107 protein-coding genes and 2 pseudogenes (1 of these 109 only partly in view) are annotated in these 113,340 nt (G+C 60.2%); 68 read left to right on the top strand and 41 right to left on the bottom strand.

The genetic code is table 11. The features are described from left to right. A protein-coding gene (locus tag QRN41_RS13240; protein WP_167417591.1) for a response regulator crosses the window boundary here: on the bottom strand, window positions 1-427 show its 5' end (the start). The gene continues 1,883 nt to the left of window position 1, outside the view; 427 of the gene's 2,310 nt are visible here — the first part of the coding sequence; the start codon lies at window positions 425-427; the stop codon falls past the left edge of the window. A 163-nt stretch (window positions 428-590) separates the two neighbouring features. Between QRN41_RS13240 and QRN41_RS13235 the strand changes: the two genes are divergently transcribed. Together QRN41_RS13235 and msrC are read left to right on the top strand one after the other, a co-directional pair. Then, window positions 591-1,481, top strand: coding sequence for an ATP-binding protein (locus QRN41_RS13235; RefSeq protein WP_034096607.1), 891 nt, complete (start codon window positions 591-593; stop codon window positions 1,479-1,481). After that, entirely contained in the window at window positions 1,478-1,960 is a 483-nt protein-coding gene (msrC, locus tag QRN41_RS13230) for a free L-methionine (R)-S-oxide reductase MsrC (protein WP_034096608.1), read from the top strand. Before QRN41_RS13235 ends, msrC begins: the two co-directional genes overlap by 4 nt. A 25-nt stretch (window positions 1,961-1,985) precedes the next feature. Here msrC and QRN41_RS13225 read toward each other — a convergent pair whose 3' ends face one another. The 8 genes from QRN41_RS13225 to QRN41_RS13190 form a co-directional block, all read right to left on the bottom strand. Further along, window positions 1,986-5,621 carry a transporter substrate-binding domain-containing protein gene (locus tag QRN41_RS13225; RefSeq protein WP_167417590.1) on the bottom strand — a complete coding sequence of 1,212 codons (3,636 nt, stop codon included), beginning with the start codon at window positions 5,619-5,621 and terminating at the stop codon, window positions 1,986-1,988. An 8-nt stretch (window positions 5,622-5,629) separates the two neighbouring features. Beyond that, the gene (locus QRN41_RS13220) at window positions 5,630-6,256 is read right to left on the bottom strand and encodes a response regulator transcription factor (RefSeq protein WP_094066198.1); all 627 of its coding nucleotides are present in this window, start codon (window positions 6,254-6,256) and stop codon (window positions 5,630-5,632) included. 257 nt (window positions 6,257-6,513) lie between these two features. After that, entirely contained in the window at window positions 6,514-6,909 is a 396-nt protein-coding gene (locus QRN41_RS13215; RefSeq protein ID WP_167417589.1) for a response regulator, read from the bottom strand. 171 nt (window positions 6,910-7,080) lie between these two features. Further along, complete coding sequence (locus QRN41_RS13210) at window positions 7,081-8,412, bottom strand: deoxyguanosinetriphosphate triphosphohydrolase (protein ID WP_167417588.1); 1,332 nt, start codon at window positions 8,410-8,412, stop codon at window positions 7,081-7,083. A gap of 71 nt (window positions 8,413-8,483) precedes the next feature. Further along, window positions 8,484-9,647, bottom strand: a complete 1,164-nt coding sequence (locus QRN41_RS13205; RefSeq protein WP_034137528.1) for an EAL domain-containing protein — start codon at window positions 9,645-9,647, stop codon at window positions 8,484-8,486. A gap of 104 nt (window positions 9,648-9,751) precedes the next feature. Beyond that, complete coding sequence (locus QRN41_RS13200; RefSeq protein WP_034096614.1) at window positions 9,752-10,093, bottom strand: hypothetical protein; 342 nt, start codon at window positions 10,091-10,093, stop codon at window positions 9,752-9,754. After that, window positions 10,090-10,479, bottom strand: a complete 390-nt coding sequence (locus tag QRN41_RS13195) for a phage holin family protein (protein WP_034096615.1) — start codon at window positions 10,477-10,479, stop codon at window positions 10,090-10,092. The genes QRN41_RS13200 and QRN41_RS13195 overlap by 4 nt, the downstream gene beginning before the upstream one ends. Window positions 10,480-10,482: 3 nt before the next feature. Continuing rightward, window positions 10,483-10,797: an ElaB/YgaM/YqjD family protein gene (locus QRN41_RS13190; protein ID WP_034096616.1), complete on the bottom strand. Its 315-nt coding sequence runs from the start codon at window positions 10,795-10,797 to the stop codon at window positions 10,483-10,485. Between the two features lie 346 nt (window positions 10,798-11,143). Here QRN41_RS13190 and QRN41_RS13185 point away from each other — a divergent pair, with 346 nt between their 5' ends. Then, on the top strand, window positions 11,144-12,352 hold the full coding sequence (locus tag QRN41_RS13185; protein ID WP_167417587.1) for an ammonium transporter: 1,209 nt from the start codon (window positions 11,144-11,146) through the stop codon (window positions 12,350-12,352). On the opposite strand, the gene QRN41_RS13180 is transcribed toward QRN41_RS13185, so the two are convergent. After that, on the bottom strand, window positions 12,339-14,069 hold the full coding sequence (locus QRN41_RS13180; RefSeq protein ID WP_123480384.1) for a cation:proton antiporter: 1,731 nt from the start codon (window positions 14,067-14,069) through the stop codon (window positions 12,339-12,341). The genes QRN41_RS13185 and QRN41_RS13180 overlap by 14 nt on opposite strands. 166 nt (window positions 14,070-14,235) lie before the next feature. Between QRN41_RS13180 and QRN41_RS13175 the strand changes: the two genes are divergently transcribed. From QRN41_RS13175 to QRN41_RS13165, 3 genes are all read left to right on the top strand, one after another. Then, window positions 14,236-14,472: a glutaredoxin family protein gene (locus QRN41_RS13175; protein WP_167417586.1), complete on the top strand. Its 237-nt coding sequence runs from the start codon at window positions 14,236-14,238 to the stop codon at window positions 14,470-14,472. 74 nt (window positions 14,473-14,546) lie between these two features. After that, window positions 14,547-14,882: a transcriptional regulator gene (locus QRN41_RS13170; RefSeq protein ID WP_167417585.1), complete on the top strand. Its 336-nt coding sequence runs from the start codon at window positions 14,547-14,549 to the stop codon at window positions 14,880-14,882. Window positions 14,883-14,954: 72 nt separating this feature from the next. Continuing rightward, the gene (locus QRN41_RS13165) at window positions 14,955-15,845 is read left to right on the top strand and encodes a pseudouridine synthase (protein WP_034096621.1); all 891 of its coding nucleotides are present in this window, start codon (window positions 14,955-14,957) and stop codon (window positions 15,843-15,845) included. Window positions 15,846-15,901: 56 nt separating this feature from the next. Here the strand turns inward: QRN41_RS13165 and QRN41_RS13160 are convergent, their stop codons facing one another. Together QRN41_RS13160 and mobA are read right to left on the bottom strand one after the other, a co-directional pair. Continuing rightward, window positions 15,902-16,123, bottom strand: a complete 222-nt coding sequence (locus QRN41_RS13160; RefSeq protein WP_034096622.1) for a YgdI/YgdR family lipoprotein — start codon at window positions 16,121-16,123, stop codon at window positions 15,902-15,904. A gap of 80 nt (window positions 16,124-16,203) precedes the next feature. Beyond that, a complete protein-coding gene (mobA, locus tag QRN41_RS13155; RefSeq protein WP_034096623.1) occupies window positions 16,204-16,806 on the bottom strand; it encodes a molybdenum cofactor guanylyltransferase MobA in 603 nt (200 codons plus the stop codon). Between the two features lie 76 nt (window positions 16,807-16,882). Between mobA and moaB the strand changes: the two genes are divergently transcribed. From moaB to QRN41_RS13140, 3 genes are all read left to right on the top strand, one after another. After that, window positions 16,883-17,422: a molybdenum cofactor biosynthesis protein B gene (gene moaB / locus QRN41_RS13150; protein WP_034096624.1), complete on the top strand. Its 540-nt coding sequence runs from the start codon at window positions 16,883-16,885 to the stop codon at window positions 17,420-17,422. Then, window positions 17,406-18,632 (top strand): molybdopterin molybdotransferase MoeA, encoded by a 1,227-nt coding sequence (locus QRN41_RS13145; RefSeq protein WP_285421648.1) that lies wholly within the window; start codon window positions 17,406-17,408, stop codon window positions 18,630-18,632. Before moaB ends, QRN41_RS13145 begins: the two co-directional genes overlap by 17 nt. Window positions 18,633-18,735: 103 nt before the next feature. Continuing rightward, the gene (locus tag QRN41_RS13140) at window positions 18,736-19,992 is read left to right on the top strand and encodes a hypothetical protein (RefSeq protein WP_285421647.1); all 1,257 of its coding nucleotides are present in this window, start codon (window positions 18,736-18,738) and stop codon (window positions 19,990-19,992) included. Window position 19,993: 1 nt separating this feature from the next. On the opposite strand, the gene QRN41_RS13135 is transcribed toward QRN41_RS13140, so the two are convergent. Both QRN41_RS13135 and fliK read right to left on the bottom strand, forming a co-directional pair. Continuing rightward, window positions 19,994-20,323, bottom strand: coding sequence for an EscU/YscU/HrcU family type III secretion system export apparatus switch protein (locus tag QRN41_RS13135; protein WP_034112674.1), 330 nt, complete (start codon window positions 20,321-20,323; stop codon window positions 19,994-19,996). Continuing rightward, window positions 20,320-21,897 (bottom strand): flagellar hook-length control protein FliK, encoded by a 1,578-nt coding sequence (fliK, locus tag QRN41_RS13130; protein ID WP_285421646.1) that lies wholly within the window; start codon window positions 21,895-21,897, stop codon window positions 20,320-20,322. The genes QRN41_RS13135 and fliK overlap by 4 nt, the downstream gene beginning before the upstream one ends. A 200-nt stretch (window positions 21,898-22,097) precedes the next feature. Between fliK and ccmA the strand changes: the two genes are divergently transcribed. From ccmA to QRN41_RS13050, 17 genes are all read left to right on the top strand, one after another. Next, window positions 22,098-22,733 (top strand): cytochrome c biogenesis heme-transporting ATPase CcmA, encoded by a 636-nt coding sequence (gene ccmA / locus QRN41_RS13125; protein ID WP_034112678.1) that lies wholly within the window; start codon window positions 22,098-22,100, stop codon window positions 22,731-22,733. Next, window positions 22,730-23,398 carry a heme exporter protein CcmB gene (gene ccmB, locus QRN41_RS13120; RefSeq protein WP_034096629.1) on the top strand — a complete coding sequence of 223 codons (669 nt, stop codon included), beginning with the start codon at window positions 22,730-22,732 and terminating at the stop codon, window positions 23,396-23,398. Before ccmA ends, ccmB begins: the two co-directional genes overlap by 4 nt. Window positions 23,399-23,483: 85 nt before the next feature. Then, window positions 23,484-24,239 carry a heme ABC transporter permease gene (locus QRN41_RS13115; protein ID WP_034137538.1) on the top strand — a complete coding sequence of 252 codons (756 nt, stop codon included), beginning with the start codon at window positions 23,484-23,486 and terminating at the stop codon, window positions 24,237-24,239. After that, a complete protein-coding gene (ccmD, locus tag QRN41_RS13110) occupies window positions 24,236-24,412 on the top strand; it encodes a heme exporter protein CcmD (RefSeq protein ID WP_034096631.1) in 177 nt (58 codons plus the stop codon). The genes QRN41_RS13115 and ccmD overlap by 4 nt, the downstream gene beginning before the upstream one ends. Next, on the top strand, window positions 24,409-24,864 hold the full coding sequence (gene ccmE / locus QRN41_RS13105; protein WP_034096632.1) for a cytochrome c maturation protein CcmE: 456 nt from the start codon (window positions 24,409-24,411) through the stop codon (window positions 24,862-24,864). The genes ccmD and ccmE overlap by 4 nt, the downstream gene beginning before the upstream one ends. 3 nt (window positions 24,865-24,867) lie before the next feature. Continuing rightward, window positions 24,868-26,856 (top strand): heme lyase CcmF/NrfE family subunit, encoded by a 1,989-nt coding sequence (locus QRN41_RS13100; protein WP_034137540.1) that lies wholly within the window; start codon window positions 24,868-24,870, stop codon window positions 26,854-26,856. After that, complete coding sequence (locus QRN41_RS13095; RefSeq protein WP_034096634.1) at window positions 26,853-27,389, top strand: DsbE family thiol:disulfide interchange protein; 537 nt, start codon at window positions 26,853-26,855, stop codon at window positions 27,387-27,389. The genes QRN41_RS13100 and QRN41_RS13095 overlap by 4 nt, the downstream gene beginning before the upstream one ends. Continuing rightward, window positions 27,386-27,859: a cytochrome c-type biogenesis protein gene (locus QRN41_RS13090; RefSeq protein ID WP_034096635.1), complete on the top strand. Its 474-nt coding sequence runs from the start codon at window positions 27,386-27,388 to the stop codon at window positions 27,857-27,859. The genes QRN41_RS13095 and QRN41_RS13090 overlap by 4 nt, the downstream gene beginning before the upstream one ends. Further along, window positions 27,852-29,045, top strand: a complete 1,194-nt coding sequence (gene ccmI / locus QRN41_RS13085) for a c-type cytochrome biogenesis protein CcmI (protein WP_285421645.1) — start codon at window positions 27,852-27,854, stop codon at window positions 29,043-29,045. Before QRN41_RS13090 ends, ccmI begins: the two co-directional genes overlap by 8 nt. Before the next feature lie 14 nt (window positions 29,046-29,059). After that, entirely contained in the window at window positions 29,060-29,455 is a 396-nt protein-coding gene (locus QRN41_RS13080; protein ID WP_285421644.1) for a hypothetical protein, read from the top strand. A 516-nt stretch (window positions 29,456-29,971) separates the two neighbouring features. Continuing rightward, on the top strand, window positions 29,972-30,784 hold the full coding sequence (locus QRN41_RS13075) for an iron-containing redox enzyme family protein (RefSeq protein ID WP_285421643.1): 813 nt from the start codon (window positions 29,972-29,974) through the stop codon (window positions 30,782-30,784). 24 nt (window positions 30,785-30,808) lie between these two features. Next, complete coding sequence (locus QRN41_RS26170) at window positions 30,809-30,976, top strand: rubredoxin (protein WP_123480372.1); 168 nt, start codon at window positions 30,809-30,811, stop codon at window positions 30,974-30,976. Window positions 30,977-30,988: 12 nt separating this feature from the next. Continuing rightward, window positions 30,989-31,570, top strand: a complete 582-nt coding sequence (locus tag QRN41_RS13070; RefSeq protein ID WP_258695545.1) for a LysE family translocator — start codon at window positions 30,989-30,991, stop codon at window positions 31,568-31,570. A gap of 505 nt (window positions 31,571-32,075) precedes the next feature. Continuing rightward, a complete protein-coding gene (locus tag QRN41_RS13065; RefSeq protein WP_285421642.1) occupies window positions 32,076-32,987 on the top strand; it encodes an EamA family transporter in 912 nt (303 codons plus the stop codon). Beyond that, complete coding sequence (locus QRN41_RS13060) at window positions 32,984-34,234, top strand: ATP-grasp domain-containing protein (RefSeq protein ID WP_285421641.1); 1,251 nt, start codon at window positions 32,984-32,986, stop codon at window positions 34,232-34,234. The genes QRN41_RS13065 and QRN41_RS13060 overlap by 4 nt, the downstream gene beginning before the upstream one ends. Window positions 34,235-34,339: 105 nt before the next feature. Further along, window positions 34,340-34,912, top strand: a complete 573-nt coding sequence (phnN, locus tag QRN41_RS13055) for a phosphonate metabolism protein/1,5-bisphosphokinase (PRPP-forming) PhnN (protein ID WP_034112692.1) — start codon at window positions 34,340-34,342, stop codon at window positions 34,910-34,912. Window positions 34,913-35,225: 313 nt separating this feature from the next. Beyond that, window positions 35,226-36,716, top strand: a complete 1,491-nt coding sequence (locus tag QRN41_RS13050) for a M10 family metallopeptidase C-terminal domain-containing protein (RefSeq protein ID WP_285421640.1) — start codon at window positions 35,226-35,228, stop codon at window positions 36,714-36,716. A gap of 21 nt (window positions 36,717-36,737) precedes the next feature. On the opposite strand, the gene QRN41_RS13045 is transcribed toward QRN41_RS13050, so the two are convergent. The 9 genes from QRN41_RS13045 to gcl form a co-directional block, all read right to left on the bottom strand. Next, window positions 36,738-37,937 (bottom strand): MFS transporter, encoded by a 1,200-nt coding sequence (locus QRN41_RS13045; protein ID WP_167417577.1) that lies wholly within the window; start codon window positions 37,935-37,937, stop codon window positions 36,738-36,740. Window positions 37,938-38,323: 386 nt separating this feature from the next. Beyond that, window positions 38,324-39,328, bottom strand: a complete 1,005-nt coding sequence (locus QRN41_RS13040) for a sulfate ABC transporter substrate-binding protein (protein ID WP_213633603.1) — start codon at window positions 39,326-39,328, stop codon at window positions 38,324-38,326. A 96-nt stretch (window positions 39,329-39,424) separates the two neighbouring features. After that, window positions 39,425-40,249, bottom strand: a complete 825-nt coding sequence (locus QRN41_RS13035; RefSeq protein WP_034096645.1) for an ion transporter — start codon at window positions 40,247-40,249, stop codon at window positions 39,425-39,427. 31 nt (window positions 40,250-40,280) lie between these two features. After that, window positions 40,281-41,156 (bottom strand): urea transporter, encoded by an 876-nt coding sequence (locus tag QRN41_RS13030; protein WP_034096646.1) that lies wholly within the window; start codon window positions 41,154-41,156, stop codon window positions 40,281-40,283. 138 nt (window positions 41,157-41,294) lie between these two features. Next, entirely contained in the window at window positions 41,295-42,710 is a 1,416-nt protein-coding gene (pyk, locus tag QRN41_RS13025; RefSeq protein ID WP_034137552.1) for a pyruvate kinase, read from the bottom strand. Further along, window positions 42,700-43,980: a glycerate kinase type-2 family protein gene (locus QRN41_RS13020; protein ID WP_285421639.1), complete on the bottom strand. Its 1,281-nt coding sequence runs from the start codon at window positions 43,978-43,980 to the stop codon at window positions 42,700-42,702. The genes pyk and QRN41_RS13020 overlap by 11 nt, the downstream gene beginning before the upstream one ends. Window positions 43,981-44,157: 177 nt before the next feature. Beyond that, window positions 44,158-45,048: a 2-hydroxy-3-oxopropionate reductase gene (locus QRN41_RS13015; protein WP_034096649.1), complete on the bottom strand. Its 891-nt coding sequence runs from the start codon at window positions 45,046-45,048 to the stop codon at window positions 44,158-44,160. An 82-nt stretch (window positions 45,049-45,130) separates the two neighbouring features. Beyond that, a complete protein-coding gene (gene hyi / locus QRN41_RS13010; RefSeq protein WP_094066215.1) occupies window positions 45,131-45,925 on the bottom strand; it encodes a hydroxypyruvate isomerase in 795 nt (264 codons plus the stop codon). A 10-nt stretch (window positions 45,926-45,935) separates the two neighbouring features. Then, complete coding sequence (gcl, locus tag QRN41_RS13005) at window positions 45,936-47,711, bottom strand: glyoxylate carboligase (protein WP_285421638.1); 1,776 nt, start codon at window positions 47,709-47,711, stop codon at window positions 45,936-45,938. A gap of 256 nt (window positions 47,712-47,967) precedes the next feature. Between gcl and QRN41_RS13000 the strand changes: the two genes are divergently transcribed. Then, window positions 47,968-48,408 (top strand): GlcG/HbpS family heme-binding protein, encoded by a 441-nt coding sequence (locus QRN41_RS13000; RefSeq protein WP_034096652.1) that lies wholly within the window; start codon window positions 47,968-47,970, stop codon window positions 48,406-48,408. 65 nt (window positions 48,409-48,473) lie between these two features. Here QRN41_RS13000 and QRN41_RS12995 read toward each other — a convergent pair whose 3' ends face one another. Beyond that, window positions 48,474-49,079 (bottom strand): TetR/AcrR family transcriptional regulator, encoded by a 606-nt coding sequence (locus QRN41_RS12995; protein WP_034096653.1) that lies wholly within the window; start codon window positions 49,077-49,079, stop codon window positions 48,474-48,476. 144 nt (window positions 49,080-49,223) lie between these two features. On the opposite strand from QRN41_RS12995, the gene QRN41_RS12990 reads away from it, so the two are divergent. From QRN41_RS12990 to QRN41_RS12960, 7 genes are all read left to right on the top strand, one after another. Next, window positions 49,224-50,240 carry a LacI family DNA-binding transcriptional regulator gene (locus QRN41_RS12990; RefSeq protein WP_040266284.1) on the top strand — a complete coding sequence of 339 codons (1,017 nt, stop codon included), beginning with the start codon at window positions 49,224-49,226 and terminating at the stop codon, window positions 50,238-50,240. A 146-nt stretch (window positions 50,241-50,386) separates the two neighbouring features. Continuing rightward, a complete protein-coding gene (locus QRN41_RS12985; protein ID WP_052448302.1) occupies window positions 50,387-51,211 on the top strand; it encodes an inositol monophosphatase family protein in 825 nt (274 codons plus the stop codon). A 61-nt stretch (window positions 51,212-51,272) separates the two neighbouring features. Continuing rightward, window positions 51,273-52,643 carry an MFS transporter gene (locus tag QRN41_RS12980; protein ID WP_040266288.1) on the top strand — a complete coding sequence of 457 codons (1,371 nt, stop codon included), beginning with the start codon at window positions 51,273-51,275 and terminating at the stop codon, window positions 52,641-52,643. Window positions 52,644-52,747: 104 nt separating this feature from the next. Continuing rightward, window positions 52,748-53,467, top strand: coding sequence for an oligogalacturonate-specific porin KdgM family protein (locus QRN41_RS12975; protein ID WP_278408936.1), 720 nt, complete (start codon window positions 52,748-52,750; stop codon window positions 53,465-53,467). Between the two features lie 16 nt (window positions 53,468-53,483). Further along, complete coding sequence (locus QRN41_RS12970) at window positions 53,484-54,761, top strand: histidine-type phosphatase (protein WP_167417572.1); 1,278 nt, start codon at window positions 53,484-53,486, stop codon at window positions 54,759-54,761. A gap of 69 nt (window positions 54,762-54,830) precedes the next feature. Beyond that, complete coding sequence (locus QRN41_RS12965) at window positions 54,831-56,117, top strand: histidine-type phosphatase (RefSeq protein WP_285421637.1); 1,287 nt, start codon at window positions 54,831-54,833, stop codon at window positions 56,115-56,117. Between the two features lie 46 nt (window positions 56,118-56,163). Beyond that, window positions 56,164-57,078 carry a DUF808 domain-containing protein gene (locus tag QRN41_RS12960; RefSeq protein WP_285421636.1) on the top strand — a complete coding sequence of 305 codons (915 nt, stop codon included), beginning with the start codon at window positions 56,164-56,166 and terminating at the stop codon, window positions 57,076-57,078. Window positions 57,079-57,130: 52 nt separating this feature from the next. On the opposite strand, the gene QRN41_RS12955 is transcribed toward QRN41_RS12960, so the two are convergent. Next, window positions 57,131-57,919, bottom strand: a complete 789-nt coding sequence (locus QRN41_RS12955; RefSeq protein WP_034096655.1) for an MlaA family lipoprotein — start codon at window positions 57,917-57,919, stop codon at window positions 57,131-57,133. After that, the gene (mlaY, locus tag QRN41_RS12950) at window positions 57,912-59,210 is read right to left on the bottom strand and encodes a lipid asymmetry maintenance lipase MlaY (protein WP_034096656.1); all 1,299 of its coding nucleotides are present in this window, start codon (window positions 59,208-59,210) and stop codon (window positions 57,912-57,914) included. The genes QRN41_RS12955 and mlaY overlap by 8 nt, the downstream gene beginning before the upstream one ends. A 236-nt stretch (window positions 59,211-59,446) precedes the next feature. Between mlaY and QRN41_RS12945 the strand changes: the two genes are divergently transcribed. Continuing rightward, a complete protein-coding gene (locus QRN41_RS12945; RefSeq protein WP_034096657.1) occupies window positions 59,447-59,815 on the top strand; it encodes a hypothetical protein in 369 nt (122 codons plus the stop codon). A 106-nt stretch (window positions 59,816-59,921) separates the two neighbouring features. Here QRN41_RS12945 and QRN41_RS12940 read toward each other — a convergent pair whose 3' ends face one another. Beyond that, window positions 59,922-61,475 carry a glycoside hydrolase family 17 protein gene (locus QRN41_RS12940; protein WP_285421635.1) on the bottom strand — a complete coding sequence of 518 codons (1,554 nt, stop codon included), beginning with the start codon at window positions 61,473-61,475 and terminating at the stop codon, window positions 59,922-59,924. Window positions 61,476-61,806: 331 nt separating this feature from the next. On the opposite strand from QRN41_RS12940, the gene QRN41_RS12935 reads away from it, so the two are divergent. The 3 genes from QRN41_RS12935 (at window position 61,807) to QRN41_RS12925 (ending at window position 64,887) form a co-directional block, all read left to right on the top strand. After that, complete coding sequence (locus QRN41_RS12935) at window positions 61,807-62,658, top strand: glycine betaine ABC transporter substrate-binding protein (RefSeq protein WP_034096659.1); 852 nt, start codon at window positions 61,807-61,809, stop codon at window positions 62,656-62,658. 262 nt (window positions 62,659-62,920) lie between these two features. Then, window positions 62,921-63,232, top strand: coding sequence for a DUF485 domain-containing protein (locus tag QRN41_RS12930; RefSeq protein WP_034096660.1), 312 nt, complete (start codon window positions 62,921-62,923; stop codon window positions 63,230-63,232). After that, entirely contained in the window at window positions 63,229-64,887 is a 1,659-nt protein-coding gene (locus tag QRN41_RS12925; RefSeq protein ID WP_034137559.1) for a cation acetate symporter, read from the top strand. The genes QRN41_RS12930 and QRN41_RS12925 overlap by 4 nt, the downstream gene beginning before the upstream one ends. 179 nt (window positions 64,888-65,066) lie before the next feature. Here the strand turns inward: QRN41_RS12925 and gltA are convergent, their stop codons facing one another. After that, window positions 65,067-66,356 (bottom strand): citrate synthase, encoded by a 1,290-nt coding sequence (gltA, locus tag QRN41_RS12920; protein WP_034137560.1) that lies wholly within the window; start codon window positions 66,354-66,356, stop codon window positions 65,067-65,069. 364 nt (window positions 66,357-66,720) lie between these two features. Here gltA and sdhC point away from each other — a divergent pair, with 364 nt between their 5' ends. From sdhC to QRN41_RS12865, 11 genes are all read left to right on the top strand, one after another. After that, entirely contained in the window at window positions 66,721-67,098 is a 378-nt protein-coding gene (sdhC, locus tag QRN41_RS12915) for a succinate dehydrogenase, cytochrome b556 subunit (RefSeq protein WP_034096662.1), read from the top strand. Beyond that, a complete protein-coding gene (gene sdhD / locus QRN41_RS12910; protein WP_003172805.1) occupies window positions 67,092-67,460 on the top strand; it encodes a succinate dehydrogenase, hydrophobic membrane anchor protein in 369 nt (122 codons plus the stop codon). Before sdhC ends, sdhD begins: the two co-directional genes overlap by 7 nt. Window positions 67,461-67,463: 3 nt before the next feature. Beyond that, window positions 67,464-69,236, top strand: a complete 1,773-nt coding sequence (sdhA, locus tag QRN41_RS12905) for a succinate dehydrogenase flavoprotein subunit (protein WP_034096663.1) — start codon at window positions 67,464-67,466, stop codon at window positions 69,234-69,236. Window positions 69,237-69,247: 11 nt separating this feature from the next. Then, window positions 69,248-69,952 carry a succinate dehydrogenase iron-sulfur subunit gene (locus QRN41_RS12900; protein WP_034096664.1) on the top strand — a complete coding sequence of 235 codons (705 nt, stop codon included), beginning with the start codon at window positions 69,248-69,250 and terminating at the stop codon, window positions 69,950-69,952. A 261-nt stretch (window positions 69,953-70,213) separates the two neighbouring features. Further along, window positions 70,214-73,045, top strand: coding sequence for a 2-oxoglutarate dehydrogenase E1 component (locus QRN41_RS12895; protein WP_034137562.1), 2,832 nt, complete (start codon window positions 70,214-70,216; stop codon window positions 73,043-73,045). A gap of 44 nt (window positions 73,046-73,089) precedes the next feature. Further along, complete coding sequence (gene odhB / locus QRN41_RS12890; RefSeq protein ID WP_123480358.1) at window positions 73,090-74,313, top strand: 2-oxoglutarate dehydrogenase complex dihydrolipoyllysine-residue succinyltransferase; 1,224 nt, start codon at window positions 73,090-73,092, stop codon at window positions 74,311-74,313. Between the two features lie 104 nt (window positions 74,314-74,417). Next, entirely contained in the window at window positions 74,418-75,854 is a 1,437-nt protein-coding gene (gene lpdA / locus QRN41_RS12885; RefSeq protein ID WP_034137563.1) for a dihydrolipoyl dehydrogenase, read from the top strand. Window positions 75,855-76,058: 204 nt separating this feature from the next. Then, a complete protein-coding gene (gene sucC / locus QRN41_RS12880) occupies window positions 76,059-77,225 on the top strand; it encodes an ADP-forming succinate--CoA ligase subunit beta (RefSeq protein ID WP_034096668.1) in 1,167 nt (388 codons plus the stop codon). Continuing rightward, window positions 77,225-78,106 carry a succinate--CoA ligase subunit alpha gene (sucD, locus tag QRN41_RS12875; protein ID WP_034096669.1) on the top strand — a complete coding sequence of 294 codons (882 nt, stop codon included), beginning with the start codon at window positions 77,225-77,227 and terminating at the stop codon, window positions 78,104-78,106. Before sucC ends, sucD begins: the two co-directional genes overlap by 1 nt. 410 nt (window positions 78,107-78,516) lie before the next feature. Next, window positions 78,517-79,830, top strand: coding sequence for a branched-chain amino acid transport system II carrier protein (brnQ, locus tag QRN41_RS12870; RefSeq protein WP_094066220.1), 1,314 nt, complete (start codon window positions 78,517-78,519; stop codon window positions 79,828-79,830). Between the two features lie 172 nt (window positions 79,831-80,002). After that, a complete protein-coding gene (locus QRN41_RS12865; protein ID WP_034137565.1) occupies window positions 80,003-80,743 on the top strand; it encodes a DUF599 domain-containing protein in 741 nt (246 codons plus the stop codon). Window positions 80,744-80,826: 83 nt separating this feature from the next. On the opposite strand, the gene QRN41_RS12860 is transcribed toward QRN41_RS12865, so the two are convergent. Next, complete coding sequence (locus QRN41_RS12860; RefSeq protein ID WP_017477534.1) at window positions 80,827-81,069, bottom strand: hypothetical protein; 243 nt, start codon at window positions 81,067-81,069, stop codon at window positions 80,827-80,829. Window positions 81,070-81,227: 158 nt separating this feature from the next. Here QRN41_RS12860 and QRN41_RS12855 point away from each other — a divergent pair, with 158 nt between their 5' ends. The 4 genes from QRN41_RS12855 to QRN41_RS12840 all read left to right on the top strand — a co-directional run bounded on the left by QRN41_RS12855 (window position 81,228) and on the right by QRN41_RS12840 (window position 84,943). After that, window positions 81,228-81,704 carry a PaaI family thioesterase gene (locus QRN41_RS12855; RefSeq protein WP_034137566.1) on the top strand — a complete coding sequence of 159 codons (477 nt, stop codon included), beginning with the start codon at window positions 81,228-81,230 and terminating at the stop codon, window positions 81,702-81,704. Then, window positions 81,701-82,153, top strand: coding sequence for a PaaI family thioesterase (locus tag QRN41_RS12850; protein ID WP_034137567.1), 453 nt, complete (start codon window positions 81,701-81,703; stop codon window positions 82,151-82,153). Before QRN41_RS12855 ends, QRN41_RS12850 begins: the two co-directional genes overlap by 4 nt. Window positions 82,154-82,242: 89 nt before the next feature. Further along, the gene (gene htpG, locus QRN41_RS12845) at window positions 82,243-84,147 is read left to right on the top strand and encodes a molecular chaperone HtpG (RefSeq protein ID WP_034096793.1); all 1,905 of its coding nucleotides are present in this window, start codon (window positions 82,243-82,245) and stop codon (window positions 84,145-84,147) included. Between the two features lie 67 nt (window positions 84,148-84,214). Further along, window positions 84,215-84,943: a dienelactone hydrolase family protein gene (locus QRN41_RS12840; protein WP_285421634.1), complete on the top strand. Its 729-nt coding sequence runs from the start codon at window positions 84,215-84,217 to the stop codon at window positions 84,941-84,943. 99 nt (window positions 84,944-85,042) lie between these two features. On the opposite strand, the gene QRN41_RS12835 is transcribed toward QRN41_RS12840, so the two are convergent. Next, window positions 85,043-85,909, bottom strand: a complete 867-nt coding sequence (locus QRN41_RS12835) for a pirin family protein (protein ID WP_167417567.1) — start codon at window positions 85,907-85,909, stop codon at window positions 85,043-85,045. Between the two features lie 64 nt (window positions 85,910-85,973). Then, window positions 85,974-86,390, bottom strand: a complete 417-nt coding sequence (locus tag QRN41_RS12830; RefSeq protein ID WP_034096676.1) for an OsmC family protein — start codon at window positions 86,388-86,390, stop codon at window positions 85,974-85,976. 141 nt (window positions 86,391-86,531) lie between these two features. Between QRN41_RS12830 and QRN41_RS12825 the strand changes: the two genes are divergently transcribed. Further along, window positions 86,532-87,554 carry an amidohydrolase family protein gene (locus QRN41_RS12825; protein ID WP_040266353.1) on the top strand — a complete coding sequence of 341 codons (1,023 nt, stop codon included), beginning with the start codon at window positions 86,532-86,534 and terminating at the stop codon, window positions 87,552-87,554. Between the two features lie 85 nt (window positions 87,555-87,639). Here QRN41_RS12825 and fabB read toward each other — a convergent pair whose 3' ends face one another. The 5 genes from fabB to QRN41_RS12800 form a co-directional block, all read right to left on the bottom strand. After that, window positions 87,640-88,860, bottom strand: a complete 1,221-nt coding sequence (gene fabB, locus QRN41_RS12820) for a beta-ketoacyl-ACP synthase I (protein WP_034096678.1) — start codon at window positions 88,858-88,860, stop codon at window positions 87,640-87,642. Between the two features lie 11 nt (window positions 88,861-88,871). Beyond that, complete coding sequence (gene fabA, locus QRN41_RS12815) at window positions 88,872-89,387, bottom strand: 3-hydroxyacyl-[acyl-carrier-protein] dehydratase FabA (protein ID WP_010211704.1); 516 nt, start codon at window positions 89,385-89,387, stop codon at window positions 88,872-88,874. A gap of 249 nt (window positions 89,388-89,636) precedes the next feature. Further along, a complete protein-coding gene (locus QRN41_RS12810) occupies window positions 89,637-91,538 on the bottom strand; it encodes an ATP-binding protein (protein WP_099313125.1) in 1,902 nt (633 codons plus the stop codon). Next, window positions 91,535-92,464 (bottom strand): ABC transporter substrate-binding protein, encoded by a 930-nt coding sequence (locus QRN41_RS12805; RefSeq protein WP_285421633.1) that lies wholly within the window; start codon window positions 92,462-92,464, stop codon window positions 91,535-91,537. The genes QRN41_RS12810 and QRN41_RS12805 overlap by 4 nt, the downstream gene beginning before the upstream one ends. 1 nt (window position 92,465) lies before the next feature. After that, on the bottom strand, window positions 92,466-94,586 hold the full coding sequence (locus tag QRN41_RS12800) for a TonB-dependent receptor plug domain-containing protein (RefSeq protein WP_342356320.1): 2,121 nt from the start codon (window positions 94,584-94,586) through the stop codon (window positions 92,466-92,468). Window positions 94,587-94,781: 195 nt separating this feature from the next. Between QRN41_RS12800 and QRN41_RS12795 the strand changes: the two genes are divergently transcribed. The 9 genes and pseudogenes from QRN41_RS12795 to QRN41_RS12755 all read left to right on the top strand — a co-directional run bounded on the left by QRN41_RS12795 (window position 94,782) and on the right by QRN41_RS12755 (window position 102,649). Beyond that, entirely contained in the window at window positions 94,782-95,807 is a 1,026-nt protein-coding gene (locus QRN41_RS12795; protein WP_034137574.1) for an NAD(P)H-dependent glycerol-3-phosphate dehydrogenase, read from the top strand. Window positions 95,808-95,817: 10 nt separating this feature from the next. Continuing rightward, the gene (locus tag QRN41_RS12790) at window positions 95,818-96,165 is read left to right on the top strand and encodes a DUF4389 domain-containing protein (RefSeq protein ID WP_034096682.1); all 348 of its coding nucleotides are present in this window, start codon (window positions 95,818-95,820) and stop codon (window positions 96,163-96,165) included. Beyond that, window positions 96,162-96,611 carry a phosphohistidine phosphatase SixA gene (gene sixA / locus QRN41_RS12785; protein WP_034096683.1) on the top strand — a complete coding sequence of 150 codons (450 nt, stop codon included), beginning with the start codon at window positions 96,162-96,164 and terminating at the stop codon, window positions 96,609-96,611. The genes QRN41_RS12790 and sixA overlap by 4 nt, the downstream gene beginning before the upstream one ends. A gap of 85 nt (window positions 96,612-96,696) precedes the next feature. Continuing rightward, window positions 96,697-98,352, top strand: a pseudogene (locus tag QRN41_RS12780) (AMP-binding protein). Between the two features lie 31 nt (window positions 98,353-98,383). Then, the gene (locus QRN41_RS12775; RefSeq protein ID WP_034112721.1) at window positions 98,384-98,827 is read left to right on the top strand and encodes a hotdog fold thioesterase; all 444 of its coding nucleotides are present in this window, start codon (window positions 98,384-98,386) and stop codon (window positions 98,825-98,827) included. Window positions 98,828-98,924: 97 nt separating this feature from the next. After that, on the top strand, window positions 98,925-99,728 hold the full coding sequence (locus QRN41_RS12770; RefSeq protein WP_034096686.1) for an alpha/beta fold hydrolase: 804 nt from the start codon (window positions 98,925-98,927) through the stop codon (window positions 99,726-99,728). Beyond that, a complete protein-coding gene (locus QRN41_RS12765; RefSeq protein ID WP_285421632.1) occupies window positions 99,725-100,579 on the top strand; it encodes an alpha/beta hydrolase in 855 nt (284 codons plus the stop codon). Before QRN41_RS12770 ends, QRN41_RS12765 begins: the two co-directional genes overlap by 4 nt. 114 nt (window positions 100,580-100,693) lie before the next feature. Next, window positions 100,694-101,512, top strand: a complete 819-nt coding sequence (locus QRN41_RS12760; protein ID WP_285421631.1) for a DUF4892 domain-containing protein — start codon at window positions 100,694-100,696, stop codon at window positions 101,510-101,512. Window positions 101,513-101,587: 75 nt separating this feature from the next. Beyond that, window positions 101,588-102,649 (top strand): AI-2E family transporter, encoded by a 1,062-nt coding sequence (locus QRN41_RS12755; RefSeq protein WP_034096689.1) that lies wholly within the window; start codon window positions 101,588-101,590, stop codon window positions 102,647-102,649. Here QRN41_RS12755 and QRN41_RS12750 read toward each other — a convergent pair. Next, on the bottom strand, window positions 102,646-103,680 hold the full coding sequence (locus QRN41_RS12750; RefSeq protein WP_285421630.1) for a sensor histidine kinase: 1,035 nt from the start codon (window positions 103,678-103,680) through the stop codon (window positions 102,646-102,648). The two genes, QRN41_RS12755 and QRN41_RS12750, sit on opposite strands and share 4 nt — an antisense overlap. Further along, complete coding sequence (locus QRN41_RS12745) at window positions 103,680-104,444, bottom strand: response regulator (protein ID WP_034137658.1); 765 nt, start codon at window positions 104,442-104,444, stop codon at window positions 103,680-103,682. The genes QRN41_RS12750 and QRN41_RS12745 overlap by 1 nt, the downstream gene beginning before the upstream one ends. A gap of 259 nt (window positions 104,445-104,703) precedes the next feature. Between QRN41_RS12745 and pyrF the strand changes: the two genes are divergently transcribed. Then, the gene (gene pyrF, locus QRN41_RS12740; protein WP_034137581.1) at window positions 104,704-105,402 is read left to right on the top strand and encodes an orotidine-5'-phosphate decarboxylase; all 699 of its coding nucleotides are present in this window, start codon (window positions 104,704-104,706) and stop codon (window positions 105,400-105,402) included. Window positions 105,403-105,482: 80 nt separating this feature from the next. On the opposite strand, the gene QRN41_RS12735 is transcribed toward pyrF, so the two are convergent. After that, window positions 105,483-106,487, bottom strand: a complete 1,005-nt coding sequence (locus QRN41_RS12735; RefSeq protein ID WP_034096692.1) for an NADP-dependent oxidoreductase — start codon at window positions 106,485-106,487, stop codon at window positions 105,483-105,485. Window positions 106,488-106,715: 228 nt separating this feature from the next. Between QRN41_RS12735 and QRN41_RS12730 the strand changes: the two genes are divergently transcribed. The 4 genes and pseudogenes from QRN41_RS12730 (at window position 106,716) to QRN41_RS26330 (ending at window position 111,173) form a co-directional block, all read left to right on the top strand. Next, window positions 106,716-107,477: an SDR family oxidoreductase gene (locus QRN41_RS12730; RefSeq protein ID WP_034096693.1), complete on the top strand. Its 762-nt coding sequence runs from the start codon at window positions 106,716-106,718 to the stop codon at window positions 107,475-107,477. A gap of 202 nt (window positions 107,478-107,679) precedes the next feature. Further along, the gene (locus tag QRN41_RS12725; RefSeq protein ID WP_167417559.1) at window positions 107,680-109,092 is read left to right on the top strand and encodes an aminotransferase-like domain-containing protein; all 1,413 of its coding nucleotides are present in this window, start codon (window positions 107,680-107,682) and stop codon (window positions 109,090-109,092) included. Between the two features lie 80 nt (window positions 109,093-109,172). Continuing rightward, window positions 109,173-110,264, top strand: a pseudogene (locus QRN41_RS26335) (HAMP domain-containing protein); the annotation flags it as partial. Next, window positions 110,256-111,173, top strand: coding sequence for a methyl-accepting chemotaxis protein (locus QRN41_RS26330; RefSeq protein WP_373873647.1), 918 nt, complete (start codon window positions 110,256-110,258; stop codon window positions 111,171-111,173). The pseudogene QRN41_RS26335 and the gene QRN41_RS26330, both read left to right, overlap by 9 nt. Before the next feature lie 34 nt (window positions 111,174-111,207). On the opposite strand, the gene QRN41_RS12715 is transcribed toward QRN41_RS26330, so the two are convergent. Next, entirely contained in the window at window positions 111,208-112,020 is an 813-nt protein-coding gene (locus QRN41_RS12715; RefSeq protein ID WP_285421629.1) for an alpha/beta fold hydrolase, read from the bottom strand. A 118-nt stretch (window positions 112,021-112,138) separates the two neighbouring features. After that, window positions 112,139-112,909: a hypothetical protein gene (locus QRN41_RS12710; protein ID WP_080761411.1), complete on the bottom strand. Its 771-nt coding sequence runs from the start codon at window positions 112,907-112,909 to the stop codon at window positions 112,139-112,141. Window positions 112,910-113,340 lie beyond the last annotated feature (431 nt).

Below are 113,340 nucleotides of genomic sequence, written 5' to 3'. Positions count from 1 at the left end.
CCAGACGCAGCACACCCAGTGAGTCGTTGGGCATATGGCTCAGGTAGAGCCGGTCCTCAAATTGGCGATTGGCGCCAAACATCAGGTCGCTGAGGGCGCGGTAGGTGCTTTCCTTGCGCGGCCGTTTTACATCGGCCAGCACCAGGCCGTTGTTGTCGATCAACTGCGCGCGAATGATGGCGGGGGAGTGCAGCAGGCCCAAGGTGAGTTCCTGCGCCAGCTCGGCGTCGATGTTGTAGGCAATACGCGATGCCGGGTTATGGCTGATTTCGATCAGCGAGCGAATTTCACGGTTGATGGATGCGTCTTCGCTGGCATAATCAATGCCGATTTGGATCAGACTGAGCAAGGTTCCCAAGACGAAACCGACCAGCACAGTCAATCGGGCTTGTTTATAAGACAAGCGGTGGGCGAACTTGATATCCATCGAGTGTTGAACCACTTCACGTTTCCCTTCGCCCGGCAAGCATAGCTGAACATCCACAGGCTCTGGCCTGCCCGGCATGAATCGTTTTATACGCAGCCCCTTGCGGTCTGTCGCAGGGTTGCCAATACGCCATCTTTTGCAAGAACTTGCCAGAGGAATAATCGTGGATTCTCGATTGAATGCCTTTCTTGAGCGGGCCGATGCAGTACTTGCCCGCCTGGAACCCCTGCTGCCAGCGCCCCGACAGGCTATCGACTGGAACCAGTGCCTGGCCGCGCGCTGGCAACGCGAGGGGCGCACCGGGTTTCTGTTGCCGCTGGAGGTCAGTCTGGACATGCGCCTGTCCGACTTGATCGGCGTCGACAAGCAGCGCGAGCAACTGGCGCGCAATACTCAGCAGTTTCTCGACGGCCTGCCCGCCAACCATGCGCTGCTGTGGGGTTCGCGCGGCACCGGCAAGTCGTCCATGGTGCGTGCCCTGCTGGCCCAGCATGCCAACGCCGGTTTGCGCCTGATCGAAATCGAGCGTGATCACTTGGCCGATCTGCCACGTGTGGTCGAGCAACTGCTCAAACTGCCGCAGCGCTTTATCCTGTTCTGTGATGATCTGTCGTTCGAAGCCGGAGAGGGCGACTACCGCGTGCTTAAAAGCGTGCTGGACGGTTCCCTGGAACAGGCGCCGGAAAATGTGCTGCTCTATGCCACCTCCAACCGTCGCCATTTGGTGCCGGAAAACCAGAGCGACAACGATAACTGGAAGCGCGTGGACGGCGAACTGCACCCCAGCGAAGCCGTGGAGGACAAGATTGCCTTGTCCGACCGCTTTGGCTTGTGGCTGTCGTTCTACCCGTTCACCCAGGAACATTTCCTGGATGTGGTGGAGCATTGGATCGGCGAACTGGCCAGCAAAGCCGGTTTGCAATGGCAGCGTGACGAAGCGCTCGATATTCTCGCCGTGCGCTGGGCCACCGGGCGCGGCAACCGCAACGGACGTTGCGCGTATCAATTCGCCCGTTACTGGGTGGGCCTCAAATTGTTGGAGCGTCAACCATGATCGATTTGCAACACGCCGGTACAGGCCTGGATGGCTATGCCATGCTTTGCGCGCAGCTGGAGTCGCTGTTAGCCGATGAGCGCGACTTTATCGCCAACAGTGCCCAGTTTTCTGCGTTCCTGTTCAACCAACTGGATGACTTGAACTGGGCTGGTTTTTACCTCAATCGCAATGAAGAACTGGTGCTCGGCCCGTTCCAGGGGCAGATCGCCTGTGTGCGTATTCCGTTCGGGAAGGGCGTCTGCGGTGCAGCAGCAGCCTCGCGCCAAACCCAGCGCGTCGAGGATGTGCATGCCTTCCCTGGGCATATTGCCTGTGACAGCGCCTCCAACAGTGAGCTGGTGGTCCCGCTGGTCAAGAACGGCCAATTGATTGGTGTTCTTGACCTCGACAGTCCTTTGATGGCCCGTTTTACCCAACAGGACCAGCAGGGCATCGAGCAATTGGCGGCGATTTTTCTGCGCTTGACCGACTGCTGATGCCAGAGGGGGCGGACCCGCCCCCTTATGGGTTATCCAGCGCGTGAAGCTGCACTTGCAGCATCCTCTCCAACTCCAGCATCAGCTTTTCCAGGGCCTTCACACCGGCGTCAATCGAAGACCGATCATCATCGCGGCCGCAGGCCTGTTCGAGGGTTTCACACTGTGACGCCAGCGCATTGGCCTGAACGATGCGGGCGGCGCCCTTGATCTTGTGGGCCTGTTCGGTGATCTGCTCATAGGAGGCCTGCGCGTTCATCAGGGCGATCAGCTCCTGACGGTCCTGGCGGCTGCTGTTGAGCAGTTCTTCCAGCAGGCGTCGGCTCATCTGTGGATCGCCGCCGGTCAGGGCTTCGAAATTACCGAGGTCTAGGATCTGGTCGGCAGGGTGCGTGCCGATCTGCGCCAAATGCCGTTCCAGGGCCGTGAGGCTGATGGGCTTGAACAGACAATCGTTCATGCCTGCCTGTGCGCAGCGTTGCTTCTCCTCGGGTTGGGCGTTGGCGGTAAAGCCCAGTACCACACAGGGCGTCAGGCCTTCACGCTGTTCGTATTCGCGGATCGAACGACTCAGTTCATAGCCATTCATGATAGGCATATTGCAGTCGGCGATCACCAGGTCGAAACGCTCCTTACGCCAGGCCTGGAAACCCGCCGCGCCGTTTTGCGCTGCGGTGAACTGATGGCCTAGATAGCCGAGTTGCTGGCACATCAACAGGCGGTTCGCCGGATGATCGTCCACCACCAGCACATTGAGCACTGGCGCGGTGGTCGGCCTTTCGGGTTGGTGTTCGTCCTCGGCCAGCTCAGGCTGCAGGCGTGTCATCTTGAGGTTGACATGCACCTGGGTGCCGACCATGGGCACGCTGCTCAGGCTCAATTGCCCGCCCATCATGGCGCACAGGCTGCGGCAGATCACCAACCCCAGGCCGGCGCCGCTCCTGGCCAGTTGCCCAGAGTTGTCGGCTTGGGCAAAGGGTTCGAACAAGCGCATCTGATCGTCGCGGCTGATGCCGATGCCGGTGTCTTCCACTACCAGTTTCATCTCGACTTGCTGGGCGAGATCGGTGGGCAGCACGTCCACCTTGATTTTGACCTGACCGCGCTCGGTGAACTTGATCGCGTTACTGATCAGGTTCGACAGCACCTGCTTGAAGCGCAGCGGGTCGATCAACACTTCGGTGTCGTCCAGGTCAGTCTTGAACTCCAGTATCAGGCTGAGGGTTTTCTGGCGGGCCAGGCCGTCGAACACACGTACCACCGATTCGATCACTTCCCGCAGGTTCACACGTTCCGGCGCCAGGCTCAGGCGGCCGGATTCGATCCGCGCGATATCGAGGATGTCGCCGATCAACTCCAGCAAGTCCTTGGCCGAGTTATAGGCCACTTCGATGGCGGGGCGGTCGAGGTGGCCCTGGTCCGCGCGCTTGAGCGTCAATTCGAGCATGCCGATCACTGCGTTCATGGGCGTACGGATTTCATGGCTCATGGTCGCCAGGAACGTACTTTTGGCGCGATTGGCCTCGTCCGCGCGTTCCTTGGCGGCACGCAGCTCATCGAACAATTGGCGGCGCTCGCTGATATCGATCCAGCCGCCGATGATGCCCTGGACTTCGCCCACCGAATCGCGATACGGCAAGATCCAGTGATAGATAGTGAGTTTTTTGCCGCGTATGTGCAGGGTGCGATCCAGGATCAGCGGGTTGCCCTCAGCCACCACACGCTGATAATCGGCGTGGTATTGCGCTGCCTCTTCTGCCATGGCGGTGCTGATTTGCATCGCACTCCTGCCGATCACCTCTTCGCGCTTGACGTCGAACGCCTGCAGGTAGCTGTCGTTGCAGGTCTGCAGCAGGCCCTTGCGGTCGCGCACGTAAATCGGGTGCGGCGTTTCGTTGACCAGGGCGCGCATGAATTCGAACTGGTCATTGAGAGCGCGCTCAGCCATTTTGCGGTGCTTGATCTGGCGCTGCATGTAGGCGTTCCAGGTCAGGGAAATCAGCAGCAACAGGCCGGTGCCGATGATGATGCGCGCAATCAATTGATGATAATTGCGCCAGTAGCTGTCGGAGGCGGCGGTATAGCCGCGCCAGCGACTGTTGATCACCCCCAGCTCGTCCGGAGCGATGCTTAGCAGGGCCTTGTCGAGAATTGAGCTGAGTTCGGTGGCCCCCCGGGACGTTGCCAAGGCAAAGGTGGCCGGCGTGGTGCCAATGCTGAAACTGGTCTGGACCTTATCTTGGAATATCGGTGAAGACAGGAAATAGTTGGCGACCACCAGGGTATTGACCGCACCCTCCACATGGCCTTGTGCAAGGAGTTCGGTTGCCTTGAACGTGTCCCCCGTTTCTACCAGTTGAATCTGCGGAAAGTGCTCGCGCAGGAATTTGATCGGCGGGCTGCCTTGAGTTACCGCCACGCGTTTGCCAGCCATTTGTTCCAGACTGGTGGGCGCCTGGTCTTCCTTGCGCGTCAACATTACGTAGGAGTTTTCCAGGTAGGGGCGGGTAAAGTTCAACTGTCCTTCGCGTTGCAGGCTGGGGGCGATCGCGCCGATGACATCTGCTTCACCGGCCTCCACCTGCTCGATCATCTCGTTCACATTGCGTCCGCGCTGGATCTCGAAGCGTAAGCCGGTGCGCAGGCGAATCAGTTCCAGCAGGTCGGCGGTGATGCCGCGGAAGTTGCCGTCTGCATCGAAAAATGTCAGCGGTGCGAAGGTTTCGTTCGCGATGACTTTGACCACTGGGTTGTCTTTCAGCCAACGCTCCTCGCGCGGGGTCAGTTGCAGCTTCTGATCGGTCAACAGAATGTCACTGCCGGCACTCCAGCGCTTGGCAATGGTTTCTCGCTCGGAGATGGGCACCGCCATCAGGACGGAGTCGACGATGCTCAGCAGGATGTGCTGGTGCTGCGGCAGGGCAAAGCTGAAGCCGTAGGCTTCGTGCTTACCGAAGTTGGCCATGCGCACGTTTTTCAGGTAGCCCTTGTTGATCAGGTAATGGGTGGAAATGGTATCGCCGAGAAACACGTCCGCCTGTTCGAACGCCACTGCATTCAACGCATTCTGGTAAGAGGGATAGGCGCGGATGATCGCGTTGGGGTAAAGCTTTTCCACTTCGCCCAGAGGCAGGTAGTGATAGACCAGGGCCAGGCGCATCCCCGCCAAGCCCTCGCTGAGGCTGCGTGTTTCGCCCTCGCGGGTGACCAGCACCGGTTGATCCACCGCGTAGGGTTCTGACAGGGTGAGGTTGGGGTTGGCGGCTTCGAACCCGTTGGAAGAGCCCAGCAAGTCGATCTCCCCGGACTCAAGGGCGCGAATGGCCGCCTCTCGGGAGGGGTAGCGCACCACTTTGATCGGCAATGCCAGCGCCTTGGCCAGCAGCCCGGCGTAGTCGGCCGTGAGGCCCTCGTAGTCGCGGCCGCTGGAGGTGAGATCAAAAGGGGGGTAGTCAGGGGCCGCAGTGCCCAGTACCAGTTCGCGTTTGTTCTGCAGCCATTGGCGTTGAGCCTTGTTCAGGTGGGTTTCCAGTTGTACCGAGCCTGCACGACTCAATAAATTGAAATATTCCGGGCCCGTTGGAGGGGCGGCAGGCACGGCAATGCTGAAGCACAAACCGGCACTCAATAAAATCAGATAGTCCTTTATACGCCTGGGCATCCGCTTTCTCACACTAGCGCGTTTCGTTTTGCCATCTCGATAAGTTCTACCAAGGACTTGGCTTGAAGTTTTTGCATGAGCCGCTTTTTATAGGTGCTTACTGTTTTGTTACTTAAGAACATACCTTTGGCGATTTCCTTGTTAGTCCGCCCTTGTGCAAAAAGTTGCAATACCATCAGTTCGCGATCGTTTACCGCTTTGAATAGTTCAAGTTCCTTTGAAACCGTGGTGTCCACTCCATTGGCATTCAGAGCCTGGCTGGGAAAGTAGTTGTAACCTGATAACACGGCACGGATGGCGCTGAGCAACTCGCTCAGATCCCCTTCTTTGCATACATAGCCATCGGCGCCCGAGCGCATGCAGCGGGTAGCAAACAGGGTTGGGGATTGAGCCGTCAGCACCAAGGTCTTCATTGAAGTGCTCATGGCATTGAAGCGGCAGAGCACTTCAAGCCCGTCGAGTTTTGGAATGCTGATATCCAGAATGATCAGGTCCGGTTGGCACTCACGGACCATCTGTATGGCATCGCATCCATTATCGGTTTCGCCGACTACTTTGTAGCCCTCGTGTTCCAACAACATTCGGATGGCGAGCCTTATAACCGGATGATCATCAATTATAAAAACTGTGTTCATGTTTACATTTCCGTGCAAGTGCAAATAAAGCGGGCACATTAGCTCAGAAGCGGATGCAGGAGCATGAAGCCGAGGGGGAACAAATATAAAACAGGAAAGTTCCTACATCAAAAAAGGTAAAAGCCTACTGGATGCTAAGGAATTGTGAAGCGAGATGACAACGTTTCGCCGTTCTGTAGGTTTAATCCATGCATCAGGTGCTGAGAAGGAGCAGGCAGCATGATCTTGGTCGATATATAGGGTTCCAAGTCTTGTTTTTATAAGTCAGGTAATGGGAAGAGCAACTGTGAAAGCTCTTCTTTGTTCAACGGCTTTGACAAGTAACCGAGCATGGGTAATCCACGCTCCAGCGCCTGAACATGCAACGCCGACAGCTCTGCGATGGGCAGCCCGCTGAGCAGGATGGCGGCGTTGATAAAGCGTTGACGGCTGGCGATTTCAATCAGCTCCAGACCGGGTAGATCGGGTAGGCATTGATCACACAGAAGGATGTCGAAAGGCATGTCCGCCTGGGTCATCAGATGGACGGCCTGCGCGGCGTTTTCGCACGGTGTCAGTCGCTCGAAGCCGAAGCTGCGAAGCAGGCACTGAGTGGCGAGCAGTTGAAAGGGATGGTCCTCCACCAACAGGATGCAAAGAGGGTTACTGGGCATAAAAAGTACACGATGATTCAAGCGTCGAAGGGGGGCATGTAGGAGCTGTTCGATGACTGTGCCCGGAGCGGGCGCGATTATTCCCCGTGTATCTGTGCGAATTCGATCAGGCCGCTCTGTTCCGTGTGTAGGCAGATTCTGCTCAATCGGCAGGCGGCTTGATCGGGGCGGTTATTGAGGGCTGGAGCGACCGGTCATCTCTCGTGCCATTTCAGTGGCATAGCTGTCGGTCATGCCGGCGATGAAGTCGATCATGCGCAGGAACGACGTGTGCAGCGGCCATGCCGGGTCCGGTGCGTTGTTGCCGAGCAAATCGAGAATGCGCCGGTTCTTGAAGGACGGCGTGCGCCCGCCATGTTGCTCCAGTGCGGCGCCGCAGAACGCATTCAGGAGAATTTCCAGGGTGGTGTAAGCGCCGATTTCGTGCAGCGTCTTGCGCTTGTCCTGGAAGATCTTCTTGCGCGCCATGTCTTTGGCGTCCAACACGCAGCGTTTGGCCGGACCGTGCATATGTTCGACCAGGTCGCCGGGCAGGGTGCCGGCCAGCAAAGCATCCTGCTGATCGACGAACGCGCGCGCTGCGGCGTTGGTCAGGTGCTCGATGGCCTTGCCGCGCAGGATCGCCAGTTTGCGCCGGCGTGAGTCCTGCGGCCCCAATTGACGGTAGGTTTGCGGCAGGTCGTCGCCCACCAAATCGAGCAGCAACGACTCGACTTCGGCGTACCCCAGCAAGTCCATTTCCAGGCCGTCTTCCAGGTCGATCAAGGCGTAGCAGATGTCATCCGCGGCCTCCATCAGATAAACCAGCGGGTGACGCGCCCACCGTTGGTCCTCCAGTTGCGGCAGCCCGAGTTTGTGGGCGATCTGTTCCAGGATCGGCAACTCGCTCTGGTAGCAGCCGAACTTGTGCTTCTTGTAGCCCAGGGAGTCGGCGTGGCGGGCGGTCCAGGGGTATTTGAGGTAGGTGCCTAGGGTGGCGTACGTCAGCCGCGTGCCGCCATCGAACTGGTGGTATTCCAATTGAGTGAGCACGCGAAAGCCTTGGGCATTGCCTTCGAAGTTGAGGAAGTCATTGCGCTCGGCGCTGCTCATGTCGTCCAGCCAGCCGCGGCCGGCCGCTTGTTGAAACCAGTGGCGGATAGCGTCTTCGCCTGAGTGCCCGAACGGCGGGTTGCCGATGTCATGGGCCAGGCAGGCCGACTGCACCACCATGCCCAGGTCGCTGGGATCGCACCAGTCGGGCAGGGCGCTGCGCAGGGTTTCGCCCACGCGCATGCCCAGGGAGCGGCCGACGCAGCTGACTTCCAGCGAGTGGGTCAAACGGGTGTGGATATGGTCGTTGCTCGACACGGGATGCACTTGTGTCTTGCGACCCAGGCGACGAAACGCGCCGGAGAAAATAATGCGGTCGTGGTCTTTGTGGAACGGGCTGCGGCCCAATTCTTCCGGGCTGTGCAGTGGTTTTCCTAGACGTTCGCGGGTCAGCAGGGTGGGCCAATCCAAGGCGGGTAATCTCCGTGCGGTGAATGACCCGCCCAGCTTCCCGGTTCCGCCGCGGCGGGGCAAGCGAAAATCTACAGGCCGGCGGCGTCTATATCGATTAACAGTAAGCGCTGACCGTTATCGAAGAATTGTCCGGCGGTGAGGCAGTACTGGTTGGTGGTGGCATCGCGGTAGGTCGAAGACAGCGTCAAGCGGCGCTCCTCCCACCCTTCGGCGAGCAGATGATAAAAGTACGGCCTCCACGACCAGTTGTGGCCGAGGTAGCGGCTGTCACTCTGCCAGGCGTCCTGGCGCCACTCGAAATTGGGCGTCAGTTGGGTGCCGTGGCGGTCGCACTGATAAAAGCGCAGCAGCCAGGGGAACGCAGGCAATTGCGGTAACTGGCTCAACGGTGCCTCGGCCTGGGCCCAGCTTTGCAAGATGCTCATCAGCTCGGCCATTTGCTGGCGCAACTGCATGATGCGCCCGCGTTCCGCCAACTTCTGCTGGACGTAAGCGGTGCGCAGTTGAGCAAAGCGTGGCACGAAGGCGTCGGTGGCGAACCAGTCCAACTGGGCCTGGGCAAACAAGTAACCTTGTACGTAGCGGGCGCCGCACTCCAGGGCGAAGCTCAGTTGCGCTTCGGTTTCCACGCCTTCGGCGATGATCCAGCAACCGGTCTTCTCCGCCATTTGTGCCAACGCGCGCACCACCTCGCTGCTCGGCCCGCCGCGCGCGGCCTCCTGAAACAGACGCATGTCTAGTTTGAGAATGTCCGGTTGCAACGCGAGCACTCGGTCCAACTGGGAATAGCCGGCGCCGAAGTCATCGATGGCAATCCGCGCGCCCGCCTCACGGTAGCGCGCCACCACCTCTGCCAGGCGCCTGATGTCGCCCCCCAGTTCGGTGATCTCGAACACGATGCGCTGCGGATCCACGCCGTGGCTGTGGATCTGTTTCAGGCTCGGCAACGGCTGGCCCGGACGCAGGCGGTTGATCCAGCGCGGTGAGATGTTCAGGCTCAGGAACCAGTCTTCAGGCGCCTCATGCAGCCGGCTCAGGGCGTTATCGCGCAGCTGCCGGTCCAGTCGTCGCAGAGCTACGCCGGAGGTACGCGGGTCGGCGAACAGCGGGCCTACGGACTGCAGGCGACCGTCAGCCAGGCGCAGGCGACCCAAGGCTTCCACGCCGGCAATGCGGCCGGTGGCGGTATCGATGAAAGGCTGGAAGCAGGCGAGCGGTTGCCCGTCGATCACAAGGCCTCCTTAAGAGAGGTGGCGAAAAAAAAGGCCCGACCCTCGAGAACAAGGGCCGGGCCGATTCTGTTAGCAAGAATGCAGCCAGCGAGGGCCGGCGCAGCTCAGTCTTTGCGCGAACGGCCTTGCATGGCCAGTTTGATCAACGGGATCAAACCCGCACCCAGGCGCACCAGGCGCGTCACGCTGCTGATACTGCCGCCCTTGGCGCCCTTGCCAGTGAGAAAGCCCATCAGCGTCACCGCCGCCACGCCCCACAGCGGCGCGTGCTTGATGCCCAGGTTCTCCTGCCAGTTATGCCGCATGTCACGCATCTTATGCAGGGGCGTGAGCAACTGCTGGGATTCGTGGCGGATTTCCTGGCGGTGCATTTCCATGCGCAGGCGGATCAAGGCCTTGCGCATTTCTCGCCGGGTGGTGGATTGCGGAACTTCAGTCAGGCTCATGGCAGCAGGCGCTCCCGGTCATTGGCCAACTCTTCAAGGGTGGCGTGGAACGGTGTGGATTCATCGAACACCGCGGCTTTCAAGCGTACCCCGCAGAACGCGGCGGCCAGGCTATAAAACACGCAGAGGCAGATGATCCCTGTCAGGCGGTAGCCGGTGTCCCACACCAGGATCATCACCAGGGTCGACAACCCCACCAGCAACAGCAAAGCGAACACCAGGGCCAGGCCTGCGAACAGCAGCAGGCTGACGGTGCGGGCTTTCTGTTCCTGCAACTCGATGCCGAACAGTTCGACGTGGCTGTGCAGCAAGCCTAGAACGGCCGCGCCCAGGCGTCGTGAGGTAGAACTTGCGCCCGTAGACGAGCCGCTTTCGCCGATAGACATAATTTAGCGCCTTGTAGCCAGCAGACCGATCAGAAAGCCTACGCCGGCGGCAATACCGATGGACTGCCAAGGGTTGGCCTGCACGTAATCTTCCGTTGCGGTGACCGCCGCCTGGCCGCGTTCGCGCAGGGAGTCTTCGGTCAACTGCAGGGTTTCACGGGCCTTGAGCAGGCTCTCGTGAATCTTGCTGCGCAGTTCATCGGCCTGGTCGCCGGCGAGGATAGCGGTGTCGTCCAGCAACTTTTCGGTGTCGCTGACCAGGGTTTGAAAATCCGCCATCAGTATTTCTTGAGCAGTCTTTGCAGTGGTTCTGGCCATGGGTATCTCCGTGATTGGCTGATCGGTGCGTGTGGTTTCGAGTCACCGGCGTCGGTGAAGGTTCATTGCGATTGACTGGTACAGCTTTTGCTTTGGCTTGGTGCGCGGGCCCGAGGGCCTGCGCTGAATCCGGGCGGTCAAGGCCAATGCCTTGAAAAACCTTACCCTAAAACACTCAAACCCGCGGAAAAACCCTGTCGGCAACGGCCTATCGTGATGTTCGCTGCGCTAAAGCGGTTCATGCCCCCAACAGAGGGGTGGTTCCGCCGGTTCCAATTTAGTGCGCGGATTTCTGGCTTGAACCGCTTTGGTGCTTTTTGCCCTGACTATAGGCCTGCCAGCTTCCATGGACACTCTACAAAGTGCGGTGGACACCCTCGTCCATAGCTCCAACACCCTGTTTATTCTGATCGGCGCGGTCATGGTCCTAGCCATGCACGCCGGCTTCGCGTTTCTGGAAGTCGGTACGGTGCGTCAGAAAAACCAGGTCAACGCGCTGTCGAAGATCCTCAGCGATTTCGCGATCTCGACCCTGGCTTACTTCTTTATAGGCTATTGGATCTCCTACGGCGTGAGCTTTATGCAGCCGGCGGCGGTGATCAGTGCCGATCATGGCTACGGTCTGGTGAAGTTCTTCTTCCTGCTGACGTTCGCCGCGGCAATTCCGGCGATCATCTCCGGGGGCATTGCCGAGCGTGCGAAATTCGCGCCGCAGTTGTGTGCCACCGCGTTGATCGTGGCGTTTATTTACCCATTTTTCGAGGGGGTGGTGTGGAACGGTAATTTCGGCCTGCAGGCCTGGTTGGTGAGCACTTTCGGTGCCGGTTTCCATGACTTTGCCGGCTCGGTGGTGGTGCATGCCATGGGCGGTTGGCTGGCGCTGGCGGCGGTGTTGTTGCTGGGCCCGCGCAACGGTCGCTATCGCGAGGGGCGGCTGGTGGCGTTCGCGCCGTCGAGCATTCCGTTCCTGGCACTGGGTTCGTGGATCCTCATCGTCGGCTGGTTTGGCTTTAACGTGATGAGCGCGCAGACCCTTAACGGCGTCAGCGGCCTGGTAGCGGTCAACTCGCTGATGGCGATGGTCGGCGGCACCGTGGCTGCCCTGGTGATCGGTCGCAACGACCCTGGTTTTCTGCATAACGGGCCGTTGGCCGGATTGGTGGCGATCTGTGCTGGTTCCGACCTGATGCACCCGGTGGGCGCATTGGTCACCGGTGTGGTGGCCGGCGGTTTGTTCGTGTGGTGTTTTATCGCGGCCCAGGATCGCTGGAAGATCGACGACGTGCTGGGTGTGTGGCCGTTGCATGGCCTGTGCGGCGTGTGGGGTGGGATTGCCTGCGGCGTCTTTGGCCAGACGGCCCTTGGCGGGCTGGGCGGCGTGAGCCTGGCCAGCCAGTTGATCGGCACCGCCCTCGGTGTGGCGGTGGCGTTCGGCGGCGGCCTGTTGGTGTACGGCGTGATCAAGCGCGTGCACGGGCTGCGTCTGAGCCAGGAGCAGGAGTACTACGGCGCGGACCTGTCGATCCACAAGATCGGTGCGGTCAGTCAGGATTGATCGGCGCCTCATCGTTGTCGCTGGGCGGTGCGTGAAAGCCGTGCAGCAGGCGATAGCGGTTTTGCCGCACTTCATCAACGCGCGCCTGCACCTGTTGATCCGGCAGGCCCAGCAGGAGCAAGGCGTGGGAGGCCAGCATCAGGCTCGACTCCAATAACTCGGGCACCACTTCAGTGGCGCCCGCCGCTTTCAATTCGGCCCACTGGCTATCATCGCGGGTGCGCACCAGGATCGGCACCTGGGCGTTGATACGGCGCGCCTCTTTAAGCACCACCAGCGCGACATCGCTGTTATCTACGGCAATCACCACCAATCGCGCGCGCTCTATGCCCACTGCGCTGAGCAGGGCGCCGCGCCGGCAGTCGCCGTAATGCACGCTGCTGTCTTCGGTCGCCGCTTCCTGAACCCGTTCCGGGTCATCATCCAGAGCGATGAATGCTTGTTGCTCGCGACGCAGAAAGCGCCCGATGGACTGGCCGACACGCCCGTAACCGCAGATCACCGCATGGTTGCGCAGCTGCGCATTGAGCGCGGTGATGGTCTCCAGTTGAACCTGCTGATTGGGTTTGCGATGCAGGCGCAGGGCGATGGCCGGCGCGGCGCGCAATAGCAGGGGGGTGAGCAGCATCGAGCAAAACGTTGCGGCGAGCAGCAGACCGTTGAATTGGTCGGGGATCAGCCGGCTCTGCTGCATCTGTGCCATCAAGGCGAAGCAGAACTCGCCGCCCTGAGCCAGGGCCAGGCCGCTGCGCCAGGCGGTTTCCATGTCGCTGCCGCGCAGTTTGACCAGCAGCGCGACCACGCAGCCCTTGATCAGCATCAGCGTGAGGGTCATGCCGAGAATCAGCAGGCTGTGGCTTAGGAACAGTTGCAGGTCGATCAGCATGCCGATGCTGACGAAAAACAAGCCCAGCAGGATGTCGCGAAACGGTCGGATATCTGCTTCGATCTGATGGCGGTAATGGCTTTCACCCAGCAACATCCCGGCCAGGAACGCGCCCAGGGCGGGGGAGAGGCCGAGCAAATGGGTGAGCCAAGCGGTCAGCAGCACAATCACCAAGGCCAGCAACACAAACAGCTCCGCCGAGTGGGACGCGGCGACCTCACGGAACAGGCGCGGCAACAGCCAGCGGCTGGCAAGCAGCAGGCCGATAAACAGCACCACGGTCTTGCCCAAGGTCAACGGCAGCGCCAGGTACCAGGCCTGATCGCTGCTGCCGGCGAACACCGGCACCAGCGTCAGCAGTAACACTGCGACCACGTCCTGAAACAGCAACACGCCAATCGCATTCTGGCCATGGCTGCTGAAAATCTCGCCAAGGCTGCCCAACTCCTTGCTGACGATGGCCGTGGACGACAGCGCCAACCCCGCGCCGAGCAACAGCGCAATTCCGGGCGCCACCCCCAGTAGCATCAATGTGGCCCCCAGCAGCGCGCCGCACCCCAATACCTGCAAGCTGCCCAGGCCAAACACCACATGGCGCAGGGCGAGCATCTTGTTCAGGGAAAATTCCAGGCCCAGGGAAAACAGCAGAAACACTACCCCCAGCTCGGCGAGATCGGGCAGCTCTTCGCTATCGTTCACCCAATCCAGCGCGGTGGGCCCCACGGCCAGGCCTACGCACAGATAGCCCAACACGGGCGGCAATTGCAGCCGGCGAAACAGGGCGATCACCACCAGGGATGACGCCAGAATGATCAGCAGGTTGGCGAACACAAACCTCTCCGTTACAGGGTCAGCGGACAAAAAGCCGCGAGAATGGCTGAATCAGTTATAGGCCATGGTGACTTGGGTCAGGTCTTTTTGGGGGGCATGCACAACTCGCCACCCTCGGTAAGCAGGCTTAGAATGACCCACCTTATTCTGATCAGGCCCATTCGTCATGCTTCCTGAATGCCAGCTGTTCGGCACCCTGGGTTGCCACCTGTGTGAGATTGCCGAAGCCGAAATCATGCCGCTCGTCGAACATGGGTTGCAGGTTGAGTTGGTGGATATCACCGATCCCGAGGACTTGACCGAGGTCTACGGTCTACGGATTCCGGTGCTTCGACGGGCAGACACGGGCGCGGAACTGGACTGGCCCTTCGACACCGACCAGGTGGTCGCCTTCGTTCTCTGACGTCATGGCGATGGCGGGTTTCCAAATATTACGCTACTGTATGTTTGTACAGCGATGGAATAGAGGGAACGCCCGTGGTGAATGTTGAACAACTGAAAAGCAGCGTCAATCGCATGTCCGCCGACATCGTGCGCGATGCGGTGAACGAGCTGCGCCTGGACGGTCTGGTCACGGAAGGTAAGACGCCGTTCAACAAAGTGCATTTCAATACCTGCTTTGCCGAGATCGAAGCGCTGTTTCAGCGTGCCGGCTATCACAAGCAGTTGGACGTGGTGGGTTACCAAGGCTTGCTGTACGCCCTCTACGATCCGGGGCGTTGGGAGGCGGTGGACGTGTTGCGTTGGCTCAAGGAATTCACCGAAGCGGCCAGTGCCTCGCCGACCCTGCGCGCTGAATTAGCCAAGGCCTGAGATCCGCCCTAGGCTCGATCCCGCTCCATGCGGGATAATGCCCGCCGGTTTTCCCAGGCTTCGAGCGTCTTCATGTCCACTTCCGGTTTTTCCGCGTCCCAGCACCAGGCCAGCACCTTGTATCTGCCACCGGGCCCTTGGGCTACGGTGCTGGACTGTCTGTGCACGCACTTCCCCGCGATCAGCCGCGAACACTGGTTGGACCGCATCGCTCGCGGTCGCGTGCTGGACATCAATGGCGACCCCATCCAGCAAGACCTGGCCTACAGGGAAGGCCTGTGCATCTACTATTTTCGCGAGGTGCCCAACGAAAAGGTCATCCCGGTGCAGGAAACTATTCTGTATGCCGACGAACACTTGGTGGTGGCCGATAAACCGCACTTCCTACCCGTGACCCCGGCCGGCGAATACGTCGAACAGACGCTGTTGCGCCGCCTGATTCGTCGCCTGGACAACCCGTCGCTGGTGCCCCTGCATCGTATCGACCGGCACACCGCGGGGCTGGTGCTGTTCTCGGCCAACCCCCACAGCCGCGCGGCGTATCAGCAGCTGTTTCCTACGCGCAAGATCGATAAATTTTACGAAGCCATTGCCCCCGCGCTGCCGGATCTCACCTTTCCCTTGGTGCACAAAAGTCGTCTGGTGGACGGTGAACCCTTCTTTCGCATGCAGGAAGGTCCCGGCGTCAGCAACACCGAAACCGCGGTGGAGGTTCGCGAAAAACATGGCGAGCTATGGCGCTACGGCCTGTTCCCGGTCACCGGCAAGAAGCACCAGTTGCGCGTGCACATGACCGCGCTGGGGGCGAGTATCTGCAATGACCCGTTCTACCCCGACGTGCTCAAGGACGCCGTGGACGACTACGCCAACCCACTTAAACTGCTGGCCCAGGGTGTGCGTTTTGTCGACCCGGTTACCGGCCAGACGCGCGACTTTCGCAGCCGCATCACCCTCGATTGGTGAGCGCCGGAAACGACAAGGCCCGCGCGAGGCGGGCCTTGTGGGCAAACGTTTAAGACTTACAGGTCTTTAACGGTGCGAACCTGGTCTTTATTGATACGGGTGTGCTTGCCGTCCAGCTGTTCGAATTCGTAGAAGCCCGAATCTTCATCGTATTTCGGGGTGTCGACGGCCTGGATTTCACGACCGTCATTCAGGGTGATCACGGTAGGCGAGGCGCAACCGGCGAGGGTAGCGAGGCCCAGGGCGAGCATGAAAGCGGCGATGGTCCGTTGAGTCATGGGTGTGTCTCCAAGAGAATTCTTTGAAATTGCTGACCTTGTGACGCGTAAGGCGTCGCCAAAGTTCCTTGTACGAAAGTTCATTCTGACACGTCAGACTTCTGGTGCAACAGTTCGGGTGTGTTCAAGTTGGCCAGGCGTGGATCATTCGCCGGGCATTCCAGGCCCACGCCACCCAGTTGCAGGAGGATCTTGCGCGGGCTGCGCTCGCCAGCGTGCCAGGCTTGTTCTACCGCGTTCCTGAGGTGCGTTGGGATGATGCAGATCAAGGGTTCCCAGAATTCCCCATGGCGCACCATCACCGGCGACTGCGGGGTGCGTCGGGCCGTGTCACGCAGGTCGGCGAGCAGGCGCGCGTCGATATGCGGCACATCGCAGGGCAACACCAGCAAATGCTCATGGCGCGCGGCGGCGAGGCCGGCGCGGATACCGGCGAGCGGCCCGGGGAAGTCCGCGCTATCGTCGTTTACCAGGTGATCGGCGTATGCCGCGTAACGGTCTTGGTTGCGGTTGCAGGAGATGATCAAGTCGTCGGTCAGCCCGCGCACCAAGCCCTGCAAGTGCGCGATCAGCGGCTGGCCGCGCCAGGTTAGCAAGCCTTTGTCCTGGCCGCCCATGCGTTGGCCGCGGCCACCGGACAGCAATAGAATCGAACAGGGCAAAGGGCACGAATCAAAGGACATGGTGGTTCCGCAGCGGCAAGCAAAGGAGGGCCTGTGATATAACACCGGGCTGTTCCTTCGACAACCGGACCGTGCCATGAAAGCCAAGGTTGATGCGCCTTTTGTACCCCTGAATATCGCTGTATTGACCGTCAGTGACACCCGCACCCTGGATACCGACACCTCGGGCCAAGTCTTCGTCGACCGTCTGACCGCCGCCGGCCATCGCCTGGCCGAGCGCGTGCTGCTCAAGGACGATCTCTACAAGATCCGCGCCCAGGTTGCCCACTGGATCGCCGAAGACGTGGTGCAAGTGGTGTTGATCACCGGCGGCACTGGCTTTACCGGCCGCGACAGCACCCCCGAAGCGGTGAGCTGTCTGCTGGACAAGCAGGTCGACGGCTTCGGTGAGCTGTTCCGCCAGATCTCCGTGGCCGATATCGGCACCTCCACCGTGCAATCCCGCGCGCTGGCCGGTCTGGCCAACGGCACCCTGGTGTGCTGCCTGCCGGGCTCCACCAATGCGGTGCGCACCGGTTGGGACGGCATCCTCGCCGAGCAGTTGGACAACCGCCATCGCCCGTGCAACTTCGTCCCGCACCTCAAACTGGCTGAACCTTGTGAATCCCGTGGGTAAGCCCGGCAAGGCCGGCGCCCTCATGCCGGTAGAGCAGGCGCTGCAACAGCTGCTGGACCTGGCCGACGCCACGCCGATTCGCGAGCAGGAGACGTTGCCCCTGGCCGGCTGCGACGGTCGCGTACTCGCGCATGCGCTGATCTCCACCCTCGACCTGCCGCCCTGGCCCAACAGTGCCATGGATGGCTACGCCGTGCGCCTCTCTGACTGGACCGGCGAGCCGCTGGTGGTTAGCCAACGTATCTTCGCCGGTCAGGCGCCGCAGCCCATGGCGGCAGGAACCTGCGCGCGGATTTTCACCGGTGCGCCGGTCCCCGCCGGCGCCGATTGCGTGGAGATGCAAGAAAACGCCGTGGTCCACGCCGATGAACGGGTGAGTTTCAGCGAACCCCTGCGCACGGGCCAGAACATCCGCCCCCAGGGCCAGGAAACCACCGTCGGCGAAACCGTGCTCGACGCGGGCACGCGCCTGGGGCCCATCGAGCTGGGCTTGGCCGCGTCCTTGGGCTGCGATGGCCTGGCCGTGGTGCGTCGCCCGCGGGTGGCGGTGCTGTCCACCGGCGACGAGCTGATCGAACCGGGCTTGCCCCTCGGCCCGGGGCAGATCTACAACAGCAACCGCCGTGTGCTGTGCAGCTGGCTGGCGCGGATGGGCTGTGACGTGATCGATGCCGGGATTCTGCCTGACGACCTGGAACAGACCCGTGGGCGTCTGGCCGGGTTGGGCAGCGTAGACCTGATCCTGTCCACCGGTGGCGTGTCGGTGGGGGAGGCGGACTTCCTCGGCATCGCTCTGCGTGAAGAGGGCGAGCTGGCGTTATGGAAGCTGGCGATCAAGCCAGGCAAGCCGCTGACGGTCGGCCATTTTCGCGGTGTGCCGGTGATCGGTCTGCCTGGTAACCCGGCGTCTACCCTGGTGACGTTTGCGCTCTTGGCGCGCCCGTACATCCTGCGGCGTCTAGGCGTATTCGACGTGACACCGTTGCGCTTCGAGGTTCCGGTGGGTTTCGAATGGCCCAAGCCGGGCAACCGCCGCGAGTACCTGCGCGGGCGTATCGAGCAGGGGCGAGCGGTCATCTATCGCAACCAGAGTTCCGGCGTGCTGCGCAGCGCGGCGTGGGCCGAAGGATTTGTGGAGGTGCTGGAAGAGACCACCTTGGCAAGGGGGGATCGAGTCAATTTCATTCCCCTGAGTGAGGTACTAGGCTGACCCGCCGCCCACCGGCGCAGATTGTACAAAGAGGAAAAGTCCTATCAGCTAACCCGAGCATGCACGTTACTTTTCCAGGCTCTTGTTAACTGGAGGACTGAAAATGCTGGTTCAACCTGGGACACCCGCTAATTCTTCATCGACGGCTGTGCCGCTAGGGCTTGGTTCATCCTCTGCCTTGCCGATTGACGCAAGCAATGCGCGTGGGCTCTTGAATGAGCTGATTCGTAGGCCGCTGTCCGAGAACACTTTCTCTGAGCGGCTTGCGTGTATGCGCGCTGACCCGACTATTACCTCCTGGCAGGCACTGACCCGTGACCCCGATGGGCTGCAAAAACTTCAGGACAATGAGCGCAAAGCCTGGTCAAGTCCGGCGGCAGTCGACAAAAGCCTGCCGACGCTGGCGCAAGCGTTGACCAAAAAAGGCGTCTGGCTGCCCGAGGTGGAAAACTTCAATGTCAACATTCTGAAAAACCTGACGACCCAGGTTGCAGAAAAATACCTGGCGCAGTTCCAGTCCATCCTTCAGGACCCGGCGCCTGCGAAGGCGCGAGATGTATCAATCGTGCGCGGCGCGCCCTCAGCGGGCAAAACCACCTTTCTCAAAGACCAGTTCTCGCTCAACACCGATGCGGTTAAAAACATGATTCAGGACCGCATGCCGGGCACAGGAATGATGCAGGTGCACGATCAAGCCGTGGCGTTGGTTCAGCAGTTTTCCGCGTCCATGGAGAAGCGCCTTGCACAGCCTCTGACGCGGGATGCGTTGTATTTGTGGCCAAATGACGTCAAGCAAAAAATCACCGGCGTGACGAAAGTATCGACTGGGCCCAACCTGAATTTTCACGACATACAGGTCGACCTCACCACATTGTGCTGCCGGATTCTCAAGCGGGGTACCGATGAGGCGGTGATGAACTTCGATGTGTTGAGTCGGTTTTTCAGTGCGGGGCTGGAGCACCGGAACCAGACTATGGCATTGGTCAAAGACAATCAGTCGCTGCTCAAGGAGTATTCACTGTCAGCATGGGACGGTACGAAAAATGTGCTCGTCGCGCAGTTGGAACCCAATAGCAAAGCGATAGTGGTCAAGGATCAAGCGATATTCGACAGCCTCACCGCTCGGGATAAAGACGCGATTAAGGCGGAGATAGACCGCGTCCGCGATACCGTCATCGACACGCACTTCATTGATACCTTTACAGCACCGCTCGCCGACGAGCCTGCAAACGCGTTTCGCTCGGTGCTCAGTGCCTATATGGGGATGACATTCAAACAAGCCTTGGAGCAGCATAGCCAACGCAAGCCGGTTGTCACATCAATCGCATCGAGAGTGCTGACGGGTGTCGTCCCCGGCTGAGTCAATAGTCATCGCCACGCTCGGTCACATCCCGCTCCACCGGGCCCGCATGCGGGTCAAATCCCACCGGGAACTTGCCTTTCAATGTCCAAGCAAACGCAATGATCTCGGCAATGGTGCGATACAACTCCTCGGGAATGCTGTCGCCCAATTCCATGCGGGCCAGCAGTTTTACCAGCTCGGCGTTTTCATAGATCGGTACTTCATTTTCCCGCGCGAGCTTGAGGATGGCTTCGGCCAGGGCATCATCGCCTTTGGCGGTGAGCGTCGGCGCCTGCTGGCCGTCGTACTTGAGGGCAATCGCCTGGCGAGATGATTCGGTGGTCTTCATGCGGTTTCGTCCACCCAGCGTTGTTCCAGGCCTGTCTTGGGGCCTCGTGGCGGCGTGCCAAGGTGGCAGTCGAGGTCGCCGACGTTGATGCCCGAGGTCACCAGGCGCTCGCGCAAGCTGCCCAAATGGCTTTCGATCAGGCTCGCGGTAAACGGTCGGGTCGCCCACAGTTGGCTCGACAACTTGCCCTGGCTCAACTGCGCCTGCACCTGCAATGGGCCCAGGGGTTCCATGTCGAAGGCCAGCTCGACGCGCCAGAGCATCTGCTTGGCGTCCTTATTGGCTTTGCGTTCGGGCTGATCCTTGTCCGGCGCCGGTTCTTCACGCTGGAACTTGACCTGCAACGGCACGATGTCCTGCAGGGTGCGCATGGGGATTTCCAACTGCCAGGTGGTTTGCAGGCGGCCATCGGCCGTAGTGCCGGTTTGTTCGAGGCTCGACAACTGATGGCTCTGCAAGCGCGAGATCGCCCCGGCGGCCAGGCGCAGCAGGTTTTCCAGATCGCCTTCGCCCTCCAGCTTGCCCATCAGGCGTTCGGGCAGCGGGAAGCTTACCGGTGCCTGCCGTGCACTGACTTGCCCCAAGGTATTCAGCGGGCTGCGCACAAAGTTCGGCAGCATCTGGGCCAGGGTGTTGGCTGCCAGGATGGCATTCAGGTTGGTGCTGGCGGGCAGGGCGGGGACCAGGTCGGCGACCAACCGCAGCAGCGCACCTTTCATATCCAGGGGCGGTACCTGCGGGTTCTGCCCGGCCAGCAGTTTGGCCTCCAAAAACGCGCCGCTGTTCTGAATCACCTGGGCCAGCACTTTCGGGTTGCTCACCTGGGCCAGGTCCGGCAGGGCGGCCAGCAGACGGTCGGCGGCGGCGCGTAGGTCCGCCGAGGTACTGCCCTCACGCGGTAAGTTCTGCAACGCGTTGAACACTGCATCCAGCGAACCTTGGCGGCTTTGCTGGGTCGCCAGCTGTTGCGTGACGGCCAACTGATCCTTGAGCCCGCTCAACGGCACGAAATTCAAGGTTTGCGCGTTCTGCACCACCGCGCTGAGCAGGCTGCCGACGCGCAACGGCTGCGGGCTCTCCACGGTCAGCGTCGCGCCGGCCATGGCACTGTTGAGCACTGTGACCAGCGAGCGGTAGATCGCCGGCTGTGTGGTGCCCTGGGGCAACACCTGGGTGGTCAGCACCTTGGCCTGCAGCAGCGTGCCTTCGGGGATTTTGCTGGTATCGATGCGCGTCAGGGCGGCGACGTTGGCGCTCAACGCTTGCTGCAGACTCAAGGTCAGGTTGCCTGCAGCCGTCTGACTGACCGCCACATTGCTGCCCAGGGGCAACGGCTGTGGGCTGCTGGCTTGCACCAGGGTCTGGCGACCGCCATCGAGGGTCAGCTTGAGCAGCAACTGGAAAGCCTCGCCGCCTTGTTTGAGGGCGATGACTTCCGCATTGGCGGTTTTCCCCGGGTCGATCAGCCCTGTCTGCGGCTCCAGCAGTTTAAGCAGTGCGCCGGCCGCCGGCAGCGATGGAACGCCGCTCGCCGGGCTGGCAGGTAACGTAGGAAGGTTGATCTCACCGGTCATTGCGTGCGCCGTCTCTGGGGAAATTGCCCTCTTTAGAGTAGGGCATCGCATGTATAATGCCGCCCGTCTGCAAAGAGAGCGGTAAAAACCTCACAACTATTTGATCCAGCTCTCTAAAATCGGTCGCCAAAGCCGTTATTGTGCATTTCTCTTTAACGGCCGCTGCACCGCCGACTTGAACCGTAAAGGCCCGCGATCTTTTGACCAGCCCTCTTCTTGAAGCCGTAGCGCTTGCCTGTGAACGCGACCTGCGCCTGCTGTTCGAGCACCTCGAACTGCGGCTGGCGGCCGGCGACATGGTGCAGGTCAGTGGCCCCAACGGCAGTGGCAAGACCAGCCTGCTGCGCCTGCTGGCCGGGTTGATGCAACCTACGGCCGGTGAAGTGCGGCTCAACGGCAAGCCTCTTAATGAGCAGCGCGGCGAATTGGCGCGCAATCTGATCTGGATTGGCCATGCCGCCGGTATCAAAGATGTGCTGACCCCCGAAGAAAATCTCAGCTGGCTCACCGCCCTGCATCACCCCGCGTCCCGCGAGGCGATCTGGCAGGCGCTGGCCGCTGTCGGCCTTAAAGGCTTTGAAGACGTGCCTTGCCACACGTTGTCCGCCGGCCAGCAGCGCCGTGTCGCTTTGGCGCGCCTGTATTTGCCGGGCGCGCCGCTGTGGGTTCTCGATGAGCCTTTCACTGCCCTGGATAAGCAAGGCGTGGCCCAATTGGAAGAACACCTGGCCCGGCATTGCGAGCAGGGCGGTCTGGTGCTGCTCACCACGCACCACAGTTTGACGCGGGTGCCCGCCGGTTACCGTGAGTTGGACCTGGGGCGGTGGTCGCTATGAGTGTGTTCGCCTTGCTGGTCGCCCGCGAAGCGCGCTTGCTGTGCCGCCGCCCGGCTGAATTGGCCAACCCGCTGGTGTTCTTTGCCATCGTGATTGCGCTGTTCCCGCTGGCGGTCGGTCCCGAGACTAAACTGTTGCAAACCTTGTCGCCGGGACTGGTGTGGGTAGCGGCGCTTTTGTCCGTCCTGCTCTCGCTGGACGGGCTGTTTCGCAGTGATTTCGAAGACGGTTCTCTGGAACAGTGGGTCCTTTCGTCGCACCCCCTGCCACTTCTGGTGTTGGCCAAGGTACTGGCACACTGGGCTTTTTCCGGCTTGGCGCTAGTCTTGCTCTCGCCGCTGCTGGCGATGATGCTGGGTTTGCCCGTCGAATGCCTGCCGATCCTGCTGCTGAGCCTGTTGCTCGGTACGCCGGTCCTTAGCCTGCTGGGGGCGGTGGGCGCGGCGCTGACAGTAGGTTTGAAGCGCGGCGGGCTGTTGCTGGCGTTATTGATTCTACCGTTGTACATCCCGGTATTGATCCTCGGCAGCGGTGCCTTGCAAGCCGCGCTCATGGGCATGCCGGCAACCGGTTACCTGCTGTGGCTTGGCAGCCTGACCGCCCTGGCGGTAACCCTGACACCTTTTGCGATAGCCGCCGGCCTGAAGATCAGCGTCGGCGAATAATGAGGTCTGGCCGGGCGTTATGCCTTCGCCAGTAAAGACCCTAAGCTGCTTGCCACGACAAGCGGTAACCGTGACGGAAACAGCAATGAACTGGACCTGGTTTCACAAGCTCGGCTCGCCCAAATGGTTTTATGGCATCAGCGGTAAATTGCTGCCGTGGTTGAGCCTCTTCGCCGCAGTGCTGATCGGCATCGGCCTGGTCTGGGGCCTGGCCTTCGCGCCGCCGGACTACCAGCAAGGCAATAGCTTTCGCATCATCTATATCCACGTGCCCACCGCGCTGCTGGCCCAGTCCTGCTACGTGATGCTGGCGGTGTGCGGCATTGTCGGGCTGGTATGGAAGATGAAACTGGCCGACGTGGCCCTGCAATGCGCCGCGCCCATCGGCGCGTGGATGACCGCCGTGGCGCTGGTTACCGGCGCCATCTGGGGCAAACCCACCTGGGGCTCGTGGTGGGTGTGGGATGCACGACTGACGTCTATGTTGATCCTGCTGTTTCTGTACTTCGGTCTGATTGCGCTGGGCAATGCGATCAGCAATCGTGACAGCGCCGCCAAGGCTTGCGCGGTACTGGCCATCGTCGGTGTGATCAATATTCCGATCATCAAGTACTCGGTGGAGTGGTGGAACACCCTGCACCAGGGCGCCACCTTCACCCTCACGGAAAAACCGGCGATGCCCGTGGAAATGTGGGCGCCGCTGCTGTTGATGGTGCTGGGGTTCTATTGTTTCTTCGGCGCGGTGCTGCTGATGCGCATGCGCCTTGAAGTGCTCAAGCGCGAGGCCCGCGCCAGTTGGGTCAAGGCCGAAGTGCAAAGCTGCCTGGGGGCGCGGGGATGAGTTTCAGTTCTTTCGGCGATTTTCTCGCCATGGGCCATCACGGCCTGTATGTCTGGACGGCCTATGGCATCTGCCTGGCGGTGCTGGCCCTCAACGTCGTCGCGCCGATCCTGGCGCGCAAGCGTTACCTGCAACAAGAGGCGCGTCGTCTGCGCCGGGAGACCGATAAGTGAATCCGCTGCGTAGAAAGCGTCTGTTGATCATCCTTGCCATCCTGGTGGGCGTCGGCATTGCCGTGGGCCTGGCCTTGAGCGCCTTGCAGCAGAACATCAACCTGTTTTACACGCCGACCCAGATCGCCAATGGCGAAGCGCCGCTGGACACACGCATCCGTGCCGGCGGGATGGTGGAGAAAGGCTCGCTGAAGCGTTCCGGCGATTCCCTGGACGTCACCTTCGTGGTCACCGACTTCAACAAGGCCGTGACCATCACCTACCGCGGCATCCTCCCGGACCTGTTCCGCGAAGGCCAGGGCATCGTCGCCCTGGGCAAACTCAACGCCGACGGCGTAGTGGTGGCCGATGAAGTGCTGGCCAAGCACGATGAAAAGTACATGCCGCCGGAAGTCACCAAAGCCTTGAAAGACAGCGGCCAGTCCGCCCCTGCACCCGCGAAGGAGGGCTAAGCCATGACGTCCGCACTGTTTATTCCCGAGCTGGGCCAGTTGGCGATGATCCTCGCGCTGTGCCTGGCGATCGTTCAGGCCGTGGTGCCGTTGCTCGGTGCCTGGCGCGGCGATCGTCTGTGGATGAGCCTGGCGCAGCCGGCTGCCTGGGGGCAGTTTGCGTTCCTGCTGTTCGCCTTCGGTTGCCTGACGTACGCCTTTATGACCGACGATTTTTCCGTCGCCTATGTCGCCAATAACTCCAACAGCGCACTGCCTTGGTACTACAAGTTCAGCGCCGTGTGGGGCGCCCACGAAGGTTCATTGCTGCTGTGGGCGCTGATCCTCGGCGGCTGGACCTTCGCGGTGTCGGTGTTTTCCCGCCAGTTACCGCAAATCATGCTGGCCCGCGTGCTGGCCGTGATGGGCATGATCAGCATCGGCTTCCTGCTGTTCCTGATCATCACCTCCAACCCGTTCAGCCGTATCCTGCCGCAAGTTCCGGCGGACGGTCATGACCTCAACCCGTTGTTGCAGGACATCGGCCTGATTGTGCACCCACCGATGCTCTACATGGGCTACGTGGGGTTCTCCGTGGCATTCGCCTTTGCCATCGCCGCCTTGCTTGGCGGGCGGCTGGATGCGGCGTGGGCACGCTGGTCGCGGCCGTGGACCATCGTCGCCTGGGCTTTCCTCGGCATTGGCATCACCCTTGGTTCGTGGTGGGCCTACTACGAACTTGGCTGGGGCGGCTGGTGGTTCTGGGACCCGGTGGAAAACGCCTCGTTCATGCCATGGCTGGTGGGCACCGCGCTGATTCACTCCCTGGCGGTCACCGAAAAACGCGGTGTGTTCAAGAGCTGGACCGTGCTGCTGGCCATCGCGGCCTTTTCCCTCAGCCTGCTGGGCACCTTCCTTGTGCGTTCAGGCGTACTGACTTCGGTGCACGCGTTTGCGTCCGACCCGGCGCGCGGCATCTTCATCCTGATATTCCTGCTGTTCGTGGTCGGTGGTTCGCTGACCCTGTTCGCCCTGCGCGCGCCGGTGGTCAAGAGCCAGGTGGGCTTCAACCTGTGGTCGCGGGAAACCCTGCTGCTGGGCAATAACCTGGTGCTGGTGGTGGCCGCGTCGATGATCCTGCTCGGCACGTTGTACCCGCTGGTGCTGGATGCGTTGAGCGGCGCCAAGCTGTCCGTGGGTCCACCGTATTTCAACGCCTTGTTTATCCCGTTGATGGGCTTGTTAATGGTGGTGATGGCGGTCGGCGTATTGGTGCGCTGGAAAGACACCCCGGTGAAATGGTTGCTCGGCATGTTGATGCCGGTGTTGCTGGGCAGCGTGGCCCTCGCCGTGATCGCGGGCATCGCCTACGGCGACTTCAACTGGGCGGTGCTGGCCACGTTCCTGCTGGCAGCCTGGGTGCTGCTGGCCGGCGTGCGCGACATCGTCGACAAAACCCGCCACAAAGGCCTGATCAAAGGGTTGCCGACGTTGACCCGCAGCTACTGGGGCATGCAGATCGCGCACCTGGGCATTGCCGTGTGCGCCCTCGGCGTAGTGCTTTCCAGCCAGAACAGCGCCGAGCGCGACTTGCGCCTGGCACCGGGCGAATCCATGGACCTGGCCGGATACCACTTTATTTTCGAAGGCGCCAAGCACTTCGAAGGGCCGAACTTCACGTCAGACAAAGGCACCGTGCGCGTCGTCCGAAACGGCAAGGAAATCGCCGTGCTGCACCCGGAAAAACGCCTCTACACCGTGCAGAGTTCGATGATGACCGAGGCCGGTATCGACGCCGGTTTCACCCGCGACCTCTACGTGGCCCTGGGTGAACCGCTGGGCGAGGGAGCGTGGGCGGTGCGCGTGCACGTCAAGCCGTTCGTGCGCTGGATCTGGTTCGGCGGCCTGCTCACCGGTTTCGGTGGTTTGCTGGCAGCGCTGGACCGGCGTTATCGGGTCAAGGTCAAAAGCCGCGTGCGTGAAGCGCTCGGCCTGCAAGGAGCGGCGGTATGAAGCGTTGGTTAATGGTGTTGCCGCTGGCGGCGTTTCTGGTGGTGGCGGTCTTCCTGTATCGCGGCTTGTACCTGGACCCGGCCGAACTGCCCTCGGCGATGATCGGCAAGCCGTTCCCGGAATTTTCCCTGCCTACCGTGCAGGGCGATAAAACCCTGACCCGTGCCGACCTGCTGGGTAAGCCAGCGCTGGTCAACGTGTGGGGCACCTGGTGCATCTCATGCCGCGTGGAACATCCGGTGCTGAACAAACTGGCCGAGCGCGGCGTGGTGATCTACGGCATCAACTATAAGGATGACAACGCGGCGGCGCTTAAATGGCTGGCCGAGTTCCACAACCCCTACCAATTGGACATCCGCGACGAAGACGGCAATCTCGGCCTGAACCTGGGCGTCTACGGCGCTCCGGAAACCTTCTTCATCGATGCCAAGGGCGTGATCCGCGACAAGTACGTCGGGGTGATCGACGAAGTGGTATGGCGCGAGCAGTTGGCCGCCAAGTACCAGGCGCTGGTTGATGAGGCTAAGCCATGAAGCGCCTGTTAGCCGCTGCCGTACTGGCACTTGGCTTGGCCGGCGTGGCCCACGCCGCCATCGACACCTATGAGTTCGCCAATGACGCCGAGCGTGAGCGTTTTCGCGACCTGACCAAAGAACTGCGCTGCCCTAAATGCCAGAACCAGGACATTGCCGACTCCAACGCGCCCATCGCTGCTGACCTGCGCAAAGAGATCTTCCGCATGTTGGGGGAGGGCAAGGACAACCAGCAGATCATCGACTTCATGGTCGACCGCTACGGTGACTTTGTGCGTTACAAACCGGCGCTGACCGGCAAGACCGCGCTGCTCTGGTTTGGCCCCGCCGCGCTGTTGCTGACCGGTGTGGTGGTAATGGCTGTGATCGTCCGCCGTCGCCGCGCCGCGCCCACCGATGGCTCCGACGCGCTATCCCCTCAAGAGCGCCAACGTCTCGACCACTTGCTGGACAAAACCTCTGATGATTGATTTCTGGCTCGCAGCAGGCTTGCTGCTTCTGGTTGCCCTGAGTTTTCTGTTGATCCCTGTGTTACGTGGCCGCCGTGCCCAGCGCGAGGAGGATCGCACCGCACTGAATGTGGCGCTCTACCAAGAGCGCGTGGCCGAACTGCAAACCCAGCAGGCCGAAGGCGTGCTCGACGCCGCGCAACTCGACACCGGCCGCGCCGAAGCCGCCCGCGAATTGCTGGCCGACACCGAAGGCGTGGAAGCCCCCCGCGAATCGCGTCTGGGTAAACCGCTGCCGTTGCTGGCCGCGTTTCTGGTGCCGATTCTGGGCCTGGGCTTGTACCTGCACTTTGGTGCCAGCGACAAGGTGGAACTGACCCGCGAATTCTCCCAGCCGCCGGTGTCGCTGCAAGACATGACCCAGCGTTTGGAGCGCGCCGCCGCCGCCCAGCCGGATTCGGCCGAAGGCCTGTACTTGCTCGGTCGCGCCTACATGGCCCAGGATCGCTCCGCCGATGCGGCCAAGGTCTTCGAGCGCGCCGTGGCCCTGGCCGGTCGCCAGCCGGAACTGCTCGGCCAGTGGGCCCAGGCCCAGTATTTTGCCGACAACAAACAATGGTCGCCGAAGATCCAGGCATTGACGGACGAGGCGTTGAAGCTCGACCCGAAAGAAGTCACCAGCCTCGGCTTGCTCGGCATCGCCGCGTTTGAAGGCGAGCGCTATCAGGACGCTATCGACTACTGGGGGCGTCTACTCGCGCAACTGCCGCCGGAAGACAATTCCCGCGTCGCGCTGCAAGGCGGCATCGACCGCGCCACGCAAAAACTCAAGGAAAGTGGCGGCACCGTCGCCCAGGCGCCTAAGGCGGCAACCTTGAAAGTGCGCGTGGATGTGTCCGCTGACGTAAAGGCCAAGGCCCTGCCAGGCGACAGCGTGTTTATCTTCGCCCGTGCCGTGAGTGGCCCGCCGGCGCCGTTGGCGGCCAAGCGCGTCACCGTGGCCGAGTTGCCGATCACCGTCGAACTGGGCGATGCCGACGCGATGATGCCGCAGTTGAAACTGTCCAACTTCCCCGAAGTCCAACTGGTTGCGCGCATATCCCGGGCTGGTCAACCGACCGCCGGCGAGTGGATCGGCCGCAGCCAACCCCTGGCCAGCTCCACCACTGCGTTGCAGCAGCTGACCATCGACAGTCCGGACAAGTAATTCGAGGAAACGCCATGACCGCATTCGCACGTATCACCTTGCTCAGCCTGGTATTGGGCCTGAGCGCTTGTGCGGTCCACCGGCCACCGCCTGCGCCGACCGGCCCGACCATCCCGCCGTCGGGCCCATCGACCCAGCCCAGCACCAAACCGCCCGGCCCGGTAACCCCGCCGCCAAAGCCGCTGCCAACCAAGTCCCCGACCTTCGCCCCACCACCGGGCGCCGCCAGCCACTGGGACGGCAAGATGCAGGTGTATGTGCTGGACGAACAACCCGACACCTTCTACCGCCAGCGCACCTACTACCGCTGGAGCAACGGCTGGAGCCGCTCCATCAGCCCCAACGGGCCATGGGAGGAGACGGACGTGCACGGCGTGCCGCCGGGGTTGAGTAAGCAATACGCGCAGTGACAAAAGGCGACCTTTGGGGTCGCCTTTTTCTTGTCTGCGAAATTTGTTCTTCCAAACACACTGCCCCATCCACACTATTTCCTTATCCATCACGTTAGGAGCCACTTTCGCTGCGTTACTTGACACCTGCCTGCAGCTTTGCCGTGCAAGTATTCGACCCAGTGATACGCAATCGCCGATTCCAGAAGCGCGCTGCCACTGTTCAGGTCGTTTCGGTGCCGAAGCAGGGAGCGTTAGATGGAATCTTTCTTAAGTTTTATATGATGTAGGAAAAATCACTCTCAATAACGAGAAGATTCTTTCAGTATCCTTCGTTGTTGGATGTAAGTGAATAGTTTTAATTAAACTATGTTTATTAGTTGGTGCTAAGCGACGAAGGCTCTAGTTTGGTGGTTTTGACTTTTTTTGAGCTGGATTGTTTTTATGAGTTGACAAAATTGAAAGTCGGTAAATAATTTGTGCTTAATGCTTTTGCAAGCAGACTGAAATCCATTTCATAAAAATCGGGATAAAGTCATGAATGTTGAAAGTACTACAGGTCTCGGATCAAGTGCAGGATTAGGTCGCGATGAAATATATAGGGTTTGCGAAGCTGGCTATAATGAAGTTGCTAATAAAATAGTGCATCACCCTGCTATGAGTGAACTTGAGAAGTTTGGCGGAATTATTTTTTCTAGACCGTTTTCACGTCCAGAAATGGCGTTGTTCTTCGCAACTATATGGGCTTTTTTCAAGGACGTTCCAGCGGGGATTGTCGCATTGGCTGCGCGTGTTACAGATGAGTGGATCAAAGAAGATATGTGGAATGGTACTGCTAAAGCAGCCCATATCCTTTACGCCTCTGTGGATGAATACGGTCTGCATCAACACAGCAAACATATGCTGCCAACCCATCATCAGATGTTCAAGCAGCTTACCACTCATCTAGGACTCTCAGACACCGAACTGTTTAATCCGCAGTACATTCTGCCTGAAGGTACCGCAATGGGAAACAACACCCATCGAATGTATCGATCAGAGTATTTAGGTGAGGCGTTGGGGTTTCATTTGGCTTCTGAAATGACCTCCTCGCGAGAGTTTCAGATTTTTCTGAAGGGATTCCAAAAGTACGCCGAAGAGTACGGGTTAGTCGATGAGGATGATCCCGTCTTAGCATTCTTCGCCATTCATTGCGAGGTAGAACCTATGCACGTCGCAACCGGTCGGGAAATAATGATTTCATACTTGGAAAAGCATCCAAATATTGCTCCACAAGCCATGCGCGGAGCGCTGGCGTTTATGGACGGTTTTGAGCAAATGTTTGCCGCGTTAAATCGTCGGCTTGCCTGAAATTATGAAGCGAGGGTTGCTAATATGGATAAATCCTATGAGTGTCAGATTTGTCACTATCTATATTCGGAGAGCACTGGTGAACCCTTAATGAATATAGTGCCAGGTACGGCCTGGGATGAGATAGGGGATGAGTTTCGTTGCCCGCACTGTCAGGCAACGAAAAAAATGTTTATTGAGGTTCGGGGTTAGATGGGGGACTTTGTGAGCTCCACCGCATTCGCTGTGGTGCTCTCTATAAGCTTTGGCCCAATAGCGCTAATGATAATTAGGCAAACTATTGCGCGCGGATTTGTCAGCGCATTGCCTGGAGCCTTAGGTGCGGCAGTTGCAGATACTATCTTTGCAGCTGTCGCATTTTCCGGATTACAGACAATTAAAATGTTTTGGATTGCCCATGAGCAGATACTGAGCTGGATAGGAGTCGCCTATCTATTTTTTCTAGGCGCTATTATCTTTGGAAAGCGTATATCGTTGACCCGACTCAATAAGTCAGCGGGATTTATTCCGGTGTTCTTGTTGACCTTGACCAATCCCCTCACCATCGTAACCATCTCGTCTTATGCGCTCGCCAGAGGGGCGCTATTTGAAGGCATCGAATTTTATCTGAGCCTGGCTGGGTTTCTGGTGGGCTCATTTGTAGGTCAGATGGTGTATGTGGCAGGTGGCAGCATCATTAGGACCAAGTTGATTGATCATTCCGATTTCAACATGATCAATCGTATCAGTGGCGCGCTACTCATTGGTTTTGCGGTGTGGCAAGGGCGTTCTCTGCTTGTAACGTGATATATGAAAAAGCTCTTCTGGTCATTTTTTTCGATATCAAAAGCCTACTTGCAAGGCGTGCCTCTGGGGTTGAGTAAGCAGCACGCGCAGTGACAAAAGGCGACCTTCGGGTCAATGCCACTCAGTTAAGGCTAGATGGGCACTGACAAAAAAATCAGTGCCAATGATTCCGGAGCTCTTCAAGACAGCCCTGTGCAGAAAGTAACTAATTGAGCTTTAACTGGTTGGCATTACCTCAAGGGTCGCCTTTTTATCTTGAAATCCATTCCTCCAAGCACCTGAAATCCACTGTGGGAGGGGGCTTGCCCCCAATAGCAATGTATCAGTCAGCCTATCTACCACTGACGCACCGCTATCGGGGCAAGCCCCCTCCCTAAGTGGATCCCTCTAGATATCCAGGCAAGGTGCGCTCATGTACCGCCGGTTTACCTATCCGTTTGGTCAGTACTGACCCGACTGCTGTTTTGTTAAGTTGAAGCACTTGCTGCCTCCCAGGTGAAGTGCGATGCAAAAGCACGGCGTTTTTCTCGGATTGCTGTTCTGCCTGCTAAGTGCTGCGTTCGACGTATACGTGGGCTTCGTCACGCAAACGCTTAACACGTTGCTGGTCATTTTCTATTGCTTTATAGCGTCTTCTGCGCTGTTCCTGGCAGTCGCGCTCTTTCATGACCCGGCTTCTTTTTGTTCCAGAGTCAAAGCCGATTGGGACCGCGTACTGGTAGTGAACGTCGCAGTTTTGCTCAACTGGGGCGGCCTGTTTTACGCCCTGCGTTATCTGGAGCCGGCCGTTGTTGGTGTCGCTTCGGTGGCCTGCGGTCCGGCGCTTACGTTGGTTATTTCCTGGTTCGATAAAAGCAGCGCGAAAGTTGCTTTTGCGGATGCGCTGATAGCGTGCCTGGTGCTCGCCTCAGTGGGGATCATGCTATCCAACTCCTTGGCGGGTGTGAGCGGTGTGGAAACCGCCACGATCGGGGAGCGTTTGCTCGGGGTCTCCAGTGTATTGATGTGCGCGCTGGGTACGGTGATGTACACGGTTTTTTCAAAGCGGATGTTTGCTCTGCAGTGGTCGGTTCATGAAATCCTGGCTGTCAGAAATATTGCGATGATCGTGGTGTGCCTGCTGGCGCTTCCTCTGACAGGCACAGGTTTTTACCTCGAGTCCGGGTTGATCGCGCCCATGGTGGTTCTGGTAGTCGCTGGGCATTTGCTGCCGATCTACCTGATCCAGAAAACCATCTATTGCCTCTCGCCGATCCACGTGTCCCTGGTGTTGCTGACCCTTCCAGTGTTCGTGTTGTTACTCCAGTACCTGGACGATCGCGTGATTTTTTCGCTGGCCAGTGTCGCGTCCGTCTGCGTCATCGTGTTGTTGCTGTCGGGCCGGGCCTTATATGCAATGAGGAGGGAGGCAGCATGATCACGGTGGTCGTCGTGGATGGTTTTTCATCCGGGAAATGCGTAGCAAAAGGCTTGTTCGAGAGAGGCTGCAGATTGATGCATGTGGCGTCGTCAGCCAATCTCGATGACTACTACTATAGGGGCTTAGATCACTCGCTGTATGACCGCATGATTGTGCACACCGACGTCGTCACGACGCTCGCCAGCGTTGAGCATTTCGCGCCCCAGTTCATCATCGCCGGTGCCGAAACCGGTGTGCTGCTCGCCGATCAGTTGAACGAGCGCCTTCAGTTACCGTATCGCAATGACTTCGATAACACCCATGCCCGTCGAAACAAGTTCGCCATGATCGAAACGGTCGCCCAGGCGCAATTGCCCGTAGCACGACAGTGCGTTGCCGACAGTTGGGCCCTTGCACATGCTTGGATCAACGCCCACGGGCGTTTTCCTGTGGTGGTCAAGCCGCTCGACAGCGCGGGGGCAGATGGGGTGTTTATCTGCGAGGATTTGCCGGCCTGCGAGGCGGCGGTGCAAACGCTGCTGGGCACGGTGAACCGGTTGAACGGCCGCAATACGCAGGTGTTGATTCAGGAGTATCTGGCCGGCCTGGAGTATGTGGTGAACATGGTTTCCGTCGATGGCCAGCAACTGGTCACCGAGGTGGTGCGCTATCAAAAACAGCGCGCCCCGAGAGGCGGCATTCTTTATGACATCGATGAACTGATCGGGCCAGACTCGCCACTCTATTTGCCGTTGGTGGAATACACCCGCGCCGTGGTGCAGTGCCTTGGCATCCGCAACGGCCCTAGCCACGCGGAAGTCATGTTCACCGACGAAGGGCCCAAACTGGTGGAAATCGCCGCGCGTACCGATGGCATTCTTCGTCCTGGCGTATCCCGTCAGACCACCGGGCTGGGGCAGATCGAGGCGGTGGTGTTGTCCATCACCGAACCCGAGGCATTCGCGCAGTTGCTGGCCAGGGACTTCGATTATCAGCGCCTGCAGCGTACTTACAATGTGTGCCTGATCAATCGCACTGACGGCTACTTCCACAAGGCGCGGTTTGTGGAGGAACTGCTCAAGCTGGCGTCATTCTTTGAGGCGGTGTTCTACGTTGAGGAGGGACAACCCCTGGGCGCGACGCAAGATGTATTCAGCCAGCCAGGTACGGTGTACCTGGTACATGCTGATCCAGCAGTGATCGCTGCGGATTATCAGCGGATCCGATTGCTTGAGGCCCAAGGTATCTACCTCACCTCACACTGATACGTTGCTTTGAGTCTCTACGCACCCTCTATACTGTCTCGCGACAATTTCCCAGGTGCTGCCAGCCGCCCAATACGGCTGGTGATATACGCAGAGGCTGTTTCAATGGCAGGCAGGTTGATCTATCTCATCGGCCCATCGGGTTCGGGCAAGGACAGCCTGTTGGAGGCCGCGCGTGCGCGTCTGGCCGAGCGCGGTTGCCGCATTGTGCGTCGCGTGATTACCCGCTCGGCGGAAGCGGTAGGCGAGGCGGCGCAGGGTGTGAGCCCCGAACAGTTCGCCGTAATGGAGGCGCAAGGGGCGTTTGCGCTGAGCTGGCAGGCCAATGGGTTGTGTTATGGCATTCCAAAGGTGATCGACGACTGGCTGGCGGCGGGGGAGGATGTACTGGTCAATGGTTCGCGCGCGCACCTGGCGCTGACCCGCGAGCGCTATCCAACGTTGCTGGTGTTATTGCTGACCGTGGATCAGGCGGTGTTACGCGAGCGTCTGGTGGCACGGGGACGGGAAACACTGGCGGATATTGAAAAGCGCCTGGCGCGTAATGCCCGGTTTACGGCGCAGATGCTGGCCGGTGACGGCGCGGGGCTTTTGCTGCTGGATAACTCCGGCCCGCTGGAACATACCGTGGAGCGTTTGCTGTGTTGCCTGGAGCAAGGGCATTCAGCCTGTGCATGAACGCCGGCAGGGCATCGGTAGTTTGAGCGGATGTATCCCGGCTAATGGGCAACGGGCGTAGTTCAAGGGCTGTTGGTGTGTAGCCGTTTGTTTTATTTCTGTGGATTCAAGCGCTTTTCAGCACGGTCGGTCTGTGTCCGATTGTGAGAAGTGTAATGGGGCTCTTCCTTTAGTTAGCGCGCGTTACCCCGACAGCCCGCTGTTGCAGTGCGAAGCAAATCGGCACTTTCCGAAGGTTTGTCGGCATGGGACGTTAATAAATCGATGCCGATGGGTTCGGCTTGTTTATTAACCTGAGTGAGTGCACTGCCCCATGATTCATGCTGATCGAGTGGTCGCTAAACCCTCCCTTGAAACTTTGCCTATTTCCGACCCAGGCCCGTTCGGTGTGGGCGCCAACAACAAACCGACCTACACCACGGACCAGGCCGGTAAGCAAATCACCCGCGATAATCTGCGCTTTCACGACCGCAACAACGACAAGAGGCTTGAACTTTCCTACACCGTGGACCCGCAATTCAGCGCCGCGCAGCAACGCCGGGTGCGCCAGGCCGTACAGTCCTGGGAGGACGTGGCCAATATCACGTTCAAGGAGCGAGCAACGGCGGCCGACGGCACGGTCCACATCAAAAGAGACCCGCGTAGCGACCGTGGCGTCGCCACTTCACCCACGCGTTTCACCGCCAGTACCACGGCACGCATCGGCACGCTAAGGGAAAGCACTTCCCCGGCATTGGGCAGTCATTTTTCGCTGACTGCCGTGCATGAGATCGGTCATGCCATCGGTCTGCAGCACCCAGGCAACTACAACGGCGGTGGTGATTACCAGCGGGGCGCGGTGTATGCCGGAGACACCAAGGCGCGCAGTGTGATGAGTTACTGGTCGGAGAGGAACCAGGCGGGTCATGACTTCCACATGCTCAACCCCAGCGCGCCGATGATGGATGACATCGCTGCGGCCCAACGGCTGTACGGCGCTAATCACCAAACCCGCAATACCGACACCACCTATGGCTTCAATGCCAACTGCGAGCGCGAAGCCATGACCCTCAACAGCGCCTCCGACAAGCCCATCTTCTGCGTGTGGGATGGCGGGGGCGAAGACACCTTGGACTTTTCCGGATTTTCCCAGAACCAGAAGATCAATCTGAACGCCGAATCGTTTTCCGACGTGGGTGGCTTGAAGGGCAATGTGTCCATCGCCAAGGGCTGCACGGTCGAGAACGCCATCGGCGGTGCCGGGCGCGATGTGTTGATTGGCAACGAAGCCAGTAATCGGCTCAAGGGCGGGGCCGGTGCGGACACCCTGCGCGGTGGTGGCGGCGCGGATATTTTTTCCTACGACAAGGCCAGCGATTCCACGCCTCAACAACCGGATCTGATCGAGGATTTCACCAGTGGCACCGACAAGCTCGACGTATCCGGCGTGCTCAAGGAGGCCGGGTTGAGCGCCCTGGTATTCACTGAACGTTTCACCGGGCGTGCAGGCGAGGCTGTGCTCAAGCACGATGCGGCCACCGGCCGGTCAAGCCTGCAGATCGACCTGAAGGGCACCGGCAGTGGCGGTTTCCAGGTCAACAGCATCGGCAGAATCAGCCCAGGGGATGTGCTGTGGAATGGGCAACAGCCGGAAGTCAAACCCCTCCCCAGGGTGGTGCCGCAACCGACACCCACGCCACCACCAAACGTGAACCCAGACAGCAACGCAACGTTCAGAGACGTGCTGGTCAAGGCGTTGACCCTGTTGATGCAATGGATGCAAAGCTTTCTTCAGTCATCGGGCGCCCGTGGCCAGCGCACCTGAATCTGGGTCAGCCGCTGCGCGTCAGGCCGCAGCCCGCGCCGGGGCCTGACGTGACGCACTGAGAAACCGAAGCAGCGCCACCAGTGGAAACGCGCTGCCCACCAGCATCACCGCCAGCCAGCCACCGTGTTCGTACACGCTGCTGGCAATCGCCGAGCCGAAGGCGCCGCCGATAAAGATGCTGGTCATATACAGCGCGTTCAGGCGGCTGCGGCTGTTGGCGTCCAGCGCGTAAATGGCCCGCTGGCCGAGGACCATGTTCATCTGCACGCAGAAGTCCAAAACCACACCGGTGACCGCCAGGCCGATCACGCTGTACAGCGGATGCACCAAGGCCGGCAGGAAGCTCAGCGCTGCGAACAGCATTGCCAGCAACGATGCGCGATGGGTGTGACCGGCATCGGCCAGGCGCCCGGCGATGGGCGCGGCGATGGCGCCGATGGCGCCGACCAGCGCGAAAATCGCGATCTGGGTCTGGCTCAAGCCGTGGTTGCGCACCAACTCCAGCGGGGCCGCGGTCCAGAACAAACTGAAGGTGGCGAACAGGCAACCCTGGTAAAAGGCGCGTTGGCGCAACAGCGGTTGTTCACGCAACAAGGTGCCCAGCGAGCGCAGCAGTTGGCCATAGCTGGCGCTGTGATCGGGTTGGCGTTTGGGGATGGTCAGCATCAGCACCACGCTGATAAACACCATCAACGCCGCCGCAGCCATAAACATCGCGCGCCAGCCGAAGTGATCGGCGACCACGCTGGACACCGGCCGCGCCAACAAAATGCCCAACAGCAGCCCGCCCATGATGCTGCCGACCACCCGACCACGGGATTCAGCGGGCGCCAGGTGCGCGGCCAGGGGAATCAGGATCTGCACCGACACCGAGCTGAAGCCGATCAACAGCGACACCAGCAAGAACAGGTTCGGTTGCTCGGTAACCGCCGCGCCCAGCAGGCTGGCAATGGCCACCACAGTGGTGGCGATCATCAATTTGCGGTTTTCCAGCAAGTCTCCCAGGGGCACCAAAAAGAACAGGCCCAAGGCGTAGCCGATTTGCGTAAGGGACACAATCAGGCTGGCCATGGCGGGGGTGAGGCCAATATCCGGCGCGATCAGTTCGATGATCGGCTGCGCATAGTAGATATTGGCGACAATGGCGCCGCAGCAAAACGCAAACAGCATCACCATGCCTCGGGTCATGGTGCTTGTTGAGTGTGGGGTAGCGTTCATGGTGTTCTCATAAAAGCGAAGGAAGATGGCCTGCGAGGGTAAATGCAAGGCTCAGCGACGAGTAGGCCGCTTGGAATGATAGTACTTATGTCGGCTGATGATACATTCTGAAACATCTACCCAGCCCCCGCGCAAAACCAATGTGGGAGGGGGCTACACAAGTCTCAAAGGCTGAAATAACTCTGCGGGAGGGGGCTTGCTGTGGTGATCGGGCTTGTCGAATCGTCGCACCGCCCGCGCTGGGCTGCGAAGCGGCCCATTCCCGGCGATGTGGTTTTAGCTGACACACCGAGGTGCCTGGGTTTGGGGCTGCTTCGCAGCCCAGCGCGGGGCAAGCCCGCTCACCACAGCAAGCCCCCTTCCACAGTTTTACTGCGTTTGTTCAGTTATTGACCGGAGTAGATCTGGTCAAAAATGCCGCCATCATTGAAGTGGGTTTTCTGTACCGTGCGCCAGTCACCGAAGGTTTTTTCCACCGACAGGAAATCGACTTTGGGGAAGCGGTCGGTGTACTTGGCCAGCACCGCCGGGTCACGTGGGCGCAGGTAGTTGTTTGCGGCGATTTCCTGGCCTTGCGGCGACCACAGGTACTTCAGATAGTCCTCGGCGGCGGCGCGGGTGTCTTTTTTCTCGACCACTTTGTCCACCACCGACACCGGCGGCTCGGCTTCGGCGGATACGCTTGGGTAGATCACCTCGAACTGATCGCGGCCGAATTCACGGGCGATCATTTCCGCTTCGTTTTCAAAGGTCACCAGCACATCGCCGATCTGGTTGGTCATGAACGTGGTGGTGGCGGCGCGGCCGCCGGTGTCCAGCACGGGAGCTTGTTTAAACAGCTTGCCCACAAAGCTCTTGGCTTTCTCTTCGTCCCCGCCGTTCTTGAGTACATAGCCCCAGGCCGACAGGTAGGTGTAGCGGCCGTTGCCCGAGGTTTTCGGGTTGGGCACGATCACCTGCACGCCGTCCTTGAGCAGGTCGGGCCAATCTTTCAGGGCTTTGGGGTTGCCTTTGCGCACGATAAACACCGTGGCCGAGGTGAACGGCGCGCTGTTATTCGGCAAGCGCGTGACCCAGTTGTCCGGCACCAGTTTGCCGTTGTCCGCCAGGGCATTGATGTCGGTGGCCATGTTCATGGTGATCACGTCAGCCGGTAGGCCATCGATCACCGAGCGTGCCTGTTTGCTTGAACCTCCAAAAGACATCTGCAAGGTCAGCTTGTCGTCTGGGTGCTCGGCGTCCCAGTGTTTCTGGAAAGCCGCGTTGTAGTCCTTGTAGAAATCGCGCATCACATCGTAGGACACGTTCAGCAGCGTGACGGGGGCGGCTTGCACGGCACTCGCCAGGGCAATTCCGGCGGCCAGGAGGGAGGCGCTAAGGCGTTTTTTCACTGCTCATTCCTTGTTGTTCGAGAAGAGGGGACAGGCACAATGCCAGCGACTATAGCCGGGGCCGCATAGTCGCTTAAAGATTAAAAAGAACTTTGCTTATTCCACTTTCTTAAACAGATTGCTGCCACAGCGCGAACAGAATGCCGCATTGGGTTCGTGGGTGTTTTTCTGGCACACCGGGCAGTCGGTCTGCAGCTGTTCGCCGCGCATGGCACTGGCCAGTTCGGCGGTGAAAATCCCGGTGGGTACAGCGATGATTGAGTAACCGGTGATCATCACCAGCGACGAAATCACCTGACCCAGCGGGGTCTTGGGCACGATATCGCCAAAGCCGACAGTGGTCAGGGTCACGATGGCCCAGTAGATGCCCTTGGGAATGCTGGTAAACCCGTGTTCCGGGCCTTCGATCACATACATCAAGGTGCCGAACACGGTCACCAGGGTGCACACGCTGACCAGGAACACCACGATCTTCTGCTTGCTGCCGCGCAGCGCCGACATCAGGTAATTGGCTTGCTTGAGGTAGGGGCTGAGCTTGAGCACGCGGAAGATCCGCAACATACGGATGATGCGGATAATCAGCAGGTACTGCGCGTCGCTGTAATACAGGGCAAGGATGCCAGGCACGATGGCCAGCAAATCCACCAACCCATAAAAGCTGAACGCATAGCGCAACGGCTTGGGCGAGCAGTACAGGCGCAAGCCGTACTCGATGGCGAAGATCAGGGTGAAGCCCCATTCGATATAGGCCAGCACGTCGGCGTAGTTCTGGTGCACCTGGTCGATGCTGTCGAGCATCACGATCACCAGGCTGGCCAGAATGATCAGCAGCAAGATCCCGTCAAACCGCCGCCCGGCCACGGTGTCGCTTTGGAAAACCATGACGTAGAGACGCTGACGCCAATCGTTGTTGCTGTCCATAAATCCTGCCCGAGTCGATTTTCGAGCAAGCCTAGGGGGATTCGAAGGGGCTGTCCATGCGCGGTTTCCGAAGCATCCTGCGGCTGGCGAGCACCAGCCAGCACGCGAGGATAAACGGCGCGGTCAGTACCGGCAGGTGCAGGGCGGCGAAGCCTGGCGTCAGCAGGATCGCCAGCAGGATACCGGCCAGGGGCAGCCAGGCCCGACGACTGATCTGGCTCAACGCCAGGGCCGCCAGCGCTGGGTTGTAGCTGTGCAGGCCGAGCAGGGCGTGTGTGGTTTCACCCAACCCCAGGGCGAACAATGCACCGCTGCCAGCACCGATGAAGGCCCACAACACGGCGCGCCGATTGGCCAGCCACAGGCCCAATGCAATCAGGCCGCCGGCCAGTGGCTGATCCAGCAACATGACCTGGGCCAGGCCGGTGAAAGGCGCGCTGAACAGGCCGAAGGCGTCGGCGCTGAGCGTGGCCGCCTCGCCGGGCGTCGCGCGGCCCAGCAGCAGCCAACCTAGACCGACAAAAGGCGCGGTGTAGGCCGGCAAGTCATCGGTCTGGCTGGCGTGTTTCAACCATTGCCGCGTGAGCATAGCGCTGACGCCGCCGCCCGCCAGGATCAATGGCGGCAGCAACGCCGACCACGGCAAGTGCTGGCTGATCAGCAACCCCAGCAGCACGCCGTTGTAGCTATACAAACCGGCCTGGCGCTCGGCTTTGGGATAGCCGCGGCGCTGGGCCGTGAGCAAACCGGCGACGCCACCGAGTAACGCACCGCCGAACAACGCCGGGGCACTGATCAGGATCGCCAGCAGGCACAGCAGGCCGCACAGAGGATGGCGTTGCAGGAAAATCTGGCTGAAGCCGTTGAGCAACGCTTCGGCCCAGTCGGGGCAGGTTGGGTTGTGCATGGTGGGTATTCAGTTGGGCTGGGGTGAAACCCATCGGGGGCAAGCCCCCTCCCACACTTGATTGGGTTCACAAAGTCATAGCTGTGAATGCAGTCCAATGTGGGAGGGGGCTTGCCCCCGATGGGGCCGCTACAGACGCTAGATCAACACCTCTATGCGCAGCGAGTTGGTCGACCCCGGCTGCCCGAACGGCACCCCGGCAGTAATCACCAACGTATCCCCACGCTCTGCCATACCCTGGGCCTGGGCAATCTCCAGCGCCGTCGAACACACCTCATCGACCTGACGCAGCCGATCGTTGACCACCGAATGCACGCCCCACGCCACGCTCAAGCGCCGCGCGGTGGACAGGTTCGGCGTCAGGTTGAGGATCGGCGCCACCGGTCGTTCCCGCGCCGCGCGCAGGGTGGAGCTGCCGGACTCGCTGTAGTTCACCAGCACCGCCACCGGCAGGATGTTGCTGATGCGGCGGATCGCGCAGCTGATGGCGTCCGATACTGTGGCTTCCGCTTTGGGCCGGTTGACCTCCAGTTGCGTCTGGTAGTCCGGGCCGTTTTCCACTTGGCGGATGATCTTGCTCATCATCTGCACGGCTTCCAACGGGTAGTCGCCCGACGCGGTTTCCGCCGACAGCATCACCGCATCCGCGCCTTCGGCCACGGCGTTGGCCACATCGGTGACTTCGGCGCGGGTCGGCGCCGGGGAGAAACGCATGGATTCGAGCATCTGCGTGGCCACCACCACCGGTTTGCCCAACTCGCGGCAGGTGCGAATGATGGTTTTCTGGATCTGCGGCACGCTCTCGGCCGGCACCTCCACCCCCAAGTCACCCCGGGCCACCATGATCGCATCGCTCAGGTGGGCGATTTCCCGCAGGTGCTGCACGGCCGAGGGCTTCTCGATCTTGGCCATCAAGAACGCCCGATCACCGATCAGCTCGCGGGCCTCGCGGATATCTTCCGGGCGCTGCACGAACGACAGCGCCACCCAGTCCACACCCAGCTCCAGGCCGAAGCTCAGGTCGCGGCGATCCTTGGCGGTGAGGGGGCTCAGTTCCAACAGCGCTTGTGGGACGTTCACACCTTTGCGGTCGGACAATTCGCCGCCGTTCAGCACCGTGGTGTCGATGGCATCCTTGTGTTTGCTGACCACCCGCAGGCGCAGTTTGCCGTCGTCGAGCAACAGGTCCATGCCCGGTTCCAGGGCCGCGATGATTTCCGGGTGGGGCAGGTTGACCCGGCGCTCATTCCCCGGGGTTTCGTCCAAGTCCAGGCGCAGCGCCTGGCCGCGCACCAGTTGCACGCAGCCGTCGGCAAAACGCCCGACCCGCAGCTTCGGCCCTTGCAGGTCCATGAGGATGCCCAACGGATAGTTGAGCTGGCGCTCCACCTGACGGATCCACTGGTAGCGCTGGGCGTGATCGGCATGCTCGCCGTGGCTGAAGTTGAGGCGGAAGATATTCACTCCGGCCTCCACCAGCTCGCGGATGTCATCGATACCGTCGATGGCCGGCCCCAGGGTGGCGAGGATTTTGACCTTTTTGTCAGGCGTCATGGTGGGCAGTCTCAAGGATCAGGATGGCGCGGAAGTCGTTGACGTTGGTGCGCGTGGGCTCGGTGACGATCAACCCGTCGAGGGCGGCGAAATAGCCGTAGCCGTTGTTGTTATCCAACTCGTCGCTGGCCGACAGGCCGAGGGCTTCGGCGCGCGCGTAACTGCACGGGGTCATGATCGCGCCGGCGTTGTCTTCGGAGCCGTCGATGCCGTCGGTGTCACCGGCCAGTGCGTACACGCCGGGCAGTCCCTTGAGGCTATCGGTGAGGCTCAGCAGGAACTCCGCGTTGCGCCCGCCACGGCCGTCGCCGCGAACGGTCACGGTGGTTTCGCCGCCGGACAGGATCACGCACGGCGCCGCCAAAGGCTGGCCATGCTGCACGATCTGCCGGGCGATACCAGCATGCACCTTGGCCACGTCCCGCGCTTCGCCTTCCAGATCGCCGAGAATCAGCGGGCTGAAACCGGCCTGGCGCACTTTCACCGCCACCGCTTCAAGGGATTGCTGCGGGCGGGCGATCAATTGGAAATGGCTGCGGGCAAGCACCGGGTCGCCGGGCTTGACGGTTTCCGACGCCGGGTTCTGCAACCAGCTGCGCACCGAGGCGGGCGCGTCGATGCGGTAGCGCTTGAGGATCGCCAGCGCCTGTTGCGACGTGCTCGGGTCGCCGACGGTGGGGCCGGAGGCGATCACCGTGGCCTGGTCGCCCGGCACATCGGAAATCGCGTAGGTGTACACCGTGGCCGGCCACGCGGCCCTGGCCAGACGCCCGCCCTTGATCGCCGAGAGGTGCTTGCGCACGCAGTTCATCTCGCCGATGGTCGCGCCGGACTTGAGCAGGGCTTTGTTGATGGCCTGTTTGTCGGCCAGGCTGATGCCTTCGGCGGGCAGAGCCAGCAAGGCTGAGCCGCCGCCGGAGAGCAGGAAGATCACGCGATCGTTTTCGCTGAGGTTGCTGATCAACGCCAGCACGCGCTGGGCTACCGCCAGGCCGGCGGCATCGGGCACCGGGTGCGCGGCTTCGACCACTTCGATTTTCTTGCAAGGAGCCCCGTGGCCGTAGCGGGTAACCACCAGGCCGGTGACTTCGCCTTGCCAGCAATTTTCGACCACGAGCGCCATGGCGGCGGCGGCCTTGCCGGCACCGATCACGATCACACGGCCGCTACGGTCGGCGGGCAGATAGGGTTCAAGGACTTGCCGGGGGTGGGCGGCGTCGATGGCTGTGGCAAACAGCTCGCGAAGCAGGTGTTGCGGATCGACCGACATAAGCGGGCTCCCGGATATTTTTGTTATTAGACGTGCAGCTATTTCAGCCTTGGCCTAGGAATAGGCCCTACTTTGAAATGGAGCCACCTGTGGGAGGGGGCTTGCCCCCGATAGCGGTCTATCAGCTACAGAAGACATGCTCTCGGGAGCAAGCCCCTCTCACATTTGATCAAGGCATTACTGATCGCGAATCGAGAAATTCGCCATATGCTCCAAGCCCTTGATCAGCGCCGAATGGTCCCAATTCCCGCCCCCCAGCGCATTACAGGTGCTGAACACCTGCTGAGTACCGGCAGTGTTCGGCAGGTTGATCCCCAGTTCTTTGGCACCGGCCAGGGCCAGGTTCAAATCCTTCTGGTGCAGGTTGATGCGGAAGCCCGGATCGAAGGTGCCCTTGATCATGCGTTCGCCGTGTACTTCGAGGATTTTCGACGAGGCAAAACCGCCCATCAGCGCTTCGCGCACCTTGGCTGGGTCGGCCCCGTTTTTGGCGGCGAACAGCAACGCTTCGGCCACCGCCTGGATGTTCAGCGCCACAATGATCTGATTGGCGACCTTGGCGGTCTGGCCATCGCCATTACCGCCCACCAACGTGATGTTTTTGCCCATGGCTTGGAACAGCGGCAGGGCGCGCTCAAAGGTCTGTGGCTCGCCACCGATCATGATGCTCAAAGTACCGGCCTTGGCGCCGACTTCACCGCCGGACACCGGCGCATCGAGGTACTGCGCGCCGTGCTCGTTGATCTTGGCGGCAAAGGACTTGGTGGCGGTGGGCGAGATCGAACTCATGTCGATCACCACCTTGTTCGGCGACAGCCCGGCGGCCACGCCGTCGGTACGGAACAACACGTCCTCGACCTGTGGGGTATCCGGCACCATGACGATGATGAACTCGGCTTCCTGAGCCACTTGTTGCGGGCTGGCCAGCGCCACGGCGCCGGCGTCGATCAGTGCTTGCGGGGCCTTGCCGTGGTGCTCGGAGAGGAACAGTTGATGACCTGCTTTTTGCAGGTTGGCGGCCATGGGTTGGCCCATGATGCCGGTGCCGATAAAGCCGATTTTAGCCATGATGAAATCCTCTTGTTATGTGGAAGGGGGGCTTGCCCCCGATGACGGTGTGCCAGGCAAAACAGTGTTGACTGAGCTGCCGCTATCGGGTGCAAGCCTCCTCCCATAGGGTTTTGAGCCAGCCAAGACCCGCTTCGGTGGTGGTCAACGGCTTGTATTCACAGCCGACCCAACCCGTGTAACCGATCCGGTCCAGGTGCTCGAACAGGAAGCGATAGTTGATCTCCCCGGTCCCCGGCTCGTTGCGCCCCGGGTTGTCCGCCAGTTGGATGTGATTGATCTCACCCAGGTGCGCGGCCATGGTGCGGGCCAGGTCACCTTCCATGATTTGCATGTGGTAGATGTCGTATTGCAGGAAAAGATTGTCACTGCCCACCCGCTCGCGGATCGCCAGGGCCTGAGCGGTGTTGTTCAGGTAGAAGCCCGGGATGTCGCGGGTGTTGATCGCTTCCATCACCAGTTTGATGCCCGCCGCTTTCAGTTTGTCGGCGGCGTACTTGAGGTTGGCGACGAAAGTGTCTTCTAGCTGTTGGTCGTCGACACCGGCGGGGCGAATCCCCGCCAGGCAGTTGATTTGCGTATTGCCCAGCACCTGGGCGTAGGCGATGGCCAACGTGACCCCGGCGCGGAATTCCTCGACCCGGTCCGGATGGCACGCCAGGCCGCGCTCGCCGTTGGCCCAGTCACCGGCCGGCAGGTTGAACAACACTTGGGTCAGGCCATGGGCGTCGAGTTGCGCCTTGATCTCGGCAGAGCTGAACTCGTAAGGGAACAGGTACTCCACCCCCTGGAAACCGGCATCGGCGGCCGCTTTGAAGCGAGCGAGAAAGTCCTGTTCGGTGAACAGCATGGACAGGTTGGCGGCAAAGCGCGGCATAGGGTTCTCCTTAATCGAGCAGGGAAATGGCAGTCGGCGCATCGTTGCCGACCAGGGCCAGGTCTTCGAATTCGTTGACGGCGTTGATCTCGGTGCCCATGGAAATATTGGTCACCCGCTCCAGAATAATCTCAACGATCACCGGCACCTTGAATTCTTCGATCATGGCCTCGGCCTGGCGTAAGGCCGGCGCGATCTGGCTGGGTTCGAACACGCGCAGGGCCTTGCAACCCAGACCTTCGGCGACGGCTACATGGTCCACGCCATAGCCGTTGAGTTCCGGGGCGTTGAGGTTGTCGAAAGACAGCTGCACGCAGTAGTCCATTTCAAAGCCACGCTGGGCCTGGCGGATCAGACCCAGGTAGGAATTGTTCACCACCACATGGATGTACGGCAGTTTGAACTGCGCGCCCACCGCCAGCTCTTCGATCATGAACTGGAAGTCGTAGTCGCCGGACAAGGCCACTACTTTGCGGCTCGGGTCGGCCTTGACCACCCCCAGCGCCGCCGGAATCGTCCAGCCCAGCGGGCCGGCCTGGCCGCAATTGATCCAATGGCGCGGCTTGTAGACGTGCAGGAACTGCGCGCCGGCAATCTGCGACAGGCCGATGGTGCTGACGTAGCAGGTGTCTTTGCCGAACACCTGGTTCATCTCTTCGTACACCCGTTGCGGCTTGACCGGCACCGCATCGAAGTGAGTCTTGCGCTGCAAGGTGGCCTTGCGTTGCTGGCAATCATGCAGCCAGGCGCTGCGGTTCTTGAGCTTGCCGGCGGCTTTCCATTCGCGGGCCACTTCAATGAACATCGTCAGGGCAGAACCGGCGTCGGACACGATGCCCAAGTCCGGTGTGAAAACGCGGCCGATCTGTGTCGGCTCGATGTCCACGTGGATGAATTTACGGCCTTCGGTGTACACCTCGACCGAACCGGTGTGGCGGTTAGCCCAGCGGTTACCGATGCCCAGCACCACGTCGGACTTGAGCATGGTCGCGTTGCCGTAACGGTGCGAGGTTTGCAGACCGACCATGCCCACCATCAGCGGGTGATCGTCGGGGATCGTGCCCCAACCCATCAGAGTCGGGATCACCGGGATGCCGGTCAGTTCGGCGAACTCCACCAGCAGCTCGCTGGCGTCGGCGTTGATCACGCCGCCGCCGCTGACCAACAGCGGGCGTTCCGCCTGGTCGAGCAGGGCCAGGGCTTTTTCCACCTGTACGCGGGTGGCCAGCGGCTTGGCCAGGGGCAGTGGCTGATAAGCGTCAATGTCGAACTCGATCTCAGCCATTTGCACGTCGAACGGCAGGTCGATCAACACCGGGCCGGGGCGGCCGGAGCGCATTTCATAAAAGGCTTTCTGGAACGCGTAGGGCACCTGGCCGGGTTCGAGCACAGTGGTCGCCCATTTAGTCACCGGCTTGACGATGCTAGTGATGTCCACGGCCTGGAAATCTTCCTTGTGCATGCGGGCACGGGGCGCCTGGCCGGTGATGCACAGGATCGGGATCGAGTCGGCCGAGGCGCTGTAGAGGCCGGTGACCATGTCGGTGCCCGCCGGGCCCGACGTGCCGATGCACACACCGATATTGCCAGCTTTGGTGCGGGTGTAACCCTCGGCCATGTGCGAGGCGCCTTCAACGTGGCGAGCAAGGACGTGATCGATGCCACCCACTTTCTGCAAAGCCGAATACAGCGGGTTGATTGCGGCGCCGGGGATACCGAAGGCAGTGTCCACACCTTCACGGCGCATCACCAGGACGGCGGCTTCGATTGCTCTCATTTTGCTCATGATTTTGGTGCCTCTTGCGTTTTGTAATTGTATACAAGTGGTGTCTGTCCAAAGTGTATTCACGGCGAGCAGTGCAGGTCAACGCATTTTATTCGTGACCGATTGTGCTCGCCAGAACGCATTTTTTCGACGTGTGGTGGGTTTGTTGGAAAATATTGTATACAAAATAGTAAATCATTGTGTTCTATTTGTGCGATCGAGCATCTGATCAATCAGACCTCCATCGCTTTCCCAATAACAAAAGAAGGACGGCACCATGAGCGCTTTAACCTTGAAAACCGCCACTCAACTCGCCAGTCAGGCCCTTACAGCGGGCCGTATGATTGGCGCCGCGCCCCTGACCATCGCAGTGCTCGACAGCGGCGGCCATTTGATCACCCTGCAACGCGAAGACGGCGCCAGCCTGCTGCGCCCGCAGATCGCCATCGGCAAGGCTTGGGGCGCGATTGCGCTGGGCAAGGGTTCGCGCCTGCTGGCGCTGGACGCGCAACAACGCCCAGCGTTTATCGCGGCGCTGAACAGCCTGGGGCAGGGCAGCGTGGTGCCGGCGCCGGGTGGCGTGTTGATTCGCGGTCAGGACGGTGGGGTGCTGGGAGCGATCGGGATCAGTGGGGATACGTCGGATATTGACGAGCAGTGTGCGATCACGGCGATCGAGGGGGTGGGGTTAATGGCGGATGCGGGGGTGTCGGCTTGAACAGTGTGTGACTTTCAGGGCCTCATCGGGGGCTTGCCCCCGATGGGCACCGGCTCTGCGGTGTATCAGTCCGGCTCACAGCCCTTGAGCACCAACCGGATAATGGTCTGCGCCGCCGCTTCATAATCGGCTTCATCCAGCTTGGCCTTGCCGGTCACCGCGGAAATCTGCCAGTCGAAATCGGCATAGGTCTGCGTTGCGGCCCAGATGCTGAACATCAGGTGGTTGGGGTCGATTGGCGCGATCAATCCGCGATCCACCCAGCTCTGGATGCAGTCGATATTGTGCTTGGCCTGGGCGTTGAGCTGCTCGACCTGTTCGGCGCTCAGGTGCGGGGCGCCGTGCATGATTTCACTGGCGAACACCTTGGAGGCGAAGGGCAGGTCGCGGGAGATGCGGATTTTCGAGCGGATGTAATTGCTCAGCACCACCGCCGGCTCACCCTCGGGGTTGAACGGCGTGGACGCAGCCAGGATCGGCTCGATAATGCTTTCGAGCACCTCGCGGTAGAGGTTGTCCTTGGATTTGAAGTAGTAGTAGACGTTGGGCTTGGGCAGCCCGGCCTTGGCGGCGATGTCGCTGGTTTTGGTCGCGGCGAAGCCCTTGTCGGCAAACTCCTCGCTGGCCGCCCGCAGGATTTTTTCTTTGTTGCGCTCGCGAATGGTGCTCATAAACCAGGGTTTTCCTTGCCAGTGCAGGCGGTCGGGCATGGTAGCACCGGGTATCCGCGAGCCTCAACAATACGCGGCTGGCCCGCTTTCCCTACGTGGCGTTTACCATTACCGTATCGGCTCTTTCGCAATGGGCACTGCTTGATGGACAGCTCTGAAAAAAACGTGATTACGTCACTGGATGTGGCCCGGCATGCTGGGGTTTCGCGTTCGGCGGTGTCGCGCACGTTTACTGCAGGCGCCAGTGTGGCTCCGGCCACGCGGGAAAAAGTGCTGGCCTCAGCCAAGGCCCTGGGCTATCAGGTCAATATGATCGCCCGCACCATGAACAAGGGCAGCAGCAACTTCGTCGGCGTGGTCACCGCCGGCTTTGATAGTGCGTTTCGCGCCAGTCTGCTGAGCCCTATCGCTCACAGCCTGAGCCGTCGTGGCCTGATGCCCTTATTGATGAACGCCGATGACCCGACCCAGCTCGAGCAATCATTGCATGCGTTGCTCAGCTATCAGATCGCGGGGGTGATCCTCACCTCAGCTTCTCCGCCCTTATCGGTGGTCCAGCATTATCTCGACCGAAAGATTCCGGTGGCCATGATCAACCGTGGCCATGAATTGGCCGGGGCCGAAGTCGTAGGCAGTGATAACCGCGCCGGTGGGTACATGGCCGCCGAAGCCCTGCTCAAGGGGGGTGCGCGGCGCCTGGCGTTTGTCGGCCAGGGCGAGCATAACTTCAGCAGTCGCGAGCGTTGGCTGGGGTTCTCCGAGCGACTGGCCGAGGCGGGGCTTGAGGCGCAGACGGTGTTCAATGAGACCCCGGGTTATCAGGGGGGTATGCAGGCGTTGCTGGCGCTATTCAGTCAGGGCGAAGAACCGGACGGGATTTTTTGTGCAACCGATATGCTGGCGCTCGGGGTGATGGATGGACTGCGCTATACGCTGCACCGCCAAGTACCGCAACAGGTTCAGGTGATTGGCTTCGACGATATCGCCCAGGCCGCGCAACTGGCCTATAACCTGACTACCGTGCGCCAAGACAGCGTGCAACTGGCACACCGTGCCGTCAGTGCCATTGTGGCACGTGGTGAAAACTTCATGCGCATCGCCGAATTCCAGCCGGTGCCCGTTACGTTGATTGAGCGTGGCACCACGAAAATTCAGAAATAAAATTTCAATATTGCTTGAAGTGAAAATTTATTTCGTGTTGTATGAGCAGGAACGGGTGAATGGGTGACCTCGGCGCAGGGCATGCTTTCACTTTTTTTTCCTGACCAATTGCACACGTGTGCAATGGTCTTTGAAGGGTGAGGTTTATGACTCAAGCAATGCTGTTACCAACCCTGGATAGTCTGGCAGAGCGTTATGCCCTGGCCTGTCAGGTTGCGATGGACGCCGCGCGCCGTGGCATGACGTATTACCAGCAGCGCGAGCAATTGAGTGTCGAGCACAAAGCATCAGTGCCTCAGGATGTGGTCAGCATCGCCGACCGCGAGTTGGAGTTGTTTATCAAGGCGCGCTTGGCCGAGCAGTTCCCCGACGACGGGTTTGTGGGTGAAGAGGGCGGTGCCGCTGGGTTGCAAGCGCGCTGCGTGTGGGTTGTGGACCCCATCGACGGCACCAGCTGCTTCGTTAATGGCCTGCATACCTGGTGTGTGTCCATCGGCCTGCTGGTGGACGGCCAACCATGGGCCGGAGCGGTGGCCGATGCCAATCACAACGAGTTGTTCCATGCGTGCCGCGGCCAGGGCGCCTATGTGAATGACACACCGATACGGGTCAGCCCTGCCGCAGATATCCGCTACGGCGTGACCGGTGTCGGTACTTCCCATCGGCGCGGTAAAGAGCATTTCATCCCGTTTCTAAGCGCGTTGTTGGAGGGTGGCGGCATGTTTATCCGCAACGGTTCTGGCGCGCTGATGATCGCCTATGTCGCGGCCGGACGGCTGGTGGGTTACTACGAAACCCACATCAACAGCTGGGACTGTGCGGCCGGGTTGGTGTTGATCAGTGAAGCCGGTGGCCGGTGCAGCGAATTCCTGCGCGGCGATGGCTTGCTCAGCGGCAATCCGTTGCTGGTGGCCAGCCCTCAGGTGTACCCGCAACTGGCTGGATTGATCGGTCCATCACTGGAGGCCTGAACCCGTTCCGCGATCTGCGTTGCAACATACAGCGAATAATAACAATAGGAGACTGTCCGCCATGAAATCCCTGCTGTCCTTGTTCCACGCCGCGCCCTCGCGGCCCTTGGTGGCCGACCCCGATGGACATCGTTTTCGTCGGGTGCGCTGGCTGACCTTTTTATCCATGTCGTTGAGCTATGCGCTGTTCTACGTATGTCGGCTGTCCTTCAATGTGGCCAAACCGGCGTTGGTGAGCCAGAACCTGCTCAGCCCCACCCAACTGGGCATGATCGGTTCCGCTTTGTTCTTCACGTATGCAGTGGGCAAGTTGGTCAATGGCTTCCTGGCCGACCATGCCAATGTGCGGCGCTTCATGATGCTCGGGCTGTTGATCAGTGCGCTGGTCAACGCATGCATGGGCCTGACCACTAACGCGATCATCCTCACCCTGGCCTGGGGCCTGAATGGCTGGGCTCAGTCCATGGGTGTGGGGCCGTGCGTGGTGTCCTTATCGCGCTGGTACGCCGACAAGGAACGTGGGACGTTCTATGGCTTCTGGTCGATTGCCCACAGTTTGGGCGAGGCGCTGACCTACATCGCCGTCGCGGCGGTGATCGTGACCTGGGGTTGGCAATATGGCTATTTTTTGGCGACCACCATGGGGGTACTGGGCATATTGCTGATCTACCTATTCATGTCTGATTCGCCACAGAGCGCAGGCTTTGCCGAAGTGGATGGCGGTCGCGAAGAAGGCTTGCTGCGCTCCGTCGGCAAGTGGGGCGCGCAACTGGCGCTGCTGAAGAATCCGGCGCTGTGGTTGCTGGCCCTGGCCTCCTGCTTGATGTACATCGGCCGCTATGCGGTGATTTCGTGGGGTGTGTTTTTCCTGGAAAACGCCAAGGGCTACAACACGTTGTCGGCCTCGGCGCTGATCTCCATCACCGGTGTGTTCGGTATTGTCGGCACAGGGCTCAGTGGGCTGGTTTCCGACCGCTTCTTCGGTGGCCGACGCCATGGCCTGGCGATTTTGTTTGGCTTGATGAACAGCTTGGCGTTGGGGATGTTCCTGTTCCTGCCCGGTGGGCACTACTGGTTGGATGCGGCAGCGATGATGCTGTTCGGCTTATCCATGGGCGCGCTGCTGTGTTTCCTCGGCGGTTTGATGGCCGTGGATATTGCCGCTAAAAGCGCGGCCGGTGCAGCACTGGGCATGATCGGGATTGCCAGCTACGCCGGGGCGGCGGCCGGTGAAATCCTCACCGGGGTATTGATCGAGCACGGCACCACTCTGGCCCAGGATGGCAGCAAGCTCTATGACTTCAATGCCTTGTCGCTGTTCTGGCTGGGCGCCTCGCTGATCTCGGTACTGATGACGGCCCTGTTTTCCGGCCAAGTTCATCACCGCAAGCGCAAACAACGACCTTTGGTCGAAACACCCATAACGAACTAACTACGTCTAGATTTCAAACTTTTCGAGTGATCGGAAGTTGTACCGCTGCGCGCGTAAAACAGCAAAGTTGTCGTCTCATCCACAATAAAAATAACAGGTGAACTATGAAAAAATTAAGCATTGCGCATCATAAAAAAGTAATAAGGCGATATTCGTTTCTCGGTCTGGTGATTGCGTCGACTACTACCCAGGCGCTGGAGTTGGAGTACCAGCATCAGTACTCGGAAGTCGAGCGTGAACATAAGGACAAGGTGATGCTGACCCAAGCCCTGGACAACGGCCTGGCGTTCTCCTTCGAAGCCGTGATGGCCACCGCGCCTGATAGCGACGGGCAGCCAGGCAAGGCGTTTTCCCGTCTCACCAAGGACGAACTCAAGGCCAAGGTCAAGTACAGCCATAAGTTGGGGGATAAGTGGAAGGTCAAGCCCAAGTTCACCTATGCCGTTGGCGAGGATAAGAAATCTTATAAACCGGCGTTCAAAGTGTCTTACGCCCTCACCGATAAATTCTCCATTACGCCGGGGTATTACCACAAACTCACGCGGTATGACGAAGAAGGCAAGGCTGACAAACATGATGACGCGCTGGAGTTGGGCGCTAAGTACAAGTTCGGGCTATTGTCGGTCGGTATCGGGCGCAAGCAAATTTACAGTAATCAAATTGTGTTCAACGGTACGCGCCGGAATTACAGCAATAAGCTGTTATTCGAATACAAACTGACCAAACATTTCACGCCCTACCTGGAAATGGCCGACGTGTATGTCGACAAGAACACTGACCAGCGTCAAGCCCGCTATCGCGTGGGCTGCTCCTATGAATTCTAATGAGAGGAACTCAACCATGACCCTATTCACTCGCACGAGTCTGGCCTTGGCTGCGCTGACGTTGTGTACCGGTCTCCAGGCGGCCGAAGCCAGCCGTTACGTGCTGGAAAAAGCTGTCCAGGTCAGTCGCCACGGTGTGCGCTCGCCCACTGATACCGACAAGTTGGTCAAGGCCACCGGTCGCGCCTGGGCCCCTTGGCTGGTGCGGGACGGCGAGCTGACCGGCCATGGTTACCTGGCCGCCAGTTACATGGGTGCCTGGCAGGCCGCGTATTATCGGGATGCTGGCCTGTTGGCCAATAGCTGCCCGCAACCCGGCAGTCTGGTGGTTGTGGCGAGTCCCAAGCAGCGTACCCGTGCCACCGCCGCTGCATTACTCGATGGTATGTTTCCAGGCTGTGGCGAAAAGGCTCTGGCACGCACCGAGCCGGATCCATTATTCCAGACCGATGAAATGCCTTTCGCCAAGCTCGACCCGGCCATTGCCAAAAAGCAGATCCTGCAAGCGCTGGGCGGCAACCTGCAAACTGCCCAGGAACGTCTGCGTCCGGACCTGGAGCGCCTGAGAGACGCCGTATGCGAAGCCAATAAGGCATGCCCGTTCTTCGACACCCCCTGGGTCTTGAAAGAAGGCGAGGGTGGGCGATTCAAGATCAAAGGCTTGGACAAAGCCTCGTCGATGGCCGAAACCATTCGCCTGCAATACAGCGAGGGCATGCCGCTGGCCGATGTCGGCTTTGGGCATGCCCGCGATGCTGCACAAGTGTCGTCGCTGGGGCGCCTGCACCGTGCCAAATATGACTTCATCAACGACACGCCTTACATTGCCAGCCGTGGCGGTTCACAGTTGATGAACCAGATTGTGCTGGCGCTGGAGCAAGGGACCCCCCTGGAGAAACGTGATCCGTTGGGCAACCCACCGCCGGCGCGGCTGTTGATGCTGGTGGCCCATGACACCAATATCTCGCACTTGCGCACGATGCTCGGGTTTACTTGGCAGTTGGGTGAGTACCAACCGGGCAATATCCCGCCCACCGGCACCCTGGCCTTCGAGCGCTACCGCGACATCCAGACCGGCGAGCGCTTTATCCGCACGCGGTTTATCACTCAAGGCATGGATCAGATACGCGCCTTGCAACGTTTGGACGTCACTCATCCACCGCTGCAAGCCGACTTCGATCAGCCGGGCTGCCAGCACACCCCAGTGGGCACGTTGTGCCCTATGGCGCAATTCGTCGAGCGCACCGGCCTAGCCATCGACCGCACGGCGTTAACGGCTTATCGCTACCCTTGACCCGGCGCGATCCTTCCCGCTCGCTCAGAGCGGGGATGGATCTGTGTGAACTCCCCACTGGAGGAAGTTATGTTCCCTTGCTTCGTACGATTGGCCCCTTTCTTTTTGGTTGGCTTGGTTTCGCTGCAGGCCCACGCCGCATCAGCCGACGGTTATGTGTTGGACAAGGTGGTGCAAGTCAGCCGCCACGGCGTGCGGCCACCCACGGATACCCCCAAACTGGCCAAGGTCACCGGTCGTGAATTGCCCAAATGGTCGGTGCCCGATGGGCAGTTGACCGGCCACGGATACGCGGCGGCCGTGGAGATGGGCCGTTACCGCGGTCAGGTTCTACGCACAGCCGGCCTGTTACCCAATGGCTGCCCGGCGCCTGGCGAAGTATTTGTACGCGCCAGCCCTTTGCAACGCACCCGAGCCACCGCGTCGGCCTTGCTCGATGGTCTGTTTCCAGGCTGCGGGTTGCAACCAAGCGTAGTGCAAGGCGACCAGGATGCGCTGTTCCAGGCCGATAAGATGCCCTTCGCCCGTCTGGATCCACAGCGCGCTGAGGACAGCGTACTCGCACGCATGGGGGGCAGCGTAGCCGGCGCCCAAGCCCGGTATCAAGACGCGCAGCAGCAGTTACGCAAGGTCATCTGCAATGGGATCAGCGCGTGCGCCTATACAGATAAGCCCTGGCAATTGGCCCAGGACGACGACGGGCGCCTGGCGGTCAAGGGCTTGAACACGCAGGCCAATCTGGGTGAGACGTTCCGTCTGGAGTACAGCGAAGGCTTGCCGCTGGACCAGGTTGCCTTTGGCCAGGGCCGCAGTGCGCAGCAGGTGTCCCAGCTGACCGCGTTGACCAAAGCCAAGTACGATTTCATCAACGACAGCCCGTATATTGCCAGCCGTGGTGGTTCTCAATTGATGAACCAGATTTCCCTGGCGCTCAAACAAGGCACACCGCTGACCACGAACGATCCCCTGGGCATGCCGCCTGATGCGCCGTTCACTCTACTGGTCGCCCATGACACCAACATTTCCTACCTGCGGACACTGCTCGGTTTTCGCTGGACCCTGGGTGATTATTTGGAGGGCAATATTCCACCCGTCGGTAGCCTGCAATTCGAGCGCTACAAGCAGGTCGCCACCGGTCGCTATTTCCTGCGGGTGGCGTTCGAGGCGCAATCCCTGGAGCAGATCCGTCAATTGACGCCACTGACCGTCGAACAGCCGCCTCTGCATGCCGATATGCGTGGCGCGGAGGGGTGCGTCGATACCTCCGTAGGGCGGCTTTGCCCCCTGGCCTTGGCGTTGCAACGACTGGATCAAAATATTGATCGCACCGCGCTGACCTCGTACCACTATCCATAAGATCGTTGGCCTTCTATCCTCGGGAGAATTTTCTGAGGAATGGACCATGGCAGGAAGCAGTTTGCTGGTGTTGATCGACGATATCGCCACGGTACTCGACGATGTCGCTCTGATGACAAAGATGGCCGCGAAGAAAACCGCCGGCGTGCTCGGCGACGATCTGGCGCTCAATGCCCAGCAGGTGTCCGGTGTGCGCGCCGAGCGGGAAATTCCGGTGGTGTGGGCGGTGGCCAAGGGCTCGTTTATCAACAAATTGATCCTGGTGCCCACCGCGCTGTTGATCAGCGCCTTCGTCCCCTGGGCGGTCACCCCTTTGTTGATGCTGGGCGGTGCTTTTCTGTGTTTCGAGGGCTTCGAGAAACTGGCCCATAAATTTCTGCACAGCAAGGCCGAAGACCAGGCCGAGCATGAACAGTTGACCAAGGCCGTAGCAGACCCGGCCACCGACCTGGTGGCCTTCGAAAAGGACAAGATCAAAGGCGCGGTGCGTACCGACTTCATTCTTTCGGCCGAGATCATCGCGATCACCCTAGGCACCGTGGCCGCTGCGCCATTGATGCAGCAGGTGGTCGTGCTGTCGGGCATTGCGATTGTCATGACCATCGGCGTCTATGGGCTGGTGGCGGGCATCGTCAAGCTGGACGACCTGGGCCTTTGGCTAAGCCAGAAACCCGGCCAGATGGCCCGCAGCGTCGGTGGCGCCATCCTGCGCGCGGCGCCGTACATGATGAAGAGCCTGTCGGTGATCGGCACGGCGGCGATGTTCATGGTGGGCGGCGGCATCCTGACCCATGGCGTGCCGGTGGTGCATCACTGGATCGAGACGGTCAGCCAGAGCACGGGCGCCGTGGCGTGGTTGATGCCGACGCTGCTGAACGCGGTGGCGGGAATTATTGCCGGGGCCGTAGTCTTGGTGCTGGTCAGCGGAATAAGCAAGGTTTGGAAAGCCCTCAAGGCTTGAATTGCAGGCACAAAAAAGGCCATTCATAAATGGCCTTTTTTGTGGGGGTTGCTTACTCGGCAATCTGCAACTTGCGCGATTCGGTGTAGATGTAGCGCACCTTTTCATACTCAAACGGCGAATTCATCTGACCGTAGCGGAAGCTGGTCTGGTAGCGCTTGTCCACCGCGCGCAGGGCCCAGATTTCCGGGTGGTTGGAGCTGACTTCGGAGACGTTGAGGAAGTTGATCTGCGACTCGGCGGTGTAATCCACCAGCAAACCAGCGGTGTCGCGCAGGTTCGACGGGCCGAAGATCGGCAGTACCACGTATGCACCGCCAGGCACGCCATAGAAACCCAGGGTCTGGCCGAAGTCTTCGCTCTGGCGCGGCAGGCCCATGGCGGTGGCCGGGTCCCACAGGCCAGCGATGCCGACGGTGGTGTTGAGCAGCAGACGCCCGGTGGTTTCCAAGGAACGGTGGCCCTTGAGTTGCAACAGACTGTTCAACAGGTTGGGCACATCGCCCAAGTTGTTGAAGAAGTTACTCACGCCGGTGCGCAGGAAACTGGGGGTCACGTAGGTGTAACCGTTGACCACGGGCAGGAACACCCATTGGTCGAAACGGTAGTTGAAGTGGTAGACGCGACGGTTCCAGGACTCCAGCGGGTCATACACATTGAGGGCGGTGAGCGAGGAGCGCTCGAACTCGCGCTGGTCCAGGCCGGGGTTGAATTTAAGCTTGGTCAGCGGTTGCTTGAAACCGTCATCACCCAGCTGCGTCGGCTCGTGAGCCTTGCTGTTATCGGCATTGGCCACGCCCGCGCACATCAGGGCAGCGAGCAGCAGAAGATATTTAGCCACGGAAGAACTCCAGCATGGCGTCGGCGTTGACGCGGTAATTGAGGTTGCCGCAGTGGCCGCCCAGGGGGTAGACGGTCAAGCGATCGCCGAAGGTTTTACGCAGGAAGCCCAGGTCGCCCGGGCCCAGGATCACGTCGTCGGCGTTGTGCATGACGGCGATTTTCGGGCTGGCGTGCAGGTAGTCCTTGAGCGCGTACAGGCTGACCTGGTCGACCAGTTGCAACAGGCTGCCGCCGTCGGAGCGGGCGCGCCACATTGGAATCACTTGTTCGGTGAGGTAGCAATCGAAGTCGCATTGCAGCGCGCGCTTGAGGAACGGCGTCAGGCTGGTGCCTTCGGTGATTGGGTATTTCGGCGGGATGATCAGGCCGCGACGGTTGATCAGGTCCGAAGTGAAGGCGATATCGGCCGCCGAGAAGCGGAACGAGGTGCCGATCAGCATGGCCATCTGTTCGTTGGTCAGGTGCTGCTTGGACTGCTGGAAGTCGTAGAGCAGGGCGTCATTGAGGTCGATGTAGCCCTTTTGCTGGAAGTAGCGGGTCAACTTGTTCAACACCAGTTCATAGAAGGTGGTGGTGTTGTTGATGCCCTTGACCTCGGTCTGGACCAATTTGTCGAGGTTGGTGATCGAGGTGTAGAGGTTCACCGGCGGGTTGAGCAGCAGCACTTTCTTGAAATTGAAGCTGCGACGGGTCTCGTCCAGTTTGCTCACGAACGCCGCATCCAGAGCGCCGAGGCTGTAGCCGGTGAGGTAGAAGTCGGTGACCGGCAACGAGGCGTTCTGGGCGCGTACGGCTTGCATTACGCGGTACATGTCCTCGGCGTCTTCCTGGCTGATGCCGGGGGTGGCGAAGCGCGATGCCGAGGCGATGAAGTCGAAGCTGGTGGGCGACGACAGTTGCACCACATGGTAGCCGGCCTGGTAGTACAGCTTTTTCAGGTACTCGTTGAGGCTGCTGTCATAGCGCGCGCCGGTGCCGGCGATCAGGAAGATCAACGGCGCGGCGCGGTCTTGCTTGGCGATACGGTACGTGAGTTTCTTCACCGCCCAGAAATTGTCCGGCAGGCTGAACTCGCGCTCCGGGCGCATATTCAGGGTGTAGTCGGACTGGTTGATTTCGTCGTCGGTCGGCAGCTTAGGCCGAAGGTCTGGCGGGGTCGTGGCGATGGTCGCTTCGAACGGGTTGGTCAAAGGGTAGCCATAGCTGGCTTGGTCGATATCGACGGCCAGTGCTGACGCACTCAAAAAAAGGCTGCCCAGTAAGGCAGCACAGCGCAAGGAACGGAGCATGACTTAATCCCTAAGAGGAAACGTGCTGAATGAAGTTCGCAGGCTATGACCACCGCCGTACCACCGAAGTGCCAGCACTCGGTGCGAAAAGTCGGAAAAAACCGTCGGAGTCGGGGTAATAGTAGCCAGACGATACACTTTGCCAGCCCCTGCTGAACACTAATTGTGTGTATGCACCTTGCTAACGGCCGTTGGCGCATTAAGCTGAGCGCCGTTTTTGCCTTTCGGAGTGCTCCATGTCCCGTCGTTTGCCATTGATTCTGCTGCTTATTGCCTTGCCACTTTGGCTGGCTGCCAGCTATGCCGCGCGTTATGGCTTTATGGAGGACGGCCGGTGGGTCGGCATTTGCGTCGACGAGGCCAGTCGCTGGGAATGCCAGCTGCGCTCGAACCTGGGCTTGATGATCCATTTCAAGGTGCTGGGCTGGGCGGCGCTGGTGACCTCGGTGCTCGCATTTTTCGTAGCGGGCCGCACTGGGTGGGGCCTGGCGGTAGCGGGGCTGGTGTTCGGGCTGCCGGCGCTGGCGTTGTACAACACAACCTTTGCGGTGTTTGCGGTGGTGATTGCGGGGTTGCGGTTGGTCAGGCAGCCTCGGGGCGTTTGACCTGGTCAATCGGGGGCAAGCCCCCCTCCCACATTCGCCGCTATTCACTATTGGAAATGTGTATACCCAATCAAGTGTGGGAGGGGGCTTGCCCCCGATCGCAGTCTTAAGCCCTGCGCACCCGCAAGCAGCGCCACAACGCGACCACCATCAATCCGCTGACCACCGCCCAACCCCACGCCTGCTGGTTCAGCAAGCCTTCACGGAATAGCTGCGGCGCAATGCCGGCGCCGATAATGAAGGTCAGCAGCGCAATCTCCCGCCGTGGGCCGGTTACCGGGCGTGCCAGGTACACCAGCGCCGGCAATACCAGTGCGGCGCTGGGGAAACTGCGATAGCGCGGATCGAACACCAGCGCCAGCATCATCACCGCGCCCGCGAAGCCGGCGAATGCCACCAGCCAGCCCGCGCGTTGTTCCAGCCAATTGAACATGCGCCCACGCCACCCTTCGCGAGCGCTCAGGGCCAGCGCGGCATGGGCCAACACCAGCAGGTTCAGCGCCAGCAGCAGGCCAGCCCACACCCACTCATCGTTGAAGCGCGCAGTCAGGCGGGTCAGCTCGGCCCAGGTGCCGATCGAGCATGCCGCGATAGCGCCCAGTAAAGGCAGGGCCAGCGCGGCACGGGGGCTGCGAACGCGACCGCCAAGCACCAACGTGCTCAGCAGGATCACGCCTCCGACGCCCAGCCACAACGGCCAGTACGGCACATTGCTCACTGGGCCGGCGAGGATGCCTTTGTCCTGGCGATCGGCATCAAACAGGCCCCAGTAACCACCCACGGCGCCTTCGCTGGCGCGCTTCCACGGCTGGTCAAAGGCTTCAATCAGGTTGTAGTGCCAGCCGTTGGCCTCGGCCATGGCGACGAAGCCGCGCATGAACTTGGCTTCGTTGACCCGGCTCGGCACCGCCGTCTCGCGCTGGCGGCCTTCGCTGGGCCAGCCGGTTTCGCCGATCAGCACGTCTTTGGGCGCGAACTTGTTGCCGAAGGTCTGTCGTACATCGCCCACATGTTTGAGCGCCTGGTCGATACCGGACGGATCGTCTTCCCAGTAGGGCAGCAGGTGAATGGTCAGAAAATCCACCGCTGGGGCGATTTCCGGGTGTTGCAGCCAGAATTCCCAGACGTCGGCGTAGGTGACCGGTTGCTGGATCTGGCTTTTGACTTTCTGGATCAGCTTCACCAGTTGCCCGGCGGTGACTTCCTTGCGCAGCAGCGCCTCGTTGCCGACGATCACAGCGCTGACCACATCCGGGTTGGCGTTGGCCGCGGCGATCAACAGGTCGACTTCCTTTTCGGTGGCTACCGGGTCGGCGCTGACCCACGCGCCGATCATCAGCTTCAAACCGTGCTTGCGCGCCAGGGCCGGCAAGCCTTCCAGGCCAGTCATGGAGTAGGTGCGAATGCATTCGAAGCGGGTAGCCAGCAAGGCCAGGTCGGCGTCCATGCGCGCCGGGCGCAGTGTGAACGGCTGGTCAAAGGGGGACTGGTCTTTGTCGAACGGTGTGTAGGACGCACATTGCAGCTTGTGGCTGGCGCTGGCGACGTCCGGCAGCACCACCGGTCGGCCGAGGCCGTACCAGTAGCCGACAAGGGCCAGCAGGCCAAGGATCAGGGCGAATACATAGGGCAGGGCAGGGAAGCGGGCAGTCGCGGTCATGGTCGGCTTATCTGGAAAGCAAAGGCGCGCATCTTACCTGCAATTGTGCGTCTCAAGGAGGACCGCACGATTTTGACATGCAAAGTTCGGGCGGGTTTTTGAACGCTTGTTCAGCAAAGCGCCCTACTGGCTATGTGATGTCGTTTCCTGCTTGTAAGAGGTCGCTGACAGAGCAGGTCGAAGGCCGGCGCAGGCCGATGATCCAAGGGTCAGCACTCCACTGATGTCGCAGCCGCTGGATCGATGCGCGTGAAAGGGGCGCGGTGCACTACACAACAACAGGTTGACGTCGCTCGGCATCCGCCGAGCGCAGCACTTTCGGGGAAGTACGATGAAGATGCGACGACTCTTGGGCGCAGCTGCCACTTTGGTAGTTGCGATGAGCTCTACACTGGCCAGCGCCGACAGCAAAACCCTGAGCATCGGTTACGTGGACGGTTGGTCCGACAGCGTAGCCACCACCCATGTGGCGGCCGAGGTGATCAAGGAAAAGCTCGGGTATGACGTGAAACTGCAGGCGGTTGCCACCGGGATCATGTGGCAGGGCGTAGCCACCGGCAAGCTCGATGCCATGCTCTCGGCGTGGTTGCCCGTGACTCACGGTGAATACTGGGCCAAGAACAAAGACAAGGTTGTCGACTACGGTCCTAACTTCAAGGATGCCAAGATTGGCTTGATCGTGCCGGAGTACGTCAAGGCCAAGTCCATCGAAGACCTCAAGACCGACACCACCTTCAAGAACAAAATCGTCGGTATTGACGCCGGTTCGGGCGTGATGCTCAAGACCGACGAAGCCATCAAGCAGTACGGCCTCGATTACAAGCTGCAAGCCAGCTCGGGTGCGGCGATGATTGCCGAACTGACCCGTGCCGAAGACAAACAGGAATCCATCGCCGTCACCGGTTGGGTGCCGCACTGGATGTTCGCCAAGTGGAAACTGCGCTTCCTCGAAGATCCAAAAGGCGTTTATGGCGCTGCTGAGACCGTCAACAGCATCGGTAGCAAAGGCCTGGAAGCCAAGGCGCCGGAAGTTGCAGCCTTCCTGAAAAAATTCCAGTGGGCCTCCAAGGACGAAATCGGCGAAGTCATGCTTGCTATCCAAGAGGGCGCCAAGCCTGACGCCGCAGCCAAGGATTGGGTTGCCAAACACCCTGAGCGCGTAGCCGAGTGGACCGGTAAATAACCCCCGAGATCCTGTTACAACCCCTGCGGGAGGGGGCTTGCCCGCGATAGCGGAGTGTCAGTTGTCAATGATCTGACTGACTCATAGCCATCGGGAGCAAGCCCCCTCCCACATTAATTTCTGTTTCCTGCAAATCTTCATTCGCATCGTCAATCCCTCGCTACACTCGATCTACTACTAAGGTCGTCTGGAACCTGTGCCACAGCCGCATACAGTGGCTACGTTCCAATAATAAAAAAGCTGTGCTGCGAGGATAAAAACAATGAACGACAGCATTTACCTATCGATTCAAAACAGCCCGCGCTTCAAGGAGCTGGTGAGAAAAAGGGAGCGGTTTGCCTGGATTCTCTCGGCCATCATGCTAGGGCTCTACTCCGGTTTCATCCTTTTGATCGCCTACGGGCCCCAAGTGCTGGGGGCCAAGCTCAGCCCTGGTTCGTCGATTACCTGGGGCATCCCCCTGGGCGTCGGGTTGATCGTCTCCGCGTTCGTCTTGACCGGCATTTATGTGCGTCGGGCCAATGGCGAATTTGACGATTTGAACAATGCGATTCTCAAGGAGGCTGCGCAATGATCCGTCGTCTACTGGCAGTATTCGGCGCTTCGCTTTTTGCTCCCGCCCTGTGGGCGGCCGACGCATTGACCGGTGAAGTGCACAAGCAACCGCTGAACGTCTCGGCCATCGTGATGTTTGTCGTCTTCGTCGGTGCAACCCTTTGCATCACTTACTGGGCCTCCAAGCGCAACAAATCGGCGGCCGACTACTACGCGGCGGGCGGCAAGATCACCGGTTTCCAGAACGGTCTGGCAATTGCTGGCGACTATATGTCGGCGGCCTCGTTCCTGGGGATTTCCGCGCTGGTGTTTACGTCCGGCTACGACGGGCTGATCTACTCGATCGGCTTTCTGGTGGGCTGGCCGATCATTCTGTTTCTGATCGCCGAGCGCCTGCGTAACCTGGGCAAATATACCTTTGCCGACGTGGCGTCCTACCGTCTGGGCCAGACCCAGATCCGCAGCCTGTCGGCCTGCGGTTCGCTGGTGGTGGTGGCGTTCTACCTGATTGCGCAGATGGTGGGGGCGGGCAAGCTGATCCAGTTGCTGTTCGGCCTGGACTACCATGTGGCGGTGATTCTGGTGGGCATCCTGATGTGCCTGTACGTGCTGTTCGGCGGCATGCTGGCGACCACATGGGTGCAGATCATCAAGGCGGTGCTGTTGCTGTCGGGTGCGTCGTTCATGGCGCTGATGGTGATGAAGCACGTCAACTTCGATTTCAACACGCTGTTCTCCGAGGCGATCAAGGTTCACCCTAAAGGTGAGGCGATCATGAGCCCAGGCGGCCTGGTGAAAGACCCTATCTCTGCATTCTCCCTGGGCTTGGCGCTGATGTTCGGCACCGCCGGTTTGCCGCACATCCTGATGCGTTTCTTCACGGTGAGCGATGCCAAGGAAGCGCGTAAGAGCGTGCTGTATGCCACGGGCTTTATTGGTTACTTCTACATTCTGACCTTTATTATCGGTTTCGGCGCGATCCTGCTGGTCAGCACCAATCCGGCGTTCAAGGATGCGGCAGGCGCCTTGCTGGGCGGTAACAACATGGCGGCGGTACACCTGGCCAATGCGGTGGGTGGCAGCATCTTCCTGGGCTTTATCTCGGCCGTGGCGTTTGCCACCATCCTGGCCGTGGTGGCCGGTTTGACCCTGGCGGGTGCATCGGCGGTGTCTCACGACCTGTATGCCAGCGTGATCAAGAAAGGCAAGGCCAACGAAAAGGATGAGATTCGCGTGTCGAAGATCACCACCGTGGCCCTGGGTGTGTTGGCGATCGGCCTGGGTATCCTGTTCGAAAGCCAGAACATCGCGTTCATGGTCGGTCTGGCATTCTCCATCGCCGCCAGCTGCAACTTCCCGGTGCTGCTGCTTTCCATGTACTGGAAAAACCTCACCACCCGTGGCGCCATGATCGGCGGTTGGCTGGGTCTGGTCAGTGCCGTGGGCCTGATGATCCTGGGGCCGACCATCTGGGTCTCGATCCTGCACCATGAAAAAGCCATCTTCCCGTACGAGTACCCAGCACTGTTCTCGATGATCATCGCTTTCATCGGCATCTGGTTCTTCTCCATCACCGACAAGTCGGCGGCGGCAGAGAAAGAGCGAGCGCTGTACTTCCCGCAGTTTGTGCGTTCGCAGACTGGTCTGGGGGCGAGTGGGGCAGTGAATCATTGATGTAGCCGCAAGTGGCAAGCCTCAAGCTGTAAGTTAGAAGCGGTGGTGTGTAGAGAGATACCCCTGTGGAGATACAGGGGTATTTTTTTGCTTGCGGCTTATAGCTGGAAGCTTGCAGCTCACTAAATTCCAGCCAAAAAAAACGGCCTCATCAGGAGGCCGTTTTTTCTGGCTGGGATTTAGTGCCGATCTTCCAGCTTGGTGATATCACGCGACTCGTAGCCGGTGTACAACTGGCGCGGGCGGCCAATCTTGTACGGGCTGGAAAGCATTTCTTTCCAGTGGGAGATCCAGCCCACGGTCCGCGCCAGGGCGAAGATCACGGTAAACATGCTGGTTGGAATGCCGATCGCCTTGAGGATGATCCCCGAGTAGAAGTCGACGTTCGGGTAGAGGGAGCGTTCGATGAAGTACGGGTCGGTCAGGGCGATCTCTTCCAGGCGCATGGCCAGTTCGAGTTGCGGATCGTTCTTGATGCCCAGTTCCTTCAATACTTCGTCGCAGGTCTGCTTCATAACGGTGGCGCGTGGGTCGCGGTTCTTGTAAACGCGGTGACCGAAGCCCATCAGCTTGAATGGATCGTTCTTGTCCTTGGCCTTGGCGATGAAGGTGTCGATGTTCGAGACATCGCCGATTTCATCGAGCATGGTCAACACGGCTTCGTTCGCACCGCCGTGGGCAGGGCCCCACAGTGCGGCGATGCCGGCGGCGATACAGGCGAACGGGTTGGCACCCGAGGAGCCCGCCAGGCGCACGGTGGAGGTGGAGGCGTTCTGCTCGTGGTCGGCGTGGAGGATGAAGATCCGGTCCATGGCCTTGGCGAGCACCGGGCTGATCGGTTTGATCTCGCACGGGGTGTTGAACATCATGTGCAGGAAGTTTTCCGCGTACGTCAGGTCGTTGCGCGGGTACATCATGGGTTGACCCATGGAGTACTTGTAAACCATTGCGGCCAGGGTCGGCATCTTGGCAACCAGGCGGATCGCGGAGATTTCGCGATGCTGCGGGTTATTGATGTCGAGGGAGTCGTGATAGAAGGCCGACAGGGCGCCGACCACGCCGCACATGACAGCCATCGGGTGGGCGTCGCGACGGAAGCCGTTGAAGAAGGTCTTCAACTGCTCGTGAACCATGGTGTGGTTCTTGACTGTGCTGACAAACTGGGCTTTCTGCTCGGCTGTTGGCAATTCGCCATTGAGCAGCAGGTAGCAGGTTTCCAGGTAGTCCGACTTTTCTGCCAATTGCTCGATCGGGTAGCCCCGGTGCAGCAAGATGCCATTGTCGCCGTCGATATAGGTGATCTTCGACTCGCAAGAGGCGGTCGACATGAAGCCTGGGTCGAAAGTGAAACGGCCCGTGGCCGTCAGGCCCCGTACGTCGATAACATCGGGACCAACGGTGCCGGTTAAAATGGGCAGCTCGACGGGGGCTGCGCCCTCGATGATCAACTGCGCTTTTTTGTCAGCCATGTGGCCTCCTATTTATGCTTCAAATCATCAGACAGACCCCCCACGCAGGGCCCGCACCACTATAGTGAGATAAATTCAGATGTCAATTTGCCTAAAGTCTTGCTCCAGAAGGCTTTAACCGGACTTTTTCGTCGAAATTGCCTGCCATTTACGCCTTTTATCCCGCCAGCGCAATCCGCTATTAGGGTGAGGAGCGCGCGTTGTCATTAGTAACCTAACTGTCTATACTCGGCCACCGACCGCCAAGGGCTTTTGGGCTTGCTTTCATTGGGGGTCGCACTCCCTGGGTGGTGCTTACCTGACCAGTGCACTCCCCTACAACTTTGCCCTGATTGTTAGGGGCTCTTCAGTGTGAAAAAAAGCCGTGAAGAATAGCCAACGACCTGTAAACCTAGACCTAAGGACCATCAAACTCCCCATCACCGGCGTTACGTCGTTCCTGCACCGTGTTTCCGGCATCATCCTGTTCCTGGGCTTGGGCATCATGCTTTATGCATTGAGCAAATCCCTGGGTTCCGAGGAAGGTTACGCCGAGGTGAAGGCATGCTTGACCAGCCCGCTGGCCAAGTTCGTAGCATGGGGCCTCCTGTCCGCTCTGCTGTATCACCTGGTAGCCGGTGTGCGCCACTTGATCATGGACATGGGCATCGGTGAGACGCTGGAAGGCGGCCGCCTGGGCTCGAAAATCATCATCGCCATTTCCGTGGTGCTGATCGTTCTCGCAGGAGTTTGGATATGGTAACCAGCGTTACGAACCTATCGCGTTCGGGCCTCTATGATTGGATGGCGCAGCGTGTGTCTGCGGTTGTTCTCGCGGCTTATTTCATTTTCCTGATCGGATACCTCGTCGCAAATCCGGGCATCGGCTATGAGCAATGGCATGGCCTGTTTTCCCACAATGCGATGCGAATCTTCAGTCTGCTGGCCCTTGTAGCCCTGGGCGCTCACGCCTGGGTCGGCATGTGGACCATCGCGACCGACTACCTCACGCCGATGGCGCTGGGCAAGTCCGCGACTGCAGTACGTTTCCTCTTCCAGGCAGTATGCGGCGTCGCGATGTTCGCTTACTTCGTCTGGGGTGTGCAGATTCTTTGGGGTATCTGAGTCATGGCTAACATTCCAACTATTTCCTTCGACGCCATCATTATTGGTGGCGGCGGTGCCGGCATGCGCGCTGCGCTGCAGCTGGCCCAGGGCGGTCACAAGACTGCCGTGATCACCAAGGTATTCCCGACACGTTCCCACACCGTGTCCGCCCAGGGTGGCATCACCTGCGCCATCGCTTCGGCCGACCCGAACGATGACTGGCGCTGGCACATGTACGATACCGTCAAGGGTTCCGACTACATCGGTGACCAGGACGCTATCGAATACATGTGTCAGGAAGGCCCGGCAGCGGTGTTCGAACTGGACCACATGGGTCTGCCGTTCTCCCGTACCGAGCAAGGCCGTATCTACCAGCGTCCGTTCGGCGGCCAGTCGAAGGATTACGGTAAAGGCGGGCAGGCCGCCCGTACTTGCGCCGCTTCCGACCGTACCGGCCACGCGCTGCTGCACACGCTTTATCAGGGCAACCTGAAAGCCGGTACCACGTTCCTGAACGAGTACTACGCTGTCGACCTGGTCAAGAACGCCCAAGGCGAGTTCGTCGGTGTGATCGCTATCTGCATCGAAACCGGTGAAACCACCTACATCCGCGCCAAGGCTACCGTGCTGGCAACCGGCGGTGCAGGCCGTATCTACGCCTCGACCACCAACGCCCTGATCAACACCGGCGACGGCGTGGGCATGGCCCTGCGTGCCGGCGTGCCGGTGCAAGATATTGAAATGTGGCAGTTCCACCCGACCGGTATTGCCGGCGCCGGCGTTCTGGTGACCGAAGGTTGCCGTGGTGAAGGTGGTTACCTGATCAACAAGCACGGCGAGCGTTTCATGGAGCGCTATGCTCCGAACGCTAAAGACCTTGCCGGTCGTGACGTTGTTGCCCGTTCGATGGTTAAAGAGATCATCGCTGGCAACGGTTGCGGTCCGAATGGCGACCACGTAATGCTCAAGCTCGATCACCTGGGCGAAGAAGTGTTGCACAGCCGTCTGCCAGGCATCTGCGAACTGTCCAAGACCTTTGCGCACGTTGACCCGGTTGTTGCTCCGGTCCCGGTTGTTCCGACTTGCCACTATATGATGGGCGGCGTGCCGACCAACATTCATGGTCAAGCGATCACTCAGGACGCCGATGGCGTCGACGCGATCATCCCTGGTCTGTTTGCAGTGGGTGAAGTGGCGTGCGTATCGGTTCACGGTGCCAACCGCCTGGGCGGTAACTCGTTGCTCGACCTGGTGGTATTCGGTCGCGCCGCTGGCCTGCACTTGGAAAAGGCCCTGAGCGACGGCATCGAATACGATGACGCCACCGACGCCAACATCGAGGCCGCCCTGGCGCGCCTGTCCGCTCTGAACGAGCGTACCGATGGCGAAGACGTGGCAACCCTGCGTCGCGAGCTGCAAAGCTGCATGCAGAACTACTTCGGTGTATTCCGTACTGGCGAATATATGCAGAAGGGTATTGCCCAGCTGGCCGACCTGCGCAAGCGCATCGCCAACGTCAAGATCAACGATAAGAGCCAGGCGTTCAACACCGCTCGTATCGAAGCCCTTGAGCTGCAAAACCTGCTGGAAGTGGCCGAAGCGACCGCGATTGCCGCCGAGGTTCGTAAAGAATCCCGTGGTGCTCACGCTCGTGAAGACTATGAAGACCGCGACGACGAGAACTGGCTGTGCCACACCCTGTACTTCCCGGGTGAAAAGCGCGTTGCCAAGCGTGCCGTGAACTTCTCGCCGAAAACGGTTCCGACGTTTGAACCGAAGATTCGGACTTACTAAGGGTGGCTGCCATGTTGAAAGTCAGTGTTTATCGCTACAACCCTGATCAGGACGCTGCGCCGTTCATGCAGGAATTCCAGGTCGATACCGGTGGTAAAGACCTGATGGTGCTGGACGTGCTGGCCCTGATCAAAGAGCAGGACGAAGGTTTCTCCTATCGTCGCTCTTGCCGTGAAGGTGTCTGCGGCTCCGACGGCATGAACATCAACGGCAAAAACGGCTTGGCGTGCATCACGCCGCTGTCCGCCGTGGTGAAAGGCAACAAGCTGATCGTTCGTCCACTGCCAGGTTTGCCGGTTATCCGTGACCTGGTCGTCGATATGAGCATCTTCTACAAGCAATACGAGAAAGTTAAGCCGTTCCTGCAGAACGACACGCCGGCCCCGGCCATCGAGCGTCTGCAGTCCCCGGAAGAGCGCGACAAGCTCGACGGTCTGTACGAGTGCATCCTGTGCGCCTGCTGCTCGACCTCCTGCCCGTCCTTCTGGTGGAACCCGGACAAGTTCCTGGGTCCAGCTGCCCTGCTGCAAGCGTACCGCTTCCTGGCAGACAGCCGTGACACCAAGACGTCCGAGCGTCTGGCTTCGCTGGATGACCCGTTCAGCGTATTCCGCTGCCGCGGGATCATGAACTGCGTCAACGTATGTCCCAAAGGCCTGAACCCGACTAAGGCCATTGGTCACATCCGTAACATGCTGCTGCAAAGCGGCGTGTAACTGACGTTGTAACAAAGCAGGACCGTTGTGCCCGTAAATGCTGCGGCGCAGGCTTCAACCGGCGCCGTAGTTTTAACTTGAGCAGCGACTTACAAAGCCGCGGCTCTTATTTTGAAGAAATGAGACAAGCAGGGGCATTCGGGTTGGTACCCGAACTATCAGCGTGATCCTAAGTGGCTTGTTTTGGTCGCTGCACTTGGCCTTTTGCAAGCAAACTCGGTGTTTTCGCCGGTGGTGTCCCCAAATCGAGGGTGACCAAGCATGCAAGAAAGCGTGATGCAGCGCATGTGGAACAGCGGCTATCTTTCAGGTGGTAACGCTGCCTATGTGGAAGAGCTTTATGAGCTCTACCTGCACGACCCTAACGCTGTGCCAGAAGAATGGCGCACCAAATTTCAGACGTTGTCTTCAGACGGCAACGCTGCCACCGATGTATCGCATGCAACAATTCGCGATCAGTTTGTGCTGCTGGCAAAGAACCAGCGCCGCGCCCAACCGGTTTCCGCCGGCAGCGTGAGCAGTGAGCATGAGAAGAAGCAAGTTGAAGTACTGCGACTGATCCAGGCCTACCGGATGCGTGGCCACCAGGCTGCCCAGCTTGACCCGCTGGGGCTCTGGCAGCGTCCTGCACCGGCTGACCTGTCGATCAATCATTACGGCTTGACCAATGCCGATCTTGATACGACCTTCCGTGCCGGCGACCTGTTCATCGGCAAAGAGGAAGCGAGCCTACGCGAAATTCACGAGGCGTTGCAGCAGACATATTGCCGCACCATCGGCGCCGAGTTCACGCACATCACCGATTCCGAGCAGCGCCAGTGGTTCCAGCATCGCCTGGAAGGTGTGCGCGGCCGTCCGGCGCTGTCCGCCGACGTTCGCAGCCACCTGCTTGAGCGCGTGACCGCGGCCGAAGGCCTGGAAAAATACCTGGGCACCAAATACCCGGGCACCAAGCGTTTCGGTCTGGAAGGCGGTGAAAGCCTGATCCCGATGCTCGACGAGCTGATCCAGCGTTCCGGTTCCTACGGCACCAAGGAAGTCGTGATCGGCATGGCCCACCGTGGTCGCTTGAACGTGTTGGTCAACACTTTCGGCAAGAACCCGCGTGAGCTGTTCGACGAGTTCGAAGGCAAGAAGAAGGTCGAGCTGGGTTCCGGTGACGTTAAATACCACCAGGGCTTCTCGTCCAACGTGATGACCACCGGCGGTGAAGTTCACCTGGCCATGGCATTCAACCCATCCCACCTGGAAATCGTTTCGCCAGTGGTCGAGGGGTCGGTGCGTGCTCGCCAGGACCGTCGTAACGACACCACCGGTGAAAAGGTTCTGCCGATTTCCATCCACGGTGACGCGGCATTCGCCGGTCAGGGCGTGGTTCTGGAAACCTTCCAGATGTCGCAGACTCGCGGCTTCAAGACTGGCGGTACCGTTCACATCGTCATCAACAACCAAGTGGGCTTCACCATCAGCAACCCGTTGGACTCGCGTTCCACCGAGTACGCCACCGACGTTGCCAAGATGATCCAGGCGCCGATCCTCCATGTGAATGGTGATGATCCGGAAGCCGTATTGTTCGTGACCCAACTGGCCGTCGACTACCGCATGCAGTTCAAGCGTGACGTGGTGATCGACCTGGTTTGCTATCGTCGTCGCGGTCACAACGAAGCGGACGAGCCAAGCGGCACCCAACCGTTGATGTACCAGCAGATCACCAAGCAGCGCACCACCCGTGAGCTGTACGCTGAAAGCCTGACCAAGGCCGGCGTGGTGGACGAAGCGCGTGTTCAGGCGAAAGTCGACGAATACCGCAACGCTCTGGACAACGGTCTGCATGTAGTGAAAAGCCTGGTCAAAGAGCCGAACAAAGAGCTGTTCGTAGACTGGCGTCCGTACCTGGGCCACACCTGGACCGCGCGTCACGATACCTCGTTCGACCTCAAGACCCTGCAGGAACTGTCCGCCAAGCTGCTGGAAATTCCGGAAGGCTTCGTGGTTCAGCGTCAGGTCTCGAAGATCTACGAAGACCGTCAGAAGATGCAAGCCGGCGGCCTGCCGATCAACTGGGGTTACGCCGAAACCATGGCGTACGCGACCCTGGCGTTCGAAGGTCACCCGATCCGCATGACCGGCCAGGACATCGGCCGCGGTACGTTCTCGCACCGTCACGCGGTACTGCACAACCAAAAAGACGCCAGCACCTACGTGCCGTTGCAGAACCTGTACGAAGGCCAGCCACGTTTCGACCTGTACGATTCGTTCCTGTCCGAAGAGGCTGTACTGGCCTTTGAATACGGTTACTCGACCACCACGCCGAATGCGCTGGTGATCTGGGAAGCCCAGTTCGGCGACTTCGCCAACGGCGCCCAGGTGGTGATCGACCAGTTCATCACCAGCGGCGAGCATAAGTGGGGCCGTCTGTGCGGTCTGACCATGCTGCTGCCGCACGGTTATGAAGGTCAGGGTCCGGAGCACTCCTCGGCCCGTCTGGAGCGTTACCTGCAGCTGTGCGCCGAGCACAACATCCAGGTCTGCGTACCGACCACCCCGGCTCAGATCTACCACTTGCTGCGTCGCCAGGTGATTCGTCCTCTGCGCAAGCCGCTGGTTGTGCTGACTCCGAAGTCGCTGCTGCGTCACAAATTGGCCGTCTCGACCCTGGAAGATCTGGCGGACGGTTCGTTCCAGACCGTGATTCCAGAAATCGACACGCTGGACGCGGCCAAGGTCACTCGCCTGATCCTGTGCAGCGGCAAGGTCTACTATGACCTGCTGGAAAAACGCCGTGCCGAAGGCCGCGAAGATATCGCCATCGTGCGTATCGAGCAGCTTTACCCGTTCCCGGAAGACGACCTGATGGAGGTCATCGCGCCTTACACCAACCTCACGAATGTGGTCTGGTGCCAGGAAGAACCGATGAACCAGGGCGCGTGGTACAGCAGCCAGCATCACCTGCGTCGCAGCATTGGCAACCATAACAAGGCCCTGGGCCTGGAATACGCCGGCCGTGATGCTTCCGCCGCACCTGCGTGTGGTTATGCGTCGATGCACGCCGAACAGCAGGAAAAACTGCTGCAAGATGCTTTCACTGTTTAACGCCTTCGCGCTGACTGAAACCGAATTTTAAGGACCCACAGATAATGGCTATCGAAATCAAAGCCCCGTCATTCCCGGAATCGGTTGCCGATGGCACCGTTGCCACCTGGCACAAAAAACCAGGTGAAGCTGTCAAGCGCGACGACCTGATCGTCGACATCGAGACCGACAAAGTCGTGCTGGAAGTGCTGGCCGAAGCTGACGGTGTACTGGGCGCAATTGTTGCCGAAGAGGGCGCTACCGTGCTGTCCAACCAGGTGTTGGGCTCGATCGAAGAGGGCGGCGCTGCTGCACCTGCATCTGCTCCGGCTGCTGCACCTGCTGCTTCGGCGCCAGCTGCCGCTCCGGCCGCTGGTGCTGAAGACCCGATCGCTGCACCGGCGGCGCGCCAGTTGGCTGAAGAAAACGGTATCAACCTGGCTTCCATCAAAGGCACCGGCAAAGACGGCCGCGTGACCAAGGAAGACGTGGTTGCTGCGGTTGAAGCCAAGAAAAACGCTCCAGCTGCCGCACCTGCCAAGCCTGCTGCCCCGGCTGCCGCTGCTCCTGTGTTCGCTGCCGGCGACCGCACCGAGAAGCGCGTACCGATGACCCGCGTGCGTGCCACCGTGGCCAAGCGTCTGGTTGAAGCCCAGTCGAACATGGCAATGCTGACCACCTTCAACGAAGTCGACATGACCGAAGTCATGGCCCTGCGTTCGAAGTACAAGGACCTGTTCGAGAAGTCCCACAACGGCGTGCGCCTGGGCTTCATGTCGTTCTTCGTGAAAGCGGCCACCGAAGCGCTGAAACGCTTCCCGGCAGTCAATGCTTCCATCGATGGCAACGACATCGTCTACCATGGCTATGCAGACATCGGCGTTGCCGTGTCCAGCGACCGTGGCCTGGTGGTTCCGGTCCTGCGTAACGCCGAACTGATGAGCCTGGCTGAAATCGAAGGCGGCATCGCCACCTTCGGCAAGAAAGCCCGTGACGGTAAGCTGACCATCGACGAGATGACCGGTGGTACCTTCACCATCACCAACGGTGGTACCTTCGGTTCGATGATGTCGACGCCGATCGTCAACCCGCCACAAGCCGCGATCCTGGGCATGCACAACATCATCCAGCGTCCGATGGCCATCAACGGCCAAGTCGTGATCCGCCCGATGATGTACCTGGCACTGTCCTACGATCACCGCCTGATCGATGGTAAAGAAGCCGTGACTTTCCTGGTGACCATCAAGAACCTGCTGGAAGATCCGGCTCGTCTTCTTCTGGATATCTAAAAAGCAGCGGCAAGCTGCAAGCGACAAGCCCCAGGCTCGAAGAGCAGGTGGGTTTCAAACTTGTAGCTTGCGGCTTGTAGCTTGTTGCTAAAAGGGAACCTTTTATGACACAGAAATTTGACGTTGTAGTGATTGGCGCGGGCCCTGGCGGCTATGTTGCCGCCATCAAGGCCGCTCAACTGGGCCTCTCGACTGCTTGCATCGAAAAATACACTGACAAGGAAGGCAAACTGGCGCTGGGCGGTACTTGCCTGAACGTTGGCTGCATTCCTTCCAAGGCGCTGCTGGACAGCTCCTGGAAATTCCACGAAGCCCAAGACGGCTTCGCGATCCACGGCATCAACCATGCTGGCGTGACCATGGACGTACCAGCAATGGTCGGCCGTAAAGCCAACATCGTTAAAGGCCTGACTTCCGGCGTTGCCACCTTGTTCAAGGCCAACGGCGTGACTTCCCTGCAGGGCCACGGCAAATTGCTGGCCGGCAAGAAAGTCGAAATCACCAAGCCTGACGGTTCGGTTGAAGTGATCGAAGCTGAAAACGTGATCCTGGCCCCAGGTTCGCGCCCAATCGACATTCCACCTGCTCCAGTCGACAACAACGTGATCGTTGATTCGACCGGCGCCCTGGAATTCCAAGCTGTGCCTAAGCGCCTGGGTGTGATCGGTGCTGGTGTGATCGGCCTGGAGCTGGGTTCGGTATGGTCCCGTCTGGGTGCAGAAGTGACTGTTCTGGAAGCCCTGGACACGTTCCTGCTGGCTGCCGATACCGCAGTCTCCAAGGAAGCGTTCAAGACCCTGACCAAACAGGGCCTGGACATCAAGCTGGGCGCTCGCGTAACCGGCTCGAAGGTCAATGGCGAAGAAGTGGTCGTGACCTACACCGACAAAGATGGCGAACAAACCATCACCTTCGACAAGCTGATCGTGGCCGTGGGCCGTCGTCCAGTGACGACCGACCTGCTGGCGGCCGATAGCGGCGTGAACATCGACGAGCGTGGCTTTATCCACGTTGACGATCACTGCGCTACCACCGTTCCAGGCGTGTACGCCATCGGTGACGTGGTGCGCGGCATGATGCTGGCGCACAAGGCTTCCGAAGAAGGCATCATGGTTGTCGAGCGCATCAAGGGCCACAAAACCCAGATGAACTACGACCTGATTCCATCGGTTATCTACACCCACCCGGAAATTGCATGGGTCGGCAAGAACGAACAGCAGTTGAAAGCTGAAGGCGTTGAAGTTAACGTCGGCACCTTCCCGTTTGCCGCTTCTGGCCGTGCCATGGCAGCCAACGACACCGGTGGTTTTGTCAAAGTCATCGCTGATGCCAAGACTGACCGTGTATTGGGCGTCCACGTGATTGGCCCAAGCGCAGCAGAACTGGTTCAGCAGGGCGCGATCGGTATGGAATTCGGCACCAGTGCCGAGGACCTGGGCATGATGGTCTTCTCCCATCCGACCCTGTCCGAAGCGTTGCACGAAGCCGCGTTGGCAGTGAATGGCGGCGCCATCCACGTCGCCAACCGCAAGAAGCGCTAAGCGAGATAATAAGAAACCACGGCGGAGTTGCCCGTCGTGAGCCTTGCGCGCAAGACTCACCGCGGAATATCCGCTGGACGCAGCCTTGCGCAGCTTCACGGGCCATAAGCCCCGCAAGTTGCGCAAGCAGCAGTCACAGGTGGTGCGGCACTCATAATGAGCGCAGCGCCGAATGCGCAGTACCTAACGAAGACGGTAAAAAGCATGAATCTTCACGAGTATCAGGGTAAGCAGCTGTTCGCTGAATACGGCCTGCCAGTATCCAAGGGCTACGCAGTAGACACCCCGGAAGCAGCAGCAGAAGCTTGCGACAAAATCGGTGGTACCGAGTGGGTTGTCAAAGCCCAGGTCCACGCTGGTGGTCGCGGTAAAGCGGGCGGCGTTAAGCTGGTTCGCAACAAAGAAGATGCCAAGGCCTTCGCACAGCAGTGGCTGGGCAAGCGTCTGGTGACTTACCAGACTGATGCCAATGGCCAGCCAGTCACCAAGATCCTGGTTGAATCGTGCACTGATATCGCTAAAGAGCTGTACCTGGGCGCTGTCGTTGACCGTTCGAGCCGTCGCATCGTGTTCATGGCTTCCACCGAAGGTGGCGTGGACATCGAAAAGATCGCTCACGAAACCCCAGAAAAAATTCTGAAAGCCACCATCGATCCACTGGTTGGCGCTCAGCCGTTCCAGGGTCGCGAGCTGGCTTTCCAGCTGGGCCTGGAAGGCAAGCAAGTTGCTCAGTTCGCCAAGATCTTCGTAGGTCTGGCCAAACTGTTCCAAGATCACGATCTGGCTCTGCTGGAAGTGAACCCGCTGGTGATCAAGGCTGACGGCGATCTTCACTGCCTCGATGCCAAGATCAACATCGACGCCAACGCCATGTACCGTCAGCCTAAGCTGAAGACTTTCCACGATCCGTCGCAAGACGATCCGCGCGAAGCGCACGCTGCCAAGTTCGAACTGAACTACGTGGCCCTGGAAGGCAACATCGGTTGCATGGTCAACGGTGCCGGCCTGGCCATGGGTACCATGGACATCGTCAACCTGCATGGCGGCAAACCAGCCAACTTCCTCGACGTGGGCGGTGGTGCTACCAAAGAACGCGTGACCGAAGCCTTCAAGATCATCCTGTCCGACGCCAACGTCGCTGCAGTACTGGTCAACATCTTCGGCGGCATCGTTCGTTGCGACATGATTGCCGAAGGCATCATCGGTGCAGTGAAAGAAGTCGGCGTTAAAATCCCGGTTGTTGTTCGCCTTGAAGGTAACAACGCTGAACTGGGCGCTAAAGTACTGGCAGAAAGCGGTTTGAACATCATCGCGGCTACCAGCCTGACCGACGCTGCTCAACAAGTTGTCAAAGCTGCGGAGGGCAAATAATGAGCGTCCTGATCAATAAAGACACCAAAGTTATCTGCCAGGGTATTACCGGTTCGCAAGGTAGCTTCCACACCCAGCAAGCCATCGAATACGGCACCCAGATGGTTGGCGGCGTAACGCCAGGCAAAGGCGGCACCGAGCACCTGGGTCTGCCGGTGTTCAACACCGTGAAAGACGCTGTAGCTGCCACTGGCGCAACCGCCAGCGTGATCTACGTTCCGGCTCCTTTCTGCAAGGACTCGATCCTGGAAGCGGCATTCGGCGGCATCAAGCTGATCGTTTGCATCACCGAAGGCATTCCTACCCTGGACATGCTGGACGCTAAAGTTAAGTGTGACGAACTGGGCGTAGTCCTGATCGGCCCTAACTGCCCAGGCGTGATCACCCCAGGCGAATGCAAGATCGGCATCATGCCAGGTCACATTCACTTGCCAGGTAAAGTCGGTATCGTTTCCCGTTCCGGCACCCTGACCTACGAAGCTGTTAAGCAGACCACTGACGCCGGTTTCGGTCAGTCGACTTGCGTCGGCATCGGCGGTGACCCGATCCCAGGCTCCAACTTCATCGACATCCTGAAGCTGTTCCAGGAAGACCCGAAGACCGAAGCGATCGTGATGATCGGTGAGATCGGCGGTTCGGCTGAAGAAGAAGCGGCTGCCTACATCAAGGCACACGTGACCAAGCCGGTTGTTTCCTACATCGCTGGTGTGACTGCCCCTGCTGGCAAGCGCATGGGCCATGCGGGCGCAATCATCTCCGGCGGCAAAGGCACTGCAGACGAGAAATTCGCTGCGCTGCAAGACGCAGGCGTGAAAACCGTGCGTTCGCTGGCAGACATCGGCAAGGCCCTGGCCGAGCTGACCGGTTGGGCTGTCAAGTAAGCCTCGCGCTTAACTGACGCTTTACCCCACAAAGGCCACCTTCGGGTGGCCTTTGTGCTTCTTGGATGTCTTCGATCAATGTGGGAGGGGGCTTGCCCCGATGGCAGTGATTCAGCCACGCAATGATTGGCTGACACACCGGCATCGGGGGCAAGCCCCCTCCCACCTGTGTTCGTATTGCCAAGTTAAGTACGAAAACGCGACATCAAACTGTCGCTTATCGGACAGTACGCCCCGCAACAGTGCGTTTGTCGCCCTAATTCTGTACTCTGGCCGCCTCTTTATGCGCCCGCATCCCAAAAGGACGCTTCGCGCTGGAACGGTCGGTCCCCAAAAGGGCCGCCGGTATTTCCCTCATCCACAGGGAATCCCTCTCTAAATTCCGATTCAGCAGTGTGGTATTTCCTTAAATGAAAGTGTTGAAAGGCCAGGATATCCTGGCGTTGGGCTTTATGACCTTTGCCCTGTTCGTGGGCGCCGGCAACATCATCTTCCCGCCGATCGTTGGCTTGCAGTCCGGACCTAACGTCTGGATGGCGGCACTGGGTTTTCTGATCACTGCGGTCGGCCTGCCGGTGGTCACTGTAATCGCGCTGGCCAAAGTCGGTGGCGGCATGGACGCGTTGAGCAGCCCAATCGGCAAAATCGCCGGTGGCCTGCTGGCGGCAGCGGCGTATCTGGCGGTAGGCCCGCTGTTCGCCACGCCGCGTACGGCGACCGTGTCCTTTGAAGTGGGCCTTGCGCCCTTGACTGGCGAAAGCCCTCTGGCGCTGTTTCTCTACAGCTCCGTGTACTTTCTGGTGGTGTTCTTTGTGTCCCTGTACCCAGGGCGCCTGCTGGATACGGTGGGGCGTTTCCTCGCGCCGCTGAAGATCATAGCGCTGGCCGTGCTGGGGATCGCCGCATTTGCGCTGCCGGCCGGTGAGGTCGGTGTCGCCACCCCGGAATATGTCGCTGCGCCGTTTTCCCAGGGTTTTATCAATGGTTACCTGACCATGGATACCCTGGGGGCGCTGGTGTTCGGCATTGTCATCGTCAATGCGATTCGCTCCCGTGGTGTTGAATCGCCGAAGCTGATCACCCGTTACGCCATCATTGCCGGCCTGATCGCGGGTGTGGGCTTGGCGCTGGTGTATGTGAGCCTGTTCCGCCTCGGTTCGGGCAGCCATGCGGTAGCCGCTGGGGCCAGCAACGGCGCTGCGGTACTGCATGCTTACGTGCAGCATACCTTCGGCTCTCTGGGCAGCGGTTTCCTGGCCGTGCTGATCTCCCTGGCGTGCCTGGTGACGGCGGTGGGCCTGACCTGCGCCTGCGCCGAGTACTTCAGCCGCATCCTGCCGCTGTCCTACAAGACTCTGGTGGTGATCCTGGCGCTGTTCTCCTTGTTTGTGTCGAACCTGGGCCTGACCAAGCTGATCGCTTTCTCGATCCCGGTACTCACCGCGATCTATCCGCCCTGCATCGTGTTGGTGGCCCTGAGCTTCTGCAAAGGCTTCTGGCAGGAGCAAGGACGTATCGTTGGGCCGGTGATGCTGGTGTCGTTTATCTTCGGCTGCATCGATGCCCTCAAGGGCGCGGGCTTGGCGGATTGGCTGCCGGCGCAGTTGGCTAACCTGCCGCTGAGCGAGCAGGGCCTGGCCTGGTTGGTGCCGTCGGTGATGATCCTGGTCGTGGCGGTGGTGATTGACCGTCTGCTCGGCAAGCGCAGCGAAGCCATCGCATAAAGCGCCCGCTTCGAGGATTATTGAAATGCCCCGTATCAATCGATACGGGGCATTTTTTATGCTTTATGAGAGTGCAGCTTCTAAAGTTGCAACTGGATCAATGTGGGAGGGGCCGGCTCCCTCCCAACGTTGGAGCGCATCGCGCCACCATTCACCTTCTAACAGGACCCTCATGTCATTCGTCGAAGCCAATCAGATCCACTTGCTTGCCGCCCTGTGGTTCGTGCTGTGTTGGGGCGGCTATACCCGTTATGCCACTTGGAAGGCGCGAGACACCGCGTGCCTGGCCAGTGTGTTGCACTTGTATCGCGAAGACTGGATGCGGCGCATGCTGCTGCGGGACAACCGTATCGCCGACGCCAGCGTGATCGGCAATCTGGAGCGCAATGCCTCCTTCTTCGCCTCCAGTACCTTGATCATCCTCGCCGGTATTCTCACGGTGCTCGGCGCCTCCGAACGCGCCGTGTCGTTGCTGGCGGATATCCCCTGGGTACAACAGGCGTCCCAGGGCATGTCGGAAATCAAATTGCTGTGCCTGGCGCTGGTGTTTGTCTACGCGTTTTTCACGTTTAGTTGGTGCATGCGCCAATACAATTTTGCGGCGGTGCTGGTGGGGTCGGCGCCGATGATCGGCGAGCGACATGTGTCCGAACAGGAGCGTAAAGCCTTCGCACTGAGGGCGGCGCGGGTGATCTCCATGGCGGCCAACCAGTTCAACTTCGGCCTGCGTTCTTATTACTTCGGAATGACCATGCTGGCGTGGTTTGTCAGCCCATGGTTGTTCATGTTGATGAGCGCCGGCGTAGTGTTCGTGCTGTATCGCCGAGAGTTTCATTCCGACGTATTGGAAGTGATGGTGTATACGCCAACCGACACGCCATTGCCGGAGCCGGCGAAGGAGGCGGTGTCTTAGCCATCTAGTTAAATGCCGGACAAAGTAAAGCCCGCTATATAAGCGGGCTTTCTTTTTGCAGCACTGCTAATTCAAGCCAGGTCTCAAGAACCGGTGGCAGGTGCTGCTTCTTTCGCGGCGGCTTCGTTAGATTCGGCCTGAGCTTTGGCAGCATCGGCGTTTTCTTTCGCAGCGTCGTTCACTTTATCCTGAGCCTTCGCCATATCTTTCTGAGCTTGCTCAGAATGTGCAGCGGCGTCTTGGGCTTTGTCTTCGGATTTCTTGTCGCAGGCAGCCAGACCGAGGGCAGCGGCCAGCATCATGGAAATAGCTAAAGTCTTGCGCATGGGGTGTTTCTCCTTATTGAAGATATCTACTGGCCTTTCGAGCCTGAGGGTTCAGCATTAGTTCCTTTAATTACGCAGATATATAAACCGCACCCTGCAAGGAACTTTGGCCCGCACCACATACTCCGCGGATTAACACGAATAAGAGTCTAGACCGAATGACCGAAAACCCACTATTAGAACGTGCCCGGCGCTTCGTTTCGGCATTGCGCCATTGCCACGTGCTGGGCATTACCGTGCATGAGGCTAATCGGGACGGCATGACCCTCGTCTTGCCTTACAGCCCGGCGATTGTTGGTGACCCCCAGTCCGGCGTGATCCACGGCGGCGCGCTGACCTCCTTGATGGACACGGCCTGCGGCATGGCGACTCTATGTGCGCTGGAGGAATTCGAGGTGTGCCCGACCCTCGATCTACGCATCGATTACATGCATCCGGCCGCACCTCACAAGCCGGTGTATGGCTTCGCCCAGTGCTATCGAGTCACGACCGACGTGATCTTCACCCGTGGCTTCGCCTATCAGGATGACCCGCAGCAGCCCATCGCCCATGTGGTGGGCACGTTTATGCGCATGGGCAAGCGTCTCAAGGGCACGCAGGGGCTGGGCGATACGATCAAGGGAGCGCAGGCATGACCCATCGATTCAAAACACGCCTCGAACAAGCCCATGCCCGCGGTGACTATACGGCGCTGCTGGACGGGATTCCGTATGCCCAATTGATCGGCATTGAATGCACGCGGTTGGGCGATGAATTGCTGTTTCGCCTGCCGGCCAACAAAGACAACATTGGTAACCCCATTTTGCCGGCCTTGCACGGCGGTGTGATCGCCGGGTTCATGGAGTTGGCCGCAGCGTTGCACTTGCTGGTGTTTACCGGGGCGCCAGGGCTGCCGAAAATCATCGACTTTTCCCTGGATTACCTGCGTGCCGGTCAGTTCCGCGACACCTACGCCACGTGTCAGGTGTGGCGCCAGGGGCGGCGTGTGGCGAATGTGGCGATCACCGCGTGGCAAAGCACGGCGGCAGAGCCGATTGCCACGGCCCGTGCGCATTTCAAGATTGAGGAGGCGAGTCGCCCTTGAAATCCTGGTCTTAGCCCCCAACTTTGATGACAACCCGCCGCCGACCCTAAAGGTCGGGGCCACTGCCATCCAATTGGAGTTTGATGACCATGAGTGTGGAAACTCAAAAGGAAACCCTGGGCTTCCAGACCGAGGTGAAGCAACTGCTGCACCTCATGATCCATTCGCTGTATTCCAACAAGGAAATCTTCCTTCGCGAATTGATCTCGAACGCCTCTGACGCTGTCGACAAATTACGTTTCGAAGCCCTGTCCAAGCCCGAGTTGCTGGAAGGTGGCGCCGAACTGAAAATCCGCGTGAGCTTCGACAAGGACGCCAAAACCGTCACCCTCGAAGACAACGGTATCGGCATGAGCCGTGACGATGCGGTCACCCACCTGGGGACCATCGCCAAATCTGGCACTGCCGATTTTATGAAGAACCTGTCGGGCGACCAAAAGAAGGATTCGCATCTGATCGGCCAGTTTGGCGTGGGCTTCTACTCGGCCTTTATTGTCGCCGATAAGGTTGAAGTGTTTAGCCGTCGCGCCGGCCTCGACGCCAGCGAAGGCGTGCACTGGGCGTCGAAAGGCGAGGGCGAATTTGAAATCGCCACCATCGATAAGCCAGACCGCGGTACTCGCATCGTGTTGCACCTCAAGTCCGGTGAAGAAGAATTCGCCGACGGCTGGCGCCTGCGCAATATCATCAAAAAGTACTCCGACCACATCGCACTGCCGATCGAGCTGCCTAAAGAACAGGCTGCCGCCGAAGGCGAAGAAGCCCCGGCCCAGGAATGGGAAGTGGTCAACCGCGCCAGCGCCCTGTGGACCCGTCCTCGCACCGAGATCAAGGACGAGGAGTACCAAGAGTTCTACAAGCACATCGCTCACGATTACGAAAACCCGCTGAGCTGGAGCCACAACAAGGTTGAAGGCAAGCTGGAATACAGCTCGCTGCTCTACGTACCGGCCCGCGCGCCGTTTGACCTGTACCAGCGTGAGGCGCCGAAAGGCCTGAAACTCTACGTACAGCGCGTATTCGTGATGGATCAGGCGGAATCCTTCCTGCCGTTGTACCTGCGCTTTATCAAAGGCGTGGTCGACTCCAACGACTTGTCGCTGAACGTGTCGCGGGAAATCCTGCAGAAAGACCCGATCATCGACTCCATGAAGTCGGCGCTGACCAAGCGCGTACTAGACATGCTGGAAAAACTGGCGAAGAACGAGCCTGAGCAATACAAAGGCTTCTGGAAAAACTTCGGCCAGGTCATGAAAGAAGGCCCGGCCGAAGATTTTGCCAACAAGGAAAAAATCGCTGGCCTGCTGCGTTTCGCTTCGACTCAGGGCGAAGACGGCGAGCAAGTGGTGTCCCTGGCCGAGTACCTGGCACGCGCCAAGGAAGGTCAGGACAAGATCTATTACCTGACCGGCGAAACCTACGCTCAGGTCAAAAACAGCCCGCACCTGGAAGTCTTCCGTAAAAAAGGCATCGAAGTGCTGCTGCTGACCGATCGTATCGACGAGTGGCTGATGAGCTACCTCAGCGAGTTCGACGGTAAGTCGTTCGTCGACGTGGCCCGTGGCGACCTGGACCTGGGTAACCTGGATTCGGAAGAGGACAAAAAAGCCGCTGAAGAAGTGGCCAAGTCCAAAGAAGGCCTGGTTGAACGCATCAAGACCGCCCTGGGCGAAGCTGTCAGCGAAGTACGGGTTTCTCACCGTCTGACCGATTCCCCGGCGATCCTGGCCATCGGCGAGCAGGACCTGGGCATGCAAATGCGTCAGATCCTTGAGGCGAGCGGGCAGAAAGTGCCGGACTCGAAGCCGATCTTCGAATTCAACCCTGCGCATCCGTTGATCGAGAAGCTCGACGGCGAGCAGAACGAAGAGCGTTTTGGCGACCTGTCGCACATCCTGTTCGACCAGGCAGCCCTGGCCGCCGGCGACAGCTTGAAAGACCCGGCCGCCTATGTGCGCCGACTGAACAAGCTGTTGGTTGAACTGTCGGTTTAACAACGTTGTAGGAAAAACCCGCTTCGGCGGGTTTTTTCGTTCCAGTGCACCTTAATCGGAGTCAATGATGAGCCAAGTCACCGTGCGTTCCGTGGTCTATCAGATCGATGGCCAGCCGTATGAAAGCCGCCTGGCGTTCGACGCCAGCCAAAAAGGCCCGCTGCCGGGTCTGTTGATGGCGCCCAACTGGATGGGCGTCAGTGCCGGCGCCGAAGAAATTGCCAAGGCCGTTGCCGGCAAGGGCTATGTGGTGCTGATCGCCGACCTGTATGGGCAAGCCGTGCGCCCGTCCAATGCCGATGAGGCCGGTGCGGCGATGATGCCGTTGAAAAATGATCGCCCGTTGCTCAACAAGCGTATGCAGGCTGCTCTCGACCAACTGCAGGCCCAGACCGAGGCGGCAGTGGATACCTCCCAGCTCGCTTCGTTCGGCTTCTGTTTCGGCGGTTGCTGCACCCTTGAGCTGGCCCGTACCGGCGCGCCGTTGAAGGCTGCGGTATCGTTCCACGGCACCCTCGACACACCGAACCCGGCGGATGCCAAGAACATCCAAGGTTCAGTCCTGGTGCTGCATGGCGCCTCGGACCCCTTGGTGCCCAAGGAGCAGTTGCCGGCGTTCGAGGATGAAATGAACGCCGCCGGTGTGGATTGGCAGTTGCTCAGCTATGGCGGTGCGGTGCATTCCTTTACCGACCCGCACGCCAATGTGCCGGGCAAGATGATGTACGACGCGAGAACTGCCGCGCGGGCCTTCCAGTCGATGCATAACTTGCTGGATGAAGTGTTCAAGGCCTGAGTTTTCAGCGCCTGTTCCGGCGTTATCGGGGGCAAGCCCCCTCCCACACATGATTGGATTCAGATCGTCAAAATGTGGGAGGGGGTTTGCCCTCGATGGCTATCTCCCAGGCAACTCAATCCTTTCCGATTCCCCCGGAACCGTTGGCCAATCCCCAGCCGCCCAACGCTGCCTGGCCTGCTCGATCACCGCAGGATCACTCGCGACAAAATTCCAATTGATCCGCCTCGGTCCATCCAGCGGTGCTCCGCCCAACACCACCAGATGACAGTCGGATTCGGCAAACAACGTCATCGTCTCTCCCTTCGGCAATACAACTAGGCTATGCACCTGCAACGGTTCGCCGTCGAGCTGCGCGTCACCTGCCAGCATATACACGGCGCGTTCCTCATACTCATCGGGGATCAGCAGCGTGGTGGCCGTTTGCATGTGCACATCGGCATACAACGTGGGCGACAGTACGGGCACCGGTGACTTAAGGCAGAAGCCAGTGCCGGCAATCAAGCGGATCTGCACGCCCAGTGCGTCGCTGACTGGCAAACTCGCTGCCGGGTGATGGCTGTAATGGCCTGGCCCGGTTTCGTGGTCCCTGGGGGACGCCAGCCACACTTGCAGGCCATGCAGCGCAAAACCGCTGGCCTTGAGCGCCTCGGGTGTGCGCTCGACGTGGGCAATTGCGCTGCCGGCGGTCATCCAACTGACATCGCCCGGCTGCACCACTTGATCGGAGCCCAGGCTGTCTTTGTGCTGCAATTCGCCCTCGAACAGGTAGGTAAGGGTCGAAAGCCCGATGTGCGGATGCTGGCGGATATCCATGCCGGTGCCGGGGGTATAGCGGGTCGGCAGCATATGATCGAAGAAGACGAATGGCCCGACGCTTCGGCAGTCTCGCGACGGTAGCGGGCGCAGAATCGGCTGGCCCTCGACATCTTCCTGGCGCGGGCGAATCACGGTGAGGGTGGTCATGGTGCATCCCTGTCTGAGCGGGTTGGAATGCGCTGAGCATAACCCGCTCGACAGGAGCTTGCCGCTATTGGCTGAAGGCGCCTTCGGAGAGGGTGGTCTCGATGTTGATGTCGGCGGTGGTCATCAGTTTGTGGACCGGGCAGCGATCGGCCACGTGGTGCAGCTCATCACGCTGAGCGTCGCTGAGCACGCCCTTGAGGGTCAGCTTGACGTTGAGCGCGTAGCGGCCTTTTTGCTCTTGGGCGGCGTCGTGGGTCACTTCAACGGTGACACCGGTCAGCGGGATATCTTTTTTTTGCGCGTAGAGCCTGACCGTCAAGGCCTTGCACGAGGCCAGCGCGGCGTCGAAGTAATCGTGGGGGGAGGGCGCAGAGTCGTCGCCACCCAGGTCTTTGGGAAGGTCGGTAAACAGCTCGTGGTGATTGATATTGACGCTGTGGCGATAGTTTTCGGTGTTCAGCGTGTTGACGATAACAGACATGGCAAACCTCACAGGGATGGCAGGATGAAGGTCATGCAGTTATAGAGCATGCTGGCACTTAGGTGTTCCTGCTTTTTTTGGGATGAACCCGCCAAGGGAGGGCAGGGTCTACCTGTATCCCACGCCTATCGAGAGCTTACCGTGCCCTGGACCCGCTTGAGTCTTGCCCTGTTGGTCGCCTGCAGCAGCACCGCCTTGGAGGCGCGCGACTATGCCTACAGCGATGCGCACCTGCATTACGTGGATTTCTTTCAAGAAAGCGCGGGCATGGACAAACTGCTCAAGGCCATGACGGAAAATCGCATCGAGCATGTAATGATTTCTGGCATACCCGTGGCCAAGAAATGGCATGAAGACGAACCCAAGCGCCCACGCTACTACGCTGGCGATGATGCTGATGCCTACTGGTACAGCGCCACCGATGTGATCGTGGCGGCCGCGGTGAACAAGCTGACCCCGGCCCAGCGCCGGCACTTTCACCCGTTTCTGTCTGGCTTCAACCCCAATGACAAAAACTCCGACGCGCATATCCAGCGCATGCTCGACCTCAATCCGGGACTGTGGCAGGGCATCGGCGAGGTGTTCACCCGTCACGATGATCTGACGGCCCTGACGTCCGGCGACACCCCGCGCGCGAACAACGAGGCCATGACCCGCATTTATCACCTGGCCGCCGAAAACGACCTGCCGGTGATGCTGCATTCCAACATCACCTCCAAGCGCGAGCGCAACCCGCTGTACCTGGCCGAAGTGGAAGAACCGCTGCGCAACCACCCGCACACCCGGTTTATCTGGGCGCATGCCGGTACCAGCAAAGAGATTCACCGGCATCAGGTGCAGATGGACTTTCTATTGCCCACCTTGAGCCGTTTGCTGGAGTCGTACCCCAACCTGTATGTGGATTTGTCCTGGAGCATGCTCACGCCTTATCTGCTGGACGAGGCGGGCAAACCACGGCCTGAGTGGGTGGCCCTGGTGGAGCGCTTCCCGGAGCGCTTTATGCTGGGCTCTGACGTCGTCGGACGCTTCAACAAGCTGGGTAAGGAAATGCACCGCTTCGATCCCTTTCTTGACGCGCTGCCTGAAGCGGTGGCCCGTAAAGTGGCGCGCGATAACTTCCTGGCCGTGCTGCCTAAGAGCCATCAAGATGACGGTGCTCCTTGAGCCCGTACCTGCACCAGGATTTTCCGTAGCCCATAAAAAAGCCCCGAACCAGTCGGGGCTTTTTTATGGGAACAACCTACAGGGCTTACTTGCCCTGCCAGCGCTTCAGCACCAGGGTGGCGTTGGTGCCACCGAAGCCGAAGCTGTTGCTCATCACGGTGTCGATCTTGGCGTTCTCGACAGTCTTGGTCAGGATCGGCATATCGGCGACGACCGGGTCGATCTCTTCGATGTTGGCCGAGCCGGCCATGAAGTTGCCTTCCATCATCAGCAGGCAGTAGATCGCCTCGTGAACGCCAGCGGCGCCCAGGGAGTGACCGGATAGGCTCTTGGTGGAGCTGATTTTCGGAGCCTTGTCGCCGAATACCGCACGCACGCCTTCCATTTCCTTGGCATCGCCGACCGGGGTCGAAGTGCCGTGGGTGTTCAGGTAGTCGATAGGGGTATCCACGGTGGACATGGCCATCTGCATGCAGCGGATGGCGCCTTCGCCGCTTGGCGCAACCATGTCGTAGCCGTCGGAAGTGGCGCCGTAGCCGACGATTTCCGCGTAGATCTTGGCGCCACGGGCCAGAGCGTGTTCCAGCTCCTCGACCACCACCATGCCGCCACCGCCGGCGATGACGAAACCGTCACGCTTGGCGTCGTAGGCACGGGAGGCTTTTTCCGGGGTTTCGTTGTACTGGGTGGACAGCGCGCCCATGGCGTCGAACAGGAACGACTGGCTCCAATGTTCTTCTTCACCGCCGCCGGCGAAAACGATGTCCTGCTTGCCCAGTTGGATCTGCTCGACCGCGGTACCGATGCAGTGAGCACTGGTGGCGCAGGCGGAGGAGATCGAGTAGTTCACGCCCTTGATCTGGAACGGCGTGGCCAGGCAGGCCGAAACGGTGCTGCCCATGGTGCGGGTGACACGGTACGGGCCGACGCGCTTGACGCCTTTTTCGCGCAGGATATCCAGCGCTTCCATCTGGTTCAGGGTGGATGCACCGCCCGAGCCGGCGATCAGGCCGGTGCGCACGTTCGAAACCTGGTCGTCGCTCAGGCCGGAGTCGGCGATGGCGTCTTTCATGGCCAGGTAGGCGTAGGCGGCGGCGTGGCCGACGAAGCGGTAGATCTTGCGATCGATCAGTTCTTCGAGGGGTAGGTCGATGGAGCCGGAAACCTGGCTACGCAGACCCATTTCGGCATATTCCGGGTTGAAGCGGATGCCAGGGCGACTTGCACGCAGGTTAGCGGTGACGGTCTCTTTGTCATTGCCCAGGCAAGAAACGATGCCCAGACCAGTGATAACGACGCGGCGCATGCGGATAACCCTTAAAAGTTGTCAGTGGAAGTGAATACGCCGACCCGAAGGCCTTCGGCAGTATAGATCTCGCGACCGTCGACGCTCACCGAACCATCGGCGATGGCCAGGTTCAGCTTGCCCTTGAGGACGCGCTTGATTTGAATGTTATAGGTGACTTTCTTGGCGGTCGGCAGGACCTGGCCGAAGAACTTCACTTCGCCCGAACCCAGGGCGCGGCCGCGGCCCGGCAGGCCTTGCCAGCCGAGGAAGAAACCGACTAACTGCCACATGGCGTCAAGGCCCAGGCAGCCCGGCATGACAGGGTCGCCTTCGAAATGGCACGCGAAGAACCACAGGTCAGGGGTGATATCCAGCTCGGCGACCAATTCACCTTTGCCGTACTTGCCACCCTCTTCGCTGATATGGGTGATGCGATCCACCATCAGCATGTTAGGGGCGGGCAGTTGCGCGTTACCTGGGCCGAACAGCTCACCGCGACTGCAGCGCAGCAGGTCTTCCCGGGTAAAGGCGTTTTGTTTGGTCATGCGAGCTCCTCAATAATCCCATGCGGCAGGGTAGGGCAAATCTTCCCGAACCGACTGAAGCGTTCATGCCTCAGACCGGCAGCCTACACATAGACTATTGCGTTGTAGTGAAAGTCACAGCGTCAAGGTACTGAATGTACACTTGTTCACTGAAATTTTAAACCGGGCCCGTTCAAGGGCCCGTTTGGGTGCCTAAGACTGCCGCACTTTCGTCTTTCACGCCAGTCGCAGTTGGCTGATAAGGCCGTATTACTGCACCCAACGCTGCAGGACATGCTGCAAATCCGTACGTTTGAACGGCTTGGCCAGGTAATCGTTCATTCCGGCCGCCAGACAGGCTTCACGGTCGCCCTGCAAGGCATTGGCGGTGAGCGCAATGATCGGCAAATCGGCGCAGCCGGGTAACTGGCGAATCTGTCGGGTGGCTTCGTAGCCGTCGATCAGCGGCAGTCGGCAGTCCATCAGGATCGCGGTGAAAATCAGGCTCTCGGCGCTGCGTATCGCCTCGGCGCCGTCGGTGGCCAGGCTCACCTCAAACCCCAGACTGCGCAGCATGGCCTCGACCACCGTGCGGTTGACCGGGTTGTCCTCCACCAACAGCACATGGCGCCCTTCGCCAGCGCTATTTTTACGTTCGGCATCCGGGGCGATGGACGGCAGGCTCTGCTGATCAATCGCCAGAGGGATTTCCAGGGTAAACACCGAGCCGCGACCTTCTTCGCTCTGGGCGCGCAGGGTGCCGCCCATGCGTTCGGCCAGTGTGCGGGCGATGGGCAGGCCGAGGCCGGTGCCGCCGTAACGTCTTGAAATGGAACTGTCGGCTTGCTGGAACGCGTCGAACATCAATTCCAGGCGTTCGGCGGAAATCCCGATGCCGCTGTCGCGCACCGTGCAGGTGAACCACACCAGTTCATGGTCGAGGGTCTGCCAGTGCGGCTCGACACTGACGCTGCCGTGTTCGGTGAACTTCAGCGCATTGCCGATCAGGTTCACTAGAATCTGGCGGATACGCGTAGGGTCGCCCCGCACCCGCAGTGCGTCCATACCCGGCGGGATCGGCAAGCGCAGCGCTAGCCCTCGTTGCTGGGCGCTATGTTGGAAGGCCTGGGCGCAACTGTTGATCAGGTCGGCGAGGTTGAACGGAATATGTTCAAGTTCCAGAGCTGCGCGCTCGATGCGCGAAAAATCGAGAATATCGTTGATCACCTTGAGCAGATGCTCGGTGGATTCGGAGGCCAGCGCCGCGTATTCGGTCTGCTCCTCAGTCATCTCGGTGGTTTCCAGCAATTGCAGCATGCCCAGTACACCGTTCATCGGCGTGCGCAATTCGTGGCTCATCATCGCCAGGAAATCCGACTTGGCATTGTTGGCGCGCTCGGCCTCTTCGCGGGTCTGGATCAACTGGGCCATGGCCTGCTGCTGTTCGCGGCTGGCCTGGTTGAGACCTTCGGCCAGGTTGTTGATATGCCGCGACAGGTCACCCAGTTCCGAGTCGTCCACAATCGGCAGCGCCGTCTTGTACTGGCCTTGCTGGATGGCCTTTACAGCGTTGCCCATCGCGCTGATCGGCTGGGACAGGCTGGCGGCCAGGCGTCGGGCGAGCAAGAAGGTAAACAGCAGCGTGAACAGCGCGAGAATCCCGGCCTTGAACAGGATTTCCTGCTGGCGTTGGCTGAACGCATCGTTGGACATGCCGACAATGACCCGGCCCAGATAATCCGCGCGCGGGGCCTTCGGCTCGGTGAGGTTGTCCTGGAAAAAGTCATTGCCCAGCTGAATGTGCTGCAGACGGATCGGCGCCTGGAACACTTTTACCGACAGCGAGCGGTCATGTTTTTCCGAGGGCTGTTCGACATATACCAAGATGTTTTCGGCGCTGTCCTGGATTTCCAGAAAACGCACATGGGGCGTTGCCAGGGTGGCGCGCAGCAGGCTTTCGAGCACATCGTTGTTGCCGGAAATCACCCCGTATTCGGTGGCCGGGGCCAGTTGGTTGGCGATCAATTGGCCGGTGTGATCCAGCTCCTGGCGCAAGTCCTGGATACGCACGAAGGTAAAGAAGCTGATCAACAGCAACGTCAGTAACAACGCCGGCCCCAGGGTAATGAGCTGGGTGCGGGTGTTGATGCCCCAACGACGGCGCAGGCTCATGGGCGTTTTTCTCCTTCGGCCAGGCGGGCGGCGACGTTGGCTTCGTCGAACTGTTCGATGCCCAGTGAGCGCGCCACTTGCGGGTTGCCCACGACTTTGAAGTGGTCCGGATACAGCGAGCGCGGCCAGTTCGCCGGGGCGTGGTCGAGCAGGCGGTCCAGCACCGCCAGCCAATCGGCCTGGTCGCTGTAGGTACTGGCCAAGCTGCCGGCGCGCACGAATCCTGCATTTGGGCCCACCAATGGCAATTGTTGGGCATAACTGCTCAGTAACAGGTTTTTCGCGGTTTTCGGGTTGTACAGCTGCGGGTCATCCAGGCCGAGCAGTACGTCGCTATTCCTGAACAGGTTTTGCAGCGGGCGACTGTCACTGATGGTGTCCCAGCGCTGGGGCACGATGGTCATGTCCAGGGGCTCCGCATGCTGGCGCAGTTCCGGCAGCAGGAACTCACTCTCGGTACCGTAAAGCACACCGATGCGGCGGGCTCGCGGCAGGATACTGGCGATCAGGCGCAATTGCCGTTCCAGAGGCGGATCGCTCCACAGCAGGCTCACGCGCGGATGCTGGGCGGCGCCAGGACGTCGGTGAGCCTGCAACCGGCTGATACGCAGCACCAGTGTCGGTGGGCCCATGTTGTCTTGCAGGCGCCAATCGAGGCTGGCCAAGTCCAGCAGGATCAGGCGCGTGCTGGCAGGCACGCGCCCGGGGGCGGGTAAGTCTTTGAGCGGGGTGAACGTTACGTGGTCTTCGGGACGTTGCTGGGCCAGGGCCTGGGTGAAAGCATGCACACCGTCACTGTCTTCGGCGGCGGTCAGCAGGATCTCGGCCGCCCACGTCGGCGACGCCAGCAGCAGGCACGCCAGCAGCGCACAATGGCGCCAGAGCTTATGGATAGAAAGGGAAGTCATCCGTGACGGGCCGGTCATGCTAGAACTCTAACTCTGCGCTGAAATACAGCACATGGCGCTGGTCGTAGGTGTTATCAGCCCAGGTGGTCGGCTGGTCGTCGAGGCGTTGTTGCAACATGCCGGCCAGCTCCACATTGGCTTTGCCCAACGCGATGCGCTTGGCCACCCGCAGGTCGACCCGTTCGAAGCGGTATTGGTTGAGCGCATCGTCGCCGTAGTAGAACAGCGCGCTGGACCAGCCATGTCCCCATTCACGCAGCCAGCCGGCCGAGCCACTGTTACGCGCGGTTTGTGCTTTGTCCAACCGGTTGCTGGCGCTGGCATCGACATACGCATACGTCAGCCGCAGGCGGTCGGCGTTACTCACGCGCCAGTCGAACTGAGATTCGGCGCCGGTAAAGCGCGAGCTGTTGGCGTTGCTGGCGATGTATTGGTTATTGCGCAATGGCGAACTGATCATGTCGGTGATTTCGTCATAGAACAGTTTTACGTCCATGTTCAACCCGATGTCGGCGAAGAAGCCGTTATAGCCCAGTTCCCGCGAGCGCATCCGCTCTTTGTCGAGGTTACCCGGCCCCCGGGTCTTGACGAAGTATTGCGCGGAGGTCTGGCCAAACGCCGGGGAACTCAGGTTGGTGACGCGGTAGCTCCAGTTGACGTTGTTCTCGAACATGTCCGGCGAGCGGATCGCCTCGGAGTACACGGCGCGCAGGCCATGGCGCGGGTTGATCAGATAGTTGACCGCCACCCGCGGTGTCAGTGAATTGCCGCTCAGGTGCGTGTCTTCATACATGGCGCCGCCCTGCAGCAGCCAATGTTCGCTGGCGCGCCATTCCAACTGGCCGAACAGGCGCCAGGTGGTGTCGTCCAGGGTGCCGTTGAAGTAGGTGTCGGAGTCGGCGCGGTCGTAGCGGTAGTTCATGCCGCTGACCAGGCGCAGGCTGTCGGACAGACTCAGGGTGTCCTGCAGCTCCAGGTCGTAGCGGCTTTCGCGGGTGCTTTGGTCGATATCGCCGCAGACGCTCTGGTTGGCGCCGTTGCGCCATTGATCCAACACCTGATTGGCCAGCGCTTGTTCGGCGGCGCTGCCCGGTGGTGCGCTGCCCTGGCTGTAGACGTCCATATGCCGGGCCAGTTTTTCCGCGTAGTTGGGGTTCAATTGCCACAGCTGGGTCAGCTCCGGGCTGAACGAGACCTTGGCGTCGCAGGCTTTCCAGATTTGCCGACGATCCCATTGCTGGGCCGACCCCTGGATGTACAGGCTGTGTTCGGGGTTGAAGTCGACATTCCAGCGCAGGGAAGCGGCGTAGTCCTTGGCGGTAACGTCAGAATTATTACCGCCTTCGGTAATGCCGGCGAACACCGGGCTGTAGGTATATGGACGCTGATTGGTGCCTTCCTTGGCATCCAATTGCCAGTCGATGCTTTGCTGCGCATTCAGCGTCTGGCTGACCGCCAGGCTGAAGCGGTTGAGGCGTCGGCCGTCACGGCGGTCGGCGCCGGCGGCGTCGCTGTCGAAGCCGTCGTCCTGTTGCCCGGACAAAGACAGGCGCAGATCGCCGGTCTCCCAACCTACGCCCTGGCTGGCATAGAAGTCGTTGATGCCGCGCTCGCCGCGAATCACCTTGACCCGCGAACCGTGGCTGTTGGCCGGGGAGCGCGTGAGGATATTGACCACCGCCATCAGTGCATTGGCGCCATAGCTGACGGTGTTGGGGCCGCGGAACACCTCGATGCGCTCGATATCCTCCATGGCCACCGGGATGTCGCTCCAGTCCACGGTGGCCAGACCCGCGCGATACACCGAACGGCCGTCGATCAACACCTGCATGCGCCGCGCGTCGCTGGCGCTGGTGCCGTGGTAGTTGACCGCCGCCTGATTGCCGGTGGTGTAGCCGACCATCATGCCCGGTACCAGACGCAGCAGTTCGCTGATGTCCCGCGCGCCGCTGGCCTTGATCAACTCGCTGTCGATCACCGTCATGCTGCCGGGTACGGCGGCGGCCGATTGCTTGAGGCGCGTGGCGGTCAATACCTGCGGCAGCGGCTGGCTGTCGAGGAACAGATCGTCGGCCAGCACGGCGTTGCTGCACAACAGCATCAGCAAGAGAGAGGAGCGCGGAGGAGGGCCCAAATACACGGTGCGGCCTTGATAATGACGGATAGCCGCCCATGTTAACTGAGGCGCGGCCATTTGCCATTCGCCGCGCCCGTAATTACGTCATGCCGCTATGGCATTTTCCGACAAACGCGCGAATTGACACGGGGGCTGGCCGCAAGCGGGTCGCTCCGTATAATGCCGCCATCGCCACTGGTATGGATTAACGGATTGCATATGACTGAACAGCGCCCTATTGCGGTCCTGGGAGGCGGAAGTTTCGGTACCGCCGTGGCTAACCTGCTGGCGGAGAACGGCCACCCGGTGCGCCAGTGGATGCGTGATCCCGAGCAGGCCGAGGCCATCCGTGTACACCGGGAAAACCCGCGCTACCTTAAAGGCATCAAGATCCACCCGGCAGTCGAGCCGGTCACCGATCTGCTGGCCACTCTTACAGACTGCGAGCTGTGTTTCGTCGCGCTGCCCTCCAGCGCCTTGCGCGCGGTGCTATCGCCCCATGCCGAACGCCTGGCGGGCAAGATGCTGGTCAGCCTGACCAAGGGCATCGAGGCGCAGACTTTCAAGCTGATGAGCCAAATCCTCGAAGAAATCGCGCCCCAGGCCCGCATCGGCGTGCTATCTGGGCCGAACCTGGCGCGGGAAGTGGCCGAGCACGCCTTGACCGCCACCGTGGTGGCCAGTGACGACGAGGCGTTGTGCGAGCGCGTCCAGGCGGTGTTGCATGGCCGCACGTTCCGGGTCTACGCCAGCAGCGACCGTTTTGGCGTGGAGCTGGGCGGCGCGTTGAAAAACGTCTACGCGATCATCGCCGGCATGGCGGTGGCGCTGGGCATGGGCGAAAACACCAAGAGCATGCTGATCACCCGCGCCCTGGCGGAGATGACCCGCTTCGCGGTGAATCAGGGGGCCAATCCTATGACCTTCCTCGGGCTGGCCGGCGTGGGCGATTTGATCGTCACCTGTTCGTCGCCCAAAAGCCGCAACTACCAAGTGGGGTTCGCCCTCGGCCAGGGTTTGAGCCTGGATGAGGCCGTCACGCGCCTGGGCGAAGTGGCCGAAGGGGTCAACACGCTCAAAGTGCTCAAGGCCAAGGCCCAGGAGGCGGGTGTGTATATGCCGCTGGTCGCCGGGTTGCACGCGATCCTGTTCGAAGGGCGCACCTTGAATCAGGTCATCGAACTGCTGATGCGGGCCGAGCCCAAAACCGACGTCGACTTTATTTCCACCAGTGGTTTCAACTGAGGAACGCACCATGAACGATCCGAAAGCAGCCCCCAAGTATGAAGCCATCGGCCTGCGCATCCTGTGGATGCTGGTGTTTGCCCTGGTCTGGCAAGTGGCGCAGTTCCTCCTCGGTGTGCTGGTGGTGGTGCAACTGATTTATCGCCTGATCTACGGCGCGCCGAACCTCGGCTTGATGAATGTCGGCGACAGCCTCAGCCAGTTCCTGGCGCAGATCGGTCGTTTCGGCAGTTTCCATACCGAGCAAAAGCCTTGGCCGTTCGCTGATTGGCCGGCACCGCGCGTACCCGAAGGCGAAGCGGCTCACAGCGTGCCACCGGCACCGCACCCGGTCCGCGACGAAGAGCCGAAACTGTGAAGCTGTGGATTCTGCGCCACGGCGAGGCCGAGGCTCATGCGCGCACCGACGCCGAACGCAACCTCACCGAGCGTGGCCGCGCTGAAGTATTGCGCAGCGCCGCGCACCTGATCGGTCAGCCCCTTGGCGCGATCATCGCCAGCCCCTACGTGCGGGCACAGCAGACCGCCCGACTGGTGCGCGAGGCGTTGGGTTTTGTGCCGGACATTCGCACGGTGCCGTGGCTGACGCCCGAGGGCAGCCCAGAGCAAGTGCTGGCGCATCTGGAGGCTGAGGACAATGTACTGCTGGTCAGCCATCAACCGTTGGTGGGCAATCTCATCAGCTTTCTGCAACACGGCCATTCGCGCCAGCCGCAGCCAATGTACACCGCCAGCCTGGCGCAGCTGGAGGGCGAATTTGCGTTGGCGGGGCTGATGAGCCTGGTGAGCGTAAAAAATCCTTAGGGGATGGATCTTCTTTGTGGGTGCTCTATAGTCAGCCGAGCAAGTGCTTGGTTGGTTATAGTCGAACCACAAAGGAGCGCGTTCCATGCCTGTCGCTGTTCGTTTGCCGCTACCGGTGTTCTTCGAGCGAGAAACCCGTCACCCCCACAAGACGTTTCTGGTGCAGCCCTTGGGCGGCGGCGAGGTGCAGCGCCTTACCTGGGCGGACGCGGGCCAGCAGGCCCGCCGCGCCGCCCAATGGCTGCGTGAGCGGGCGTTGCCCCCCGGCTCGCACATTGCCCTGATTTCGAAAAACTGCGCCCATTGGATCATCGCCGATCTCGCGATCTGGATGGCCGGGCACGTTTCGGTGCCGCTGTACCCCAATCTCACCGCTGATTCCGTCGCCCATGTGCTGACCCATTCCGAGGCGGCGCTGGTGCTGGTCGGCAAACTCGACGACTGGCCCGCCATGGCGCCTGGCGTGCCCCACGGCGTGCCGACCATCAGCCTGCCGTTGTGCCCGCCTGGCGTGTTCGATTTCAGTTGGGCCGATCTACAAGCCTGCGCACCGATTGAGGACGATCCGACGCCCGATGCCACGGCGCTTGCAACCATCATCTACACCTCCGGCACCACCGGCCTGCCTAAAGGCGTGATGCACAGCTTCGGCGCCTTGGGGTTTGCCGCCACCCGTGGCACGCAACTGTTCGGCCTGGGGGAGGGCGATCGGTTGCTGTCGTACCTGCCGCTGTGCCATGTGGCAGAGCGGATGTTCGTGGAATTGGCGGCGATCTACACCGGGCAAACGGTATTTTTCGCCGAGAGCCTCGACACATTTCTAACCGACCTGCGCCGGGCGCGGCCCACCGCTTTGTTCGGCGTACCGCGGATCTGGAGCAAATTCCAACTGGGTGTCTACGCCAAGGTGCCGCCGCGCCGCCTGGATAGGCTATTGCGCCTGCCGTTTATCGGGCCGCGTATAGGCCGCAAAGTACTTGCCGGCCTGGGGCTGGACGCGCTGCGCGTTGCGCTGTCCGGCGCGGCGCCAGTGCCCGAAGCTCTGCTGCACTGGTATCGGCGCCTCGGGCTGGATGTGCTGGAGGTGTACGGGATGACCGAAAGTTGCGGCTATTCCCACGTATGCCGCCCCGGCCAGCAGACCATCGGCTGGATCGGCGCCCCATGCCCCGACGTCGAGGTGCGCATCGACCCCGACGGTGAAGTGCAAGTGCGCAGCGAGGCCACCATGCTCGGTTACTTCAAAGACCCGGATAAAACCCGCGAAACCCTCACCGCCGACGGCTTCCTGCGTACCGGTGACAAAGGCGAGCAGGATGCCGAGGGGCGCCTGCGCCTGACCGGACGGCTCAAGGAAATCTTCAAGACCAGTAAGGGCAAATACGTCGCGCCAGCGCCCATCGAAAACCGCCTGGCCGAGCATGCACGGATCGAACAGGTGTGCGTGGTCGGCGATGGCCTGGCGGCGCCGATGGGCCTGTGCGTGTTGTCGCAAGCGGCCCCGAGCGAAGCGCGCGCGGCCTTGCAAGGCAGCCTTGAGCGTTGGTTGCAACAGACCAACGCCACGCTGGATAAACATGAGCGCTTGAGCCGATTGGTGGTGGTCAACGGCGTATGGGGCGTGTAAAACGGCTTTCTCACGCCCACCCTCAAAATCAAGCGCAACGTGATCGAAGCGACTTACGGCGCACATTTGCACGCTTGGAGCGAGCGCACCGAAGCGATTGTGTGGCAGGATTAGGGTCATCATAAAAACACCAAAGGACACCTGCATGAGCCTGTGGCGCACCCAACCGAATATCGAACACCTCAATGCCAGCCAGAAAAACACCATCGGTGAATTGCTGGATATCCGCTTCGAAAGCTTCGACGACGAGTCCCTGACCGCTAGCATGGTGGTCGATGCGCGCACGCACCAGCCGTTTGGCCTGCTGCATGGCGGCGCGTCGGTGGTGCTGGCCGAGAGTATCGGCTCGATGGCCGCGTACCTGTGCGTGGACACCAGCAAGTACTACTGCGTGGGCCTTGAAGTAAACGCCAACCACCTGCGCGGTGTGCGTAGCGGGCGGGTAACGGCGGTGGCCAGGGCCGTGCATATCGGCCGCAGCACGCAGGTATGGGATATCCGCCTGAGCAACGAAGAAGGCAAGCCCACCTGCATCTCGCGCCTGACCATGGCCGTGGTGCCGTTGGGCGAGAACCCGCCGGCCCGATAGGCATGGCGTGAGTGTCATCATTCCTGGCAGTTACAGTCATTGCCGTGCCTGCCGGGCATGCTGACAATCGAGTTCGGTTATTGCAGATGGATCCGGTATGTCGCAGCACGTGTTTTTCGCCCACGCCAATGGGTTCCCATCGGCCACCTACGGCAAGCTCTTTGCGGCCCTGGCCCCGGAATATACGGTGGCCCACCTGCCGCAGCACGGTCACGACCCACGGTTTCCGGTGGATGATAACTGGCAGAACCTGGTGGATGAACTGATCCATCATCTGGAGCAGCAGCCGCAACCGGTGTGGGGCGTGGGCCATTCCCTGGGCGGCGTTTTGCACTTGCACGCCGCCCTGCGATGCCCGCAGCTGTATCGCGGCGTGGTGATGCTCGATTCCCCGGTACTGACCCGCGCCGACCGCTGGGTGATCCGTGCCGCCAAGCGTTTTGGGTTTATCGACCGGCTGACCCCGGCCGGGCGCACCCTCGGCCGGCGCGAGGAGTTCGCCGACCTGGATGCCGCGCGCAGCTACTTCGCCGGCAAGACCCTGTTTCGTGGCTTCGATCCGGATTGCTTCGACGCCTACCTGCAACATGGCCTGCAAACGGTGGGCGATCGTCTGCGGCTGCGCTTCGACCCGGCTACCGAAATCAGTATCTACCGCGGCGTGCCCCACACCAGCCCCGGCCAAGTGCGCCAGATGAAGGTGCCGCTGGCGGTGGTGCGCGGTCGGCAGAGCCGCGTGGTAATGCGTCACCACGCCAGCGGCGTCGGGCGTTTGCCCATGGGCGAAATGCTCACCATGCCTGGCGGCCATATGTTCCCCCTCGAACGCCCGCAGGACACCGCGACCTTGATCAAGAACCTGTTCGCCCGTTGGGACGCCCGTGAGCGCAGCTGCGCATGAGCACATCAGTTGAAGAAGTGCGCCTGAGCTTGCCCCATATCGAGTTGGCCGCCCATTTGTTTGGGCCCGAGGACGGTTTGCCAGTGATCGCCTTGCATGGCTGGCTGGACAATGCCAACAGCTTCGCGCGCCTGGCGCCGAAGTTGACCGGGCTGCGCATTGTGGCCCTGGACATGGCCGGCCACGGGCACTCGGCGCACCGCCCGGTGGGCGCCGGCTATGCCTTGTGGGATTACGTGTTCGACGTGCTGCAAGTGGCCGAGCAACTGGGGTGGAAACGTTTTGCATTACTGGGGCATTCCCTCGGCGCCATTGTGTCCATGGTGCTGGCCGGGGCCTTACCCGAGCGTGTGACCCATCTGGGGTTGATTGACGGTGTGATCCCACCCACTGCGCCGGGCGATAATGCGGCCGAGCGGCTGGGCATGGCATTGCAGGCGCAACTGAACCTGCAGGGCAAACGTAAACCGGTGTACGGCACGCTGGAGCGCGCGGTCGAGGCGCGCATGAAAGGCTTGGTGGCCGTCAGCCGCGAGGCCGCTGAACTGCTGGCCCAGCGCGGTTTGATGCCGGTGCCTGGCGGTTACACCTGGCGCACGGACAGTCGCTTGACCCTGGCTTCGCCAATGCGCCTGACCGATGAGCAGGCGATGGCCTTCATACGGCGAGTTGACTGCCCTACGCAATTGGTGGTCGCTGCCGACGGCATGCTATCGAAACATCCCGAATTGCTTTCCCAGCTACCCTTTACGGTAACCACGCTGCCTGGTGGCCATCATTTACACCTGAATGATGAGCCTGGCGCGGTCCTTGTTGCAGACTGTTTCAATCGGTTCTTCTCCGCGCCTTGACTTGGCGCGGTCAACTGCCGAGGCTGGGCGGATTGAACGGGAGTCAACCATGCACATATTCAACACCGATCTTAATACCGCGACGCTTACCCTCGGTCAGGGCTCACCAATCCGATGAGCGTGCGCAACCGATCTATTCGTGCTCTGGGGTTATGCGTATTCAGCCCGTTGGTGTTCGCCGCCGACGTGCCGGGCAGCCAGGACCTGCCCGCCGTGGCCCGTCAGGTCGACGCGCAGATTGTCGATTATCGCCCCGCCGAAGAAAAAGAACGCATCTACCCCCTGGGCGCGATCCGCAAGATCAGCGGCCAACTGCGTTACGAAGGCCAGGCCCTCGCGCGGGGCCAGACCACCGCCATTACCTATGAACTGCCCGCCGACCACAGCTCCAGTGCGGCGTTCACCGCCACGCGCGAGGCGTTGCAGGCCCAGGGCGCGCAACTGCTGTTCTGGTGCAAGGCTCGGGACTGCGGTGAAAGCAGTCTGTGGGCCAACGAGATTTTCGGCAACGCCAAGCTGGTGGGCGCCGATAGTCAGCAGGAATACCTGCTAGTGCGCCTGGCCGAGCCCCAGGCCAATTCGCTGGTCGCCCTGTACGGCATCACCCGCGGTAATCGTCGCGCCTACTTGCACGTCGAGCAATTGGACGCCGCGGCGCCGCTGGGCGACCTGTTGCCCACCTCGGCCACACTGTTGCGTGAGCTCAAAAGCACCGGCGAGCTGGACTTCCCCGCATTGAACGGTGAACCGGACGCCACGTGGCTGACCCTCATTTCCCGTGGCCTGAACCTGGATACCACCCTGCGCGTCAGCCTCAGCGGCCCGAGCGCCGAAGCCTGGCGTCAGGCGCTGATCGAGCAGGGCGTGCGCGCGGCGCGTATGGAGAGCGGCAACGGTGAAACCCAAGGTCTGCACCTGCATCTGATACGCTGATCGCCACCTGGCGAACGGGCCCGCGCCGTTCGCCTAATCTTTCTTCCTAAAGCCTCCTTTTTTCAGAGATTCCCCATGCTCAATAACGATCGCCTGCTGGTGCAAATCCTGCTGCTGGTGCTGTTCGGTGCCAGTTTCTGGGTGTTGGCGCCGTTCTGGTCGGCGCTGTTCTGGGGCGCGGTGCTGGCATTTGCCAGTTGGCCGCTGATGGTGTTGCTCACGCGCTGGCTGGGTGGGCGCGAGTCCCTGGCCGCCGCGATCCTGACCTTGGGTTGGATGCTGTTGGTGGCGGTGCCGCTGGTATGGCTGGGGTTTAACCTGGCCGACCATGTGCGTGATGCCGTGGCGTTGATCAAGGATATTCAGGTCGATGGCCTGCCCGAGGCGCCGACGTGGCTGGGCGCGATCCCATTAGTAGGCGAGCGATTGGCGGCGATGTGGGACAGCATCGATCAGCAGGGCGCTGCGTTGATGGTCAGCCTCAAACCGTACCTGGGGCAGGTGGGCAACTGGCTGCTGGCGCGTAGCGCGCAGATCGGCGGGGGCATTCTGGAACTCACCCTGAGCCTGGTCTTCGTGTTCTTTTTCTACCGCGACGGGCCGCGTTTGGCGATGTTCGTCCATCGTTTGCTGGAACGCTTGATCGGCGACCGCGCCGGTTACTACATCGAACTGGTGGCCGGAACCGTGCAACGGGTGGTCAACGGCGTGATCGGCACGGCTGCGGCCCAGGCCGTGTTGGCGTTGGTGGGGTTCATTATTGCCGGTGTGCCAGGGGCGCTGGTGCTGGGCATCGTCACCTTTATGCTCAGCCTGATTCCCATGGGCCCGCCGCTGGTGTGGATCCCGGCCACGGCGTGGCTGGCCTGGAAGGGCGATTACACCTACGCGATATTCCTTGGCGTGTGGGGCACCTTCATCATCAGTGGCGTGGACAACGTGCTCAAACCCTACCTGATCAGCCGTGGCGGCAACCTGCCGCTGGTGATCGTGCTGCTAGGGGTGTTCGGCGGCTTGATTGCCTTTGGCTTTATCGGCTTGTTTATCGGCCCGACCTTGCTCGCAGTGGCCTACAGCCTGTTGATGGATTGGAGCGCAACTCACGCCCAGGGCCGTCGGGACGACCAGGCTCTTTAAGCCCTGGGCAAGCGCATCACCGCGGTCAAGCCGCCGCCTGGGGTTTCCTCCAGGCACAGGCGGCCGCCGAGGCGTTCCACGGCTTCCTTGGCAATCGTCATGCCCAGGCCGACGCCGCCGGAGTTGCGGTTGCGTGAGCCCTCCAGTCGAAAAAACGGCTCGAACACCGCCTCGCGCTTGTCCGCCGCAATCCCGGGGCCGTGGTCGATTACCCGGATCATCAGCGCTTCACGGCTGTCGGCCAGTTCGATACGCGCCGTGCCGGCGTACCGCAGGGCGTTGTCGATCAGATTGTTCAGGCACGAACGCAAGGCCATGGGTTGCACCTGCAGCGGTGCGCAGGTGCCGGCAAACTGCACGTCGCAGCCTTGGTCCTGAGCGTTTTCGCTCAGGGATTCCACCAGCGCCTGCACGTCCAGCCAGTGTCGGGTTTCGCTGGTGCGTTGTTCGTGCAGGTAACTCAACGTCGCGTCCAGCATGCCGATCATGTCGTCCAGGTCCTGGCGCATCTGGCCCTGGAGGCGGGTGTCTTCGATCTGCTCCAGGCGCAACTTGAGGCGCGACAACGGCGTGCGCAGGTCGTGGGACACCGCGCCGAGCATGCGTGCGCGTTGGCTGACCTGCTCGCGAATGCGCCGTTGCATCAGGTTGAAGGTCGATGCGGCCTGTTGCGCTTCCAGCGGGCCGGACTCGTTGAGCGGCGGGCTGTCGAGGTCCAGGCTCAAGCGTTCGGCGGCTTCGCTCAGGCGTTGTATCGGCCGGCTGAGCAGTTTGGCGCCATACCAGGCGGCAATGATCAGCGAGATAAATTGAAACGTCAGGGGCACCACCGGGCCGCCGAACCAGGGTCGTTGATGCTTGGGCAAGGGTTTCATCGTGCCGTCCGACTGCTCGATAAAGGTCTCCTCGGGCGGCGGCGGGGGCGGGCCGTAGTGGTGAAACCAGAAAAACGCCAGCCCATGGGCCAGCACAATGGCCACCAGCAACACGCCGAACAGCCGCCCAAACAGCGTGTTGAAGGTGCCGCGCATCAGCCGATGTCCCGTGCGTCGAACAGGTAGCCTTCGCCGCGCACGGTCTTGATCAACTGCGGTGCCTTGGGGTCATCCCCGAGTTTTTGCCGCAGGCGCGAGACCAGCAGGTCGATGCTGCGATCGAACGCTTCGATGGAACGCCCGCGCGCGGCATCCAGCAATTGCTCGCGGCTCAGTACCCGGCGTGGGCGTTCGATAAATACCCAGAGCAGGCGAAACTCGGCATTGGACAGCGGCACTACCAGGCCGTTGTCGGCCACCAGCTGGCGCAGCACGCTGTTCAGGCGCCAGGTGTCGAAGCGGATATTGGCGCGCTGCTCGCTGCGATCGTCGCGCACGCGGCGCAGGATGGTCTGGATGCGCGCCACCAGCTCGCGGGGCTCGAAGGGTTTGGACATGTAGTCATCGGCCCCCAGTTCCAGGCCGATGATGCGGTCGGTGGGTTCGCAGCGCGCGGTGAGCATCAGGATCGGAATATCCGACTCGGCCCGCAGCCAGCGGCACAGCGACAGGCCATCCTCGCCCGGCAACATCAGATCAAGCACCACCACGTCGAAAGTCTCGGCGTGCATGGCCTGGCGCATCTCGGCGCCATCGTTGACGCCGGTGGCCAGAATACTGAAGCGGGCCAGGTAGTCGATCAGCAGTTCGCGGATCGGCACATCGTCGTCGACCACCAGTGCGCGGGTCGTCCAGCGCTTGTCGTCGGCGCTGGCCGGGCCTTTTTGCTCGTCGTTCACAGGGGCGCAAGGAGTTTGCATAGTGCGGTCATCTGCCAGGTGATTGCGGTCAGCATAGGCGCCCAGCCCCATGGCTGGTAGTGCTGGTCGGTGGGTCGTGCGAGCGAGGCTAGCGGCGGGGCGTGTTGGGGGCGTGTCGTGAATGTATCGGCTTTGAAATATATGCGCGAAATGCCCGCCTGCGCGCGCTTGGTCAGTATTTACCGATCATCGCATCCCGCAACGGCGTCGCTTGCGCTACAATCCGCGCCGATTTCGACTTGCCTGAGAGCCCATTCCAATGTCCGCCTGCCAGACTCCTATCATCGTCGCCCTGGATTACCCCACCCGTGACGCCGCACTGAAGCTGGCTGACCAGTTGGACCCAAGGCTCTGCCGGGTCAAGGTCGGCAAGGAACTGTTCACCAGCTGCGCCGCGGACATCGTCGGCACCCTGCGTGACAAAGGCTTCGAGGTGTTCCTCGACCTGAAATTCCACGATATCCCCAACACCACCGCCATGGCCGTCAAGGCGGCTGCGGAAATGGGCGTGTGGATGGTCAACGTGCATTGCTCCGGCGGCCTGCGCATGATGAGCGCTTGCCGCGAAGTACTGGAACAGCGCAGCGGCCCCAAGCCGCTGTTGATCGGTGTGACCGTGCTGACCAGCATGGAGCGCGAAGACCTGGCCGCGATCGGCCTGGATATCGAGCCTCAGGAGCAGGTACTGCGCCTGGCGGCCCTGGCGCAGAAAGCCGGCCTCGACGGTCTGGTGTGCTCGGCGCTGGAAGCCCAGGCGCTGAAGGCCGCGCACCCGTCGCTGCAACTGGTTACCCCCGGCATTCGCCCGGCGGGCAGTGCTCAGGACGACCAGCGCCGCATCCTGACCCCGCGCCAGGCACTGGACGCCGGCTCCGACTACCTGGTGATCGGCCGTCCGATCAGCCAAGCGGCGGATCCGGCCAAGGCGCTGGCGGCAGTGGTTGCCGAGATCGCCTGATCACGTCGAGCGCGAGCCACTGACGAGAACGCCTGCACCCTGAACCGACGGGATGCAGGCGTTTTTTTTGGCCAGTGAGCTTAGACCTTCAACACCAACTTGCCAAAGTTCTCGCCGTTGAACAGTTTCATCAGGGTTTCCGGGAACGTCTCCAGCCCCTCGACAATATCTTCCTTGCTCTTGAGCTTGCCTTGCGCCATCCAACCGGCCATTTCCTGCCCGGCGGCGGCGAAGTTCGCGGCATGATCCATGACCACGAAGCCTTCCATCCGTGCGCGATTGACCAACAGTGACAGGTAATTGGCCGGGCCTTTGACCGCTTCCTTGTTGTTGTACTGGCTGATTGCGCCGCAAATCACGACCCGAGCCTTGAGGGCCAGGCGGCTGAGCACCGCATCGAGAATATCGCCGCCAACGTTATCGAAATACACATCCACACCTTTGGGGCATTCGCGCTTGAGGGCGGCGGGTACGTCTTCGTTCTTGTAATCGATGGCCGCATCGAAGCCCAGCTCATCCACTAGGAATGCACATTTGTCGGCACCGCCGGCAATGCCCACCACGCGACAGCCTTTGAGTTTGGCGATCTGACCGGCAATGCTGCCCACGGCGCCGGCGGCACCGGAGATTACCACCGTCTCACCGGCCTTTGGCGCGCCAGTCTCCAGCAAGGCGAAGTAGGCGGTCATGCCGGTCATGCCCAGGGCGGACAGATAGCGCGGCAATGGCGCCAACGTTGGGTCGACCTTATAGAAACCCCGCGGCTCGCCGAGGAAATAATCCTGCACCCCCAGGGCGCCGTTCACGTAATCGCCGACGGCAAACTTGGGGTTGTTCGACGCAATCACTTTGCCCACGCCCAGCGCGCGCATTACTTCGCCGATGCCGACCGGTGGGATGTAGGACTTGCCCTCATTCATCCAGCCGCGCATGGCCGGGTCGAGGGACAGGTATTCGTTACGCACCAGTACTTCACCGTCCTTGGGGGTGCCCACTGGGACTTCCTGGTACGTGAAAGTATCCCGCGTAGCGGCGCCGACCGGGCGTTTGGCGAGCAGGAATTGGCGATTGGTCTGGGCGGTCATGGCAGGGACTCGTTAGAAATGAATGCTCAGTGATAGACCCTGGCGGGCCTGGGAGCAAGGTCGGCGAGAGGTGCGAATGCTCGTCGATAGGCCGCGCTGATGGTAGGCCCAGTCGCCTTATCACTGCCGCTCATGCAGCGCCAACCGGCCTTTTGATAGTGCTGACGTGCGCATCATGACCTTGGCTAGACTCCCGCCACGTATATTTCCTCCATAGGACATCCCTCCATGAGCATGACGTTTTCCGGCCAGGTCGCCCTGGTCACCGGCGCCGCTGCGGGTATCGGCCGCGCTACTGCCCTGGCGTTCGCCGCTGAAGGTTTGAAAGTGGTGGTGGCCGACCTGGATGTGGCCGGCGGCGAAGGGACGGTGACGCTGATCCGTCAGGCCGGTGGCGAGGCGTTGTTCGTGCGCTGCGACGTGACTCAGGAAGCCGAGGTGCAGCAATTGATGGCGCAGACCCTGGCGGCGTATGGGCGTCTGGACTACGCCTTCAATAACGCCGGTATCGAGATCGAAAAGGGCAAACTTGCCGACGGCAGCCTGGACGAGTTCGATGCCATCATGGGCGTCAATGTCAAAGGCGTGTGGCTGTGCATGAAGCACCAGTTGCCGCTGCTGCTGGCCCAGGGCGGCGGTGCCATCGTCAACACCGCTTCGGTGGCGGGCCTGGGGGCGGCGCCGAAGATGAGCATATATGCCGCGTCCAAGCATGCGGTGATCGGTCTCACCAAGTCGGCGGCCATCGAATATGCGAAAAAGAAAATCCGCGTCAATGCCGTATGCCCGGCGGTGATCGACACCGATATGTTCCGGCGCGCCTATGAAGCCGACCCGCGCAAGGCCGATTTCGCCGCCGCCATGCACCCGGTGGGGCGTATCGGTAAGGTCGAGGAAATCGCCAGCGCGGTGCTGTATCTGTGCAGCGATGGCGCAGCGTTCACCACCGGCCAGGCATTGGCGGTGGACGGGGGGGCAACGGCGATTTAGGACGCGGTGTGACGCCCCATTCGAAAAGGTCTGGGACGGATGTGGGGCGTTTCCGGAGCTGGCCAAACGCCGCGATCGAATATGTATCACAAGGTAAATAACTCAATAAAATCAATACTTTAATAAATCTTGGCGACCTGTCATCACGCGCTTCTGTGCTTAACTCGTTGGGTTGAAAACAAACAGTTGAAGTGAGTGGCGCATGGATTTAGGGATCGATCGACAAGCCCTTGTACCGGTAGTGCAGCAAATCGTCAGTGCAGTGACGCAATGGATTCGCAAGAACGAGGTGAGCCCCGGCACTCGCTTGCCGTCCGTGCGGCGGTTGGCCCTCGATAACCTGCTTAGTCAGTCCAGCGTGATCGAAGCTTTAGAGCGCATGGTCGCCCAAGGATTGCTGGCCCACAGGCACGGCGCCGGCTTTATGGTGGCCGAGCCGCCTGTGGCCCATGAGTGTCAATGGTATGAAGGCGCCGAGCGCGACTGGGGCGATTTTGCCGATAGCCCCTTGGGCGAGTTGAAGCTAGGCTGCGGCTGGCTGCCGGAGGCCTGGCATGAAAGCGATGACATCAGTTACGCGATTCGCGAAGTCAGCCGTACCGACACCGCCGGGCTGTTCAATTACAGCACGCCACTGGGCTTGCCCGTGTTGCGTGAACAACTGCTCAAGCGCCTGACGCACCTCCATATCGACACTCGTCTTGATTGCATTCTCACCACTGGTGGCGCCAGTCATGCCGTGGATTTGCTGATCCGTGTGCTACTGCGCGCCGGTGACTGCGTGGTGGTGGAAACCCCGGGATACGGCAATCTTTACCGGCAGCTGGCGTTCCATGGCGTGCGCCTGCTGGAAGTGCCGCGCACACCGGGCGGGCCGGACATCCCGGCGCTCGAAGCATTGTTGCAGCGCCATCGTCCAAAATGCTTGTTCACTCACAGCCTGTATCACAACCCGACTGGCTCCAGCCTGTGCCGTGTCGTGGCCGAGCGGCTACTGGAGCTGGCCCGTCGCGATGACTTCCTGATCATTGAGGAGGATGTCTACGGCGACCTGCAGCACGCCACCTGCACCCGGCTCGCGGCGTTGCCCCATGAAGGTCGGGTGATTTACGTCGCCAGTTTTTCCAAGACCTTGAGCAGTGCTTTGCGCGTTGGCTACCTCAGCGCGGAGGCAAGTCTTATCGCTCGGCTGGCCACCCTCAAGACCTCCACCGGTTTCGGCACCTCGCGGTTTGCCGAGGCGGTGGTCAGCACGCTGCTGGCCAACGGCACCTATCGCAAATGGGTGCAGCGCTTGCGCAAGCGGCTGAGCACCGAGATGGCCGCTACGTTACAGGTGCTGGAAGACGAAGAGTGGGAGGTGTTCACCGTGCCCGCCGGCGGCATGTTCCTATGGGCGCGACCGGGGGCGAATGCCTTCTCGCGTGTACAGGCGTTCGCCCGCCGGCTCGGTGTTTTGCTCTCGCCGGGCTCACTTTTCAACCCAACCGGCGAATACAGTGAGTGGCTGCGCATCAATGTAGCCTATGCTTCAGACCAACGGGCTCTGGCGCTGATGCGTGCCGTGGGGCCCGCTAGATCGACCTCGACCATTCTGAAAACGACGGGCGTGTAGCTTTTTGCCATTATTCCGGCGTCAGTGTCTTGTGTTGAGGCCCCTGTCGTTGCCAATCTGCTGCTTGTCTACCGGGCTTGATGGCATCTGCCATTGCAAGAGGATCAAGTGCAATGATTTCGGCCGTGCAACGACGTTTCGCCAACCTGGGTATGGCGAAAAAACTGGGCTTGGGTTTCACCTTGGTGCTGCTGTTGACGGCGGTAGTGGCGGCCATCGGCGTATGGTCCCTGCAAACCGTCGGGCAACGGTTCGAAGGGCTCAAGGCCATGTCCTCGCTCAACAGCGGTTTGCTCAAGGTGCGCTTGATCGAACAGGACTACGCTTTGCACGCCGACCCCAAGGCGGTCGACGCGCTGCATGAGGCCGTCGATGCCCTGGCCGCTGAGGCAGCCAGCCTCAAGACCCAATCCGCTGCCAATGTGCCAGCCATGACCGATGTCGAGCAGGCCCTTGCCGCCTATCGCAAGGCTTTCGATGAGTTTGTCGAACTGACCCAGACCAAGGACCTGGCCCTGGAAATGGCCAGTTGGTCCGTGTCCAGTGTGGCCAACAACCTTGATGTGTTGCAGGCCGGTCTGGCGGACGACGGTGCCTATGGGCTCAAGGAAAGCCAGGGCAAGGAGGGCGCCGAATTTATCGAGCAGGCCGGTCAGGTTAGCCAGGTGTCGCGCTTGATGCTGCAAGCCATGAACGAAGCCCATGTGCGTCTGAATCAGAGCCGTAAGGTAGACGAAGACAATACCGAGCAAGGCAAGATCGAGCAGGCCGAACAGGCCCTGGCGCAGGTAGAGCAGTTGAAAACCTCAGTCAAGGATGCGGGCTACCAGACCGTACTTGGCGAGGTGTCGGGACATATTGCCGCCTTCGGCGAAAAACTCGGCGAATACACGGACCTGCTGGCTCAGGAAAAACTGGTTTACACACAATTGCATGATCGAGCGCAGCAGGTGGTCAGTCGGGTCAACCAGGCCTATAACGCCGAAGATCAGTCGATGCAGGCGCAATTGAAGAAAAGCGCGTTGCTGATAATCGGCTCGTCGGCACTGGCCCTGCTGGTGGGCTTGATTGCATCTTGGGTGATTACCCGCTTGATCGTTGCGCCCCTGCGCAGTGTGATCTCCGTGGCTCAACGGATTGCCGATGGTGATTTAAGCGGTCGGATGGAGGTCAATCGGCGCGATGAAATCGGCCAGTTGATGCAGGCCATGCAGCAGATGGGTAACGGTTTAAGCCATATGGTCAGCGGGTTGCAGGCCGGTATCGAGCAATTGGCCAGCTCCGCGCATTCGCTGTCCAGCGTTACCGAGCAGACCAATGTCGAGGTGAGCAGCCAGAAGGAAGAGACCGAGCAGGTGGCCACCGCCATGAACCAGATGACTGCCACTGTGCACGATGTGGCGCGTAACGCCGAAGAAGCGGCGCAGGCCGCACAGACAGCAGACGAGAAAGTCGACAGCGGCCAGCAGGTGGTGCGTCAGAGTTTGCAGCGCATCGAGCTGTTGGCCACGTCCAGCACGGGCGCCAGTGCCAGCATCGAAAGCCTGAGTGCGGAAATCCAGCATATCGGTACGGTGTTGAGCGTGATCAAAAGTGTTGCCGAGCAGACCAACCTGCTGGCGCTGAACGCCGCCATTGAAGCCGCACGGGCGGGCGAACAGGGCCGCGGCTTTGCCGTCGTGGCCGATGAAGTGCGAGCGCTGGCCAAGCGTACGCAACAATCGACCGAAGAGATCGAACGGCTGGTCGGCACCTTGCGCAGCGCCGCACAAACGTCGGTGCAGCAGATTCAACAGAGTGGTGAACTGGTGAAGCTGGCGGTCAGCGATGCGCTGGAAACCGAAAGTGCTCTGGGCAGCATTGCGTCAGCGGTGTCGCTGATCCAGCAGATGAATCAGCAGATTGCCGCCGCCGCCGAGGAGCAAAGCTCGGTGGCCGAAGAGATCAACCGCAGTGTCACCAGTATTCGAGCCAGCGCCGATCAGTCGGCGTTGAGCATGCAGGAGAACGCCGCATCGAGTATCGAGCTGGCGCAGTTGGGCGCCGAACTCAAGGGTATGGTGGGGCACTTCCGCCTCTGATCGCCGCGCTGACGGCGACCAAAGGCGCGGGCAATTAAGCGTGGTTGGCCAGAAACGTCAGCAGGGCTTCATTGACGAAGTCCGGGTTTTCCCGCGAAGAGATATGCCCCGCGTCCGGAATCGGGATCAGGCTGCAACCGATCAGCTCGGCCATTTCTGCCGATTCTGCCGGTGGCCGCGGCTTGTCCTGCTGGCCGCACATTACCAAGGTGGTGTCGCGGTCCAGGCGCGGCAGCTGCGCCATCACATCCGTGCGACTGAAGATCAGCCGGCCCAGGGGCACAATGCTGTCCAGCAGGCGTTCCCGGGGGAAGTCTCGCAGGGATTGGCGAAAGTTCTGGTACAACCCCGACTCGCGGTCAATATCGGCGCGGAAGAAAATCGGTGCGATCACATCCAGCTGCGGCTCAGGGATGGCGCCGGCTTCTTCAATCATCTTGAACAGTGAGAAATAGTACTGACGCGTGGCCTCGGGCTCGGCGCCCAGGTACGTGTCCATCAGCACCAGGCTGTTAACGCGCTCAGGCGCGAGCAACGCCAGGCGCGCGCCCCACATGCCGCCAACCGACAGCCCCACCAGGTTTACGCTGGGGATATCCAACTGGTCCAGCAAGGCCAGGGACTGGCGCGCCAGGTCCTCAAGAGATTGGGTGCGCGGGGGCAGTTGGCCCGATTCGCCATGGCCCCACAGCTCGGGCACGATCACGCGGTACTTTTGCGACAGCGCCTCGACCTGCGGCGCCCACATAGTGCGGTCCCACAGGTAACTCGAGCCCAGCAGGACAGCCGGGCCGCAGCCCTGGTCGATGTAATGCAGCGGTTGTCCATCAATCACGGCGACAGGCATAGCAGGCCCCTTTCTTCACGGAGTGAGGGGCACTTTTTTACGCTAGTCGTAGGCGGGGGGATAGATGCAAAGTGATGGCATCTGGCGAACCGGGGTTCGCCAGAGACGGAGGAGGGGGTCAGTCGTAAATGACTTTCTTTTTCCACTCGGCGTCGGCGTCCACCACTTTCAAGCCTTCGGTCAATTCATTGACCTCGTCTTCGGCCGGCTTGCTGTTGGTCAGCACGGTGGAGTTGGCGCGGGCCAGCTGGGATTCGAGCATTTGCAGCTGGGCGCTGTAGAGTACCGGCTCCGGCTGCTTACGCAGGTACTGCACGCCACGCTCGAAAGCCAGGCGTGCCTGGCCCGGCTGGCCTTGTTGCAGCGCATGCTGGCCGAGATTGTTGAAAAACTCGATGTGCAGCAACACCAGGATGTGGCGAATTTCCCTGATCCAGTGCTTGGCTTCGTTGGCCGGCAGGAAACCATCCTGGGCGGCGCGGGTAACCTGGCCGTGCAGGGCTTCGAGGAGGAAGCGTACATCCTTGGCCTTGGCTTCGGTCTGGATCGGTGCGGGCGGGTTGTTAACCGGTATCGATTCGCCCTGGCCAACCAGCGCATTCAGCTCAGTAATACGGGCCTTGAGCGCGGCGTTGGTCTTATTGAGGTTCAACAGGCGCTGATTGACGTTCAGTTCAAGGCGGGTCATCAGCAACTTGAGTGCCGGGGTCATGAGCTGGCCAGGAAACGTCTCGGTGATTTCACCGCAACGGCGCAGGCGATCGTTGAGTTCGATCTCGGTGCGCTGTTTTTCCAGCTTGTTGTTTTCCACCACATGGTTCATGTAGCCAATGGCGATCAGTATTGCGATCCCGGCTATTACCAGCAGGGTGATCATGAGTGGTGTCACCGGTGTGACCTCTTTATAGGGTTTACAGGAGAGTGTAGTGACTGGACCATCAGGCGGATAGGTCTGATCGACCAGATGCCGCGTAGTTCATTCTTCTCAGGCTCCCTTGCTATCTATATAGGTGAGCGCTGGAATGGATGGCTTCATATTGCCATCACTCGTCGGGGTGGACTATAGCGTCTTGTCATGCGCCAGAATATAGGCGTCAAGGTGTGAGCGGGCAAAGTGCCCTCGCAGGCCGCAAAACGGGGGCGAAGTCATTGATTTAAATAAATTTATCCTTGGGGGTTGACGACCTTTCAATCCATCCATAGAATGCGCGCCACTTACAGCGTAAAGCACACAGCGAAACGCGGTAGGGAGTGAATGTTGTACGTGTGTCCCCTTCGTCTAGTGGCCTAGGACACCGCCCTTTCACGGCGGTAACAGGG

The sequence above is a fragment of the Pseudomonas sp. efr-133-TYG-23 genome, from assembly GCF_030209215.1.
Lineage (GTDB): Bacteria > Pseudomonadota > Gammaproteobacteria > Pseudomonadales > Pseudomonadaceae > Aquipseudomonas > Aquipseudomonas rhodesiae.
The sequence above is the reverse complement of the archived record's forward strand: the minus strand, read 5'-3'. Positions and strand labels throughout refer to the sequence as shown.

Excerpts from the sequence above, each read along its gene's own strand:
- QRN41_RS26330 (WP_373873647.1), top strand. The coding sequence starts at position 110,256 with ATGGAGGTCAATCGGCGCGATGAAATCGGCCAGTTGATGCAGGCCATG.
- sdhA (WP_034096663.1), top strand. The coding sequence starts at position 67,464 with ATGGCTAACATTCCAACTATTTCCTTCGACGCCATCATTATTGGTGGC.
- lpdA (WP_034137563.1), top strand. The coding sequence starts at position 74,418 with ATGACACAGAAATTTGACGTTGTAGTGATTGGCGCGGGCCCTGGCGGC.
- QRN41_RS13160 (WP_034096622.1), bottom strand. The coding sequence starts at position 16,123 with ATGACTCAACGGACCATCGCCGCTTTCATGCTCGCCCTGGGCCTCGCT.
- fabA (WP_010211704.1), bottom strand. The coding sequence starts at position 89,387 with ATGACCAAACAAAACGCCTTTACCCGGGAAGACCTGCTGCGCTGCAGT.
- QRN41_RS13000 (WP_034096652.1), top strand. The coding sequence starts at position 47,968 with ATGAGCGCTTTAACCTTGAAAACCGCCACTCAACTCGCCAGTCAGGCC.
- QRN41_RS13075 (WP_285421643.1), top strand. The coding sequence starts at position 29,972 with ATGAATGTTGAAAGTACTACAGGTCTCGGATCAAGTGCAGGATTAGGT.
- QRN41_RS13175 (WP_167417586.1), top strand. The coding sequence starts at position 14,236 with ATGCTTCCTGAATGCCAGCTGTTCGGCACCCTGGGTTGCCACCTGTGT.
- sdhD (WP_003172805.1), top strand. The coding sequence starts at position 67,092 with ATGGTAACCAGCGTTACGAACCTATCGCGTTCGGGCCTCTATGATTGG.
- QRN41_RS12925 (WP_034137559.1), top strand. The coding sequence starts at position 63,229 with ATGATCCGTCGTCTACTGGCAGTATTCGGCGCTTCGCTTTTTGCTCCC.
- QRN41_RS12810 (WP_099313125.1), bottom strand. The coding sequence starts at position 91,538 with ATGAGCCTGCGCCGTCGTTGGGGCATCAACACCCGCACCCAGCTCATT.
- QRN41_RS12945 (WP_034096657.1), top strand. The coding sequence starts at position 59,447 with ATGTCCCGTCGTTTGCCATTGATTCTGCTGCTTATTGCCTTGCCACTT.
- gcl (WP_285421638.1), bottom strand. The coding sequence starts at position 47,711 with ATGAGCAAAATGAGAGCAATCGAAGCCGCCGTCCTGGTGATGCGCCGT.
- QRN41_RS13220 (WP_094066198.1), bottom strand. The coding sequence starts at position 6,256 with ATGAACACAGTTTTTATAATTGATGATCATCCGGTTATAAGGCTCGCC.
- QRN41_RS12850 (WP_034137567.1), top strand. The coding sequence starts at position 81,701 with ATGACCCATCGATTCAAAACACGCCTCGAACAAGCCCATGCCCGCGGT.
- QRN41_RS12735 (WP_034096692.1), bottom strand. The coding sequence starts at position 106,487 with ATGACCGCCCAGACCAATCGCCAATTCCTGCTCGCCAAACGCCCGGTC.
- sucD (WP_034096669.1), top strand. The coding sequence starts at position 77,225 with ATGAGCGTCCTGATCAATAAAGACACCAAAGTTATCTGCCAGGGTATT.
- QRN41_RS12965 (WP_285421637.1), top strand. The coding sequence starts at position 54,831 with ATGTTCCCTTGCTTCGTACGATTGGCCCCTTTCTTTTTGGTTGGCTTG.
- QRN41_RS12995 (WP_034096653.1), bottom strand. The coding sequence starts at position 49,079 with ATGAGCACCATTCGCGAGCGCAACAAAGAAAAAATCCTGCGGGCGGCC.
- QRN41_RS13090 (WP_034096635.1), top strand. The coding sequence starts at position 27,386 with ATGAAGCGCCTGTTAGCCGCTGCCGTACTGGCACTTGGCTTGGCCGGC.
- fabB (WP_034096678.1), bottom strand. The coding sequence starts at position 88,860 with ATGCGCCGCGTCGTTATCACTGGTCTGGGCATCGTTTCTTGCCTGGGC.
- QRN41_RS13045 (WP_167417577.1), bottom strand. The coding sequence starts at position 37,937 with ATGAACGCTACCCCACACTCAACAAGCACCATGACCCGAGGCATGGTG.
- QRN41_RS12765 (WP_285421632.1), top strand. The coding sequence starts at position 99,725 with ATGAGCACATCAGTTGAAGAAGTGCGCCTGAGCTTGCCCCATATCGAG.
- QRN41_RS13050 (WP_285421640.1), top strand. The coding sequence starts at position 35,226 with ATGATTCATGCTGATCGAGTGGTCGCTAAACCCTCCCTTGAAACTTTG.
- ccmD (WP_034096631.1), top strand. The coding sequence starts at position 24,236 with ATGAGTTTCAGTTCTTTCGGCGATTTTCTCGCCATGGGCCATCACGGC.
- QRN41_RS13190 (WP_034096616.1), bottom strand. The coding sequence starts at position 10,797 with ATGGCCAGAACCACTGCAAAGACTGCTCAAGAAATACTGATGGCGGAT.
- QRN41_RS13195 (WP_034096615.1), bottom strand. The coding sequence starts at position 10,479 with ATGTCTATCGGCGAAAGCGGCTCGTCTACGGGCGCAAGTTCTACCTCA.
- QRN41_RS13115 (WP_034137538.1), top strand. The coding sequence starts at position 23,484 with ATGAACTGGACCTGGTTTCACAAGCTCGGCTCGCCCAAATGGTTTTAT.
- QRN41_RS13140 (WP_285421647.1), top strand. The coding sequence starts at position 18,736 with ATGCTGGTTCAACCTGGGACACCCGCTAATTCTTCATCGACGGCTGTG.
- ccmB (WP_034096629.1), top strand. The coding sequence starts at position 22,730 with ATGAGTGTGTTCGCCTTGCTGGTCGCCCGCGAAGCGCGCTTGCTGTGC.
- QRN41_RS12715 (WP_285421629.1), bottom strand. The coding sequence starts at position 112,020 with ATGCCTGTCGCCGTGATTGATGGACAACCGCTGCATTACATCGACCAG.
- QRN41_RS12960 (WP_285421636.1), top strand. The coding sequence starts at position 56,164 with ATGGCAGGAAGCAGTTTGCTGGTGTTGATCGACGATATCGCCACGGTA.
- QRN41_RS12725 (WP_167417559.1), top strand. The coding sequence starts at position 107,680 with ATGGATTTAGGGATCGATCGACAAGCCCTTGTACCGGTAGTGCAGCAA.
- msrC (WP_034096608.1), top strand. The coding sequence starts at position 1,478 with ATGATCGATTTGCAACACGCCGGTACAGGCCTGGATGGCTATGCCATG.
- pyrF (WP_034137581.1), top strand. The coding sequence starts at position 104,704 with ATGTCCGCCTGCCAGACTCCTATCATCGTCGCCCTGGATTACCCCACC.
- ccmI (WP_285421645.1), top strand. The coding sequence starts at position 27,852 with ATGATTGATTTCTGGCTCGCAGCAGGCTTGCTGCTTCTGGTTGCCCTG.
- QRN41_RS13015 (WP_034096649.1), bottom strand. The coding sequence starts at position 45,048 with ATGGCTAAAATCGGCTTTATCGGCACCGGCATCATGGGCCAACCCATG.
- phnN (WP_034112692.1), top strand. The coding sequence starts at position 34,340 with ATGGCAGGCAGGTTGATCTATCTCATCGGCCCATCGGGTTCGGGCAAG.
- QRN41_RS12900 (WP_034096664.1), top strand. The coding sequence starts at position 69,248 with ATGTTGAAAGTCAGTGTTTATCGCTACAACCCTGATCAGGACGCTGCG.
- gltA (WP_034137560.1), bottom strand. The coding sequence starts at position 66,356 with ATGGCTGACAAAAAAGCGCAGTTGATCATCGAGGGCGCAGCCCCCGTC.
- QRN41_RS12730 (WP_034096693.1), top strand. The coding sequence starts at position 106,716 with ATGAGCATGACGTTTTCCGGCCAGGTCGCCCTGGTCACCGGCGCCGCT.
- htpG (WP_034096793.1), top strand. The coding sequence starts at position 82,243 with ATGAGTGTGGAAACTCAAAAGGAAACCCTGGGCTTCCAGACCGAGGTG.
- QRN41_RS12790 (WP_034096682.1), top strand. The coding sequence starts at position 95,818 with ATGAACGATCCGAAAGCAGCCCCCAAGTATGAAGCCATCGGCCTGCGC.
- hyi (WP_094066215.1), bottom strand. The coding sequence starts at position 45,925 with ATGCCGCGCTTTGCCGCCAACCTGTCCATGCTGTTCACCGAACAGGAC.
- QRN41_RS13135 (WP_034112674.1), bottom strand. The coding sequence starts at position 20,323 with ATGAAGACCACCGAATCATCTCGCCAGGCGATTGCCCTCAAGTACGAC.
- pyk (WP_034137552.1), bottom strand. The coding sequence starts at position 42,710 with ATGACGCCTGACAAAAAGGTCAAAATCCTCGCCACCCTGGGGCCGGCC.
- QRN41_RS13035 (WP_034096645.1), bottom strand. The coding sequence starts at position 40,249 with ATGGACAGCAACAACGATTGGCGTCAGCGTCTCTACGTCATGGTTTTC.
- QRN41_RS12745 (WP_034137658.1), bottom strand. The coding sequence starts at position 104,444 with ATGCAAACTCCTTGCGCCCCTGTGAACGACGAGCAAAAAGGCCCGGCC.
- QRN41_RS13060 (WP_285421641.1), top strand. The coding sequence starts at position 32,984 with ATGATCACGGTGGTCGTCGTGGATGGTTTTTCATCCGGGAAATGCGTA.
- QRN41_RS12760 (WP_285421631.1), top strand. The coding sequence starts at position 100,694 with ATGAGCGTGCGCAACCGATCTATTCGTGCTCTGGGGTTATGCGTATTC.
- QRN41_RS12750 (WP_285421630.1), bottom strand. The coding sequence starts at position 103,680 with ATGCGCGGCACCTTCAACACGCTGTTTGGGCGGCTGTTCGGCGTGTTG.
- mobA (WP_034096623.1), bottom strand. The coding sequence starts at position 16,806 with ATGTCCTTTGATTCGTGCCCTTTGCCCTGTTCGATTCTATTGCTGTCC.
- QRN41_RS12805 (WP_285421633.1), bottom strand. The coding sequence starts at position 92,464 with ATGACCGGCCCGTCACGGATGACTTCCCTTTCTATCCATAAGCTCTGG.
- QRN41_RS12935 (WP_034096659.1), top strand. The coding sequence starts at position 61,807 with ATGAAGATGCGACGACTCTTGGGCGCAGCTGCCACTTTGGTAGTTGCG.
- QRN41_RS12940 (WP_285421635.1), bottom strand. The coding sequence starts at position 61,475 with ATGACCGCGACTGCCCGCTTCCCTGCCCTGCCCTATGTATTCGCCCTG.
- QRN41_RS12980 (WP_040266288.1), top strand. The coding sequence starts at position 51,273 with ATGAAATCCCTGCTGTCCTTGTTCCACGCCGCGCCCTCGCGGCCCTTG.
- QRN41_RS12865 (WP_034137565.1), top strand. The coding sequence starts at position 80,003 with ATGTCATTCGTCGAAGCCAATCAGATCCACTTGCTTGCCGCCCTGTGG.
- QRN41_RS13165 (WP_034096621.1), top strand. The coding sequence starts at position 14,955 with ATGTCCACTTCCGGTTTTTCCGCGTCCCAGCACCAGGCCAGCACCTTG.
- QRN41_RS13030 (WP_034096646.1), bottom strand. The coding sequence starts at position 41,156 with ATGCACAACCCAACCTGCCCCGACTGGGCCGAAGCGTTGCTCAACGGC.
- QRN41_RS13225 (WP_167417590.1), bottom strand. The coding sequence starts at position 5,621 with ATGCCCAGGCGTATAAAGGACTATCTGATTTTATTGAGTGCCGGTTTG.
- fliK (WP_285421646.1), bottom strand. The coding sequence starts at position 21,897 with ATGACCGGTGAGATCAACCTTCCTACGTTACCTGCCAGCCCGGCGAGC.
- QRN41_RS12770 (WP_034096686.1), top strand. The coding sequence starts at position 98,925 with ATGTCGCAGCACGTGTTTTTCGCCCACGCCAATGGGTTCCCATCGGCC.
- brnQ (WP_094066220.1), top strand. The coding sequence starts at position 78,517 with ATGAAAGTGTTGAAAGGCCAGGATATCCTGGCGTTGGGCTTTATGACC.
- QRN41_RS13065 (WP_285421642.1), top strand. The coding sequence starts at position 32,076 with ATGCAAAAGCACGGCGTTTTTCTCGGATTGCTGTTCTGCCTGCTAAGT.
- QRN41_RS12895 (WP_034137562.1), top strand. The coding sequence starts at position 70,214 with ATGCAAGAAAGCGTGATGCAGCGCATGTGGAACAGCGGCTATCTTTCA.
- QRN41_RS12985 (WP_052448302.1), top strand. The coding sequence starts at position 50,387 with ATGACTCAAGCAATGCTGTTACCAACCCTGGATAGTCTGGCAGAGCGT.
- QRN41_RS12860 (WP_017477534.1), bottom strand. The coding sequence starts at position 81,069 with ATGCGCAAGACTTTAGCTATTTCCATGATGCTGGCCGCTGCCCTCGGT.
- QRN41_RS12975 (WP_278408936.1), top strand. The coding sequence starts at position 52,748 with ATGAAAAAATTAAGCATTGCGCATCATAAAAAAGTAATAAGGCGATAT.
- sucC (WP_034096668.1), top strand. The coding sequence starts at position 76,059 with ATGAATCTTCACGAGTATCAGGGTAAGCAGCTGTTCGCTGAATACGGC.
- QRN41_RS12795 (WP_034137574.1), top strand. The coding sequence starts at position 94,782 with ATGACTGAACAGCGCCCTATTGCGGTCCTGGGAGGCGGAAGTTTCGGT.
- odhB (WP_123480358.1), top strand. The coding sequence starts at position 73,090 with ATGGCTATCGAAATCAAAGCCCCGTCATTCCCGGAATCGGTTGCCGAT.
- QRN41_RS12775 (WP_034112721.1), top strand. The coding sequence starts at position 98,384 with ATGAGCCTGTGGCGCACCCAACCGAATATCGAACACCTCAATGCCAGC.
- QRN41_RS13185 (WP_167417587.1), top strand. The coding sequence starts at position 11,144 with ATGGACACTCTACAAAGTGCGGTGGACACCCTCGTCCATAGCTCCAAC.
- QRN41_RS13100 (WP_034137540.1), top strand. The coding sequence starts at position 24,868 with ATGACGTCCGCACTGTTTATTCCCGAGCTGGGCCAGTTGGCGATGATC.
- QRN41_RS12855 (WP_034137566.1), top strand. The coding sequence starts at position 81,228 with ATGACCGAAAACCCACTATTAGAACGTGCCCGGCGCTTCGTTTCGGCA.
- QRN41_RS13215 (WP_167417589.1), bottom strand. The coding sequence starts at position 6,909 with ATGCCCAGTAACCCTCTTTGCATCCTGTTGGTGGAGGACCATCCCTTT.
- QRN41_RS12840 (WP_285421634.1), top strand. The coding sequence starts at position 84,215 with ATGAGCCAAGTCACCGTGCGTTCCGTGGTCTATCAGATCGATGGCCAG.
- QRN41_RS13080 (WP_285421644.1), top strand. The coding sequence starts at position 29,060 with ATGACCGCATTCGCACGTATCACCTTGCTCAGCCTGGTATTGGGCCTG.
- QRN41_RS13095 (WP_034096634.1), top strand. The coding sequence starts at position 26,853 with ATGAAGCGTTGGTTAATGGTGTTGCCGCTGGCGGCGTTTCTGGTGGTG.
- QRN41_RS12755 (WP_034096689.1), top strand. The coding sequence starts at position 101,588 with ATGCTCAATAACGATCGCCTGCTGGTGCAAATCCTGCTGCTGGTGCTG.
- QRN41_RS12830 (WP_034096676.1), bottom strand. The coding sequence starts at position 86,390 with ATGTCTGTTATCGTCAACACGCTGAACACCGAAAACTATCGCCACAGC.
- QRN41_RS12970 (WP_167417572.1), top strand. The coding sequence starts at position 53,484 with ATGACCCTATTCACTCGCACGAGTCTGGCCTTGGCTGCGCTGACGTTG.
- QRN41_RS26170 (WP_123480372.1), top strand. The coding sequence starts at position 30,809 with ATGGATAAATCCTATGAGTGTCAGATTTGTCACTATCTATATTCGGAG.
- QRN41_RS12990 (WP_040266284.1), top strand. The coding sequence starts at position 49,224 with ATGGACAGCTCTGAAAAAAACGTGATTACGTCACTGGATGTGGCCCGG.
- mlaY (WP_034096656.1), bottom strand. The coding sequence starts at position 59,210 with ATGCTCCGTTCCTTGCGCTGTGCTGCCTTACTGGGCAGCCTTTTTTTG.
- QRN41_RS13020 (WP_285421639.1), bottom strand. The coding sequence starts at position 43,980 with ATGTCGGTCGATCCGCAACACCTGCTTCGCGAGCTGTTTGCCACAGCC.
- QRN41_RS12835 (WP_167417567.1), bottom strand. The coding sequence starts at position 85,909 with ATGACCACCCTCACCGTGATTCGCCCGCGCCAGGAAGATGTCGAGGGC.
- QRN41_RS12930 (WP_034096660.1), top strand. The coding sequence starts at position 62,921 with ATGAACGACAGCATTTACCTATCGATTCAAAACAGCCCGCGCTTCAAG.
- QRN41_RS13200 (WP_034096614.1), bottom strand. The coding sequence starts at position 10,093 with ATGAGCCTGACTGAAGTTCCGCAATCCACCACCCGGCGAGAAATGCGC.
- moaB (WP_034096624.1), top strand. The coding sequence starts at position 16,883 with ATGAAAGCCAAGGTTGATGCGCCTTTTGTACCCCTGAATATCGCTGTA.